Raw genomic sequence first — 112,623 nt, forward strand, 5'->3', positions numbered from 1 at the left:
AGCCTGCTCGCGCGAAAGCGGTCTGTCAGCCGACATCTCTATCGACTGACAGGCCCTTTCGCGAGCAGGCTCGCTCCCACAGGTTTGTCGGTGTGCCTGGGTTACTCGGCGCGCAGGGTCTTCACGCCTTCACTGGTCCCCAGCAACAGCAGATCCGCCGGACGCGCAGCGAACAAGCCGTTTGTGACCACGCCAACAATCGCGTTGATCTGCGTTTCCAGCTCCACCGGGTTGGTGATTTGCATGTTGAACACATCGAGGATGATGTTGCCGTTGTCGGTCACGACGCCTTCGCGGTAGACCGGGTCGCCGCCCAGCTTGACCAGTTGACGGGCCACGTGGCTGCGGGCCATCGGAATCACTTCCACCGGCAGCGGGAAGTTGCCGAGCACTGGCACCAGCTTGCTGGCGTCGGCGATGCAGATGAAGGTCTTGGCCACGGCCGCGACAATCTTCTCGCGGGTGAGGGCCGCGCCGCCGCCCTTGATCAGGTTCAGGTGCTCGTCGCTTTCATCGGCGCCGTCGACATAGAACTCCAGGTCGCTGACCGTGTTCAGCTCATACACCGGGATGCCATGACCCTTGAGACGGGCGGCGGTAGCTTCGGAACTGGCGACCGCGCCATCGAACGCGCCCTTGTGCTGGGCCAGGGCATCGATGAAGCAGTTGGCGGTGGAGCCGGTGCCGACCCCGACGATGCTCTTGTCGTCGAGTTTCGGAAGGATGAAGTCGATGGCGGCCTGGGCCACTGCCTGTTTGAGTTGATCCTGGGTCATGCGGGCTCCGGAAGCGGGCAAGGTAAGACGGAAAGGCCGGCATTATAGCTCCATGTCGAGCTAAAACCTCTTGATTCGTGTGGTCGCCCGCCCAAAAGCCGGGTTAGACTCCTTGGTCCCGCCCAACCCGCTCAGTGATGCTTTCCGATGCTTGAACAGTACGTCAAAAAGATCCTCACCTCGCGCGTTTATGACGTTGCCGTAGAAACCCCATTGCAGACTGCCCGCCAGCTCTCCGAGCGGCTGGGCAATGAGATCTGGCTCAAGCGTGAAGACTTGCAGCCGGTGTTCTCGTTCAAGATTCGCGGGGCTTACAACAAGCTGACCCAGTTGAGCGATGAAGAGCGCGCCCGTGGCGTGGTCACCGCCTCGGCGGGTAACCATGCGCAAGGCCTGGCCCTGGCGGCGAAGGTATTGGGCGTGAAAGCGACCATCGTCATGCCCAAGACCACGCCCGAGATCAAGGTCGAAGGCGTGCGTTCGCGCGGTGGCAAAGTGGTGCTTCACGGCGACTCGTTCCCTGAAGCCCTGGCCTACTCGCTGAAACTGGTCGACGAAAAAGGCTATGTCTACATTCACCCCTATGACGATCCCCACACCATTGCCGGGCAGGGCACAGTGGCCATGGAGATTCTGCGTCAGCATCCGGGGCGCCTGGACGCGATTTTCGTTCCGGTGGGCGGCGGCGGGTTGATTGCCGGTATCGCGGCCTACGTCAAATACCTGCGTCCAGACATCAAGATCATCGGCGTCGAGCCGGACGACTCCAATTGCCTGCAAGCCGCCATGGCCGCGGGCGAGCGCGTGGTGCTGCCGACCGTGGGCATCTTCGCCGACGGCGTGGCGGTGGCGCAGATCGGTCAGCACACCTTCGATATCTGCAAAGACCACGTCGATGAAGTCATCACCGTCAGCACCGACGAAATCTGCGCGGCGATCAAGGACATCTACGACGATACCCGCTCGATCACCGAGCCTGCCGGCGCCTTGGGCGTCGCCGGGATCAAGAAGTACGTCGAACAGCGTGGCGTGAACGGCCACACGTTCGTGGCCATCGATTCTGGCGCCAACGTCAACTTCGATCGCTTGCGCCATGTGGCCGAGCGCGCCGAACTGGGCGAAGGTCGCGAAGCCATCATCGCCGTGACCATCCCCGAGAAGCCGGGCAGCTTCAAAGCGTTCTGCGAAGCCATCGGCAAGCGCCAGATCACTGAGTTCAATTACCGCTACAACACTGGCAGCGAAGCGCACATCTTCGTTGGCGTGCAGACGCACCCGGACACCGACCCGCGCAGCGCATTGATCGCCAGCCTCGGTGAGCAGGGATTCCCGGTGGTCGACCTGACCGACAACGAACTGGCCAAACTGCACATCCGTCACATGGTCGGCGGTCGCGCGGCGCATGTGGTGGATGAAGTGATCCTGCGCTTCGAATTCCCGGAGCGTCCGGGGGCGTTGTTCAACTTCCTCAACAAACTGGGCGGGCGCTGGAACATTTCGATGTTCCATTATCGCAACCACGGTGCGGCGGACGGCCGTGTGGTGGCGGGCCTGCAAGTGCCTCACGATGAACGTCATCTGGTGCCAGCGGCGCTGGAAGAAATCGGCTACCCGTACTGGGACGAAAGCGACAACCCGGCCTATCAACTGTTTCTTGGCTGAACGGCTACGCTGATGGGCAAGGCATAAGGAAATCGAACCATGGAAACGTTAACGGCCCTGAAAGCGACGCACATGGTGGCAACGGTGGTGTTGCTGGTGTGTGCGCTGGGCTTGGGAATCTGGGTGTGGCGAACCCGGCGTAATGGCGATGCAACGGCGGCAAGCCGCACCCTGCAATCGCCGCGAGTGTTCGTCTGGCTGTTGATGGGGCTGGCGCTGCTGAGCATGCCGTTTACCGGCTGGTGGATGGTGCATCTGGTGGGCTGGCCGCTGGGACAAACCTGGTTGCTGGCGTCGAGCGTGCTCTACACCGTGGCGGCGCTGGCGTGGTTCTGGTTGCTGGTGCGGCTGAACAAGCTGCGCAAGACGCCGGGTGGCGTGGGCAAATTTACCTTTGCCCTGGCGTTGTTCAGTTTTGTTTGCTTTGTCGCGATTGCGGGGTTGATGGGGGCCAAGCCTGTTTAACCTTTAAATCGCGTCGCTCCATTCGCGAGCGGGCTCGCTCCCACAAGCGGATTTGTGTTGGTCACACATCCTCTGTGGGAGCGAGCCTGCTCGCGAAGGCGATATCAGTCGCGCAGTGTGATTACCGGCCAGCCGCGCTTCTCGGCTTCGGCGCGCAAATTGTGATCCGGATCGACCGCAATCGGATTCGTCACCTGTTCCAGCAGCGGCAAGTCGTTCATCGAGTCACTGTAGAAGTAACTGTCTTCCAGGTTGTGCCCTGTCTCTTCCAGCCAACGATTCAACCGCGTCACCTTGCCTTCACGGAAGCACGGCACATCGGTGCTGCGCCCGGTGTAGCGGCCATCGATCATTTCGCATTCAGTGGCGATCAGGGTGTCGACGCCCAGGCGCTCGGCAATGGGGCCTGTGACGAAGCGGTTGGTCGCCGTGATGATGACCAGTTTGTCGCCAGCATCGCGGTGTTTGGCCAGCAGTTCGAAGGCCTTGGGCAGCATGAGTTGGTCGATGCAATCGCGCATGAACTCGTTGTGCCACTGGTCCAGCGTGGCCATCTCGGTACGGCCAAGCACTTCCAGGCAGAAGTTCAGGTAGGCATCGTTATCCAGTTTGCCAGCCAGGTAGTCCTGGTAGAACTCGTCGTTGCGCGCCTTGTAGGCAACGGCGTCGAGGAAGCCGCGCTCACACAGGTAATCGCCCCAGGCGTGATCGCTGTCGCCGCCCAGAAGGGTGTTGTCCAAGTCGAATAAAGCCAGCCGCATTGCAGTTACTCGCTGAAAAGTCTGTAGAAAGGCGTCCAGAATACGGACTTTTCACAAGAGTGCACATAAGGTAGGCCGGCGCGTTGCTGCCTTCACAACCTTTGTGGAACAATGCGGCGACATGCGTTTGCGAGGTTGTTGCCGTGATCGACCCCGATGGTTTCCGTCCTAATGTCGGGATTATTCTTACGAATGATGCTGGCCAGGTGCTATGGGCTCGCCGAATCAATCAAGATGCCTGGCAGTTTCCTCAAGGTGGGATCAACCCCCAGGAGACGCCGGAAGACGCCTTGTACCGCGAGTTGAACGAAGAAGTGGGGCTGGAGCGCGAAGATGTTGAAATACTCGCCTGCACCCGGGGCTGGTTGCGCTATCGTTTGCCGCAACGTCTGGTCAGGACGCACAGCCAACCGCTGTGCATCGGCCAGAAGCAGAAATGGTTTCTCCTGCGCCTGATCTCCAACGAGCAGCGGGTGCGGATGGATTTGACCGGTAAACCGGAATTCGATGGCTGGCGCTGGGTCAGCTATTGGTATCCGTTGGGCCAGGTGGTGACATTCAAGCGCGAGGTGTATCGACGCGCTCTCAAAGAGCTTGCCCCGCGCCTTTTAGCGCGCGACTGACGACGGAGTTCGACCCCGAGCCATGCTCAATACGCTGCGCAAGATCGTCCAGGAAGTTAACTCCGCCAAGGATCTCAAGGCGGCGTTGGGGATTATTGTGTTGCGCGTCAAAGAGGCCATGGGCAGCCAGGTCTGCTCGGTCTACCTGCTTGACCCCGAAACCAACCGTTTCGTGCTGATGGCCACCGAGGGCTTGAACAAACGCTCGATCGGCAAGGTCAGCATGGCGCCCAATGAAGGTCTGGTCGGCCTGGTCGGCACGCGTGAAGAACCCCTGAACCTCGAAAACGCTGCGGATCACCCGCGCTATCGCTACTTCGCCGAGACCGGTGAAGAGCGCTATGCCTCGTTCCTCGGGGCGCCAATCATTCACCACCGCCGCGTCGTCGGCGTGTTGGTCATTCAGCAGAAAGAGCGCCGCCAGTTCGATGAAGGTGAAGAAGCCTTCCTCGTGACCATGAGCGCCCAGCTTGCCGGCGTTATCGCCCATGCCGAGGCCACCGGTTCGATTCGCGGCCTGGGTCGTCAGGGCAAGGGTATCCAGGAAGCCAAGTTCGTCGGCGTACCGGGTTCGCCAGGTGCGGCGGTCGGTACTGCAGTCGTCATGCTGCCACCGGCCGACCTGGACGTGGTGCCCGACAAGAACATCAGCGACATCGAAGCTGAGCTGGGGCTGTTCAAGACCGCCATCGAAGGCGTGCGCGCCGACATGCGCACCTTGTCCGCCAAGCTGGCTACCCAGCTGCGCCCCGAAGAGCGGGCCTTGTTCGACGTCTACCTGATGATGCTCGCCGACGAGGCGCTGGGCAGTGAAGTGACCACCGTGATCAAGACCGGCCAGTGGGCCCAGGGCGCCTTGCGCCAGGTGGTCACCGATCACGTCAACCGCTTCGAACTGATGGACGACGCCTACCTTCGCGAGCGTGCATCCGACGTCAAGGACCTGGGCCGCCGCCTGCTCGCCTACTTGCAGGAAGAGCGCCAGCAAACCCTGGTTTATCCCGACAACACGATTCTGGTCAGCGAAGAGCTGACGCCGGCAATGCTCGGCGAGGTGCCGGAAGGCAAACTGGCCGGTCTGGTTTCGGTGCTCGGTTCCGGTAACTCCCACGTGGCGATCCTGGCGCGCGCCATGGGCATCCCGACGGTGATGGGACTGGTCGACCTGCCGTACTCCAAGGTCGACGGCATCCAGATGATCGTCGACGGCTATCACGGCGAGGTTTATACCAACCCGAGCGACGTACTGCGCAAACAGTTCGCCGAAGTGGTCGAGGAAGAAAAACAGCTGGCTCTCGGGCTGGATGCCTTGCGCGATCTGCCGTGCATCACGGTCGATGGCCACCGCATGCCGCTGTGGGTCAACACCGGCCTGCTGGCGGACGTGGCGCGCGCGCAGAAGCGCGGTGCAGAAGGGGTCGGGCTGTACCGCACCGAAGTGCCGTTCATGATCAACCAGCGTTTCCCGAGCGAAAAGGAACAACTGGCGATCTACCGCGAGCAACTGGCCGCGTTCCACCCGCAACCCGTCACTATGCGCACCCTGGACATTGGCGGCGACAAGTCGCTGTCGTACTTCCCGATCAAGGAAGACAACCCGTTCCTCGGCTGGCGCGGCATTCGCGTGACCCTGGATCACCCGGAAATCTTCCTAGTGCAGACCCGCGCCATGCTCAAGGCCAGTGAAGGCTTGAACAACCTGCGGATTCTGTTGCCGATGATCTCCGGTACCCACGAACTGGAAGAAGCCCTGCACCTGATCCATCGGGCCTGGGGCGAAGTTCGCGACGAAGGCTGCGATGTGCCGATGCCACCGGTAGGCGTGATGATCGAGATACCGGCAGCGGTGTACCAGACCAAGGAACTGGCGCGGCAGGTGGACTTCCTGTCGGTCGGCTCCAACGACCTGACCCAGTACCTGCTGGCCGTGGACCGCAACAACCCGCGAGTTGCCGACCTCTACGACTACCTGCACCCGGCGGTGCTGCAAGCCCTGCAAACTGTGGTGCGCGACGCCCATGCCGAAGGCAAGCCGGTGAGTATCTGCGGCGAGATGGCGGGTGATCCGGCGGCGGCTGTGCTGTTGATGGCGATGGGCTTCGACAGCTTGTCGATGAACGCCACCAACTTGCCGAAAGTGAAGTGGATGCTGCGCCAGATCAACCTGAGCAAGGCCAGGGAGTTGCTGGCCGAGTTGATGACCATCGACAACCCGCAAGTGATCCACAGTTCGCTGCAACTGGCGCTGAAGAACCTTGGGCTGGCGCGGATGATCAATCCGGCGGCGATCAAACCCCATTAAATTTGCGGCGCTCCCTTCGCGAGCAGGCTCGCTCCCACAGGGATCCTCGCTGAGCACAGAAACTGTGAGCATCGGAGATCAAATGTGGAAGCGAGCCTGCTCGCGAAAGGGCCGGTTCTGACAACTTTTATCCAAGCCTGATCTCCACTTCCCCCAAATGCCCGCCATACGGACCGAAACTCCTTTCGACCATATGCCGCGCTCCATCCGCCTGCACAATCAGCGCCGTACTCGCCCGGGTCCCGTAACTCTGGCTGGCAATGAACACGCTCGACAGCAGTGTCTCGGTGGCCAGCCCCACGCCCGTGTCCGGCAGATCGGCAAACGGCGCTTGCTGCGCATCGCTCAGCAAGGCCAGCAGTGCCTGGGGTTGCGGATCGTCCAGCACTTCGCTCAATGCGGCCTTGGCCTTGAGCAGTTTCGGCCACGGCGTATCCAGCCCCGCATTCGACAGTCCATACACGCCCGGTGCCAGCATCACCGCTTCCGATTCCCGTGCGTTGAAGTGCCAGAGTTCATGATTGTTGCCAACCAGCAGATTAAACCCGCCATATTCCGGCGAACGTGCGACAACTTCGGCTAAATAGTCATCAATCGGCAACTGGCCGGTGAGAAAGCGCGCCACCAGTTCACCCCGGGACTTGCGCCCCGGCGGCCGATGGGGATCGCGGATGTTGGTCAGCGCGGCAAATCGTCCATTGGCGCCGACGCCGAGCCAGGTGCCGCCGGCCTCCAGGTCGCGTCCGGCGTACACCTGTGGTGCTTCGGGCCATGCCGCCAGCGGCAGGCTGGGGCGGGCATAGAACTCGTCGCGGTTGGCCGCCACGATCAGCGGTCGGGCATGACCCGGTCGCCAGGCGAAAACAATCAGGCACATAAGGTGATCCTTGTGTGTTTTTTGCCCACTTTACGCAGTCATCGTGCGGGTATCCATCGCCATCCAGTGGAGCCCGAGGCCATGCATCCGTTACCATGCCGCTCCGGTTTTGGGGATGCACCATGGAATTTCTGCTCTATCTGGCGCTTGGCGCCTGCGCGGGCGTGCTGGCCGGGCTGTTCGGGGTGGGTGGCGGGATCATTATCGTCCCGGTGCTGGTGTTCAGTTTCAAGGCGCAAGGTTTCGATCCGTCGATCCTGACTCACCTCGCGGTCGGTACGTCTCTGGCGACGATCATTTTCACGTCGGTCAACGCCGTACGCGAGCACCATCGTCGTGGCGCCGTGCGCTGGCCAATTTTCGTGTGGATGACCGTCGGTATCCTGATCGGTGCCGGTTTCGGTGCCCTGACCGCCGAAGCGATCTCCGGACCCAACCTGCAAAAAATCATCGGCGTGTTTGCCCTGGTGATCGCCGCGCAGCTAGCGCTGGACCTCAAACCCAAGGCCAGTCGAACTGTGCCGGGTAAAGTTGGACTGACCGTGGCCGGTAGTGTGATCGGCTGGGCCTCGGCGATTTTCGGGATTGGCGGCGGTTCGCTGACCGTGCCGTTTTTGACCTGGCGAAGCGTGCCGATGCAGCAAGCCGTGGCGACCTCGTCGGCCTGCGGCCTGCCCATCGCGTTGGCAAGTGCATTAAGTTTCATGATTCTGGGCTGGCACGATCCCCTGTTGCCGGCCCATAGTCTCGGTTTTGTTTATTTGCCGGCACTGCTGGGCATTGCCCTGACCAGTATGGTGTTCGCCCGCTTCGGTGCGCGGCTGGCGCACAATCTGTCGCCAAAGTTGCTGAAAAGACTGTTTGCCGCTTTGCTGTTCTGCGTTGGTCTGAACTTTCTAGTCTGAAGCATCTGCTCTGACGCGTAGCGCAATCCTGGCTTAATCCTGAGGTGACAGCGTCGCCCGGGAATTTTGAAGATTTGAATGCTTATAAGGAGTCGCAATGCTGCCTTACCCGCAGATCGATCCGGTGGCCCTGGCCATCGGTCCGCTGAAAATCCACTGGTACGGCTTGATGTACCTGGTCGGCATTGGCGGCGCCTGGCTGCTGGCGTCCCGCCGTTTGAACCGCTTCGATCCGACCTGGACCAAGGAAAAGCTCTCCGACATGGTGTTCTGGATGTCGATGGGCGTCATCGTCGGCGGACGCCTGGGTTATGTGCTGTTTTACGATCTGCATGCCTACCTGGCCAACCCGACGCTGATCTTTGAAGTGTGGAAGGGCGGCATGTCGTTCCACGGCGGCTTTATCGGGGTGATGCTGGCGGCGCTGTGGTTCGGTAAAAAGAACAACAAGTCGTTCTTCCAGCTGATGGACTTCGTTGCGCCAATGGTGCCGATCGGCCTGGGAGCCGGGCGTATCGGCAACTTCATCAACGCCGAGTTGTGGGGCAAACCGACCGACGTGCCATGGGCGATGATCTTCCCGCCGTTCAGCGACCCGTCACAGTTGCCGCGTCACCCATCGCAGCTGTACCAGTTTGCACTCGAAGGCGTGGCACTGTTCCTGATCCTGTGGCTGTTCTCGCGCAAGCCGCGGCCAACCATGGCGGTATCGGGGATGTTCGCGCTGTTCTATGGCATCTTCCGTTTCATCGTCGAATTCGTCCGCGTGCCGGACGCGCAACTGGGCTATCTGGCCTGGAACTGGCTGACCATGGGGCAGGTGCTGTGCGTACCGATGATCCTCGGTGGTCTGTTCCTGATCTGGCTGGCGTATCACCGCGCACCGGCAACGCCAGCGGCAGCCGTATAAATTCGAATCCCGCAGCGACGGCTGCGGGTTCAAGGACACAGGTTATTCATGAAGCAATATCTCGAACTGGTCGCCCACGTCATCAAGAATGGCACCAAACAGGCCAACCGTACTGGCGTGAACACCATCAGCTTTCCCGGCGCAATGCTGCGCTATGACTTGCAAGAAGGGTTCCCGGCGATCACCACGCGCAAGATGGCCTTCAAATCGGCCATCGGCGAGATGTGTGGCTTTCTGCGTGGCGTGAACAACGCCGCCGAATTCCGTGCATTGGGTTGCAAGGTCTGGGACCAGAACGCCAACGAAAACGCCCAGTGGCTGGCTAATCCGTTCCGTCAGGGTGAGGACGACTTGGGCGAAATCTACGGCGTGCAATGGCGCAAATGGCCGGCGTACAAACAGATCCCCGTCAGCAACCCGGCCGCCATCGAGCAAACGCTGAAACAAGGCTACCGCCAGATCGCTGAAGGCGAGGAGGACGGCCAAGCCTACGTGGTGCTGTACAAGGCCATCGATCAGGTGCGCCAGTGCGTGGACACCATCATCAAGGACCCGGGCAGTCGTCGCATCCTGTTCCACGGCTGGAACGTCGCCCAGCTCGATGAAATGGCCCTGCCGCCGTGCCACTTGCTGTACCAGTTCCATCCGAATGTCGAGACCAAGGAGATCTCTCTGACGCTCTACATCCGCTCCAACGACCTGGGCCTGGGCACGCCGTTCAACCTCACAGAAGGTGCCGCGCTGCTGAGCCTGATCGGGCGCCTGACCGGTTACACGCCGCGTTGGTTCACCTATTTCATCGGCGATGCCCACGTCTACGAAAACCACCTGGACATGCTCAACGAACAGCTCAAGCGCGAGCCGTTCCCGATGCCGAAGCTGAAGATCTCCGACCGCGTGCCGGAGTTTGCCAAGACCGGTGTATACCAGCCGGAGTGGCTGGAGCTGGTCGAGCCGAGTGATTTTTCGCTGGAAGGCTACGAGCACCATGCGCCGATGACGGCGCCGATGGCGGTCTGAGCCAAATACAACCTCGCAGTCATCATGGGCAGATTGTGCCTCACACTTTTCAGCGGACATTGAGTCAGTACAAGCCGCGGATACAGGTGGAGGGGCAATTTGCTCGAGAGAGCGACGTTAGTTAAATTTGATGGGCCCGGTTTTTATGCCAATTTGTTCTTGGTGGGCTGTCAATATTGACAGTATCCAAGTTTCAAGTGGGCATGCCAGACTTCAACTTCCTGGATCTGGGTGATCAATATGAAAACTTCGTACGAGTCACTAGTTGATGGTTTTAGTATAGGCGCAGCCTCAAGTTTTACCGATGTCGCTCGTGCAGAGTCTTTGTCGGCTCCAGCAGTTGTTTGCTTCTACAAACCTATTAATGATTACATTTTTTTTGAAACTTCTCAGCCTGAGGGGCAAGTCATCCCCATGGAGGCCCTCGATTCTCCGCTTTTCGGACCATTCGCAACTTACATTTCTACAACTGACCCAGATATTGTCACGGGAGATAAGATGCGGGTGGAGTGGATTGCGATAGATGGCTCCGCCTTTTTTCAGTCTCTGCCAATGGAGGTCATTAAAGGCGAGCCATTATGGGTGCCGGTACCGGTTGAAGAAATCGTGAAGTTCGAAGCTAAACATACTCTTGTTACTTACTTTCATCTTTCGGCAGAAGGGGGTGAGGACCCTTCTCCATCTACTGTCGTATTTGTCGCTCCAGCCTTGGGGCAAAAACCAACAATACAAGTAGAAGGTGTGGTTGATGGTGTTTTGGATACGGTTGCTCATCCCAATGGGATAGTAATTACTATTACCTCGATTGAAAATATGCGGAATTACAACGGCATTGAAGTTCTATGGAAGCAACCTCAAGATCATTGGGTGGACCGTCAGCGTGTGATGACCGTTGATCCGGGCAAGAATACGGTATTTGTGATTCAACCGGAGGTGTACAGTAAGCATGTCGGACAACAGGTCCGGGTCTCATATCACATATACTTAGGGGCAAAACTGCGATCCCATTTTTTATGGGACGTTTCAGCAGGTATATTGGAATTTAAATTAATCTGAAATGTTAATGGGCATTGAGGCAGGGCTTTCTATGCCTCAATGCCCGTGACTTCTTCCAACATGTGAGTGCTCCACCTCCGTCGCCACCACCCCGCCACTCACTTCCAGCCGCTGCAAAATCCCGCATTGATCGATTTCCGGCCCTTCGCCGCAGCGTTGGCGCAGGTCGAGCAGTTGCGTCTGTAGCGCCAGCAGCCCGTCGATCCGCGCCTTGACGTGGTGGATGTGCTCGTCGATCAGCGCGTTGACGCTTTCGCACTGGTCCTGGGGACTGTCGCGAAAGGCCAGTAGGCTGCGGATTTCCTCGAGGGTCATGTCCAGGGTGCGGCAGTTGCGGATGAAGGTCAGGCGTTCGGCGTGGGCCTGGGTGTAGACGCGGTAGTTGCCGTCGCTGCGGGCCGGCTCCGGCAGCAGGTTTTCGCGTTCGTAGTAGCGGATCGTTTCCACCGCGCAATCCGTGAGTTTCGCCAGCTCTCCGATCTTCATGTGGACGATCTCCAAAAAGGGTGCTTGACCCTATAGTGGCTACAGGGTCTTTACTTGGCAACAGGCACTTTTATGGACGAAACCCATGAGCGATTCCCTGCACACCCACAAACCCGAAGATGCTTGCTGCAGCAAACTCAAGCCCGTGACTGCACATGCGCATGGCGGCCATGGTGATGCCTGCTGTTCGTCAAAAGCTGCAATACCCACGCGGGTCCACTTGAGTGAAGCGCCAACTGCCGATGCGCGGCTGAGCAGTTTTCGCATCGAGGCCATGGACTGTCCGACCGAGCAAACGCTGATTCAGAACAAGTTAGGAAAACTGACCGGTGTACAGCAGCTGGAGTTCAATCTGATTAACCGGGTTCTTGGGGTCACCCATAACCTGACCAGCACCGCACCGATCATCGACGCCATCAAATCCCTCGGCATGCAGGCCGAGCCGCTGGAGCAGGGGGCCGAAGCGCCGGTCTCGGTACCCGGGAAAAAACCATGGTGGCCCTTGGCGCTGTCAGGCGTCGGTGCCTTGCTGGCCGAAGTGATCCACTTCACCAGCGCCGCGCCGAACTGGGTCGTAGCGATCATCGCCCTGGTCTCGATTCTCAGCGGCGGCCTCGGCACCTATAAAAAGGGCTGGATCGCCCTGAAGAACCTCAACCTGAATATCAACGCGCTGATGAGCATTGCCGTGACGGGTGCGATCCTCATCGGCCAATGGCCGGAAGCGGCCATGGTGATGTTCCTGTTCACCGTGGCCGAGCTGATTGAGGCCAAATCCCTGGATCGTGCTCGCAACGCCATCAGCGGCTTGATGCAGATGGCGCCGGAACAGGCGACGGTGTTGCAGGCTGACGGCAGTTGGGTCGCGCAAGACGTAAAAACCATTGAACTGGGTGCGCGAGTACGGGTGCGGCCCGGCGAGCGTATCGGGTTGGATGGCGAGGTGCTGGCGGGTAACTCGACCATCGATCAGGCGCCGATCACAGGTGAAAGCCTGCCGGTGGAGAAAACCGTCGGCGACAAGGTGTTCGCGGGCACGATCAATCAGGCCGGCTCTCTTGAATATGCCGTGACCGCCGCGGCGAACAATTCGACTCTGGCGCGGATCATCCACGCGGTCGAACAGGCTCAGGGTGCGCGGGCACCCACCCAGCGCTTTGTCGACAGCTTCTCGAAAATCTATACCCCGGCGGTGTTTGTCCTGGCCCTGGCGGTGGCAGTGATTCCACCGCTGTTCATGAGTGCGCTGTGGTTTGACTGGATCTACCGCGCCCTGGTGCTGTTGGTTGTCGCCTGTCCCTGTGCTTTGGTCATCTCCACCCCGGTGACCATCGTCAGCGGCCTCGCGGCGGCGGCGCGCAAAGGGATTCTGGTAAAGGGCGGCGTGTATCTGGAGGGCGGTTACAAGCTCGACTACCTGGCTCTGGACAAGACCGGCACCCTCACCCATGGCAAACCGGTGCAAACCGATTACCTGTCACTTGATCCCACGGCCGATGCATTGGCGCCGGTGATTGCCGTCGCACTGGCCGGGCGTTCCGATCACCCGGTATCCCGGGCCATCGCCAACGCGGCTGTGGATAACCAATCTACGCCGCTCACTGTGGATAACTTCGAGGCCCTGGGCGGGCGAGGGGTACGCGGCGAGATCAATGGCCAGCTGTACCACTTGGGCAACCATCGTCTGGTGGAAGATTTGGGCCTGTGCTCACCGGAGCTGGAAGAAAAACTGTTCGCCCTGGAAAAACAGGGCAAATCCGTTGTGTTGCTTCTCGACCGGTCCGGCCCTTTGGCGCTGTTTGCGGTGGCTGACACGGTGAAAGAGTCCAGCCGCGAAGCCATTCAGCAACTGCACGACCTGGGCATCAAAACCCTGATGCTCACCGGCGACAACGTCCACACCGCTCAGGCGATTGCCGCGCAGGTCGGCATCGATCAGGCTCAGGGCGATTTGTTGCCGACCGACAAGCTGCAGGCCATCGAAACACTTTATGCACAGGGCCATCAGGTCGGGATGGTCGGCGACGGCATCAACGACGCCCCGGCACTGGCGCGTTCGCAGATTGGCTTCGCCATGGCCGCCGCTGGCACCGATACCGCCATCGAGACCGCCGATGTCGCCCTGATGGACGATGATCTGCGCAAAATACCGGCCTTTATCCGTCTGTCGCGGCAGACTTCGAGCATCCTCAAGCAGAACATCGCCCTGGCATTGGTCATCAAGGCGATCTTTCTTGGGGTAACCTTCGCCGGGCTCGCTACCATGTGGATGGCAGTGTTTGCCGACATGGGCGTGAGCCTGTTGGTGGTGTTCAACGGTTTGCGCCTGCTGCGCAAATAGACGAAGAGGGATGGTAGTGCTGAGTGCCGAGCTGAAGGCGTTTTACATGGTTGCCCGCCTGGGCAGCATTACCCTGGCAGCGAAGAAGCTCGGCCTGAGCCAGCCGACGGTGACGACGCAGATTCGCAACCTCGAAAGTCAGTACTCGGTGGAGCTGTTTTACCGTGGCGGGCGTCGCCTCAGCGTCAGCGATGAAGGGGCGCGGCTGTTGCCAATGGTCAAGGCGCTGATGCAGCAGGAAGCCGACATCGAGTTTTTCCTGCGTAACAGCGGTCAGGTCCAGGGCACGCTGCGCATCGCCGCCACCGCGCCGTATTACATCCTCGATCTGGTGAAAACCTTTCGCGAGCGTCTGCCTCAGGTGGAGGTGTCGGTGGAAATCGGTAACTCCCAGCAGGTGCTCGAAGCGCTGGAGGAATACCGGGTGGATGTCGCGGCGTCCTCGCAGTTGCTGGAGGATGCGCGGTTGATACGGCGGGTGCTCGGCAGTGATCCGCTGGTGCTGGCGGTGCATCGCAATCACCCGTTGGCCGTTCATGAGCATGTGCCGCTCAGTGCGCTGGCCGGGCATACCTTGTTGATGCGCGAGCCGGGTTCGACCACCCGGCGCATGACGGAAGAGTTGCTGGCCGGCGCCGGGGTAAATCTCGGGCCATTGCTGGAGATCGGCAGCCGCGAGTCGATCCGCGAAGCGGTGCTGCGCAACATCGGCATCAGCCTCATCGCTCGCCAGGAAGTGCCCCACGATCCGCAGTTGCGGGTACTGACCATCGAGAATGCGCCCTTGTTGCCGGAGTATCTGTATTGCCTCAAGGAGCGAAAAAACGCGCGGTTGCCGGCGGCGTTTCTTGGGGTGGCGCAGGAAATGTCTCCGGCCTGAGCGTTGCGGTGATTGGTCTGGTCTCTTCGCGAGCAGGCTCGCTCCCACAGGGGAATGCGGGTCAACTGTGGGAGCGAGCCTGCTCGCGAAGGCGCCGGACCGGACAGCACAGCCTTCAACCAAAATCCGCGAATACCACTATCAGCCGTTTTTGCCTCACTGCCATATGACGGTCGCATTACAACCCTAGGATGGCCTTCATCTGCTAGATGAGGTCCTTCCATGAACAACTCGATCCTGACCAATCCCGGCGCGCCGATGAAAGTGCGCGGTGTGCAAAAGCGATTTGGCGCCTTCACTGCGCTGGACAATGTGTCCCTCGACGTGGCGGCCGGTGAGCTGGTGTGCCTGCTCGGACCGTCGGGGTGTGGGAAAACCACCTTGCTGCGTTGCATCGCTGGCCTGGAAAAACAGGACAGCGGCGAGTTGTACCTGGGCGATCGCGACGTTTCCCACCTGGCGCCCCAGGCTCGGGACTACGGCATTTTGTTCCAGTCCTACGCGCTGTTTCCCAATCTCACCGTCGAGGCAAACATTGCCTACGGCCTCGCTAATGCGGGGCGCGATGAAGTGCGCCAGCGTGTCGGGCAGATGCTTGAACTGGTGGGCCTGAGCGGCAGTGAGAAAAAGTACCCCGGCCAGTTGTCCGGTGGTCAGCAGCAACGGGTTGCACTGGCTCGGGCATTGGCGCCGTCGCCGTCATTGTTGCTGCTGGATGAGCCGATGTCGGCCCTCGATGCCCGTGTCCGCGAGCATCTGTGCACCGAACTGCGGCAACTGCAACGGGAACTCGGCGTCACCACCCTGATGGTCACCCACAATCAGGACGAGGCCATGCTGATGGCTGACCGTATCGCCGTGATGAACAACGGCAAGGTCGAGCAGTACGCTACGCCGCAGGACATCTACAACCGCCCGGCCACGCCGTTCGTGGCGGAGTTCGTCGGGCAGGGTAACTGGCTACCGTTCCACAGCAGCAGCGACAGTCACGCCCAGGTGGGCGGGATGAATCTGCGTCTGGCCGAGGGCAGTGCCAGGAATGCCTCGGGCCGTTTGTTCTGCCGCCCGGAAGCGATCAACGTCAATCCGGTGGTGCACGAAGAAAACCTGTTCCCGGCCAAGGTTCGTGAAATCACCTTTCTCGGCAACCGCTGCCGCATGAGCTTCGAGCTCGACCAACTGCCGGGCCACGCCTTGCTGGCCGAACTGGCACCGGAAGCCATGCCACGTCTGGGGGCGCAGCAGATCATGGTTGCCTTGCCACCACGCAGCCTGCAGGTGTTTGCCTGATGAGCGCGAACATCGCGTTGCCGCTGCCGCACAAGCAGGTTCGACGGGTCTCGCGGGCCGAGATCGGCGACCGGATTTTCGTGGTCGGCGGCAAAGTCCTGTTGCTGGCGTTGCTCGGCGTCGCGGTGTTGATGCCGTTGCTCGCCATCTTCTGGCGCGGTTTCAGTTCCGAAGCCGGGCAGGGCGGTGGTTGGTTGGCCGCGCGGGAATTGGTGACCAGTGCGAATTTCCACTGGCTGTTGGGCAATAGCCTGAAGGTTTCCCTCAGCGTTGCGGCCATCGTCGTACCGCTGGCTTACCTGTTTGCCTACGCCCTGCAACGCACCTTGATTCCAGGCAAAGGCATCTGGCGTGGCATCTCGCTGCTGCCCTTGATGGCGCCATCGATGCTGCCCGGCATTGCACTGGTTTATCTGTTCGGTAATCAGGGCATGCTGCGCGGTTTGCTCTCGGACAATATCTACGGCTTCTGGGGCATCGTTCTCGGCGAGGTTATCTACACCTTCCCACACGCCTTGATGATTCTGCTGTCAGCCTTGTCTCTGGCGGATGCGCGCCTGTTCGATGCCGCTTCGAGCATGGGCGCCAGTCCGGCAAAAGCGTTCCGCAGCATCACCTGGCCGGCGACGCGTCAGGCGGTGTTCGCCGCGTTCTGTCTGGTGTTCACCCTGACCATTACCGACTTCGGCGTGCCCGTGGTGGTCGGTGGCGACTATCAAGTGCTGGCGCTGGAAGCCTACAAAGCCGTGGTCGGCCAGCAGCAGTTCGGACGCGGAGCCTTGATCGGCATGGTATTGCTGTTGCCAGCGTTGTTCAGCTTCGGTGTCGATGCCTGGTTGCGCCGGCGTCATGGCGACTCCATGAGCGGTCGGGCGCAGGTCTTCAAACCGGCATCGTCGACACTGCGCGACGGTTGCTACCTGGCCATCGTGGTGCTGATTTGCGCCGCGTTACTGCTGGTGTTCGGCATGGCGGTGTTTTCGTCGTTGGTGAAATTCTGGCCGTACAACCTGTCGCTGTCGCTCAACCACTACCAGTTCAACGACACCGCGGGCGGAGGCTGGCTGGCCTACGGCAACAGCGTGAAGATGGCGTTGTGCACGGCGTTGATCGGCAGCGTACTGATCTTCACCGGCGCCTACCTGATGGAAAAGACCAAGGGTCAGCGCGGGCTGAATCTGTCCCTGCGCATGCTCAGTTTCGTCCCGATGGCGGTGCCGGGGCTGGTGCTCGGCCTGGGTTATGTCTTCTTCTTCAACCTCACCGGCAACCCGTTGCACGTGCTCTACGGGACCATGACCCTGCTGGTGGTCTGCACCATTGCTCACTATTTGACCACCGCGCAGATGACCGCCACCACCGCATTGCGCCAGCTCGACGCGGAGTTCGAAGCCGCCGCGCTGTCGCTCAAGGCGCCGCTGTACCGGCATTACCTGCGGGTCACCGTGCCGATTTGCCTGCCGGCGCTGCTGGACATCGTGCGCTACCTGTTCGTCTCGGCCATGACCACCGTCTCGGCGGCGATCTTCCTCTACAGCCCCGACACCATCCTCGCGGCGGTGGCGGTGCTGAACATGGACGACGCCGGTAACGTCGGCGGCGCGGCGGCGATGTCGACCTTGATTCTTTTCACCTCGGCGGGCGTCTCCCTGCTGCTGGCCTGGGCTTCGCGCGGTTTGCTGCGCCGTTCACAGGCCTGGCGGCAGACCGCGCCTGGCCACTGATTTCCAATCCGTTAACCTCAACTCAAACAGGAAAAGATCATGTTCAAGCCTATGGCCCTGGCCGCTGCTGTCCTCACCGCTTTCAGCCTGAACGCTTACGCTGCGAAAACCGAGTTGACGGTGTACACCGCCCTCGAAGCCGAACAACTGAAGACCTATAAAGAAGCGTTCGAAAAGGCCAACCCCGACGTCGAGATCAAATGGGTGCGTGATTCCACCGGGATCATCACCGCCAAACTGCTGGCCGAGAAGGCTCGCCCACAGGCTGACGCCGTTTGGGGCCTGGCCGCTTCGAGCCTGGCCATCCTCGACCAGCAAGGCATGCTGCAAAGCTACGCGCCGAAGGACCTGGGCAAAATCGGCGGCAACTACCGTGACGCCGCCAACCCGCCGGCCTGGGTCGGCATGGACGTCTGGGCCGCGACCATTTGCTTCAACACCGTCGAAGCCGAGAAGCAGGGCCTGACCAAGCCAGTCAGCTGGCAAGACCTGACCAAGCCTGAGTACAAAGGCAAGATCGTCATGCCGAACCCGGCCTCGTCCGGCACCGGTTTCCTCGACGTCAGCGCCTGGTTGCAGACCTTCGGCGAGAAGCAGGGCTGGCAGTACATGGACGACCTGCACCAGAACATTGGCCAGTACGTTCACTCCGGCTCCAAGCCGTGCAAGCTGGCGGCGGCGGGTGAATTCCCGATTGGTATTTCTTTCGAATACCCGGCCGTTCAACTCAAGCGCCAGGGCGCGCCGCTGGACATCATCCTGCCGAAGGAAGGCCTGGGCTGGGAGATCGAAGCCACCGCTGTGATCAAGGGCACGCCACACGAAGACGCCGCGAAGAAACTCGCGGACTTCTCCGCAAGCCCGCAAGCGATGGAACTCTATAAAGAAAACTTCGCCGTACTCGCCCAACCGGGTATCGCCAAGCCGCAGACCGAATTGCCGGCGGATTATGAGCAGCGTTTGATCAAGAACGACTTTGCCTGGGCGTCGAAGAATCGCGACGAGATCCTGACCGAGTGGCGCAAGCGCTATGACGGCAAGTCCGAGAAAGTGGCGGCCAAGTAAGATCTTCGTCGGCTGAAAGGGCCTCATCGCGGGCAAGCCCACTCCCACAGGGATTGTTGGTGCTCACACAATTTGTGTCTCACCCGAAAACCTGTGGGAGCGGGCTTGCCCGCGAAAGCGGTCTACCATTCACCGCACATTCCAATTCATCGAGAGACCTCTGATGAACCACAACGAACAAACAGTCGCCAAGGTCTTCGCCCTGTACGAGCGCTTTGGCAGCAGCGATTACATCGGCGAACCGGTGTCGCAGATCGAGCACATGTCCCAGGCCGCGCAGTGCGCCATGGCCGAAGGCTTCGATGACGAAGTGGTACTCGCGGCATTCTTCCACGACATCGGGCACATCTGCGCCGAAGGTGCCGAGAACATGGGCGGCTTTGGCGTGGTCAGTCACGAACGGCTGGGTGCCGACTACCTGCGCAGCGTTGGCTTCAGCGAACGCATGGCGCGCCTGGTGGAGTACCACGTGCAGGCCAAGCGGTATCTGACGCTCAGGGAGCCGGGATACTACGAACGCTTGAGCGAGGCCAGCCGCCGGACGCTGGAGTATCAGGGCGGTGTGATGACCGAAGCCGAAGCCGCGGCGTTCGAGCAAGACCCGTTGTGTGAGCTCAGTTTGCGCATGCGTCAGTGGGATGAGCTGGCCAAGGAGATGCATGTGCCGGTGATTGATCTTGGCATCTTGAAGGAAAAGGCGGCGCGTCTGTTGGCTGTATAAAACCTCTGGACCGAGGCGCGGCTTTCGCGAGCAGGCTCGCTCCCACAGGGGGAAGCGATCAACTGTAGGAGCGAGCTTGCTCGCGATGAACCAGAGAGCGCCGTGGGGTGTCAGGCTGCCAGCGTTATCGTTGGCGTCCATCGCGAGCAGGCTCGCTCCTACAGGGGAATACGGTCAACTGTGGGAGCGAGCCTGCTCGCGAAGGGGCCAGTTCAGACACCACAATCTCTACAACTGCTGCGCCAACACCTCAACCTGCTCCTGCCGCTCCGCCTGATTCAACTTCGCCTGGGCATTGAGCGACGACCACTGCGGGTGCGCCCGCGCCTTGTTCAGCGCTTCAGGCAGTTTTCCTTCGCGCCAGGATTTGTCCTGAGGCGTGGCGACTTGAATGCTGTCCATCGCTGCATGCCCACGGGCATCCAGCGCTTGCAGCAGTTGCCGCTGCCGCAACGCCAATAGGCGCAGGACGTTGTCATCGACGGTCAGTTCGCGCTGTCCCTTGATCTTGCCCAGCAAGCGACTGCCATAACTGCGCGCCGTTTGCAGGGCGCCACCGGCGATGGCGCCGGCCAGTGCCGCAGCGCCTAGGGTAATGCCACCCACCAGCAAGTCGACTCCGGCCCCGGCTGCCGCGCCAGCAGCGATCCCGCCACCGACCCGCACACCCAATTGCTTGAGGGTTTCCGGATTGAACAAGTCATCGCCCCAACGGCCGTCGAGCAGCGGCAAGTCGCTGGCCGCCGCGTCTTGTGGGCGGAAGGCGTAAAGCTTGAGCAGTGCTTCGACGCAGCGCTGTTCCCGCTGGCGAACGGCTTTACGCAGTTCGCCGATGGCCTGCTGTTCCTGCTCTGCATCACTGACCACGCTGCGCCGGCAGGCGGCGCAGTCGATCAATAATTCGGCAATCAACCGTGCCGCGCTCTGTTGACGGGCCAGTCGCTGGGCCTGCTGATCGGCAATCAACCGCTCAAGCTGTGGACGAGCATGCTCCAGCAGGAGCGCGAGGCTTTCATAGAGTCGACGCTCGCCATCCTCCGGCGGCGCGACGCTGTCGAATCGCACCAGCGCATGCAGACCGAGGCGCGCCAGTGCTTCGCGCCACGCCGGTTCGCGGTGATTAGTGCTGCTGACGAAATTCAGCACCGGCAGCAGCGGTTTGCCACAACCGGCCAGCACCTCCAGTTCGTCGCGGTACTTGGCCAACACCGGTTCGCGGGCGTCGATCACGTAGAGGCCGGCATCGCAGGTCAGCAGTTGCCGCAGTACTTTGGCTTCCTGTTCGAACCGCTGTCGTGCTTCGCTACCTTCAAGAAAGCGCGCCAGTCGTGCCGGACCATCGAGGCGTTCGCCGGGGCGCTCCAGGCGTTCGAGGTAATCGAGCAGGGCGATGGCGTCTTCCAGCCCTGGTGTGTCGAACAGGTCGAGCAAGGGCTCGCCGTCCACGGATAAACGAGCGCCCTCTACATGCCGCGTGGTGCTGGGGCGGTGGGATACTTCGCCGAAGCCGACATCTCGGGTCAGGGTACGCAGCAATGAGGTCTTGCCGACGTTAGTGTGGCCGACGACGGCGAGCTTCAGAGGTTTAGTCATGACCCGTCTCCAGCCAATTCAGCGGCGCACTGTCGGCGAAGGGCAGCTCCAGTTGTTGCAGCGCCACATGCCAATCGCCGAGTCGGTCGGCATCCAGTGCTTCACCGGGCGGCGCCTGCAGCAACCAGATGCGCGTGGCGCTGGCGCTGCGGGCCAGCTCGGCGATCAGTGCCAGGCTGCCGCGATCCGGCGAGCGCCGTGGATCACACGCGATGGCCAGACGAGCCGGGGGGAAGCGGCTCAGTTGTTCGAGGAGTTTGTGTCGCGATTCACGGCTGTCGAGAATGCCGGCATTGCTCACATTCTTCGGCAATTGCGGTGGCCACGGGCGTTGATCGTCCAGCTCGATGGCCACGAGCAATGCGCCGTCGCTTTGCTGGTCGCTGACACCGCTTTCGACCCGATGCAGTTGCGCAGGCGCTTCATCGCTGATGCCCAGGCGTTCGCTGGTGGGCATCAGGCGTTCACGCAGTTGCGCATAACCGGGCAGGTTCAAATCCAGCTGCAACTGTGCCTGGCCGGTTTTCCAGCGCCACAGGCAAAACAGCGCCAGCAGCAGGCGCGGTATAACGCCGTAGACCAGCAGCACACCGACCAGCCAGGCGGCCCAGGCCTGGCGGGCGCTTTCGATATTCAACGCGGCATCGCCGCTGGCACGGATCATCTCCTCGGTCGGCACGCTGAAGCCGAGCAGGGCCGGCAGGGCACCGAGGCCCTGGGTCATGGTGATAAAGGTGTCCGCGCCGAGGATGGTGGTTTCCCAGACGAAACCGTAGCGCCGCGTGGCCATGAGCGTCAGCAGCATCACCAGTGCACTGAGCATCGCCAGCAACCACAAGCCGTTGACCAGCACGCCGATGGCCCAGCGATTGAGTTTCTGCCGTTGCAACAGCAAGAGCAGGGCAGGTGCCAACTGCGCGGCTTTGGCGTCGCGGGCGAGTTTCTCGCTGAGCCACAACCACAGGCGTCCGAGGCTGGCGCCGTGCTCACCGGCAAACACCAGGCCGATCACCCAACTGACCAGTAGAATCAGGTTGAGTCCGAGCAGGCTGCCCAGCGCCCAGAACACATTCACTGGCGTCTGGCCGTCGCCCAGTGCGGCAAAGGCCAGGCCGGCGCCGCTGACCACGGCCAGCACCGCCAATACGATCAGCGCCAGCCGCGCGCCTTGCAGCCAGTGTTTGAGCGCATCGCTCATGCCATCCCGCTCGGCCAGCCACAGGGCACGGCGTTGAATGCGTGTAGGCAAGTCGCCGCCCGCACTGCGGGCCAGGCGGTTGGCTTCCAGATCCTCCAGGGGGCCGGCGTGTTCTTCGCGCAGGCGGATGGTTTCTGTCAGCCAGAGATTATTCAGTTCAGTCACGCGGCATCCCGTCGCTTAATTGAGCTGTGAGCATAACCGCTGTAGCGCTGGTCGGGGTGAGTTGCGGGATGGCGAGCCTCTGGTATCCTCCCTCGAATGAACAATACTCTTCCTCTATGCCTGATCGCCGCACTTGGTGAAAACCGAGTAATTGGTGTCAACAACAGCATGCCTTGGCACTTGCCGGGTGATTTCAAATACTTCAAAGAAACAACGCTCGGCAAGCCGATCATCATGGGTCGCAAGACCTGGGATTCTCTTGGGCGTCCGCTGCCGGGGCGTCTAAACATCGTGGTTAGTCGCCAAGCCGAACTGCAGTTGGAAGGGGCGGAGGTTTATCCGTCACTAGAAGCTGCGGTGGTTCGGGCTGAAGAGTGGGCTCGTGAGCACTGTGTCGACGAAGTAATGCTAATTGGCGGAGCGCAGTTGTATACGCAAGGTCTGCCACACGCTGATCGGTTGTACCTTACTAGTGTTGCGTTGAGTCCAGAGGGTGATGCGTGGTTCCCGGAATTCGATTCGAAGCAATGGAAACTGGTATGGGACAAGCCCAATCCAAGTGAAGGCGACAAACCGGCGTATACATTTGAGGTTTGGGAAAGAGCCTAAGAGCTTCGCGGGCAAACCCGCTCCCACAGTGCCCGAGTTGAACCACACATTGTGTGAACACCGAACATCCCTGTGGGAGCGGGCTTGCCCGCGAAGAGGCCCGCTCAGTCTATGAAAGACTTAGGCGTGAGCCAGCGCCGAATGCTCATCCGCCTCCAGCAGTTCCTTATCCGTCTGCTGCATCACCTGGCTGGTAATCGCACCCGCCGTGATCGAACCGCTCACGTTCAGCGCCGTACGCCCCATATCAATCAACGGCTCGACCGAAATCAGCAACGCCACCAGTGACACCGGCAAGCCCATCGCCGGCAGCACGATTAGGGCGGCAAAGGTCGCGCCACCGCCAACCCCGGCCACACCGGCTGAACTCAAGGTCACAATCGCCACCAGCGTCGCGATCCACAACGGGTCCAGCGGGTTGATGCCCACGGTCGGCGCCACCATCACCGCCAACATCGCCGGGTACAGGCCGGCACAGCCATTCTGGCCAATGGTCGCGCCGAACGATGCGGCGAAACTGGCGACCGACTGCGGGATGCCCAGACGGCTGGTCTGCGCTTCGATGCTCAACGGAATGGTTGCCGCGCTCGAACGGCTGGTAAAGGCGAATGTCAGCACCGGCCAGATCTTGCGGAAGAAGCGCAGCGGATTGATCCCCGCAGTGGATACCAGCAGGCCATGGACCACAAACATCAGGCCCAGGCCGATGTAGGACACCACCACGAAACTGCCGAGCTTGATGATGTCTTGCAGGTTGGAACCGGCAACCACTTTGGTCATCAGCGCCAGCACGCCGAAGGGAGTCAGCTTCATCACCAGGCGCACCAGGCGCGTCACCCAGGCTTGCAGGGTGTCGATGGCGTTGATCACTTTCTGACCTTTTTCAACGTCATCCTTGAGCAGTTGCAGCGCAGCGACACCCAAGAAGGCGGCGAAGATCACCACGCTGATGATCGACGTCGGCTTGGCCCGCGCCAGATCGGCGAACGGGTTTTGCGGGATGAACGACAACAACAGTTGCGGCACATTCAGGTCGGCGACCTTGCCCGCGTAATCGGACTGGATGATTTGCAGGCGGGCCAGTTCCTGAGTGCCCGCCACCAGGCCTTCGGCGGTCAGGCCGAACAGGTTGGTCAGGCCGATGCCGATCAGCGCCGCGATGGCGGTGGTGAACAGCAGCGTGCCGATGGTCAGGAAGCTGATCTTGCCTAGCGAGGAAGCGTTATGCAGACGAGCCACGGCGCTGAGGATCGAAGCGAACACCAGCGGGATGACGATCATTTGCAGCAATTGCACGTAACCGTTGCCCACCAGATCGAACCAGCCGATCGAGGCTTTGAGCACCGGATTACCGGCGCCGTACACCGTGTGCAGGGCCACACCGAATACCACGCCCAGCGCCAGCGCGAGCAGGACTTTTTTCGCCAGGCTCCAGGTGGTGTGGCGGGTTTGTGCGAGGCTGAAAAGTAACGCGAGGAATACCAGCAGATTGAGAATCAGCGGCAGATTCATAAGAACTCCGAAAGTGACGTGTGCCAGCCACCTTCCGGGGCAGCTGCGAACCGGGAAGCCTAACAGCTTGAAATCTAATGAATTAATATCAAAAACGTCTTGAAACTGTCGTTTTTGGAATAAGCGCGTGTCGCTTTTGGGAATACGGCTGGCGCGATAGGCACGTTGGCGGTCGCTGACGGACGAGGACTGTCACACTTATTTGTTAGCGTCGATGTCTTTCACTCAGGGAGAAAGACCGATGAAGTTAGCACCGAAATTTTTGGCTGCAGCTCTTTGCCTGGGCCTCGCCGGCCAGGTACTCGCCACGGATCTGAAACACTGGCCCGCCGATCAGGCCAAGGCGCTGGACGCGATGATCGCCGCCAACGCCAACAAAGGTAACTACGCGGTGTTCGACATGGACAACACCAGTTACCGCTACGACCTCGAAGAATCGTTGCTGCCGTTCATGGAGAACAAGGGCCTGATCACCCGCGACAAACTCGACCCCTCCCTGAAGCTGATGCCATTCAAGGACACCGCCGACCACAAGGAAAGCCTGTTCAGCTACTACTACCGCCTCTGTGAAGTCGACGACATGGTTTGCTATCCATGGGTCGCCCAGGTGTTCTCGGGCTTTACGCTCAAGGAACTCAAGGGCTACGTGGACGAGATGATGGCCTCCGGCAAACCGGTGCCGGCCACTTATTACGAAGGCGATGTGGTCAAGAAACTCGACGTCAACCCGCCGAAGATCTTCACTGGCCAGCAAGAGCTCTACAACAAGCTCATGGAAAACGGCATCGAGGTCTACGTGATGACCGCCGCCTCCGAAGAACTGGTGCGCATGGTCGCGGCCGATCCGAAGTACGGCTACAACGTCAAACCGCAGAACGTCATCGGCGTGTCATTGCTGCTCAAGGACCAGAAGACTGGCGAACTGACCACGGCGCGCAAGCAAATTACCGCCGGCAAGTATGACGAGAAGGCCAACCTCGGCCTGGAACTGACCCCGTACCTGTGGACCCCGGCAACCTGGATGGCCGGCAAGCACGCGGCGATCCTGACCTACATCGATGAATGGAAAAAGCCGGTCCTCGTTGGTGGCGATACTCCGAGCAGCGACGGCTACATGCTGTTCCACGATGTCGACGTGGCCAAGGGCGGCATCCACCTATGGGTCAACCGCAAGGACAAGTACATGACCCAGATCCAAGGCATGATGGCCAAGAACGCCGCGGCACAGGCCAAGGAAGGGTTGGCGGTGACGGCGGACAAGAACTGGGTGATCGTGAAGCCTGAAGAGATCCAGTAAGGATTTTGATTCACTGTAGGAGCGAGCCTGCTCGCGATGGTCGTTAACGATGACGCGGGAAACCTGACACCCCGCAGCGCTCTGTCGTCCATCGCGAGCAGGCTCGCTCCTACAGGTGAAAGGTGACCGGTAGAAACAAAAATACCCCGCAGTTGGCGGGGTATTTTTTTGTGCGACGGTTAAGGCTTACAGCCCGTCCAGCATCGCCTTGTTACGCACAGCACCCTTGTCGGCGCTGGTCGCCAGCAGGGCGTAGGCCTTCAGGGCGGTGGTCACTTTACGTGGACGCACTTCCACGGGCTTCCAGCCTTTCTTGTCCTGCTCGACGCGGCGCGCGGCCAGTTCTTCGTCGCTGATCAACAGGTTGATCGAGCGGTTCGGAATGTCGATCAGCACCTTGTCGCCGTCCTGCACCAGGCCAATTGCGCCACCAGCAGCGGCTTCAGGCGAGGCGTGGCCGATGGACAGGCCCGAGGTGCCGCCGGAGAAACGGCCGTCGGTGAGCAGGGCGCAGGCTTTGCCCAGGCCTTTGGATTTCAGGTACGAAGTCGGGTACAGCATTTCCTGCATGCCCGGGCCACCTTTCGGACCTTCGTAGCGAATGATGACAATGTCGCCTTCCTTCACTTCGTCGGCGAGGATGCCGCGCACGGCGCTGTCCTGGCTTTCGAAGATCTTGGCGTTGCCTTCGAACACGTGGATCGACTCATCGACGCCCGCGGTTTTCACCACGCAACCGTCCAGCGCGATGTTGCCGTACAGCACGGCCAGGCCACCTTCTTGCGAGTAGGCGTGCTCGACACTGCGGATGCAGCCGTTTTCACGATCGTCGTCCAGGGTTTCCCAACGGGTCGACTGGCTGAACGCGGTTTGCGTCGGGATGCCCGCAGGACCTGCCTTGAAGAAGTGATGCACCGCTTCGTCGTCGGTCTGGGTGATGTCCCACTTGGCGATGGCTTCTTCCATGCTGCGGCTGTGGACGGTCGGCAACTGCGTATGCAGCAGGCCGCCACGGGCCAGCGAACCGAGGATGCTGAAGATCCCGCCGGCACGGTGCACGTCTTCCATGTGGTACTTCTGGATGTTCGGCGCGACCTTGCACAGTTGCGGCACGTTGCGCGAAAGACGGTCGATGTCGCGCAGGTCGAAATCGATCTCGGCTTCCTGGGCGGCGGCCAGCAAGTGCAGGATGGTGTTGGTGGAACCGCCCATGGCGATGTCCAGGGTCATGGCGTTTTCGAACGCCTGGAAGTTGGCGATGTTGCGCGGCAGTACCGACTGATCGTTCTCGCCGTAGTAACGCTTGCACAGCTCGACGATGGTGCGGCCGGCCTGCAGGAACAGCTGCTCGCGGTCGCTGTGGGTGGCCAGGGTCGAACCGTTGCCCGGCAAGGCCAGGCCCAGGGCTTCAACCAGGCAGTTCATCGAGTTGGCGGTGAACATGCCGGAGCACGAACCGCAGGTCGGGCAGGCGCTGCGCTCGTACTCGGCAACCTTCTCGTCAGAAGCGCTGGAGTCGGCGGCGATCACCATGGCGTCGACCAGGTCGAGACCGTGGCTGGCCAGTTTGGTCTTGCCGGCTTCCATCGGGCCGCCGGAGACGAAGATCACCGGGATGTTCAGGCGCAGGGCGGCCATCAGCATGCCAGGGGTGATCTTGTCGCAGTTGGAGATGCAGACGATGGCGTCGGCGCAGTGGGCATTGACCATGTATTCGACGGAGTCGGCGATGATCTCGCGGCTCGGCAGCGAATAGAGCATGCCGTCGTGGCCCATGGCGATGCCGTCATCGACCGCGATGGTGTTGAATTCTTTTGCCACACCGCCAGCGCGTTCGATTTCGCGGGCGACCAGTTGGCCCAGGTCCTTGAGGTGGACGTGGCCCGGTACGAACTGGGTGAAGGAGTTGGCAATGGCGATGATCGGCTTTTTGAAGTCGTCATCTTTCATCCCCGTGGCGCGCCACAGTGCGCGGGCACCGGCCATGTTGCGGCCGTGGGTGGATGTTTTCGAGCGGTAATCAGGCATGAAGCACTCCGGGCGGCTAATCAGGTATCAAAAGGGAAGTGAGCTTCTAGTGACGTCTGGAGTACTCGGAAATGGCCGTGTGTCCATAGGTTGCCGATAACTTTGCGGGATCGCCGCGCGCTTCAGCTTGAGCTCATAAACCCGCCGGGGATGACTGGCGATGAATGTTCGCGATTCTACACGGCTGGCGGCTGGAGGGAATGGTGCGGTTGATTTGGGCTGATGAGCGTTTCTGTTTTTCGCTTCTTTATATTCGGCGCCTTCGGCTCAGTGTCCGCAGGTACTCAATCAGCGCCCTATCCTCGTATTTGTCAGCAACCCCCAAAGGCTGAGACCAATGAAACCGATGGCTATGGCGATCATTAAATGATCGTTGGCTTGTGCAAGAGCGGCACTGGTGACTGCTGCGGTGACAAACATAATGGAGTTGCCTGCGGATGCAGCAGTTCCGGCTTTACTGGAAAACAGGAGCATCGCGGCAGAAATGGCTGCCGGCCGCACAAGTGTGACGGCCAATGCGCTGATTATCATTGGAAAAAGCAATGTGACAGTGGTCATTGCCTCTAAACTCACAACCAAGCCTAACGTCAGGCCAGCGACACAGAGCAAACTCAAGCCGATATTGATTTGTCTTTCGAGGGATATGTGCCTCTGTGCTGCTGAAGCCAGTACGCCGCCGAAGACGTAGGCCACGCCATCAACACCAATCCGTATTGGGATTCGGAAAGTTTGAAGTCATCCATGAAAATCAGCGGAGTTACGCTGATCAGGGCGAAATAGCAGGAGAAGACCAGCGCGGCGATCCACCAGTAGCGAAGGAAGTCTCGATTCCCCAGGATAGTTTTCAAGGTGCGGAGGGTTGAAATAGGTTCACGTTCAGGGGCATTCGATGCGGGGGGCAAAATGAGTTGAGCATGTATGAAAATGCCGAGTGCCATTAGGGAAAATGCATAGAAACTGCCTTTCCAGTCGAAGGTGTTTTGCAGCCAGGAACCTAGCAGGGGAGACAGCGCGACAAAGGAGCCACTTAGAGTCATGTAATAAATGCGTACCCGAGCGCGGTCCTTTTCTTCGAACAAGTCTTCGACCAGTGCGTGGCCCAGGACGAAGAACCCACATCCCAACGCTTGAACGGAGCGAAAGAATAGAAAACTCCAGTAATCCTTAGCCAATGTGCAGCCCATTGCACCTATTGCAGAAAGGATGAGGCATCCGAGAATGACCTCCTTACGCCCCCACTTGTCCGAAAAGGGGCCGGTAAAAAACTGCGAAACTGAAAAAATCAGTGTAAACAAGCTAACGGTAAGGGCGATATCTACAGTTGATGTGTTGAATTCCTGTGCCAACGCAGGAAATGAGGGAAGCAGGATGTTGAGTGGGAAGAAGCTGATCAATGAAATGCAAGTTATGAGGGTGAAGCGGGATAGTTTTTGATTTGTGATTTTGTCGCGTGCCTTGGTGTGTGAAATGCCAGACATTATTTTTATTTCCGGAAGGTGGAGTGGTTTTTGTTATTTTTGCTTCAATAGATCAGTTAACTCCTTGCAATACGCCTCGCCATCGCTGTGTCCTGCACCAACAAATAAAAAAACCTGCTCGGAATAATCGCTAAGGTTTATTTGTTTTTCTATTTTTGATTCGGTGAGGGCTGCAGTTATCCACGTTTTCAATCCAAAAGAGGTCGCGCATAACTGTATTGTTTGTGAGATATGGCCAACTTCTAGCAAGGCAACCCGGTAGGCTTGTGAGTGTCGATACTTCCACCACATTTTATCCAGTCGTGATGTGATGAAAATTCCAAAGGGGATATTGTCTATAAAGTGTTGTCCTTGAAGAAGTGAACCCAGGGGTTCCTTGAGACGACTCAGTAATTTCAAGGCGTGAGCATCTGGGTGGTAGTAATAAATTCCCGGGTCCAAATCTTTGACGTTATAGGCGTATAAGTATCCTTCGCTTGCGTTCAGACCTCCGCCTGAAGGGCTACTTCGTCTCGCTTTTAACATGTCCGACGTAAGGTCGTTGGTGTCATTCTCTCGCTCCTTCAAATAACCGAGGCTGTGGTATAGAAGAGTGCTGACGTCATCCAGCGTTACAGGCTTGGTCAGAAACGAACGACAGGTTTTTCGTTGCAGCAAGGCTTGATTGAGTGCCCAATCTTCCTGAACTGTATTCGTCAAAGGGACTGGCAGGCATAGCATGTTTTCTCGTGAGAGATGAGAGAGCGGGTGATGGGGTGGTGCCTGCCTGCCCATGACTTCCTGGCAATGAATAAAGTAGTGCTCGGCCCATTCTTTTGGGTTCTGTGGAATATCGCCAAAATTCAGGTTCTTGGTGCCAATGTGAAAAATTTTGGAAAGGTCATCCCAACACCATTCATTGAGAGGCAATGGCTGATCCACAAAGACGCCGGCAGCAAGAAACTCTGCATCTATTGGATGGCTGGCATCAAATAGCGAGGTTTGCTCAATAAGCTGTATTAATCGGTCAGCATGATCTGTATCAATTTCGAATTGTTCATGAGACTTGTAGTTCCATATGAACAGGCGAGGTGGTTTGGGGAGTAGGAAGATGTAGGGATTAAGCTGCATATGGGGCTCCTAAATAAAAGCCGGTCCTTTTGTTGAAGGTCCGGCTTTTCCTTTGTTGTTATTTAGGAGTGCAGAGCATGGCGTGATGATGTGTGGCTGCTTTGTGCTCGAGCTTAACTTCTTTCATGGTTAAATCTCCAGTAAAGGTTTTATGTCTACCACTATGTTTCAAGTGGTGAGAGGGATAATAGACTTGGCTGGATTGAGGTCAATTGAAATGGTGTAGGGTATTTCTTGGAAAAGTGTGGGGCAATTCCTAAGAGTTTATTGTTTTAGTTAAGTTGCTAATAAGATTGAATTATTTTTAAGCGAAAATGGTAGTCATATGATCGCCCGCACATACGTACGAACGATCATCAGGATAGGAGTAATCCTTAGCTATTCGGCAGCAACCGGCAAGTAATGCTCTTTATGTAACGCGTCTCAGCAATCGCCGGATGCACCGGATGGTCCGGGCCCTGGCCGCCACGCTCCAGCATCTGGATGTTGCGGTCCAGGTGACGGGCGCTGGTCAGGAGGATGTTTTGCAGGTCGTCTTCCGGCAGGTGCATCGAGCAGGAGGCGCTGACGAGGATGCCGTCCTTGGTCAGCAGGCGCATGGCTTGCTCGTTCAGGCGGCGGTAGGCGCCTTCGCCGTTTTTCATGTCTTTCTTGCGTTTGATGAACGCCGGCGGGTCGGCCACGATCACGTCGAAACGTTCTTCGCTGGCTTTGAGCTCTTTCAGGGCTTCGAACACGTCGCCTTCGATGCAGGTCATCTTCTCGGCAAAACCGTTCAGCGCGGCGTTGCGCTCCACGCCGTCGAGGGCGAAGGCCGAGGCATCGACGCAGAACACTTCGCTGGCGCCGAATGCGGCAGCCTGAACGCCCCAGCCACCGATGTAGCTGTAGAGGTCCAGTACGCGCTTGCCCTTGGCATAAGGTGCCAGGCGCGCGCGGTTCATGCGGTGGTCGTAGAACCAGCCGGTTTTCTGGCCCTGGATGACCGGTGCTTCGAATTTCACGCCGTTTTCTTCCAGCGCCACCCACTCCGGCACCAGGCCGAACACGGTTTCGACGTAGCGGTTGAGGCCTTCGGCGTCACGGGCGGCGGAGTCGTTCTTGAACAGAATGCCGCTTGGCTTGAGCACTTGGGTCAGCGCCGCGATCACGTCGTCTTTATGGGCTTCCATGGTCGCCGAAGCGATCTGCACCACCAGGATGTCACCGAAACGATCGACCACCAGGCCCGGCAGCAGGTCGGAATCGCCGTAGACCAAGCGATAGAACGGCTTGTCGAACAGGCGATCGCGCAGCGACAGGGCCACGTTCAGACGGTGCACCAGCAGCGACTTGTCCAGCGGCAGCTTGATGTCGCGCGACAGCACGCGTGCGCAGATCAGGTTGTTCGGGCTCATGGCGACGATGCCCAGCGGCTTGCCGCCGGCGGCTTCGAGGATCGCCTGATCGCCGGCCTTGAAGCCGTGCAACGGGGTCGCGGCTACATCGATTTCGTTGCTGTAGACCCACAAATGACCGTTGCGCAGACGACGGTCGGCGTTGGCTTTGAGGCGCAGGCTAGGCAGGGACATGACGTCGCTCCGGAAAAAAGAGCGGGAGTATAGCGTGTTGGAGCCTGTGGAGGGGTTGATGGGCGATGAAACGCTGATGGCCCCTTCGCGAGCAGGCTCGCTCCCACATTGGCGTGGGTCAATGCAGATTCTATGTGGGAGCGAGCCTGCTCGCGAAAGCGCTTTCAAATAGATGAAAGTTTCCGCGATCTGCTCGCTTGTATGTCGGATCCAATATTTAGAAGCTAGAATCTGCGCCTGGCCCAGAGTGTGTACATATGTCCCAAGAGTTAACTCCCGAACAGATTCAGCAATCCCTGCAAGGCATCAGTGTGCCGCCCCAGCCGCAGATCATGGTGGACCTGCAGATGGAGCAATACATGCCCGACCCGGATCTGGATGTGATCGCGAAGCTGATCTCCCAGGATCCAGGGCTCTCCGGTTCCTTGCTGAAAATCGTCAATTCGCCGTATTACGGGTTGACCAACAAGATCGCCTCGATCGAGCGCGCGGTGAATCTGCTGGGCAGTCGCTCGATCATCAACCTGATCAACGCGCAGTCGATTAAGGGCGAGATGAACGACGAGACCATCGTCACCTTGAACCGCTTCTGGGACACCGCCCAGGACGTCGCGATGACCTGCCTGACCCTGGCCAAGCGTATCGGTGCCCAGGCCTGCGACGAAGCCTATGCCCTGGGTCTGTTCCACGACTGTGGCGTGCCGCTGATGCTCCAGCGTTTCCCCGACTACATGACGGTGCTGGAACAGGCGTACGCCAACGCCGGCCCCGACTGCCGCGTGGTGGACACCGAGAACCAGGTGTTCAATACCAATCACGCCGTGGTCGGTTATTACACGGCCAAGTCCTGGCGTCTGCCGGACCACGTCACGGCCGCGATCGCCAATCACCACAATGCCCTGGCGATATTCAGCGATGAGTCTTCGCGCAACAGCACGCTGAAGAACCTGCTGGCGATCCTGAAGATGGCCGAGCACATTTGTGCGTCTTACCGGGTATTGGGCAACCAGACCGAAGACCATGAATGGGACAGCATCGGGCATCTGGTGCTCGATTACGTCGGCCTCTCGGACTACGACTTCGAAACCCTCAAGCAGACGATCCGCGACCTCGGCACACACCGCTGAGTAGCGTACCCTCTTCTTTTTCGAAAGCCTGATTCGAGTACCACCATGCCTGAACTGCCAGAAGTCGAAACCACCCGTCGCGGCATTGCTCCGCATCTGGAAGGGCAGCGCGTCAGCCGGGTGATCGTGCGCGATCGTCGTTTGCGCTGGCCGATTCCCGAGGACCTGGATGTGCGCCTGTCCGGCCAGCGCATCGTGCTGGTGGAGCGCCGCGCCAAGTACCTGCTGATCAATGCCGAAGTCGGCACCTTGATCAGCCACTTGGGCATGTCGGGGAATTTACGTCTGGTAGAGGTTGGCACGCCTGCCGCCAAGCACGAGCACGTGGACATCGAACTGGAGTCGGGCCTGGCCCTGCGCTATACCGACCCACGCCGGTTTGGCGCGATGCTCTGGAGCCTCGATCCTCTGCACCACGAGTTATTGATTCGCCTGGGGCCGGAGCCGCTGACCGACCTGTTCGACGGTGACCGTCTGTTCCAGCTGTCCCGCGGGCGTTCGATGGCGGTCAAGCCGTTCATCATGGACAACGCGGTGGTGGTGGGCGTCGGCAACATCTACGCCACCGAAGCGCTGTTCGCCGCCGGTATCGATCCGCGTCGCGAGGCCAAGGGCATTTCCCGTGCGCGGTACCTGAAGCTGGCGATCGAGATCAAACGCATCCTGGCCGCCGCCATCGAGCGTGGCGGTACTACGCTGCGGGACTTCATCGGGGGTGACGGTCAGCCGGGCTACTTCCAGCAGGAACTGTTTGTGTACGGTCGAGGCGCCGAACCTTGCAAGGTATGTGGCACCGAGTTGCGAGAAGTGAAGCTCGGGCAGCGTGCCAGCGTCTTCTGTCCACGCTGCCAGAGCTGAAACGCCGACGGTCTATAGTCAGTGTTCTGACTGTCCAGCCGAAGGACCGCGCCATGAAGCTGTTTCAAACCCTTGTCGTCGCGTTGCTGCTGAGCATCGGCACTTCAGCCGTCGCCAGCAGTGGCAGCGGCGATCCGCTTTACACCATTCAGAATCCGCCTGCGTACGCCATGATTGGCGATCTGCTGATTGCCCGGCCGTTGCTGGTCGCGGCGACGGTGATCGGCGCGGGTGTGTTTGTGGTGTCGCTGCCCTTTACCGCGTTTGGCGGTGGGGTGGGGGATGCGGGGCAGGCGCTGGTAGTCGACCCGGCGAAAGCGGCGTTTGCTCGGTGTCTGGGGTGTGTCGGGGAGGGGTTTGAGCAGCGGGAGTGAAGCCAGTTACCTTTTCGGTGTGGCTGATGGCCCTTTCGCGAGCAAGCCCGCTCCCACATTTGATCTGTGTTGTTAATCAAAATGTGGGAACACCCTGAATCTACTGTGGGAGCGAGCCTGCTCGCGAAGGCGTCGGCTCAGGCAACCCAACACTCAAGCCTTACCGGTAATCTTCCGGTACTTCTCCATCAACTGCTCTTCAGTCTCCGGATGGGCTTCGTCCAGCGGAATGCAATCCACCGGGCAGACCTGCTGGCACTGCGGTTCGTCGTAGTGGCCGACACATTGCGTGCACAGGTTCGGGTCGATCACATAGATCTCTTCGCCTTGGGAAATGGCGGCGTTCGGGCACTCGGGTTCGCAGACGTCGCAGTTGATGCAATCGTCGGTGATGATCAGGGACATGCTAACTCCAGCCGGGGCGGCAGGCCCGGGCGTAATATATCAATGCCCGTAATTGTGCCGCATTGGCGCCCGTAGTGCACGCGGGCGCCGATTGAGCGGTGGCTACTTCTTGAATCGCAGGGTCAGGGCATCCGCCACCGCAGGGTGTACGAACTTGGTGATATCGCCGCCCAGGGCTGCAATTTCACGGACCAGCGTCGAGGAAATGAACGAATAACGTTCGGACGGGGTAAGAAACAGGCTTTCCACATCCGGCGCCAGTTGCCGGTTCATGTTGGCCAACTGGAACTCGTACTCGAAGTCCGAAACCGCGCGCAAACCACGCAGGAATACGTTGGCGTTCTGCTCTTTGGCGAAGTGCGCCAGCAGTGTCGAGAAGCCGACGACTTCAACGTTCGGCAAATGTTTAGTGACCTCGCGGGCCAGTTCCACACGCTGTTCCAGCGGAAACAACGGGTTTTTCTTCGGGCTGGCGGCGACAGCAATGATCACGTGATCGAACAGGCGCGCGGCGCGTTCGACCAGATCGCCATGGCCCTTGGTAATAGGGTCGAAGGTACCTGGGTACAACACTCGGTTCATCGCGTCGTCCTGGCGGGAGTGCGTTGGGGAGTCGGATGGTATCGCAGCCTTACCGGTCGGCCAAGTCGCCTGTTGGGTAAGAAAGCACTATAGACGATAGGAATATTCGTCTTTTTCATGGATTTTTCAAACGTTCAGCCAGGGAAGTGGCCAGTTGTGCCGTCAGTCCATAGACCGACAATTGCGGGTTTGCGCCAATGCTAGTGGGGAACAGCGAGCCGTCGTGGATCGACAGATTACCCAGTTGATGGTGTCGGCCGAGGCTGTCGGTTACGGCGCTTTTTGCGTCTTCGCCCATGGCACAACCGCCCATCACGTGGGCGCTGCCCAGTCGCGTGCGGTACAACTCCAGGCTCAGGCTATCGATCAGCGTGCGCGCTTCGCCCAGGGTTTTCACGTAGTGCGCATCGGCATGCATCGGCATCACGGCTTTGGCGCCACCGGCGAACTGGATCTCGGCCATGCTGTGGAACGCCCGGCGCAACCCCTCCCAAACATAGGGTGAAACCTGGTAATCGAGTACCGGCGTGCCGTCACCGCGCAGTTCGACGCTGCCGCCCGGGCTGTCCGGGTGGAAACCGTCACGCAGCAACGCCAGCATGGCGTGGGTGTGCGGCAGGTTGGCCATGTGCTGCGCATTTTCCTGGCCGAAGCCACCTAGCAGCGTCGCCGCCAGCGCGGGGTGGAGCGGCGGTACCTCCAGCTTGTAGCCCATCTTGCCGGTGGTGCCGTCCAGCCATTGGAAATGGTCGGAGTAGATCGACTGCGGCGCTCCGTAAAACGGGTTGATTACTTCGTCGAACTGCCCGGCGGACATGTTCACCACGTGCAGGAACGTCCGTTTGCCCAGGCGTTTGTGCGGATCGGGCGCGTCGGAGCGCAACAGCAGAGCCGGGCTGTTGATCCCGCCGCCGGCCAGCACGTAATGCCGTGCCTTGACCGTAATGCTGCGCCCCGTGGGCTCGACGCAGCGTGCGTCCATCGCCACGCAGTGCAGCCCGGTAACGTTGTCACCGCTGATGAGAAGTTTTTCGGCACGGGCCAGGTAGAGCAACTCCCCACCCTTTTCCAGGGCAGCGGGAATGGTGGTGACCAGCATCGATTGCTTGGCGTTGACCGGGCAGCCCATGCCGCAGTAGCCGAGGTTCCAGCAGCCGCGTACGTTGCGCGGGATCACGTGCCAGCTGTAGTCGAGCTTTTCACAGCCTTTACGAATCACATCGTTGTTGGCGTTGGGTGGAACCATCCACGGTGCGATGCCCAGGCGTTGCTCCATTTTCTCGAACCACGGCGCCATTTCAGCCGGGCTGTGCCCCTTCACGTTGTGCTCTTTGGCCCAGTGTTCCAGGGTCGGCTCGGGGGGGCGGAAGCTCGAGGTCCAGTTGATCAACGTAGTACCGCCTACCGCTCGCCCCTGGAGGATGGTGATCGCACCGTCCTTGCTCATCCGGCCGATGCCTTCCTGGTAGAGGCTGGCGTAGGCCTGGTCTTCGAGCAATTTGAAGTCGGTGCTGGTCTTGAGCGGGCCTTCTTCGATCAGCAGCACTTTGTAGCCGGCGGCGCTGAGTATTTCCGCCGTGGTCCCGCCACCGGCACCGCTGCCGATGATGGCGATATCCGCTTCGAGGGTCAGGTCCTGGGTCAGTTGTGAGCCGTCATGGGTTTTCCAGCCACGGGCCATGCCTTCGCGGAACGGGTCGGGTACGGGCATTCTCGGGTTCTCTTGTTGTTATGGTTTGGATCAGCGGTGTTCATTCGGCCGTCTTCGCGAGCAGGCTCGCTCCCACAAAGGGTTATGCGATCCCCTGTGGGAGCGAGCCTGCTCGCGAAGGGGGCGACACGGTTTCAGACGGTTGGCGGCCCGGGATACCCGCAATGCGCCCACGACTCCTTGCGCCCGTACCAGGCCATCATCACCAGTTGCAGTAATGAGCTGTGGCCCATGCGCAGCAGACTCAGCGAGCTGTTCTCCCAGCGATCGAGGAAGTGCCGGATATCAGCGGCGCTGGCGTTTTCCCAGCTGCCCCAAATGCCCGTCAGTGGCCCACGTGTCACGGCCATGCCCAGCACATCGAACAGCTGACGGGTCAGCTTGAGCATTTCCGGCGACAAGTGATCGAGGCTGTCATCCAGGCTTTTCAAGGTGCCTTCGACAGCGCTGGGCATCTGTCCAGCGGCCACGGCGCCATCAAGCATCACCGGAATTAGTGCGCGTAAAAACAGCAGGTCGCCACTGCGCAGCGCCGCAAAACCACTGGCGGCAACGTTCGACGAACAGCCACTGAGGCTGGCCCCCAGCCCGGCAGTGGCAAGAAAGGCGCTCGCACCGAGGCTGAATTTGAGCAGGCCGCGCCGTGACAGCGCGGGGGTATCGGACAGGCTTGGGCTCATTATTGTTTTTACCCGATGGCGTTGAGCGTTAGCGGATGAACAGCTTCTGGATCAGTTTCTGGATGGATTTTCCGTACGGCGGGTAGATCAGTTTCGCTGCATTGAAACGTTGTTTGATCAAGACGCCCTTGGCCTTGCTGAAGGTCAGGAAACCCTCGTGGCCGTGGTAATGGCCCATGCCCGAGGCGCCGATGCCACCGAACGGCATGTCATCCTGGGCGACGTGCAGCAGCGTGTCGTTGAGGCACACACCGCCGGAATGGGTTTCATGCAGTACGCGGCTTTGCTCGCGCTTGTCGTAACCAAAGTAATACAGCGCCAGTGGCCGAGGGCGCTGGTTGATGTAGGAAAATGCTTGATCCAGATCCTTGTACGGCACGATCGGCAGCAGCGGGCCGAAGATTTCGTCCTGCATCACCGTCATGTCATCGCTGACATTGAGCAGTAGGCTATGCCCCATACGGCGACCCTGACCCTGCTCGAACAGCGGAACCAGCAGCGCGCCTTTGCTGGTGGCGTCGCTGAGGTAGCCATTGAGCCGCGCCAGTTGTCGGTCATTGATAATCGCGGTGTAGTCCGGGTTATCAGCCAGCGTCGGATAAAAGCCGCGAACCGCCTGGCGATAAGTCTCGACGAACGCGCCGACACGGTCCTCTGGCACGAGGACATAGTCCGGCGCCACGCAGGTTTGCCCCGCGTTGAGGGTTTTGCCGAAAGCGATGCGTTCAGCGGCATCCTTGAGGGGCACGTCACGGGACACGATGGCCGGGGACTTACCGCCCAGTTCCAGGGTCACCGGCGTCAGGTTCTCTGCCGCCGCACGCATCACGTGCTTGCCGATGCTGGTGGCGCCGGTGAACAGCAAATGATCGAAACGCAGCTTTGAAAAAGCCACACCGATATCGGCTTCACCCAGTACTACGCAAACCAAGTCTTCGGGAAAGATGCGCCCCAGCAGTTCCTTGAACAGCAAACCGGTGGCGGGGGTCGATTCGCTCAACTTGAGCATCACCCGATTGCCCGCCGACAACGCACCGACCAATGGGCCGATGGCCAGATACAACGGATAGTTCCAGGGCACGATCACCCCGACCACGCCCAGCGGCTGGTAAACCACTTTGGCCGAGGCCGGTTGGAAGGCTACGCCAACCTTGCGCCGCGATGGACGCATCCAGCCTTTGAGGTGCCGACTGGCGTAATGAATGCCGTGCAGGCTGGGCATCAGTTCGGCGAGCAGGGTTTCATCGGCGCTGCGGTGGCTGAAATCCTGGCTGATCGCATCGATCAGGGCCTGACGTTCGTTGTTCAGCAACTCACGCAATGCCTTCAGCCATTGCTGGCGTTGGGCCGCCGGTGGCATGGGGTTGGCGGCGTAGGCAGCGCGTTGCGCATTGAACAGGGATTGAAGCTCTTCCAGAGGATGCTGCAGATCTTGCAGGTAGGAGATTTCAGCAGTCATGGTCGGCTCCGGTTTTATTGTAATTAGGCACTTTTTAGAGTCTATGCTCTATAAAGTCAAATGACATCCTGGCGCAGCTTTGTTTTATCCCTGTCCGGATAGGTCGTAAGATGCCCCTCAACGCACTCCGAATTTAAGCTCAAGCCATGGCCCCACGGATAAAAACCAGCGAGCGCATCGTGCAGAACAGCCTGGAGCTGTTCAACCAGCAGGGCGAGCGCAGCATCAGCACCAACCATATTGCTGCCCACATGGAAATTTCCCCGGGCAACCTGTACTACCACTTCCCCAACAAGCAGGCGATCATTGCCGTGCTGTTCAGTGAGTACGAGAGCCTGGTGGACAGCTTCCTGCGCCCGCCCCAGGGGCGAGCGGCAACGGTGGAAGACAAACGCTTCTACCTCAAGGAATTGCTGTCGGCCATGTGGCGTTACCGGTTTCTGCATCGCGACCTCGAGCACTTGCTCGACAGCGATCCGGACCTGGCCGGGCGCTACCGGCGTTTTTCCCAGCGCTGCCTGATCCAGGGCACGCACATCTACGAAGGTTTCGTCGACGCCGGCATCCTGAAAATGGACCGGGTGCAGATTGAATCCCTGACCCTCAATGCCTGGATCATCCTCACGTCCTGGGTGCGTTTTCTGTGCACTACCCGGGAAAATTCCAGCCACCTCAGTGAGCAGGCGATCAAGCGCGGGGTCTATCAGGTGCTGGTGCTGGAGGCCGGGTTCGTGACGGATCAGGCGCGCGAGGCGGTCAACGCGTTGTTCGAAGAGTTTTACGTACCACTGGCCCAGGCGCTGGAAGAAATACAGTAAGGTCCAAATCCGGTTTAATCACAGGAGCCCGTTATGCCCATTGCGCAACTGATCAGCCCGCAAGCGTTGGACCTGAAAAAGGAGCAGCCGGGGCTGGTGATTCTGGATTGTCGTTTTGCCCTCGAAGACCCGGATTACGGTCAGCGCAGCTATGCCGAAGGCCACATCGCGGGGTCAAGTTTTGCCGATCTTGAGCGTGATCTCAGTGGGAAAGTGGAGAAGGGCGTGACTGGGCGCCACCCTTTGCCCGAGCCGGCCGACCTGATCGAGCGCCTGCAAGCCTGGGGTATCAACAGCGACAGTGACGTGGTTTTGTACGACGACGGTCCGGGTGCCTACGCGGCTCGGGCCTGGTGGTTGCTGGCCTGGTTGGGCAAGCGTGATGGTGTGTTCATCCTCGATGGCGGGCTCAAGGCCTGGCATGCGGCAGGTTTGCCCCTGAGCCTTGATCCGCCGTCGATCACTCGCGGCACCTTTACCGGAACCCCGGATGCCTCGTTGCTGCTCAGCGCCGAGCAGCTACTGAAACGCCTCGACAAGCCCGAACTGACCTTGCTCGACGCCCGCGCCTTGCCGCGCTTCAAAGGCGAAGTGGAGCCGATTGACCCGATTGCCGGGCATATTCCCGGCGCGCAATGCGCCGCGTTCACCGACAACCTGGGCAGCGACGGGCGTTTCCTGCCGGCCGATCAGCTCAAGCAGCGATTCGCCGCGAAACTGGGCAATCGGTCGCCAGATGATCTGGTGGCGTATTGCGGTTCTGGCGTCACGGCCTGCCATAACCTGTTTGCCTTGTGTCTGGCGGGTTATCCGTTGGGTTCGCTGTATGCCGGGTCGTGGAGTGAATGGATCAATGATCCGGCGCGCGGGATCGCTACCGGCGAGTAAACACTGATCCACTGTGGGAGCGAGCCGGCTCGCGAAAGCGGACTATCAGCCGACGGAGATGTTGGCTGACACACCGCCTTCGCGAGCAGGCTCGCTCCCACATTAGAGATGTGTAGCCAGTGATTGCCGCGCACTTCGATACGCCCCCGGCCCCACCCCATACACCTGCTTGAACTGCCGACTCAAATGGCTCTGATCGGCAAACCCCAGTTGCGTCGCCACTTCCAACGGTAAGCACCCGCCTTGCAGCAACGCCCGCGCCCGGGCGATGCGCTGTTGCATCAACCAGGTGTGCGGCGGCATGCCCGTGGCGCGACGGAATACACGGGCGAAATGGAATGGTGACAGATTCACCGCCGCCGCCAGTTCTTCCAGCGAAGGCGGTGCCGCCAGTTGCGCGTGCAGCAGCTCCTTGGCGAGCGTCACCGCGCGGTGCTCCTTGCCCGGTTTGCCAGCGTCCGCAACGGCTGCGTGACGTTGCAGCAGCGACAGCATCAGTTCGCGCCATGCTGTCTGTTGCTGCAGCGCGGTGGTCGGGCTTTCCAGCAAACGATGCAATTGGCAGAAACCGTTCACCAGATCCAGGTCGCGATACAGCGTGGCGCTGAACGCCGGCAAGGTGTGGGTCGGCAGTTCGAGTTCGGCCAACAGTGACAGAATTTGCCCGCTGTCCGGATAAAACGCCCGGTACAACCAGCCGTCCTCCGTGCCCTTGTGGCCGGTGTGCAGTTCGTCGGGGTTGATCAATACCAGCGTGCCGCTGCCGGCCAGGTGCTCGGCGCCGCGATAGCGGTAACGCTGGGCCCCGGCCATGATCATGCCGATCACGTAACCGTCATGCACATGGGGGGCGAAACGGTGTTCGATGTAGCGCGCCGACAACAATTCGACCCCGGCCAACGGCGCCGTTTGCCAGAAGTGGATCGATTCGCCCTGATCGACGTCCATGGTCTACTCGCGTCCCGCAGTCGTCAGCCATTGGGGAATGCGCCGTTCCAGGTAGTAACCTGGCTGCCTGACCGAGCCGTCGACAAATCCGACATGTCCGCCTTTGGCCTGCAATTCGAACTGAGTGCAGGGAGACAACTCATCCGCTAGCGGCAGGCTGTGGGGAAAGACGAAGGGGTCGTCGGCGGCCTGGATGATCAGGGTCGGCGTGCGAATTTCCCCGAGGAAGTAGCGGCTCGACGCGCGGCGGTAGTAGTCCTCGGCGTCGGCGAAGCCATTCAAGGGTGCGGTCACCCGACCATCGAAATCCCAGAACGTGCGCATGTTTTCCAACGAGCCCAGTGCCGCCAGGGCGGCCAGGCCGTCCTCGTGCCCGTCATGCTGGAATTGGCGTTGCTTGTTTTTGATATAGGCCAGCATCTCGCGCATGAAGTGCGCCTGATAGACCTTTGAAAACCCCTGACCGATACGGTCTGCGCATTGGTCCAGGCGAAACGGCACCGACACCGCCACCGCGCCGAGCACGCCACTGTCACTGCCGGTTTCGCCCAAATGCTTGAGCAGGACATTGCCGCCCAGGGAGTAACCGACGGCATACAGCGGCGCGAGAGGCCGCTTGGCCCGCAGGTGCCTGATGGCTTCGGCCAGGTCTTCACTGGCGCCGGAATGGTAACTGCGTGGCAATAGATTGGGTTCGCCCGAACAACCGCGCCAATTCAGCGCAACGCTGGCCCAGCCCTTGTTGCCCAAGGCTTTTTGCATCCCGGCAACGTAGGGCGAATTCGATGAGCCGGTCAGCCCGTGCAGGACGAGCACCAAGGGTGCATCGACGCTGTGCGGGCCGTGCCAGTCCAGATCGAGGAAATCGCCGTCCTCCAGCCACAGGCGCTCGCGTTCGCGTTCGATGTGGGTGGTCTTGCGCCATAGCGGTCCCCACAAGGTCTGCAAGTGCGGGTTGCCAAGGCCGAAGGCGGGAGTGAAGCGTTCTGACGGAGGGTGCACGATTGTTCTCGAAGCAGTGGCGCACACCCGATTTCAGGTGCGCGCCTTGTTCAGACCGGTCGATCAGCCGGCGATCTCTGCCATACGTTGCCACAACGAATAATAGACCCGCCCGGATTTTTGTTCCCGGTGCAGACGCCAGTTTCCCGGCAGGCCAAGGGTCGAGGGTGCGGTTTCGCTCTCGGTGTAGACCCAGGCATCCTCGGCCAGCCATTGGCGCTCTTCGAGCAGCTTGCACACGGCGGGCAGCAGGTTCTGGTTGAACGGTGGGTCGAGGAAGACCAGGTCGTAAGCCGTTGCCGGCTGGCCTTCCAGATAGCGCAGGGCATCGGCGGTCTGGACCTGGCCGGTGGTGCAGCGCAGCGTGCCCAGGTGTTCCTTGAGGCTGGACACTGCCAGGCTGCTGGCATCCAGCGCCTGGCCCATGGCTGCCCCTCGGGACAAGGCTTCAAGGAACAGCGCGCCGCTGCCGGTGAACGGGTCCAGTACCTTGGCGCCGGGAACGTAGGGTGCGAGCCAGTTGAACAGGGTTTCACGCACCCGGTCCGGCGTCGGGCGCAGGCCCGGGGCATCGGGGAAGCTCAGTTTGCGGCTGCGCCATTCGCCACCGATGATGCGCAGCTGGTTCACGCCGTTGTGCACGGGCTTTTTGGATTTCGATTGAGTGGCCATTAATGCTCCGGAACCCCGAGCGGTTGCTCGGCAGGTTTATCAGTAGGGGCCGGTAACGGCTTTTGCGGCACGGTCGGGCCAGCGCTGACGATGACCATTTTGTCCGTGCTCAGGTGTTTGTTCATGGCGGCTTTAACTTGCTCGACGGTCAGGTCCTGGGACTGTTGCATGAAGTCTTCCAGATGACTCAAGGGCAGATTGTAGAAGCCAATCGCACCCAGCTGGCCGACGATATCGGCGTTGCTGGCCGTGGACAGCGGGAAGCTGCCAGCCAGTTCGCGCTTGGCGTCGTCGAGTTCTTTTTCGGTCGGGCCGGTCTTAAGGTAGTCGGCGAGGACGTCCTGCACCAGCTTCAGAGTGCCTTCGCTCATCTCGGCGCGGGTCTGCAGGTTGATCATGAACGGGCCACGCGCCTGCATCGGACTGAAACCTGAGTACACACCATAAGCCAGGCCACGTTTCTCGCGCACTTCGCTCATCAGGCGCGTACCGAAACCGCCACCGCCGAGGATCTGGTTACCCATGGACAGCGCCGCGTAATCCGGATCGTCGCGGTCGATGCCCAGTTGCGCGAGCATCAGGTTGGTCTGCTTGGACGGGAACTCGATATGACCGATGCTGGCCTTGGGTTCGCCAGGTTGCGCGATTTTCGCCAGGGCCGGCCCTTTGGGCAGGGCGGTGGATACCTGTGCGGCAATGGCTTCGGCTTCGGCGCGGGACAAATCGCCCACCAGCGCGATGACCACGTTGCCGGCTGCATAGGCCTTCTCGTGGAACGCACGCAGCTGCGTCAGGGTCACCGCCGGAACGGTTTTCGCCGTGCCATCGCTGGCATGCGCGTACGGATGATCGCCATACAGGCGGTTCATCAGTTCAAGGCTTGCCAGTTTGCCAGGGTTCTGTTTCTGGTATTCGAAGCCGGCCAGCATCTGGTTCTTGATGCGGGTAAACGAGTCGGCGGGGAAGGTCGGTTTGCCGACGACCTCGGCGAACAGCTTCAAGGCCGGTTCGCGCTTGTCCACGGCACTGAGGCTGCGCAGGGACGCAACGGCCATGTCTTTGTAGGCGCCGTTACCGAAATCGGCCCCCAGGCCTTCGAAGCCCTGGGCGATGGCGCTGACATCCTTGCCGGCCACGCCTTCGTTGAGCATGGCATTGGTCAGCAATGCCAGGCCTGGGGCGTTGCCGTCCTGGCTGCTGCCGGCGGCGAAGATCAGGCGCATGTCGAACATGGGCAGTTCACGGGCTTCGACAAACAGCACCTTGGCGCCTTCGGCGGTATTCCATGTCTGCACGTCGAGCTTGCGGTGGCTTGGTGCCTTGCCGTTGAGTTCGGTCAGCGATTGCAGCTTCTGGCTGGCCTTGGCCTTGTCCAGGGCTTCGCTGGCATTGGACTCACCGGTCCGGGTGAAATAGAACCCGGCCGATCCGATCAGGGCGACAGCGATCAGGCCGAACAGGACCCGGCGCGTTTTTTTATGTTCACTCATGAGTCGTCTCCTCCGGCAGTACATGGGCGACGCTGAGACGTTCGCGGGTGAAATACAGCTTGGCGGCTTTCTGGATATCTTCCGGTGTCACGCTTTCCAGTTCGGCGAGTTCGCTGTCCATCAGCTTCCAGGACAGGCCGACGGTCTCCAGTTGGCCGATGGCGGTGGCCTGGCTGGTGATCGAGTCGCGCTCGTATACCAGACCGGCGATGACCTGCGCGCGCACCCGTTCCAGTTCTTCAGTGGATGGCGCGGTGGTTTTCAATTGTTCCAACAGTTTCCATAAACCGGCTTCGGCCTGTTCGATGGTTTTCTTTTTCTGGCTGTTGGGCGTTGCCGAGAGGGTGAACAGGCTGTCGCCGCGGGTGTAGGCGTCATAGCTCGACGAACCGCCGGACACCAGCTCTTCGCCGCGCTCCAGTTGCGTTGGGATGCGTGCGCTGTAGCCACCATCAAGCAGGGCTGAGATCAGGCGCAAGGCATTCACCAGGCGTTTGTCTTCGGTCGTGGCGATGCTCGGCACGTTGAACGCGAGCATCAGGCTGGGCAGTTGGGTCTTCACGTGCAGGGTGATCTTGCGCTCGCCGGGTTCGGCCAGTTCCAGCGGAATCTTCGCCGACGGCACATCCCGCTTGGCGATAGGGCCGAAGTAACGTTGTGCCAGGGCTTTGACTTCGTCCGGGGTCACGTCGCCGACCACCACCAGGGTGGCGTTATTCGGCACGTACCAGGATTCATACCAGCGGCGCAGCTCTTCGACCTTCATGCGGTCCAGGTCCGCCATCCAGCCGATGGTCGGGGTGTGATAGCCGCTGGCCGGGTAGGCCATGGCCTTGAAGCGTTCGTAGGCCTTGGCCATTGGCTTGTCGTCGGTCCGCAGGCGACGTTCTTCCTTGATGACTTCGATCTCGCGGGCGAACTCGTCGGGCGGCAGCCGCAGGCTGGCCATGCGGTCGGCCTCCAGCTCGAAGGCGACGCCCAGGCGGTCGCGGGCCAGCACCTGGTAATAGGCGGTGAAGTCATCGCTGGTGAAGGCATTTTCTTCGGCGCCGAGGTCGCGCAGGATCAGCGACGCTTCGCCAGGGCCGACTTTCTCGCTGCCCTTGAACATCATGTGTTCCAGGGCGTGGGACAAACCGGTCTGACCCGGCGTCTCGTAGCTGGAGCCAACCTTGTACCAGACCTGGGAAACCACCACCGGCGCACGATGGTCTTCGCGCACGACGACCTTCAAGCCGTTGTCGAGGGTGAACTCGTGGGTGGGTTGCGGATCGGCAGCCAGGGCCGAGAGGGGCAGACAAACTGTGCTGAGCAGCAGGCCTGCGGCGCGGCGGGCTAGAGCATTCATTCGTTTTTAAACCTGTTGGGCTGCCCGCTTGGTCTTAGCGTCAGCGGGCGAGAGGGTGCTAGGATACTGATCCGTTTTAGCGGCGGCCACGCCTATCAGGCCTTTATGCTTGATCAGGTTGAAAGGGTTTTCGACGAAAGGTGGATATTTATCACCCGAGTTCTGCTTTTTCGCCGATTTTGCTGCTTTAGTCCTATGAGAAATCGATTTCCTGAGGCGCCGATGAGCCCCTCGACAAAATGTTGCGCGTGAACAAGCTGGGTCAATTGCAGTCTGTTCTGCATCGAATATTTATTTGCCGGGGCGCCCATTGGCGCGTCGCTACCGTGAGATAGCCGTCCTCCATGTTTGGTTCCAACGACGACAAGAAGACCCCAGCTGCGGCTGGCGAAAAGAAAAGCCTGTTCGGATGGCTGCGCAAAAAGCCGCAGGAACCCGTCGTCGAACAGCCACAGCCACTTCCTGAGCCAACACCCGCGCCGGTTATGGAAGCCGAACCTGCACCGGCTGTGTTGCCCATTACAGAGCCGGTGCAGCCGCCGGTCGCCGAGCCCGTCAACAACATCGCAGCCGAATTGCCGGTGGCTCCGGTCGCCGAACCCTGGCTGACCTTGCCGGTGGCGGAAGAGCCGGTGGCCCTGGTCGAAGATGAGCAGACGCCGCACGTGACACCGCCGATTCCTGCGCCGAGTCCTGAACGGGCTCAGGCACCGGTGGTTGAGCCGGTTGTGGCGCCAGCGCCTGAGCCCGTGATTCCTGCATTTGTTCCACCGGTTGCGCCGATTGTTCAAGCGCCAGAGCCTGCACCTGCACCTGCACCTGCACCTGCACCTGCACCTGCACCAATCATCGAGCCTGTCGCCGCCGCACCTGTCGCACCTGTCGAAGCTCCGTCGGAGCCTGTGCGTACTGAAGAAAACAAGGCCGGTTTCTTTGCCCGCCTCAAGCAAGGTCTGTCCAAGACCAGCGCCAGCATCGGCGAAGGGATGGCCAGCCTGTTCCTGGGCAAGAAGGCCATCGATGACGACCTGCTTGATGACCTAGAGACTCGCTTGCTGACCGCCGACGTCGGTGTCGAAGCGACTTCGGTGATCATCCAGCGCCTGACCCAGAAGGTCGCGCGCAAGGAACTGGCTGACTCCGATGCACTGTACAAGTCTTTGCAAGGCGAGCTGACGGCGATGCTCAAGCCCGTCGAGCAACCCCTGAAAATCATCTCGCAGACCAAGCCATTCGTGATTCTCGTCGTCGGCGTCAACGGTGCCGGCAAGACCACGACCATCGGCAAGCTGGCGAAGAAGCTGCAACTGGAAGGCAAGAAAGTCATGCTCGCCGCCGGCGACACCTTCCGTGCCGCGGCGGTCGAGCAATTGCAGGTTTGGGGTGAGCGCAACAAAATCCCGGTCATTGCCCAGCACACCGGGGCTGACTCTGCTTCGGTGATCTTCGACGCCGTGCAGGCCGCCAAGGCCCGTGGCATCGATGTGTTGATCGCCGACACCGCTGGCCGGCTGCACACCAAAGACAACCTGATGGAAGAGCTGAAAAAGGTTCGCCGGGTAATCGGCAAGCTCGACGCCGATGCGCCACACGAAGTGCTACTGGTGCTCGACGCCGGCACTGGCCAGAACGCCATCAACCAGGCCAAGCAGTTCAACCAGACCGTCGAATTGACCGGCCTGGCGCTGACCAAGCTCGATGGTACCGCCAAGGGCGGGGTGATTTTCGCCCTGGCCAAGCAGTTTGGCCTGCCGATACGCTACATCGGCGTCGGCGAAGGCATCGACGATTTGCGCACTTTTGAAGCTGAACCCTTTGTCCAGGCACTGTTTGCCGAGCGGGAGCGTTCATGATTCGTTTCGAACAGGTCGGTAAACGCTATCCGAACGGTCACGTCGGCTTGCATGAGCTGAGCTTTCGAGTCCGTCGTGGCGAGTTCTTGTTTGTTACCGGCCATTCCGGTGCGGGCAAGAGCACCTTGTTGCGGCTGTTGCTGGCCATGGAACGCCCGACGAGCGGCAAGCTGCTGCTGGCCGGGCAAGACCTGAGCACCATCAGCAACGCCCAGATTCCGTTCCTGCGCCGACAAATCGGTGTGGTGTTCCAGAATCACCAGTTGCTGTTCGATCGCACCGTATTCAACAACGTCGCACTGCCGCTGCAGATACTCGGCCTGTCCAAGGCCGAGGTGGCCAAGCGCGTGGATTCGGCCCTGGAGCGCGTGGCACTGTCGGACAAAACCGATCTGTATCCCGGCGATCTTTCCACCGGCCAGCAACAGCGCGTCGGTATCGCTCGTGCCATCGTTCATCGTCCGGCCCTGCTGTTGGCGGACGAACCGACCGGTAACCTCGACCCGCGTCTGGCGGCGGAAATCATGGGCGTGTTCGAAGACATCAATCGTCTGGGCACCAGCGTGCTGATCGCCAGTCACGACCTGGCCCTGATCGCGCGCATGCGCCACCGCATGCTGACCTTGCAGCGCGGTCGATTGATTGGCGACGGGGAGGCTGGCGTATGAGTGCGACACGCAGTCCAAAGGTTTCCGAGCGCGTGGCTCCAAAAGCCGCCGATCCGCAGCCGCAGAAGAAAAAACACGACGATGACGATGGGCCGGACTTCGCCACGCTGTTCCGCGCCTGGGTCGAAAGTCATCGCGCTAGCCTGCTGGACAGTTTGCGTCGTTTGGGCAAGCAACCTATCGGCAGTTTTTTCACCTGCATGGTGATGGCGGTTGCCCTGAGTTTGCCCATGGGCCTGTCACTTTTGCTAAGTAACGTCGAGCGCCTGGGTGGTTCCTGGCAGCGCGCGGCGCAAATTTCGCTGTACTTGCAGCTCGAGGCCAGTCCGGCTGACGGCGAAGCGTTGCGTGAGCAGATCAAAGGCATGCCCGGTGTGGCGGAGGCCGAGTATGTGGGCCGCGATCAGGCGCTGGAGGAGTTTCAGCAGCAGTCCGGTTTGGGCGAGGCGCTCAAGGAGCTGCCGGAAAACCCGTTGCCCGGCGTCGTGCTGGTAACGCCGAAGGAAATCGACAAGTCGGCACTTGAAGCATTAAGACAAAAACTTTCCGAGCTGCCGAAGGTACAACAGGCGCAGCTTGATTTAGTCTGGGTCGAGCGTCTGGCAGCGATCCTCAAGCTGGGTGACCGTTTTGTCTTCGGTCTGACCGTGCTTCTGGTTTCTGCATTACTTTTGGTGATAGGCAATACCATTCGTCTTCATATTGAAAACCGCCGCACAGAGATAGAAGTCATTAAACTGGTCGGCGGCACTGACAGTTATGTGCGCAGGCCCTTCCTTTATATGGGCGCGCTTTATGGCTTCGGTGCGGGGATTCTTTCCTGGGGCGTATTGGCGTTCGGCCTTGACTGGCTGAACGACGCGGTGGTGGGGCTGGCCGGTTTGTATGGCAGTGATTTCGCTCTCGCCGGCGTGCCGGTAGCCGATGGTCTGTCTCTCTTGCTTGGCGCGGTGCTGTTAGGGTATATCGGTGCATGGATTGCAGTCGCTCGCCACCTGCGGGAGCTTGCGCCAAAGTAATATCATTTTGCTCGTATTGACCTTTCAGTTTTTGTGGGAACTTGTTTAGCGGTTTCCGGTCAATTTTCGCAGTGCTTAACTGCACGAGTTATGTAAGTCGGAGGTTTTTTCGTATGACCAATTCTTTGCAGCCTGCATATGCTCTGGTCCCGGGTGCGAACCTGGAGGCCTATGTGCACACGGTGAACAGCATTCCATTGCTGACGCCGGAGCAGGAGCGTGAACTGGCCGAGAGTCTCTATTATGAGCAGGATCTTGAGGCGGCTCGGCAGATGGTGCTCGCCCACCTGCGGTTTGTCGTACATATCGCCCGTAGCTATTCCGGCTACGGTCTGGCTCAGGCTGACCTGATCCAGGAAGGTAACGTCGGCCTGATGAAGGCTGTGAAACGCTTCAACCCGGAAATGGGCGTGCGCCTGGTGTCCTTTGCCGTGCACTGGATCAAGGCTGAAATTCACGAGTTCATCCTGCGCAACTGGCGGATCGTGAAAGTCGCGACCACCAAGGCCCAGCGCAAGCTGTTCTTCAACCTGCGCAGTCAGAAGAAACGTCTGGCCTGGCTGAACAACGAGGAAGTCCATCGTGTTGCTGAAAGCCTCGGCGTGGAGCCGCGGGAAGTGCGCGAGATGGAGAGCCGCCTGACCGGCCATGACATGGCCTTCGATCCGGCCGCCGAAGCTGACGACGACAGTGCTTTCCAGTCGCCGGCCAACTATCTGGAAGACCACCGGTACGACCCGGCCCGTCAACTGGAAGATGCCGATTGGAGCGACAACTCCAACCACAACCTGCACGAAGCGCTGGAAGTGCTGGACGACCGCAGCCGTGACATCCTCTACCAGCGCTGGCTGGCAGAAGAAAAAGCCACGCTGCACGACCTGGCGCAGAAGTACAACGTCTCGGCCGAGCGTATTCGCCAGCTTGAAAAGAGCGCGATGAACAAGCTCAAGTTGTCGATCGCCGCATAACCTGCGCGAAGGCAATAAAAAACGCCCCGATCATTGATCGGGGCGTTTTTGTTTGTGTCTGATGTTCTTGATTCACACAAGACCAATGTGGGAGCGAGCCTGCTCGCGAATGCGCCAGGTCAGTCGCTATAAGTGTTGATGAAACAATCGCTTTCGCGAGCAGGCTCGCTCCCACAGGGATATTCGATGTCCGAAAAATTTGTGATCGACTATTGGGACCAAGGTGCCCGGCGCGAATCATTCAGCCCCACCAGGTAACTGTCACCCCCGAGCTGGCTCATCTGCCGCCGTATCCAGCCTGCACGCCGCGCCACGTAAGAGGTCGGATGGCTGGCGCTCCACACTCGCGGGTTTGGCAATACGGCGGCCAACAAGCTCGATTGCTGGCGGCTGAGGCCTTTTGCGCTCACGCCAAAGTGATGTCGAGCCGCCGCTTCGGCGCCGAATACCCCATCGTCCCATTCAACGCTATTGAGGTAGACCTCGAGAATCCGCTGCTTGGGCCAAAACACTTCGATCAGCCCGGTAAACCAGGCCTCCAGGCCCTTGCGCAGCCAGCTGCGGCCAGACCACAGGAACAGGTTTTTGGAGACTTGCTGGCTCAGGGTGCTGGCGCCGCGTACCGAACCGCCCAGCTCGTTGTGTGCCAGCGCTGCGCGGATCGCGCCGATGTCAAAACCCCAGTGCTCCGGGAATTTCTGATCTTCGCCAGCAATCACCGCGACTTTCAAATCATCGGAGATTTCTTCCCAAGGCTTCCAGGTGCGTTGCAGGTCGATGGGTTCGCCGTCGAACCAGGATTCGATCTTGCGCTCGACCATCAGGGCCGTCCCCGGTGGGGGTACCACGCGGAAAATCAGCACCAGCAATACGCTGCCGCCCATGAACCAGAGCACGGCCTTCGTGAAACGACGGAAATAGATACGCAGCATAGAGATGGCTTGGCCGAACCCGTTGAGCGGGCCATTATACAGACCCTGTTGATCGAGTCTGACTGGAGTTCTTCATGCTGCGTGGCTTTCTGATGCTGGCCGCTTTTTTCGGCTTCACCGGTGTCGGGCTTGGGGCCTTTGCCGCCCACGGCCTGAAAAGCCGTCTGACACCTGAATACCTGGCGATTTTTCATACCGGCGTCACTTATCAGCTGGTGCACACCCTGGCACTGCTGGGTGTGGCGCTGCTGGCCACACAGATCCCCGGTCGATTGGTCACCTGGGCCGGCGCCTCCTTTGCCGTCGGCATCCTGCTGTTCTCCGGCAGCCTGTACGTGCTGACGCTGACCGGTGTCAGCAAGCTCGGCATCATCACGCCCTTCGGCGGCCTGGCGTTTCTGGTGGGCTGGCTTTGCCTGGGCCTTGCCGCCTGGCGCTTGCCGTTGACCGCTTGACGCTTGTTGCTGACCTTTAGGTCATGATCGGGCTAGAATGCCAGCCCCAAAAAATGATGGCGGCATCCGGCATGCGCATTCAGTTGAACGGCGAATCCTTTGAACTGCCCGACGGTGAAACCGTTGCGGCCCTGCTCACCCGTCTGGACCTGACCGGACGCCGGGTGGCGGTCGAACTCAACCTGGATATCGTCCCGCGCAGCCAGCATGCAGACACGACATTGAATGACGGCGATAACGTCGAAGTCGTGCACGCCATCGGCGGCGGCTAGCCGTCAGGCCTGCATGGGCCGAGAATTCTGCAAGACCCTCACCCCTACAGAGGATTTCCCATGAGCATCGTTCGTAGCGACAAGCCTTTCGTTCTGGCCGGTCGTACTTACCAGTCGCGTTTGCTGGTCGGTACCGGCAAATACCGTGACATGGAAGAAACCCGTCTGGCCATCGAAGCCTCGGGTGCCGAGATTGTCACGTTTGCCGTGCGCCGTACCAACCTCGGCCAGAACCAGGGCGAACCGAACCTGCTGGATTTCCTGTCGCCGGATCGCTACACCTTCCTGCCGAACACCGCGGGTTGCTACGACGCTGTCGAGGCCGTGCGCACCTGCCGCCTGGCCCGTGAGCTGCTCGACGGCCACAATCTGGTGAAGCTGGAAGTGCTGGCTGACCAGAAAACCCTGTTCCCCAACGTGATCGAAACCCTCAAGGCCGCCGAATCGCTGGTCAAGGAAGGCTTCGACGTGATGGTCTACACCAGTGATGACCCGATCATCGCCCGGCAACTGGCGGAAATCGGCTGCATCGCGGTCATGCCGCTGGCCGGTCTTATCGGTTCGGGCCTGGGGATCTGCAATCCGTACAACCTGCAGATCATCCTCGAAGAAGCGAAAATCCCGGTGCTGGTGGATGCCGGTGTCGGCACCGCTTCCGACGCCACCATCTCCATGGAGCTGGGCTGCGACGCAGTGCTGATGAATTCGGCCATCGCCCATGCACAGCAACCGATCATGATGGCCGAAGCCATGAAGCACGCCATCGTTGCTGGCCGACTGGCGTACCTCGCCGGCCGTATGCCGAAAAAACTCTATGCCAGCGCCTCTTCGCCGCTGGATGGTCTGATCAAGTAAGAGCCATTGATGACTGAATCCAAAGACACGCCAATCCAGACGGAAGAAGGCGACGAGCGCCAACACCGCCGCATCAAGAGTTTCGTGATGCGTGCCGGGCGCATGACCGAAGGCCAGCAGCGCGGCCTGGAGCAGGGCGCACCGTTGTTCGTGCTGCCCCTGGCCGACGCACCGGTCGACTTCGACCAGGTCTTTGGCCGCTCGGCCCCGCGTTCGCTGGAAATCGGCTTCGGCATGGGCCATTCGCTGCTGGAAATGGCGGCCGCTGCACCGGAGCAGGATTTCATTGGCGTGGAAGTTCACCGTCCGGGTGTTGGCGCGTTGCTCAATGGTGTGCTGACCCAGGGCCTGACCAACCTGCGGGTCTACGATTGCGATGCAATCGAAGTGCTCAACCGTTGCGTGGCCGACAACAGCCTGGATCGCCTGATGCTGTTTTTCCCGGATCCGTGGCACAAGAGCCGTCACCACAAGCGCCGTATCGTTCAGGCGTCGTTCGCTGAACTGGTGCGCAGCAAGTTGAAGGTCGGCGGCATTCTGCACATGGCCACCGACTGGGAACCGTACGCCGAATACATGCTGGAAGTGATGAACGTCGCGCCGGGTTATCGCAACCTGGCCGAAGACGGCAAGTGCGTACCACGCCCGGCCGAGCGCCCGATCACCAAGTTCGAACGCCGCGGCGAACGTCTTGGGCATGGGGTTTGGGATTTGAAGTTCGAAAAGCAGTCCTGAGCCTTACACCATACAACCTGTGGGAGCGAGCCTGCTCGCGAAGGCGATCTGACAGTCAACGAAGACGTTGAATGTTATGACGCTTTCGCGAGCAGGCTCGCTCCCACAGTTGTTTTTTGGGTGTAGCTGAATCAGCGGCGGTCAGCGACTACGCCGATGAGGACCAGAACTACCAGTAGAACCGGCGCCAGGCTGTAGTTGTTGAACTGGCTCAAGCCGCGAACGATCCAGGGCGTGGCATAGATCAGCGCGGCACCGCTGCCGATCATGCACAGCAGGGCCATCAGTGGGACGCGCAAGGCACCGGCGATGCTACCCAGGCGTTGCTCGACCCAGCCTTTGAAATCCGCGCCGAACAGCACCAGCAGGCAACCCACCAGGGCCAGGGCGATTTCCGAGAGGTTGCTGCGGCTCCAGCGAGATACGGTGGCGAGCAAGTCGAGTACCAAATCCATTCGATTTTCCTTAGGTCAGAAAAGTCTGCAACAAGTCGTTGAGGAAGAGCTGTCCGCGCTCGGTGGCCGCCAGACGTGACGGTTCGACCTGCAACAGGCCGCTTTGTTCGGCTTCACGGCGGGCTTCGGCCAGGCTTTCCAGGGGAAGCCCGGTGCGCTCCGGATACAGCCGCGCCTCGACACCTGCGGTCAGGCGGAGGGCATTCATCAGGAACTCGAACGGCATTTCTTCATTGGTCAGCGCCTTTTCGCCAGCCTGAAAGCGTTTTTTCGGGTTCAGATAGTCCTTCGGCAGGCGAGTCTTCCAGGTGCGGATGATGCGCCCGTCCGGGTGGCTGAGTTTGCCGTGGGCGCCGGCACCGATACCAATGAAGTCGCCAAAGCTCCAGTAATTGAGGTTGTGCCGTGCTGGACGACCGGGTTGGGCATAGGCCGAGACTTCATACTGGGCGTAGCCGTGTTCGGCCAGCAGCGCCTGGCCAGCTTCCTGAATGTCCCACAGCGTGTCGTCTTCCGGCAGCGTCGGCGGCTGGTTCCAGAACACCGTGTTCGGCTCCAGGGTCAGCTGATACCAGGACAAATGGGTCGGCTTCAGGGCGATGGCCTGGCGCAGGTCGCTCAGTGCGTCATCCAGGGACTGATCGGGCAAGCCGTGCATCAGGTCCAGATTAAAGTTGTCGAACCCGGCCTCGCGGGCCATGCCGGCGGCGCGTACGGCTTCATCACCGTTGTGAATCCGTCCCAGTGCCTTGAGTTTTTCCTGCTGAAAGCTCTGAATGCCGATCGACAGGCGATTGATGCCCAGCGCCCGGTAAGCGACGAATTTCTCTTGTTCAAATGTCCCCGGATTGGCCTCCAGGGTGATTTCGATGTCGCTGGCAAACGGGATGCGCTGTTCGACACCTTTTAGCAATCGGCCCAACGCTTGGGCACTGAACAGGCTCGGCGTGCCGCCACCGAAGAAGATCGAACTCAACTCGCGGCCATAAACGGCGTGCAGGTCCTGATCAAGGTCGGCCAGCAACGCGTCGACATACTCCTCTTCCGGCAGCACCGGGCTGGCCGTATGGGAGTTGAAGTCGCAATAAGGGCATTTGCGTACACACCACGGGATGTGGATGTACAGCGCCAGGGGCGGCAGCACTGGCAGGGCCGCCCGAGGCGTTTGCGCGCCGCCGAAGATCAGCGGCGCGGATGATTCAATGGTCATTTCAAGCCCAGACGCTGGCGCAGCAGATCCATTGCACGGGCGCGGTGACTGATCTGGTTCTTGTCGCCCGGGCTCAGCTCGGCGCTGGAGCAATCGCGCTCCGGCACCCAGAACAGCGGGTCGTAGCCAAAACCGTGTTCGCCGCTGGCCTGGGTCAGGATGCGGCCGTGCCACAGGCCTTCACACAGGATTGGCAGCGGATCGTCGGCATGACGGACCAACGCCAGTACGCAGACGAACTGCGCGCCGCGTTCGGCTTCAGGCACGTCCTTCAACACGTCGAGCAGTTTGGCGTTGTTCGCCGCATCGCCCTTGCCGTCGGCATAGCGCGCCGAGTAGATGCCTGGCGCGCCACCGAGGAAATCCACCGCCAGCCCGGAATCGTCGGCCAGTGCCGGCAGGCCGGAAATGCGCGCGGCATTGCGGGCCTTGAGGATGGCGTTCTCTACGAACGACAGACCGGTTTCTTCAGGCTCCACGCTGCTGAACTCGCCGATCGAGCGCAATTGCACCGACTCGCCGAGCATGGCCTGGAGTTCCTTGAGTTTGCCGGCGTTATGGCTGGCCAATACGAGTTGCGTGAAGTTGATCATTCGCCGGGGAAGAGCTCTTGGTTGAAGTTGATGGTGTTGATTTTGTCACCGGTCTGCACCTTGATGTCGAAGGTGCGGGTTTCCTGCTGGGGTACCGGGTATTGGGCGATGTAGTAGATCGCGCCCTGTTCGGTGATCTGCTTGAAGTTCAGGTTCACGCTTTGGCTGGTCAGGTCTTTGACCGTGCCGCTGACCTGGGCCATCTGCGGTTTGCCGTCCTTGAGCACGGAAATGTTGATCACGCCCTGGTTCTTGCTGCGGGTGAGTTCCGCGGCCTTGGCGATGTCCGGCGTCAGGAACGTGGAGTTGAAGGTGTTGTAGTGCACCGTCGTGTCGCCAAAGACTTCCTTGCGATCACCTTTGATCGCATCAGCGGCAATGGCCGTGACGCTCAGGCAGGCGGTGAATAAAAACAGTGCTAGACGACCCATGATCATTCTCCTCGAAAAAAGGTGTTCAGACCGCGACCTTGTGGTCTGCAAGCCCCGGGCTGCTGACGCGGTAAATGCCGATCTCACCTAACAGATTAGGCCATAGCTTGCTGGCCCACCCGTGCCGATGCTGTTGATCCACGGCCAGCCGATCAATGACCTTCGCTTCACGTTCGCGGCACAACGCCTCAAAGTCGGCGAAGGTGCAGAAGTGGATGTTCGGCGTGTTGTACCAGGTGTACGGCAGAAACTCGGAAACCGGCATCCGGCCCTTGCTCGCCAGGTACCAGCGGCAGCGCCAGTGACCGAAATTCGGGAAGGTGATGATGCACTGGCGGCCGACCCGCAGCATTTCGTCGAGGATCTTGTCCGGGTAGTGCACCGCTTGCAGCGCCTGGGTCATGACCACGATGTCGAAACTGTTGCTGGCGAAGTTGCCCAGGCCCTTGTCCAGGTCCTGTTCGATGACGTTGATGCCCTTGGCCACGCACTCGGCGATGTTGTCCGCGTCGTTTTCCAGACCGTAACCGGTGACTTGCTTGTTGTCGCGCAGCCAGGTCAGCAGCTCGCCGTTACCGCAACCGAGGTCGAGCACGCGGCTGCCGGCGGGGATCCATTCCTGGATGATTTCCAGATCAGCTCTCATGGCTATCTCACAACGTAATGCGGTTCATGTAATTGCCGAACGCCTGCAAGTAGCGCGGGATCGGAATCAGGAAGGCGTCATGGCCTTGCGGCGCGTCGATCTCCAGGTAACAGACGTCCTTGCGCGCGGCCATCAGCGCGTCCACCAGTTCCCGCGAGCGGGCCGGGGAGAAGCGCCAGTCGGTGGTGAACGACATCACGCAGAACTTGGCGGTGGCGTTGGCGAAGGTCTTGGCCAGGTCATCGTCGAAGTTGGCCGCCGGGTCGAAATAGTCCAGGGCCTTGGTCATCAGCAGGTAGGTGTTGGCGTCGAAACGCCCGGAAAACTCTTCACCCTGATAACGCAGGTAGCTTTCCACCTGGAACTCGACACTGTGGAAGTCGTAGTTGAGCTTCTCGCTTTTCAGGCCGCGACCGAATTTCTCGCCCATGGAGTCGTCGGACAGGTAGGTGATGTGCCCGACCATCCGCGCCAGCATCAGCCCGCGCTTGGGGATCACCCCTTGTTCCTGGAACGAACCGCCGTGGAATTCGGGGTCGGTGAGGATCGCCTGACGCGCCACTTCGTTGAAGGCAATGTTCTGTGCCGACAGTTTGGGCGCCGAGGCGATGGCCAGGCAGTGACGGATACGGTCAGGGTAAGTGATGCTCCATTGCATCGCCTGCATGCCACCGAGGCTGCCACCGATCACGGCGGCGAACTGGGCGATGCCGAGTCGGTCCGCCAGGCGTGCCTGGCTGTGCACCCAGTCTTCCACGGTCAGTACCGGGAAATCGGCGCCGAATGGCTTGCCGGTTTCCGGGTTGATGCTGCTTGGGCCGGTGGAGCCGTTGCAGCCGCCGAGGTTGTTCAGGCTGACCACGAAGAACTTGTTGGTATCGATTGGCTTGCCGGGACCGATGCAGCTGTCCCACCAACCGGGCTTGCGGTCGTCGGGGCTGTGGAAGCCGGCCGCGTGATGGTGGCCGGACAAGGCGTGGCAGATCAGCACAGCGTTGCTCGCGTTGGCGTTCAGCGTGCCGTAGGTTTCGTAAATCAGGTCATAGGCCGGGAGCGAACGACCACAGGCCAACGCCAGGGGTTCGCTGAAGTGCGCCACTTGCGGCGTCACCAGACCAACAGAATCGGGGGGGAAGGCAGCTGGCATCGACCCTGCTCTCATTGAAATGAGGCGTAAGTCTAAAGACCGCTGGGGTTAGCGGCAAGCAAAGGCCGGGCCTGTTTTCATCCAGTTAGGCCGAGGTGCGGCATTCGCGAGCAGGCTCGCTCCCACAATGGGATGCATACCCCTGTGGGAGCGAGCCTGCTCGCGAAGAACGATGACGCGTTACAGCAGAATCAGATCAGCCCAAACAGCTCACGCGGCATTAGCGCGTAGTACGCCAGGCGCGGGATCAGCCAGCTCTGCAACAGTTGCAGCGCAATAAAGGCGAAGATCGGCGAAATATCGAGGCCGCCCAGATTCGGAATGATCCGGCGGAACGGCGCGAGTACCGGTTCAGTGATCTGCTGCACCAGCTCCGCGCCCGGGTTGTGGCTGCCCGGAGCGACCCAGGACAGGATCACGCTGATGATCATCGCCCAGAACAGGATCTTCAAAAACAGCGCAAAGATGCCAATCAGAGCCCATGGTGCCAGGAGCAGCACATTGACCTCATAGCCGCTGAGCAACAGGATGACCGCGAACAGCGCCATCTGCACCAGCAGCGCCAGTACCAGCGACGACATGTCCAGGCCGAACATGCTCGGGATCACCCGGCGCAGTGGCTTGAGCAAAGGTTGAGTGGCTTTCACGGCGAACTGGCAGAGCGGATTGTAGAAGTTCGCCCGCACCAGTTGCAGGATGAAGCGCAATAGCACAATCAGCAGATACAGGCTGCCCAGGGTTTGAATCACAAAAATGGCAGCGTCATTGAGTCCGAGCATTATTGATTCCTTTTTAAGTGCTGATTAGCGACCGAGTTGCTCAGCCATCTCGGCGGAGCGGTGCGCGGCGGCGCCGAGTGCTTTTTCCACCAGGGCTTCGAAGCCATCGGCCTGGAACGACTTGATCGCGGCTTCCGTGGTGCCCGCAGGTGAGGTGACGCGGCGACGTAATTCAGCGGCATCGACGTCACTGGCCACCGCCATGTGCGCGGCGCCCAGGGCGGTTTGCACGGTCAGTTGGGCGGCGACATCCGCTGGCAGGCCGAGCTTCACACCGGCGGCGGTCATGGCTTCGATGAGCAGGAAGAAGTACGCGGGACCGGAACCGGACACCGCGGTGACGGCGTCCAGTTGCTGTTCCTCGTCCAGCCACAGGGCAATGCCAACCGCCGACAGCAGTTCCTGGGCTTGCTGGCGCTGCTCGGCGCTCACCTGGGCGGTGGCGAATAAACCGCTCACACCCTGACGCAGCAGCGCTGGCGTGTTGGGCATGCAGCGCACGATTGGTTGGGCGCCGAGCCAGTTATTCATGCTGGCGCAGGTGATGCCAGCAGCAATCGACACCACCAGTTGGTTCGGCTTGAGGCTAGGGCGAATCGCTTCGCAAACGGCTTTCATCGCCTGGGGTTTAACCGCCAGTACGACGACATCGGCGCCTTCAACGGCTTGGGCATTGTCGGCGAACACTTCGATGCCATGTTCGGCGCTCACGCGGGCACGGGTTTCATCGCCCGGATCGCTGGCGCGGATCTGCGTGGCGTCCAGACCTTTGGCCCGCAGGCCGCCGATCAGGCTCGCGGCCATGTTGCCGGCACCGATAAAGGCAATACGCGTCTTGCTCATGTCAGGTCCTTATAAAGAAGTGGGGCGGCCATGGTTATGGCTGGCCGTAGTCGCGGGCGCCAAACAGGGCGGTACCGATCCGCACCCAGGTGGCACCCTGGGCGATGGCCGACTCGAGGTCGTGGCTCATGCCCATGGAAAGTGTGTCGAGTGGCAGGTTCAGGCTGGCTTGCAGGCGTTGCACGGCAGCGAATGCGGCATCCTGGGCGGCGCGATCTTCAGTCGGCTCGGGAATGGCCATCAGCCCGCGCAACTTCAGGCGTGGCAGGGTGCTGATGGCGTTGGCCAGTGCCGGCAAGTCGGCCGGCGTGCAGCCTGACTTGCTGGCTTCACCGCTGACATTGACCTGGATGCAGATGTTCAGTGGCGGTAGATCGGCAGGGCGTTGTTCGGACAGGCGTTGTGCGATTTTCAGACGATCCACGGAATGCACCCAGTCGAAATGCTCGGCGATAGCGCGAGTCTTGTTCGATTGAATGGGGCCGATGAAGTGCCAGATCAAGGGCAGGTCGGCCAATTCGAGTTGCTTGCCCAGGGCCTCTTGCAGATAGTTTTCGCCAAAGTCGCGCAGGCCGGCGGCATAGGCTTCGCGCAGGTCTTGTGCGGGTTTGGTCTTGCTCACAGCCAGCAGCTGGACGCTGTTTTCGTCACGATTGGCGGCGAGTGTTGCGGCGTGTATGCGCGAACTAACCAGTGAGATGTTGTCTGCTATCGTGGACATTCAAGAGGCGCCAGCGGGTCTGAGGTTGGCCGCATTCTACTGGAATTGAGGAGTGCTATGGATATCACTGAGCTACTGGCGTTCAGCGCCAGACAGGGAGCTTCCGATTTGCATCTGTCTGCCGGTCTGCCGCCGATGATCCGCGTAGACGGTGATATACGCCGCATCAACCTGCCGCCCCTGAACCACGAGGAAGTGCAGGCACTGATCTACGACATCATGAACGACACCCAGCGGGTGGACTTCGAAAAACATCTGGAAACCGACTTTTCCTTCGACGTACCCGGCGTGGCGCGTTTTCGGGTCAACGCCTTCAACCAGAGCCGCGGGGCTGGCGCGGTGTTTCGCACGATCCCCTCCAGGGTCCTGAGCATGGACGAGCTGGGCATGGGCGATGTGTTCCGCAAGATGACCGACGCCCCCCGGGGACTGGTGCTGGTGACCGGGCCGACCGGTTCCGGCAAGTCCACCACCTTGGCGGCAATGATCGATTACCTGAACAGTCATCGGCATCACCATATCCTCACCATCGAAGACCCGATCGAATTTGTCCACGAATCGCGCAAGTGCCTGATCAACCAGCGCGAAGTCCACCGTGATACCCGCAGTTTCGCCACGGCCCTGCGCTCGGCCCTGCGCGAGGACCCGGATGTGATTATGGTGGGTGAAATGCGCGATCTGGAGACCATTCGCCTGGCACTGACCGCGGCTGAAACCGGCCATCTGGTGTTCGGCACGCTGCACACCACATCGGCGGCGAAAACCATCGACCGGATCGTGGACGTGTTTCCGGGGGACGAAAAATCCATGGTGCGCTCCATGCTTTCCGAATCGCTGCTGGCCGTGGTGTCCCAGACGCTGGTGAAGAAAATCGGCGGAGGGCGCATCGCGGCTCACGAGATCATGCTCGGCACGTCGGCGATCCGTAACCTGATCCGTGAGGACAAGGTGGCGCAGATGTATTCATCGATTCAAGCGGGCGGGTCGCTGGGGATGCAGACGCTGGATATGGCCTTGAAGGATCTGGTGGCCAGGGGATTGGTCAGCCGCGATCAGGCGCGGGATAAGGCGCGGTCGCCGGATAATTTTTGAGGGGGTTTTTGGTGATTTCAAAGACGCCTTCGCGAGCAAGCCCGCTCCCACAGGGGAATGCATTCCAATGTGGGAGCGGGCTTGCTCGCGAAGGGGTCATCATGATCAATGATGATGCAGGACGCTGAGATCAGCGCTGAACAACCTGCAAGGCTTTCTGATCTTTAGGCAGAACCCGCTTGGCCACCACGTAGTGGTTTTCCCAGTACGGTTTCTTCAAGGTATCGATGGTCACCGACTTGCCACGGCGAGGTGCGTGGATGAAGCGGTCGTTGCCCAGGTAGATGGCAACGTGGTTGACTCGACGGCTCTTGATGTTGAAGAAGATCAGGTCGCCTGGCTTGAGGTCGGCGCGATCGACTTTCTCGCCATGACCGCTGGCCATGGCATTGGACGTGCGTGGCAGGTCAAACGTGGCGTCATTGAACGCGTATTTCACCAGGCCGCTGCAATCGAAGCCTTTGCTCGGGCTGCTGCCGCCCCAACGGTACGGTGTACCGAGGACGTTGACCGCGCGGCTCAGCACGTCGCTGCTTTCCTTGGTTGCCATGGGAGGAACCAGGCTGCTCTTGCTGCTCAACTGAGGAGCGGTTTTGAGCGATTTCTTGCTTTTGCTCGATGGAGCAGAAGCATGGGATTTTGGGGTGTAACCATTAACGTTCGGAAGACGTTGCTCACGATTGGTGGCGTGGGCGGCCAGTGGCAATAATAGGCAAATGGTTAGCCATGTCTTGAAAAATGGACGCATTAGGCAGGGCTCGTATGGGTTAGCGCGCAACTTTATAACAGCTTTTTTTGGCATTCCGAGGCCGTTTGTCGATTCCAATAGGGTCTAACGGAACCAAATAAGCGGAAAAAAGACGCGATTGTCAGACAGAACTCAGGCGCTACAAGGGTTTGACGGAAGGGAACGTAGCATTTGCCATACGTCGGCTGCTCGTAAAAAAGTCACAAAGATTTAAAGAATATTTATCTATCGCGTGAATCGAGGTCATCCATGAACACCTATCAGCAACCCGTCCCGCATCAGGACACCCACAGTAAAGTGATTGGCTATTTGCTATGGATCTTCGGTTTTACCGGCGCCCACCGCTTCTATTACGGCAAGCCGGTGACCGGGACGATCTGGTTTTTCACCTTCGGTTTGCTGGGGATTGGCTGGTTGATTGACCTGTTCCTGATCCCGGCGATGGATCGCGAAGCGGACCTGCGGTTTACCGCTGGACCGATCGAATACAACGTGGCGTGGATTCTGCTGACGTTTCTCGGGGTGTTCGGCGTACACCGGATGTATCAGGGCAAATGGATCAGCGGGTTGCTGTACCTGCTGACGGGTGGGTTGTTCTTCCTGGGGGTGTTGTATGACTTCTGGACGCTGAATGACCAGGTTTCGCTGCGGAACGCCCAGAACAGAGGTGCCTTCCAGTAAATCTTCGCGAGCAGGCTCGCTCCCACAGTGGATAGGTTTTGGCCGCAAATTTTGCGGTCAACGGATAACCCAGTGGGAGCGAGCCTGCTCGCGAATGCAGGCGACGCAGTTTTAAGCCTGGTGACTGATCCGTCCATCCACCAGGGTGTAACGCACCACACCCGGCAGGCTGTGGCCAATGAACGGGCAGTTCTCGCCCTTGGACAGCCAGGTCTCACCGGCCACGGTGGAGGCCGTCGGGTCGAACAGCACGATGTCCGCCGCACCACCCACCGCCAGCTTGCCCGCCGGCAGGCGCAGCGCATCTGCCGGTCCGGTGCTCAAGCGTGCCAGCAAGGTCGGCAAGTCCAGCAAACCATCTTCCACCAGGGTCATCGCTAGCGGCAGCAGCAATTCAACGCTGCTGATGCCCGGCTCCGTGGCACCGAACGGCGCCAGCTTGGCGTCTCGCTCATGGGGTTGGTGATGACTGGATATGGCCGACACCACCCCGGATTTCACCGCTTCACGCAGGCCATCGCGGTCGGCGCGGGTGCGCAGCGGCGGCTGGACGTGATAAAGGCTGCTGAAGTCGATCAAGGCTTCATCGGTGAGGATCAACTGATACAGCGCCACATCCGCCGTGACCTTCAAGCCACGAGCCTGGGCCTGAGCGATCAGTGCCACGCCGCGAGCGCTGGTGAGCTGGCTGAAGTGGGCGCGAACGCCGGTCTGTTCTACCAACAGCAGGTCCCGGGCCAGGGCCACGGTTTCGGCGGTTTCCGGGATGCCCGGCAAGCCGAGGAAACTCGCGGTCGGGCCTTCATGGGCCAGTCCGCCTTCGGCGAGGTCGTGATCCTGGGAGTTGAAAATCACCGTCAGGTCGAAGGTGGCCGCGTAGTCCAGTGCCCGGCATAGGGTGCGGGTGTTGCGGAAACTCTCCAGGCCGTTGCCGAAGGCCACGCAACCGGCATCGCGCAAGGCAACCAGTTCGGCCAGCTGTTCGCCGTCCAGGCCTTTGCTCAGGGCGCCGATCGGGAAAACTTTGGTGTTGCCGGCCTCACGGGCGCGGTCGAGGATCAGTTCGGCCACCGCCGAGGTGTCCAGCACCGGTTTGGTTTTGGGAGGGCAGCACAGGCTGGTGACGCCACCGGCAGCGGCGGCGCGGGTTTCGCTGACGATCGAACCTTTGCGGCTGTAACCCGGTTCGCGCAGCGCGACGTTGAGGTCGACCAGGCCAGGGGCGGCCACCAGGCCTTTGGCGTCGAGGGTGTCGACAGCGACAAAACCGGCTGGCGCGGCGCCAATGGCGACGATCTTGCAGGCTTCGATATGGATATCGGTGATCTGGTCCAGGCCACTGGCCGGATCAATGACGCGGGCGCCAAGAATACTGAGCTTCACTGCACGTTCTCCTGCTCGAATTGGCGCTGCGCAGTCTGCCCGCTCATGGCCATGGACAACACGGCCATGCGAATTGCGATGCCGTAAGTCACCTGATTGAGAATCACCGAGTGCGGGCCGTCGGCCACCGCCGACTCGATTTCCACGCCACGGTTGATCGGGCCCGGGTGCATGACAATGGCGTCGGGCTTGGCGCCGGCCAGGCGCGCGGTGGTCAGGCCGAACAGTCGGTAGAACTCGCCCTCGCTGGGCAGCAGGCCGCCGGTCATGCGCTCGCGCTGCAGGCGCAGCATGATCACCACGTCCACGTCTTTGAGGCCTTCGGTCATGTCGGTGTAGACCTTCACGCCGTATTGTTCGATACCGATCGGCAACAGGGTTTTCGGCGCAATCACACGGATGTCCGGGCAACCCAGGGTTTTCAGCGCCAGCATGTTCGAGCGCGCGACCCGCGAGTGCAGGATGTCGCCGACGATGGCCACCGACAGATTCTCGAAGCCGCCCTTGTGCCGGCGGATGGTGAGCATGTCGAGCATGCCTTGGGTCGGGTGGGCGTGACGGCCGTCGCCACCGTTGATGATCGCCACTTGCGGGCACACATGCTCGGCGATGAAGTGTGCGGCACCGGAATCACCGTGGCGCACGACGAACATGTCGGCGGCCATGGCTTCCAGGTTGCGCAGGGTATCGAGCAGGGTTTCCCCCTTGCTCGCCGACGATGTCGACACGTTCAGGGTGATCACGTCCGCCGACAGGCGCTGGGCCGCCAGTTCGAACGTGGTGCGGGTGCGGGTGGAGTTCTCGAAGAACACGTTGCACACGGTTTTACCGCGCAACAACGGGACCTTCTTCACCGCCCGGGCACCGACTTCGAGGAAGGAGTCGGCGGTGTCGAGGATTTCCGTCAGCAACTCGCGGCGCAAACCGTCGAGCGAGAGGAAGTGGCGCAGCTGGCCCTGGTCATTGAGCTGCAGCGGGCGCTTGGTTTCTGGAGGCGTCATCGCAATGGGACTCTCAATAGGGCGAATTAAAGGGCGAGGTCTTGTACTTCGAGCTCAAGCTCCGGACCGGACAGTTTCACCCGTTCGTTTGCGGCCAGGGACAGGGTCGCACCCAGCACGTTCGGGCGGATCGGCAGCTCGCCGGCGTCCAGGTCCAGCAGGCACACCAGCGTCACGCTGGCCGGGCGGCCGTAGTCGAAGAGCTCGTTCATGGCGGCACGGATGGTCCGGCCACTCATCAACACGTCATCGATCAGCACCAGGTGCTGGCCTTCGATTTCGAACGGCAGGGCCGAAGGGCGCACTTGCGGGTGCAGGCCGTTCTGGCTGAAATCGTCACGGTAGAAGGAAACGTCAAGCGTGCCGAGGGGGTCATTGCTGCCCAGCTCTTTCAGCAAGGCCTGGGCGACCCACACGCCGCCGGTACGGATGCCGATATAGCGCGGGTCGCTGATGCCACGGTGTTCCAGGTGTGCCTTGAGACTTATCGCCATCTGGCTGATCAGTTCGGCGGGATTGGGCAGGCTCATGGTTGCTCCTTCTTGGGCCCGAGCCTGTTTTCCGGAGTGTGGCGCCGGAGTGTGGCTCGGGTTGTCGCTAAAAAAGAAGCGCCGTAGCGCTTTCAGGATTCAAACAATGCAGCGTTTTCGTCGAGCCAGCCTTGCAGCAGCAGGGCGGCGGCGATGGCATCGACCGGGTTGTCGCGGTAGCTGCCTTTTTGCCCGCCACGGGCCAGGCGTTCGCCCTTGGCTTCGAAAGTGGTCAGGCGTTCATCATGGGTATAGAAAGGCAGGTTGAAGCGGCCGTTCAGGCGGCGGGCGAATTTTTCCGCACGGGCGCACATGTCGCTGGGCGTGCCGTCCATGTTCAGCGGCAGGCCTACCACTACGGCGTCGGGCTTCCACTCTTTGATCAACGCATCGACCTTATCCCAATCGGGAATGCCGTTCTGCGCTTTCAGGGTGCACAACTCGCGGGCCTGGCCGGTAACGACCTGGCCGACTGCCACGCCGATCGATTTGGTGCCGTAGTCAAAACCCAGAATCAGCCGCAGGGCCATCAGGCGTGCCCCGCCTGGCTGGTGAGCAGGCTGAGGTTAATGCCCAGGTGCTTGGCTGCCGCTTCCAGGCGCAGCTCACTGCTGGTGTTGAACAGAATGTCGGCGTTGAACGGGCAGGTCAGCCAGGCGTTCTGGGCCAGTTCGGCTTCCAGCTGCCCGGCTTCCCAGCCGGCGTAGCCGAGGGCGATCAGGCTCTTCGCCGGACCGAGGCCATCGGCGATGGCAAACAACACGTCCTGGGAGGTCGACAAGGATAGGTCGCCTTCCAGATCAACGGTCGCCTGAAAGGTCTTGCCTGATGGATGCAAAACAAAGCCGCGATCGGTCTGAACCGGCCCGCCAATGAAGATCGGCACATGCTGGCAGAGGACCGGCGGTTCGACATCGGGACGCAATTGCTCAAGGATATCGGCCAGGTTCAGGTCCTGCGGACGGTTGACCACCAGCCCCATGGCACCATTGGCCGTGTGCTCGACGATGTAGGTCAAGGTGTGCGCAAAGTTCGGGTCGACCATGTGAGGCATGGCGATCAGGAAGTGATGCTTGAGGTAGCTTGGGCTGACGTTTTTCATGAGCGCTAGTGTGGCGTTGGAGGGGCGAACTGACAAGCTGGGGATGCACAGGAAATGCCCTAAATCATGATAGCGACGCGGGCCACTGTGGGAGCGAGCCTGCTCGCGAAGAGGACTTGTCAGTGACAGTGATGTTGCCTGACACACCGCATTCGCGAGCAGGCTCGCTCCCACAAGGGATATTTGCGGGGCGTTAGTTGCTGGACAACCGATCCCCACGCGCAAACTTCCACGTGCGGATGATCTCCAGCCGGTCGATGTCCGACAAATCCCCGGTAAACGGTGCAAAGGGAGCCGCCAGGCGCACGATGCGCTGGGCTGCCTGGTCCAGCAGCGGCTGGCCGGAGGATTCCAGCACCAGCACTTCATACAGCGAACCGTCGCGGTTGATCGACACCATCAGGCGCAAATTGCCGTAAATCTGCTTGCGCCGGGCTTCCTCGGGGTAGTTGAGGTTGCCGATTCGCTCGACTTTCTTGCGCCATTCATCTTTATACCAGGCGCCCTTGTCGCGCATGGTCGAGGCGGCGCTCAGGCGGTGGATGCGCGGGCGTTTGGCGTACAGCTGTTGCTCATTGGCCAGTTCCGCTTCCAGGCTGGCGATGTCGCTGGACAGTTGTTCTGTGTCGAATGTCGGCGCGGCCACTGCCGGTTTGGTGACAGGTTTGGGTTCTTCGGTCTTGGTGGCGGTTTTTTTCGGCTTCGGCGCGACGGTGGTCACGGCAGCCTTTGGCGCAGCCTCTTGTACTTCAGGCTTGGCGGCGGGCGGTGGCGTGACCTTCTGCACCTTGTTGTCCTGGAAAGGCGCGACCTCGGTGGTCTTGGGGATGGCCTTTTTATCCAGCGTGCCGCTGCCTTGCTGATTTTCCTGAGCGAGAAAGTCGGCTTTTTCCGGCTTCTTTTCGCTTTTGAAGGTGGCGAGGGTGATTTCCAGGGTTCTGCTGATCTGCTGGGGTTCGACCATTGTAAAACCGACACCCAGCAGCAACGCCAGGTGCACCAGCGCCGCCAGAAACAGGGTAAAACCGAGGCGATCGGCCGGGCGCACGCCGGTGTGGGCGAGTTCGGGAGGCAGATCGGACGGGAGGGTCATGACAAGGAAACCAACATCACGTTTTCACAGGCCGCGCATGATAACGCAATGTTGGTTTGGCTAATCAACGTGCCTTGAGCTTCTGATCGATGGCATCCATCAGCAGGCCGCCGATGTCAGTGCCGAAGGCATTATCGATTTCGCGGATGCAGGTCGGGCTGGTGACGTTGATTTCCGTCAGGTGCTCGCCGATCACGTCGAGGCCGACGAACAGCAGGCCTTTCTCCCGCAGGGTCGGGCCGACTTGTGCTGCGATCCAGCGGTCTTTCTCGGTCAGCGGACGCGCTTCGCCACGACCGCCGGCGGCGAGGTTGCCACGGGTCTCGCCAGCGGCCGGGATGCGCGCCAGACAGTAGTCCACCGGCTCGCCGTCGATCATCAGGATGCGTTTGTCGCCATCGACAATGGCCGGCAGGTAACCCTGGATCATGATTTGTTGCTGACCATGCAGGGTCAGGGTTTCGAGGATGACCGAAAGGTTCGGGTGGCCCGCGGTGTGACGGAAGATCGAGGAGCCGCCCATGCCGTCCAGCGGCTTGAGGATCACATCACCGTGATGATCGGCGAATTCGCGCAGCACATCCGGACGGCGGCTGACGATGGTCGGCGGGGTGCACTGCGGGAACAGCGTGGCGAACAGCTTTTCGTTGCAGTCGCGCAGGCTCTGCGGCTTGTTGACCACCAGCACGCCAGCGCTTTCGGCCTGTTCCAGCAAGTAAGTGGAGTAGACGAACTCCATGTCGAACGGCGGATCCTTGCGCATCAGGATCACATCCAGATCGCTGAGCAGCGCGTCCTGCTCGGCGTCCAGTTCGAACCACTTTTCCGGGTTGGCGAACACTTTCAGCGGACGCATCCGCGCCCGGGCCTGGCCTTCGGCCTGGTAGAGGTCGCGCTGTTCCATATAGAACAGTTCCCAACCGCGCTTCTGCGCGGCCAGCAGCATGGCCAGCGAGCTATCCTTTTTATAGGAGATGCTGGCGATAGGGTCCATGACAATCCCGACGCGAACGCTCATGGGTCTTTCCTCGAAATTTTGGGGGCTATGGCGATTTGTGTAGGAGCGAGCTCGCTCGCGAAAAACTTCATGGCAACGCGTTCAACCAGGCAGCACGCGTTATCGTTGTGCTCCATCGCGAGCGAGCTCGCTCCTACAAAAGATCAGCGTATAAAAGTGGCGTCAGAGTGGCGCTGAGTGTGGTCCCGGTCAAGGAAAAACCATCGCCGGGGCCGGTCGATAGATTGGATTTGGAGACTGTGCTAAAAAGGCTGCCATGTCGCGCTGGCCCTTGAGCATCAAGGGTTTGGAGCCACCGATTACCCGTTAACGGACAAATAGATTCGTAAAGGCGACGCGAGAGCATCTTATGGAACAGCAATCCAGCGCCTTGAAGGTCATGGTGATCGACGATTCGAAGACGATTCGACGCACCGCCGAAACGCTGCTCAAGAATGTAGGTTGTGAGGTCATCACGGCCATCGATGGTTTCGATGCGCTGGCCAAGATTGCCGACAATCACCCCGGCATCATCTTCGTCGACATCATGATGCCGCGTCTGGATGGCTATCAGACCTGCGCTTTAATCAAGAACAACAGTGCCTTCAAGTCCACGCCAGTGATTATGCTGTCGTCCAAGGACGGGCTGTTCGATAAGGCCAAGGGGCGCATTGTCGGCTCCGACCAGTTTTTGACCAAGCCTTTCAGCAAGGAAGAACTGCTGAACGCGATCCAGGCCCATGTTCCGGGCTTCGCCGCCGTTTTGCCGCAGTAAGACACCTGAAGTGACGCTCGGCCAGCGGGCCTTGCGTCGACAAGAATGGGGAAGACCATGGCACGTATTCTGATCGTCGATGATTCGCCGACTGAAATGTACAAACTGACCGGCATGCTGGAAAAGCACGGTCATGAAGTATTGAAAGCCGAAAACGGCGCCGACGGCGTGGCCCTGGCCCGCCTGGAAAAACCCGATGCGGTGCTGATGGACATCGTGATGCCCGGCCTCAACGGGTTCCAGGCGACCCGCCAGTTGACCAAAGACCCCGAGACCGGGCACATCCCGGTGATCATCATCACCACCAAGGATCAGGAAACCGACAAGGTCTGGGGCACGCGCCAGGGCGCCAGGGACTACCTGACCAAGCCGGTCGACGAAGAAACCCTGCTCAAGACCCTGAACAACGTGCTCAACGGTTGATTGTCGGGCCATGACCGAGTCGCTGACGGCCTTCGAGCTCCTGCTGCAGATCGACCAGCGCTGTCGGCTGCTGGCAGCGGACTTGCCGTCCCAGCCGATCCGTCAGGACAGTTGGAGCGGCATCGGCTTTCGCCTGGGCGAACACTGGTACGTCGCGCCCATGGGTGAAGTCAGTGAAGTGCTGCACGAGCCGCGTTTTACCCAGGTGCCGGGGGTGAAACCCTGGGTCAAGGGAGTGGCCAACCTGCGCGGGCGTTTGCTGCCGATCATGGATCTTGGTGGCTTCCTGGGCCATGAACTGTCGGCCGCGCGCAGGCAGCGGCGGGTGTTGGTGGTGGAGCATCAGGAAGTGTTTGCCGGGCTGATGGTCGATGAAGTGTTCGGCCTCCAGCATTTCGCCCGGGACAGCCTGCAGCCTGTGCCGGCAGATGTTGTGCCGGGGCCGATGTCGGCATTTGTCGAAGGGTGCTTTCAGCGTGATCAGACATGGCGGGTGTTCAGCCCGTTTGCGCTGGCGAGATCACAGGGTTTCATGAATATCGCGCTCTAACACTGTGGGAGCGAGCCTGCTCGCGAATGAACGATAACGCGGTGATCCTGATGCGACGCGGCGCCTGATTCGCGAGCAGGCTCGCTCCCACAGGGTTCTTCGGCAAGGTTTGAACGGTGTGGATTAACAGGCGAAGACCGATGATAAAAGCAAAAACAGGCAAGCCAATGGAAGGGTCGCGCAGTCGTTCGCAGATCATTGCGCTGTTCATCGCGCTGATCATTTTCATCATGCTGTTGTTCGCCAACTTCGCGTACCTCAACACCCAGGCCACGTACGATAAACAGTACATCGGCCATGCCGGCGAGCTGCGCGTGTTGTCCCAGCGCATTGCCAAAAACGCCACCGAAGCCGCCGCCGGCAAGGCCGCTGCGTTCAAGTTGCTCAGTGATGCGCGCAACGATTTTGCCCAGCGCTGGAGCTACCTGAAAAAGGGTGACCCGGTCACAGGCCTGCCACCGGCACCGTCCGATGTGCGCCCGGAAATGCGCGCCGTGCAGCTCGATTGGGAGCGTCTGTTGAAAAACACCGATGCGATTCTCTCCAGCGAGCAGACCGTGTTGTCGCTGCACCAGGTGGCCGCGACCCTGGCCGAAACGGTGCCGCAGTTGCAGGTCGAATACGAGAAAGTGGTTGAGATCCTGTTGCAGCGCGGCGCTCCCGCTGCCCAAGTGGCCATGGCCCAGCGACAGTCGCTGCTGGCCGAACGCATTCTCGGTGCCGTGAACACGGTGTTGGCCGGCGATGAAAGTTCGCAACAGGCGGCGGACGCCTTTGGCCGCGACGCGGCGCGTTTCGGGCAGGTACTCAACGGCATGCTCCAGGGCAACGTGGCGCTGCGGGTCAGCCAGGTCGAAGACCGTGATGCGCGGGCTCGGTTGATGGAGATCTCTGAACTGTTCGAATTCGTCTCCGGTTCTGTGGATGAAATTCTCGAAACCTCGCCGGAGCTGTTCAAGGTCCGCGAGTCGGCCACGAACATTTTCAGTCTGTCGCAAACCCTGCTCGATGAAGCCTCGCACCTGGCCAGCGGTTTCGAAAACCTCGCCGGCGGACGCAAAACCGACACCATCGGCGGCTACGTGCTGGGCCTGGCGGCATTGATGTCGATCATCCTCATCGGTCTGGTGATGGTGCGCGAGACCAATCGCCAGTTGCGGGAAACCGCCGAGAAGAACGAGCGCAACCAGAACGCGATCATGCGACTGCTCGACGAAATCGAAGACCTGGCCGATGGCGACCTGACCGTGACCGCCTCGGTGACCGAGGACTTCACCGGCACCATCGCCGACTCAATCAATTATTCCGTGGATCAGTTGCGCGACCTCGTGGCGACCATCAACCTGACCGCCGGGCAGGTCGCCGCGGCCGTGCAGGAAACCCAGGCCACCGCCATGCACCTGGCGCAGGCCTCGGAGCATCAGGCACAGCAGATTTCCGAAGCCTCCACCGCGATCAATGACATGGCCGAGTCCATCGATCAGGTGTCGGCCAACGCCGCGGAATCCTCGGCAGTGGCCGAGCGTTCGGTGGAAATCGCCAACAAGGGCAACGAGGTGGTGCACAACACCATCCATGGCATGGACAATATTCGCGAGCAGATTCAGGACACCGCCAAGCGGATCAAGCGTCTGGGCGAGTCTTCCCAGGAAATCGGCGACATTGTCAGCCTGATCGATGACATTGCCGATCAGACCAACATCCTCGCGCTCAACGCGGCGATCCAGGCCTCCATGGCCGGCGATGCCGGGCGCGGCTTCGCGGTGGTTGCCGACGAAGTACAGCGGCTGGCGGAGCGTTCTTCGGCGGCGACGCGGCAGATCGAAACCCTGGTGCGGGCGATCCAGACCGACACCAACGAAGCGGTGATTTCCATGGAGCAGACCACCACCGAAGTGGTGCGCGGCGCCCGTCTGGCGCAGGATGCCGGTGTGGCCCTGGAGGAGATCGAAGGCGTTTCCAAAACCCTCGCGGCGTTGATCCAGAGCATTTCCAACGCGGCGCAGCAACAGACGTCGTCTGCCGGCCAGATTTCCCTGACGATGAACGTGATCCAGCAGATCACCACGCAGACCTCGTCAGGCTCCACCGCCACCGCCGAGAGCATCGGCAACCTGGCGAAAATGGCCAGCCAGCTGCGACGGTCGGTGTCCGGTTTCACCTTGCCGGCCACCAAGGCACAGGTGACGGACAACGCTTGAACCGCCCACGGGCGCATGCCATTTGACTGATGCAACGTGACTGAAGCGAAAACTGGAGTGGTTATGGGTGATCGGCACGACTATGTGGCCCTCGAGTGGGTCAAAGGCGAGATTGCCGAAACGCTGAAGCAGGCTCATCACGCGATCGAAACCCAGCTTGATGACCCGCAGGCGACGCACGCCCTGAGCGATTGCCTGGCGTGCATCCATCAGGTTCACGGCAGTTTGCAGATGGTCGAGTTCTACGGCGCGGCCCTGCTCGCCGAAGAGATGGAGCAACTGACCGCCGCCTTGCAAAACAATCGCGTCAGCCATCGTGACGAAGCGTTGCACCTGATGCTGCAAGCCCTGGGTCAATTGCCGATCTACCTCGACCGGGTACAGGGTGCGCGTCGCGATTTGCCGCTGGTGGTGCTGCCGTTGATCAACGACCTGCGCAGTGCCCGTGGTGAAAGCCTGTTGTCGGAAACCAGTTTGTTCAGCCCGCAACTGCCGCAACTGTCACCCCTGGACGCCGAATCCCTGGCGCTGCTGGAACCGGCGGATCTACCCAATGTGTTGCGCAAGCTGCGGCAGATGTTGCAGATGGCCCTGGTCGGCTTGCTGCGCGAACAGGATGACGACACTCACCTCGGCTATCTGGCCAAGGTGTTTTCCCGCCTTGAAAGCCTGTGCGGCAACGCGCCCTTGAGCCCGTTATGGCAAATCGCTTCGGCGTTGGTCGAAGGCATGCGCGCTGGCGCAATCGCCAACAGTCCGGCCTTGCGCAGCCTGTTCAAGGACACCGACAAGGAACTCAAGCGACTGCTCGAACAGGGCGCGGGCGCGATCAATCAACCGGCGCCGCCAGAACTGCTCAAGAGCTTGCTGTTCTACATCGCCAAGGCCGAACACCCCACCGGGCAGATGCTGACCATGAAAGATCGCTACGGACTGGACGACGCACTGCCTGACAGCGCAATGGTCGATGAGGAACGCGCACGGCTGGCCGGCCCTGACCGCGATGCCATGCGTTCGGTGCTGGCGGCGCTGTGCGAAGAGCTGGTGCGGGTCAAGGAACGCCTGGACCTGTTCGTGCGCAGCGACCGACAGCACGTTGCGGATCTCGATAGCCTGCTCGCCCCGTTGCGGCAAATCGCCGACACCCTGGCGGTGCTGGGATTCGGTCAACCGCGCAAGGTCATCATCGATCAATTGGCAGTGGTGCTGAGCCTCGCCCAGGGCCAGCGTGCGCCGGATGATGCGATCCTCATGGACGTCGCCGGGGCCTTGCTCTACGTCGAGGCAACCCTGGCCGGCATGGTGGGTACGGTGGAGCCCGAAAGCCAGGAAGACAGCCGTCTGCCAACCACCGACCTGACGCAGATCCATCAGATCGTGATCAAGGAAGCCCGCATCTGCCTGCAACAGGCCAAGGACATGATCGTCGACTACATTGACGCCGACTGGGATCGCCAGCATTTGCAGGCATTGCCTGCCTTGCTCACCCAGGTGCGGGGCGCGCTGGCGATGATTCCGCTGAGCCGTGCGGCGGGCCTGATCGAAACCTGCAATCACTTCATCCGCGAACACCTGATGCTCGATCCGGGTCAGCCTGGCTGGCAGGAACTCGACAGCCTGGCCGACGTCATCGCCAGCCTCGAGTATTACCTTGAGCGCCTCAACGATGATCCGGAAGCGCCGGGTGAACAGTTGCTCGACATCGCAGAAAAGAGCCTGGCGTCACTGGGCTTCTTCCCTAATGAAAAGCCCAGTGAACAGCATGTGCCCGTGCTTGAGGATGTGCTGAGCCCCGACGAGGCGCAGACCCTGCAGCAACAACAGGAGCTGGAGGCCTCGGACATCGTCCAGAGCCTGGCCGATGTGCTGGCCAGCCCGGTGTCTGCCCTCAACCCGCCGGCCATGACCACGCCGGGCAGCCTGTTGCCACCGCCTCCCGGAGAGGCGCCGGTGGACGACGAACTGCGAGAAGTGTTCCTTGAGGAAACCGAGGAGGTGCTGGAAATCCTGCGCGAGTACTTGCCGCGCTGGTCGATCAACCCCGACAACCGCTCCGCGTTGAGTGAACTGCGGCGCGCCTTCCATACCCTCAAGGGCAGTGGCCGGATGGTCCGCGCGCTGGTACTTGGGGAGCTGGCGTGGGCCGTGGAAAACCTGCTCAACCGCGTCCTCGAAAACAGCGTGGAACCGGGCGCCACGGTGCAGCAGCTGATCGGTGATGTCCTGCATTTGCTGCCTGAGCTGGTGGCTGAATACGCCGCCAACGCCCAGCGCCAGCGCAACGATGTCGACCAGTTGGCCGCCCGTGCCCATGCCCTGGCCAAGGGGGATGAGCCGTTATCCGATGAGGACACCCAAGACGTCACGGCACTCGACCCCCTGTTGCTGGAGATCTTCCGCAAAGAAGCCGAAACCCATTTGAGCAGCCTCAACCGCTTCCTTGATCAGGCCGCCGAACATGTGCCGTTGCAAGCCAGTGACGAGTTGCTGCGCGCCTTGCATACCCTCAAGGGCAGCGCGTCGATGGCCGGGGTCTTGCCCATTGTTGAGTTGGCCACGCCACTGGATCAACTGGCCCGGGAATACAAGGCTCACCAAATCGCCCTGGACCTGGATGAGGTCGAAGTGCTGCTGGAAGCCGAAGGCTTGTTCCGCCTCGGCTTGCGTCAGCTCAAAAAAGATCCACTGGCCGAAATCCCTCACGCCCGTTCCCTGGTCGAGCGGGCCCGGGCGTTGTTGGCCGAGCGTCTGCAAAGCATTCTGGATGCGCCGAGCAGCGGCCCGCGGGTCAAGCGTGATCCGCAATTGATCAACAACTTCCTGGCCCGGGGCATGGATATCCTGCTGGACGCCGAAAGCCTGTTGCAGCGCTGGCAGCAACATCCCGGCGAGCGTCAGGAGCTCAGTGCACTGCTGGACGAATTGACCACCCTCGGCGAAGGCGCGCACCTGGCCGACCTGCATCCGGTGGATGAGCTGTGCGAAGCCTTGCTCGACCTCTACGGTGCCGTGGAAGAAAGCAGCCTGGCCGTCAGCGAGACGTTTTTCCACGAGGCGCAAAGTGCCCACGAAGCGCTGATCAACATGCTCGACGAACTGGCCGCCGGCCAGGAAGTCAGCCCGCGCCCGGATCGCATTCGCGCCTTGCACGGCCTGCTTGACCAGAGCCTCGACCCATCGGCCATGGGCCTGATCCGCAGCGACGGCAGCCGCACCCTGAGCATTCGTGAACTGTCCGATGTCACCGCCGAACTTGAAAACACACTCGCCCCTGTGGGGGCCGAAAATACACTCCCCCCTGTGGGAGCGAACCTGCTCGCGATGGACGTCAACGATGACGCGTTGTCACTGGATGAGCGCGGCGCCCATGAGCCCATCGCGAGCAGGCTCGCTCCCACAGAGGGGCGTGCGGCTGAGGTCGATGACGAGATCGTGTCGATCTTCCTCGAAGAAGCCGTGGATATCCTCGACAGCGCCAATCAGGCTCTGCAACGCTGGTTAAGCGAGCCGCAGAACCCTGCACCTTTGTCGTCCCTGCAACGCGACTTGCACACCCTCAAAGGTGGCGCGCGGATGGCCGAGGTCGAGCCGGTCGGTGACCTGGCCCATGAACTGGAGAGCCTTTACGAAGGGTTGGTGGACCGCCGCTACAGCCACAGCGAAGCGCTGGCGCAGCTGCTGCAGCACAGCCATGATCGTTTGGCGCAGTTGCTCGAGCAGTTGCAGGCCCGCCAGTCGTTGGGCGACCCGAGCGAACTGATCGAAGCGATCCGCGCCTTTCGCCAGGGCCACGCGAACCACAGCGAGGTGATTGAATCGGCGGCCAGCAATGACACCGCCCACCATGACAGCGAGCTGCTGGATATCTTCCTTGAAGAAGGTTTCGACATCATCGACAGCTCAGGCGCGGCGCTGGTGCGCTGGCAGGCCGAGCCTTCGAACCGCCAGGAAGTGGAAACCCTGCTGCGCGACCTGCACACCCTCAAGGGTGGGGCGCGCATGGTGGAAATCACCCCGATCGGCGACCTGGCCCATGAACTGGAATTTCTCTACGAAGGGTTATCCGCCGGCATCCTGAAACCCACCGGCGCGCTGTTTGAATTGCTGCAACGCAGCCATGACCGACTGGCGCAAATGCTCGACGCGGCTCGCGCCGGGGAGCCGTTGCCGCCGGCCGATCGCTTGCTCGATGCGATCAGGAATTTCAGCCACCCGGCAGTACCTGAAGCCCCGGCTCCGGCCCCGGTCGCCCTGCCTGCCGCGGTAAAAACCGAGGCGTCGCCGCTGCAACCGGACGCCGGTGCGGACATGGTCAAGGTCTCGGCGGAGTTGCTCGACGACCTGGTCAACCTGGCCGGTGAAGCGTCTATCTTCCGTGGGCGGATCGAACAACAGGTCAGCGACGCGCAAGTGGCACTCAACGAGATGGAAACCACCATCGAGCGTATGCGCGACCAGTTGCGCCGCCTCGACACCGAAACCCAGGGCCGGATCCTCAGCCGTCAGCAGGTCGATGCCGAACGTCTGGGTTATGAAGAATTCGACCCGCTAGAGATGGACCGTCATTCGCAGTTGCAGCAACTGTCGCGGGCCTTGTTCGAGTCCGCTTCCGACTTGCTCGACCTCAAGGAAACCCTCGAACGGCGCAACCAGGACGCGGAAAACCTGTTGCAGCAACAGGGCCGCATCAACACCGAGTTGCAGGAAGGCCTGATGCGCACGCGCATGGTGCCGTTCGAAAGGATGCTGCCGCGCTTGAAGCGGATCGTCCGCCAGGTGTCCGAGGAATTGGGCAAGGACGTGGAGTTCATCGTCGGCAACGCTGAAGGCGAGATGGATCGCAACGTGCTCGAACGCATGGCGGCTCCGCTGGAGCATATGCTGCGCAACGCCGTGGACCATGGCCTTGAATCGGCCGAGGTGCGGATCGCGGCGGGCAAGCCGGCGCAAGGGCGGATCACCCTCGACCTGTTGCGCGAAGGGGGGGACATCATTTTCGATATCCGCGACGACGGTGCCGGCGTGCCGCTGGACGCGGTGCGACGCAAGGCCATCAAACGTGGCTTGCTCGATCCGGACAGTGAAATCAGCGACCGCGACGTGTTGCAGTTCATCCTGCAGCCAGGATTTTCCACCGCCGAGAAAATCACCCAGATCTCCGGGCGCGGCGTCGGCATGGACGTGGTGCACGAAGAAGTGCGGCAACTGGGCGGCACCATGAGTATCGACTCTGTGGCGGGGCAGGGTGTGCATTTCCGCATCCGCCTGCCGTTCACCGTGTCGGTCAACCGTGCGCTGATGGTGCAATGCGGGGAGGACCAGTACGCAATTCCGCTGAATACCATCGACGGTATCGTCCGCGTGTTGCCCAATGAGCTCGAAGGGCACTTCCGACTCGATCCGCCGACCTATGAATACGCCGGTCAACGCTATGAGCTGTGCTACCTGGGCGAGCTGCTGAAAACCTGTCCCCGGCCAAAACTGTTGGGCCAGAGCCTGCCGCTTCCGGTATTGCTGGTGCAATGCAACGAGCGCCATATCGCCGTGCAGGTCGATGCCATGGCCGGCACCCGCGAAATCGTGTTCAAGAGCCTTGGCCCGCAGTTTGCGGCGGTGCAGGGCGTGTCCGGGGCGACGATTCTGGGGGATGGTCGGGTGGTGCTGATTCTCGATTTGCTGGCGCCGATCCGCGCCCTGCAAGCCCATGTGCCGCAGCGCACGCAGAGTCATGAGAGCGAATTCGAACCGCAACGGCCGTTGCTGGTGATGGTGGTCGACGACTCGGTCACCGTGCGCAAGGTCACCAGCCGTCTGCTCGAACGCCATGGCATGAACGTGCTGACGGCCAAGGACGGGGTCGACGCCATGCTGCTGCTCGAAGAACACATGCCGGACGTCATGCTGCTGGACATCGAAATGCCGCGCATGGACGGCTTCGAAGTGGCGACCCAAGTGCGCAACGATGAACGTTTGCAGCACCTGCCGATCATCATGATCACTTCCCGCACCGGCCAGAAACACCGCGACCGGGCCATGGCCATTGGCGTCAACGACTACCTCGGCAAGCCGTACCAGGAATCGGTACTGCTCGAAAGCATCGCCTTATGGAGCAAAAACCATGCTTGAGCAGCGCATCAACCAGCGCAGCGTCAACCTCACCGGCCTGTTGCTGCCCCTGGCCGACCGCAACCTGATCCTGCCCAACGTCGCTGTCGCCGAGCTGATCGACTACCAGCCCGCCGCCTTCGATCTGGATACACCGCCGTGGTACCTGGGGCGAGTCACCTGGCGCAACCGGCAGATTCCCTTGCTCAGTTTCGAGTCGGCGTGCGGCAACAAAATCGTCATCGGCGAGCGTGCGCGGATCGTCATTCTCAATGCGCTGGGGGGGCGGCCTGAACTCAAATTCATTGCGATGCTGGTCCAGGGGATACCGCGTTCTTACAAGCTCGACAGTCAGTTGAGTTATGTGGATGTGCCGTTGTGTTCGCTGGAAAAAGCGGCGGTGCAGGTGGCAGACCAGGTGGCGAAGGTGCCGGATTTGCTGGCGCTGGAGGAGTTGTTGGTGGAGGCAGGGTTGACCTGACTGGCCCCTGTGGCGAGGGGATTTATCCCCGTTGGGTCGCGAAGCGGCCCCCAGCGTCCATTCAAACAGAATGAGGTTTCCGGATTTACGACTGCTTCGCAGCCGAACGGGGATAAATCCCCTCGCCACAAAGGGGGCTGCGTTAAACCTTGGCCTCAGCCAACGTCTCATGCTGATCCAGCGCCCGCTCCACCAATAAGTGCACCCCATCAGCCATCCTGCTCAGCGCCAAGGCCACCGAGCGGCGCGAACCTTCCACATCGTCCGCTAGATCCGCCGCGATGGCACTGATGGACAACAGGTCTTCGGAGGCGTTGGCCAGCAGCGCTTCGGTGCCGATATCGGGAGAGACAGTGAAGAGCTGGAATTTTTGGCGCCTGGCCGGTTTTTCGTGAGAGGGCGGGAAATAGTGGGAGAAGGCGCGGTCGGCGGCTTCCTTGAGCTTTTCGGCTTCGAGGGATGCATGGGAATCGGGATCGGTTTCCGAAGGTGTGGGAGTAGCTTTGAACATGGTGAAGCTCCGAATAATGAGTTTTAGCAGCTCCATTTTTTCGGGGTTCCAAACCCGGTCGCTTAATTTGCAGCGACACCCAAACGATAAAGATCAGCGCAAAAGCCCACCAGTCAGCGGGCTCCGGCATTGTTGTAGGTAGCGACGCAAGATTACGTAGCCGCTGCCCCTTCCTGTCGACAAGCTTTTAAACAAAAAACCACAGCTGAAGATTCCCAAAGTGGGACCGATCGGTCCTCTTTTGGGACTTATCGATCACTCGTTCCGGCATTGAGAACTGCTGTGATTGTGCCGGCCCTTTCGCGAGCAGGCTCGCTCCCACAGGTTTTGTGAACGCCGCCAACCCATTGTGGGAGCGAGCCTGCTCGCGAAGGCGTCGGCTCGAACAACCATTAACTTGAGCGTAACAATCCACCACCCAGCTTGATTGATACCCCCACCCAACCCTCCTACTGTGACCCCCACGACAGCGAACCCGTGGAGTGGTCATGACAACAACAATATCCCCCGACTCGCGATGGACGCGGCGGCGCAGCGAGAAGCAGCGGCGTCTGGCGTTGGTCAAGGGCCTTGCCGATGGTGTGGTGTTGCCCACCGACAAGATCGTGGCGGCGCTGGAGGCGTTGATCCTGCCCGGCGACCGAGTGGTGCTCGAAGGCAACAACCAGAAGCAGGCGGATTTTCTTTCCCGCTCCCTGGCCAAGGTTGATCCGGCCAGGCTGCATGACCTGCACATGATCATGCCCAGCGTCGGTCGCGCCGAGCATCTGGACCTGTTCGAACGCGGCATCGCCCGCAAGCTCGACTTTTCCTTCGCCGGCACCCAAAGCCTGCGCATCAGCCAGTTGCTCGAAGACGGCCTGCTGGAAATCGGCGCGATCCACACCTACATCGAACTCTACGCACGACTGGTGGTGGACCTGATTCCCAACGTCGTGCTTTCGGCCGGTTTCATGGCCGACCGCGCCGGCAACATCTACACCGGGCCCAGCACTGAAGACACGCCAGCACTGATCGAACCGGCAGCCTTCAGCGACGGCATCGTCATCGTCCAGGTCAACCAGTTGGTGGATGACGTCAGCGACCTGCCCCGGGTCGACATCCCGGCATCCTGGGTTGATTTCGTGGTGGTCGCCGACAAGCCGTTCTACATCGAGCCGTTGTTCACCCGCGACCCACGGCACATCAAGCCGGTGCACGTACTGATGGCGATGATGGCGATTCGCGGGATCTACGAAAAACACAACGTGCAGTCGCTCAATCACGGCATCGGCTTCAACACCGCCGCCATCGAACTGATCCTGCCCACCTACGGCGAATCCCTCGGCCTGAAAGGCAAGATCTGCCGCAACTGGACCCTCAACCCGCACCCGACGCTCATCCCAGCCATCGAAAGCGGCTGGGTCGAAAGCGTGCACTGCTTCGGCACCGAACTGGGGATGGAAAACTACATCGCCGCCCGGCCCGACGTGTTCTTCACCGGGCGCGACGGCTCCCTGCGTTCCAACCGGATGTTCAGCCAGCTGGCCGGGCAATACGCGGTGGACCTGTTCATCGGCGCCACTTTGCAAGTCGATGGCGACGGCCATTCCTCCACCGTGACCCGTGGGCGCCTGGCCGGTTTCGGTGGGGCGCCGAACATGGGCCACGACCCACGCGGTCGTCGCCACGGTACGCCGGCCTGGCTCGACATGCGCCACACCGACGTCGCCGAACCGATGCTCGAACGCGGTAAGAAGCTCGTGGTGCAAATGGTCGAAACCTTCCAGGAAGGCGGCAAACCGACCTTCGTCGAGACCCTCGACGCCATCGACGTGGCGAAGAAAAGCGGCATGCCGCTGGCGCCGATCATGGTGTATGGCGACGACGTCACCCACCTGCTCACTGAAGAAGGCATCGCCTACCTGTACAAGGCCCGTTCCCTGGAAGAACGCCAGGCGATGATCGCCGCCGTGGCCGGGGTGACCGCCATCGGCCTGCGTCATAACCCCAAAGACACCGCGCGCATGCGCCGCGAAGGCTTGATCGCCTTGCCCGAAGACTTGGGCATCCGCCGCACCGACGCCACCCGCGAATTGCTCGCCGCCAAAAGCGTGGCCGATCTGGTGGAGTGGTCCGGTGGCCTCTACAACCCGCCCGCCAAGTTCAGGAGCTGGTAATGCACGCATTCAACCTGCAACCGAAAACCATAAGCCTGGCTGAACGGCTGGCTGATCTGGCGGTGGACGCGCTGATCGACGAAGCGGACCTGTCGCCGAAACCGGCGCTGGTCGACCGTCGTGGCAGTGGTGCTCACTCCGATTTGCACCTTGGGCTGATGCACGCCTCGGCGCTGGCCTTGTGGCCGGCGTTCAAGGAAATGGCCGAGGCGGCCCTCTCGATTGGCGAAATCGGCTTGCCGCTGCGTGAAGCCATTGGCCTGATTGGCCGCGAAGGGGAGGAGGCGATGCTCGCCACCACCCATGGCGTGAACACTCACCGTGGCGCGATCTGGGCCTTGGGCCTGCTGGTGGCTGCGGTTGCCCTGGAACCTGAAGCCAACGGCGCCGGCTCCATCGCTTTGCGCGCCGCCCGCCTGGCCTTGCTCGATGACCGCTACATGCCGCGTCCGCTCAGCCACGGCGCACAAGTCGCCCAGCGTTATGGTGCGCGGGGTGCCCGTGAAGAAGCGCAACTCGGTTTCCCGTCAGTCATCCAACGCGCTCTGCCGCAACTCAAACGCAGCCGCGCCGCCGGCCATGGCGAGCAGAACGCCCGGCTCGATGCACTGCTGGCGATCATGACGGACCTGTCCGACACCTGCGTGCTGTACCGCGCCGGGGAAGAAGGCCTGCACACCATGCAACGCGGTGCCCAAGCGGTGCTCGATGCAGGCGGCAGTGCCAGCCTGATGGGCCGTCGCCGCTTGCATGAGCTGGACCAACAACTGATCGCAATGAATGCCTCGCCCGGTGGCGCTGCCGACCTGCTCGCCGCCTGCCTGTTCATCGACCGTATCGAGTCGGGTGACTGCCTCATTCAGGGAGCTTACTGATGGAAACCTTATCCTTTGAATTCCCCGCCGGGCAGCCGCCACGCGGTCGCACGCTGGTGGGCTGTGTCGGCTCGGGCGATCTGGAAGTGCTGATCCAGCCGGGTCAACCCGGCAAGCTGACGATCACCGTACAGACCTCGGTCAACGGCAGCGAACAGCGCTGGCAGCACCTGTTTGCGCGGATGTTCGACGGCCAGATGCCATCGGCGATGGACATCGATATCCACGATTTCGGCGCCACCCCCGGCGTGGTGCGCTTGCGTCTGGAACAGGGCTTCGAGGAGATCGGCCATGACTGACAGTGCCGCACTTCTCAACAAACACAGCTTCGTCGAGCTCGGTGCCCGGCAACGGGCGAAGGCCCTGCTCGATGCCGGCACCTTTCGTGAATTGATCGATCCGTTTCAGCGGGTCATGTCGCCCTGGCTGTCGCGTCAGGGCGTGGTGCCGCAAGCCGATGACGGCGTGGTGATCGCCAAGGGCAGCCTCGACGGTTTGCCGGTGGTAATCGCTGCCATCGAAGGTGCATTCCAGGGTGGCAGTCTCGGTGAGGTCGGCGGGGCGAAAATCGCCGGTGCGCTGGAGCTGGCCGCCGAAGATAACCGCAACGGCATTCCGACCCGCGCCGTACTGCTGTTGGAAACCGGTGGCGTGCGCTTGCAGGAGGCCAACCTCGGCTTGGCGGCGATTGCCGATATCCACGCGGCGATTGTCGATTTGCGCCAGTACCAGCCTGTGATTGGCGTGGTTGCAGGCAGCGTCGGTTGCTTCGGAGGCATGTCGATTGCCGCCGGGTTGTGCAGCTACCTGGTGGTGACTCAGGAAGCGCGCCTGGGTTTGAACGGTCCGCAGGTGATCGAACAGGAAGCCGGACTCGACGAATACGATTCCCGCGACCGCCCCTTCATCTGGAGCCTGACCGGTGGCGAGCAACGTTTCGCCACGGGGCTGGTGGATCGCTACGCCGAAGATGACGTGGCGCAGATCCGCCAGCAGGTCGGCGAGTTGCTCAAGCAAGGTTTGCCAGCGCATCAGCGTAGCGGGCAGGCCGATCTGTACCTGCAACGGTTGGCGCGTCTGGATGCCGAACCGCAAATCGAACCGGCGACGGTTCGCGACCTGTATCAAGGAGATCGCTCATGAGTGCGTATTCCCTCAGGGGCTTGAACTGGTTCAACGCCTTGAGTGGCGATGCCAAACCGGTCGGCGGTTTGCCAGCTTCGTTGAAAGTGGCCGATGGTTTTTTGGGCGATCAATCCGTGCGATTTCTCGCCGTGGTGGCCGATCCCGACAACCGTTTCGTCCGCGCCCGCAACGGCGAGGTTGGTCTACTCGAAGGCTGGGGTTTGGCCAAGGCTGTGGATGAAGTCATCGCAGCTGACTCGGATAAACCGCACAAGCGCGCCTTGATCGCCATCGTCGATGTGCCGAGCCAGGCTTATGGTCGCCGCGAAGAAGCGCTCGGGATTCATCAGGCCCTGGCCGGTGCGGCGGACAGCTATGCCCGCGCTCGTCTGGCCGGGCATGCCGTGATCGGGTTGCTGGTGGGCAAGGCCATGTCCGGCGCCTTCCTGGCGCACGGCTACCAGGCCAACCGCTTGATCGCCCTGCGTGACCCGGGGGTGATGGTGCATGCCATGGGTAAGGCGTCGGCAGCGCGGGTAACGCTGCGCAGTGTCGAGGAATTGGAAACCCTGGCCGCCAGCGTGCCGCCGATGGCCTATGACATCGACAGCTATGCCAGCCTCGGCCTGCTCTGGGAAACCCTGTCGGTGGATCAGATCGAGCAGCCAACCGCCGCCGATCTGAGTCGTGTGTCGCAATGCCTGACCCAGGCCATTGGCGATGTCGCCGAGAAGGGCCGTGACCTGAGCAGCCGTTTAGGCGCCAGCAACCGTGCGGCCTCGAGCCATGTTCGCCAACTGTTGAGAGCGCAGTGGTGAGCGCGCTCATGGCCCATGACCTGCTCTGGGGCATGACCCCGGGGCAGCTGCCTGAGGATGCGCCTGCGTGGGCGATTGCATCGCTCGATGCCGGGCAACCGGTGGTGGTGCGCCGTGCGGTATCGGCGGTGGGGCAGGTGGCGGTCGGCGTGCGTGGGCGTTTGCGTGAGCAGCGTTATGCAACGTCGATGGCGATCGCCGCTGTCTCGCGCCGGGTACGGCCGGAACAGCTCTGCCATGTCGATATCGGCCGGGACTTGCCGGCCGTTCGGGCGCTGAAACACTTGCGTCCATTGCTCGATGCTTGCGGTTGGATTTGGGGGGTGAGTGGCAGCGCCGGGTTTGAACTGGCCAGTGGATTTTCCGCCCTGCACGAGGGCAGCGACCTGGATCTGATTCTGCGCACGCCACAACCCCTGTCACGTGTTCAAGCGCGGGAACTGTTGAGGGTGCTCGATTCAGTTGAGTGTGCGGTGGACATGCAATTGCAGATGCCATTGGGCGCTGTCGCCTTGCGCGAATGGGCCGGATCTTCGGGTCGGGTGCTGCTCAAGAATGCCACCCAGGCTTGTCTGGTCATCGATCCGTGGAACCCGCAGGAGCAGGCAGCGTGAGCAGCTTGCTGGTGTTCCCGGGGCAAGGCGCGCAGCAGCCGGGCATGCTCCGGCATGTGGTTCGGGAAACCCTGGACGAGGCCAGCGACGTGCTCGGTGAGGATGTCTCGCGGCTGGATTCACCCGAGGCGTTGCAATCGACAAGGGCCGTGCAGCTGTGCCTGTTGATCGCCGGCGTGGCGGCTTCGCGGCAGTTGGCGATGCCGGCGGATTACGTCGCCGGGTTGTCCATTGGTGCTTATCCGGCGGCGGTGGTGGCCGGGGCTTTGGGTTTCAGCGATGCACTGCATCTGGTCAGCCTGCGCGGTGAGCTGATGCAGCAGGCTTATCCACAGGGCTACGGCATGACCGCGATCATCGGTCTGGATCTGGCAACGGTGGAAGGCTTGCTGGCGCAGGTTCACCGCGTTGATTCGCCGGTTTACCTGGCCAACATCAACGCCGATAACCAGGTGGTGATTGCCGGCAATGACGGTGCGATGAAAGCGGTGGCCGAGCTGGCGAAAAAACGTGGCGCCGGCCTGGCCAAGCGCCTGGCGGTCAGCGTGCCATCGCACTGCCCGCTGCTGGAAAAACCGGCAAAGATGTTGGCTGAAGCCTTCGCCAGTGTGCAATTGAAAACACCGGTATTGGGCTATCTCAGCGGCAGTCGCGCCCGGCCCGTCACTCACATCGAAGCCTTGCGCGACGACCTGGCTTACAACATGTGCCGCGTGGTGGATTGGCGCGGCACGGTACAAAGCGCCTACGAGCGTGGCGTGCGTCTACAAATCGAACTGCCGCCCGGTGCGGTGCTGACCGGGCTGGCGCGCCGGGTGTTCGAGCAGGGTACCGTGATTGCTTTCGACGGTGCCCGGCTCGATACCCTGCAGTCGCTGTTGCGTGAGGAGGGAAGCCGCCAACCCTAGATCACCGACTCAGGCCTTCGAACAACAAAAACAACATTCGACGATGCACTTTGAGGACAACAACAATGATTATTTACGGTGTGGCGCTGTTGGCGATCTGTACGCTGGCAGGGGTGATCATGGGCGACATGCTCGGCGTGTTGCTGGGCGTCAAATCCAACGTCGGCGGGGTCGGGATCGCGATGATCCTGTTGATCTGCGCGCGGCTGTGGATGCAGAAACGCGGCGGCATGACCAGGGATTGCGAGATGGGCGTCGGCTTCTGGGGTGCCATGTACATTCCGGTGGTGGTGGCGATGGCGGCGCAACAGAACGTGGTCACGGCCCTGCACGGCGGCCCGGTGGCGGTACTGGCGGCGATCGGTTCGGTGGTGGTGTGCGGTTGCACCATTGCCTTGATCAGCCGGACCCACAAGGGCGAACCCTTGCCCGACGAACCGACGGAAATCTCTCCCGTCGGCACACCTGTAGGAGGTCGCTGATATGTGGGATCTCATCGAGAAAGGCCTGGAACATAACGGTCTGGTCACTGCATTCGCCTTCGTCGGCGTGATCATGTGGGTGTCGGTCATCCTATCGAAACGCCTGACCTTCGGGCGCATTCACGGCTCGGCGATAGCCATCGTCATCGGCCTGGTCCTGGCCTGGGTCGGCGGCACGATGACCGGCGGGCAAAAAGGCCTGGCGGACCTGACGTTGTTTTCCGGCATCGGCCTGATGGGCGGCGCCATGCTGCGGGACTTCGCCATCGTCGCCACGGCGTTCGAAGTGCAGGCCACCGAAGCGAAAAAGGCCGGGTTGATCGGCGTGATCGCACTGCTGCTGGGCACGGTGCTGCCGTTCATTGTCGGGGCGTGCATGGCCTGGGCGTTCGGTTATCGTGATGCAATCAGCATGACCACCATTGGCGCAGGCGCGGTGACTTACATCGTCGGCCCGGTGACGGGTGCAGCAATTGGCGCGACCTCGGATGTGATGGCGTTGTCGATTGCCACCGGGTTGATCAAGGCGATTCTGGTGATGGTCGGCACGCCGGTGGCGGCGCGCTGGATGGGCCTGGATAACCCACGGTCCGCGATGGTGTTCGGTGGCTTGGCCGGGACCGTCAGCGGTGTGACGGCGGGGCTGGCGGCGACGGATCGGCGGTTGGTGCCTTATGGGGCGTTGACCGCGACCTTCCATACCGGGCTTGGGTGCTTGCTGGGGCCGTCGTTGCTGTATTTCATTGTTCGCGGGATTGTGGGTTAACTCGTCGGATTATTGTTGAATGGTCTGACGCCTTCGCGAGCAGGCTCGCTCCCACAAGGGATTGCATTCCAATGTGGGAGCGAGCCTGCTCGCGAAGGGCGCGACTCGGTCTTACGCCTGGCGATTGGCATACATCCGACACTCCGCCAGCAACGCCAGCAGATTCGGATCCCTCTCCTTGGCTTTCAGAAACACCACGCCAATGTGCTGCTGCAGTCGATACTTCTCCTGCAACGGAATCAGCTTCACCCGATTCTCGTAAACCGCCGCAATCCTCCCCGGCAGCAACGCATACCCAACGCCCGAGCTGACCATGCTCAGCAGGGTGAAGATGTCGTTGACCTGCATGGCCACCTTTGGCTCGAACCCCGCCTGATTGAACACTCGATTGCCGTCCTGATGTGTGGCGAAGCCCTGGGTCAAGGTGATGAAGGTTTCGTCGCGGACTTCGGCCAGGTCGACTTCGCTTCGTTGTGCAAACTTCGAATCCGCCGGGGTGGCCAGGAATATATCGTCGGAGAACAGCGGCAGGTGTTCCAGGTCCGGGTCGTTGATGCTGTCGTCCAGGGACACCAGGATCGCATCGACTTCCATGTTCTTGAGCTTGTACAACAGGTCGAAATTCGAGCCGAGGATCAGGTCGATATTGAGTTCGCTACGGCGAATTTTCAGGCCCATGATCAGTTGCGGCACGGTCTTCACCGTCAGCGAATACAGCGAGCCCAGTTTGAAGCGCTCGGCGGAGAATCCAGCCGCCTCGCGGGTCAGGCGCACGCTTTCGAGCACGTCCTGAATCAGTTTCTGTGCCCGCTCTTCCAGCACGTAAGCGCTTTCCAGGGGGGTCAGGTTGCGGCCTTCGTGCTTGAACAAAGGGCAGCGCAGGGCGCTTTCCAGTGAGTGAATCGCCCGATGCACGCTGACGTTGCTGGTCTGCAACTCGGCGGCAGCCCGGGCCAGATTGCCGGTGCGCATGAAGGCCAGGAACACCTCGAGTTTCTTTAGGGTCAACTCTTCATCGATCAGCATGGGGTGGACTCTTTTTGGAATGACCTGATTGTGCCTAATTGAGCTTCACTTGGCTCGACGGATTGGCGAGGGCGACGATCAGAAACATTGCGCTTTTAAGCTTCAAGCCTGAGCCTTGCGTGTTGCGGTAACGATTTTCGAAGGTAGGTAGACGATGTATCACGGAGAAAGATTGAACGCCTGGACGCATCTGGTCGGGGCGGTGGCGGCGTTTGTCGGCGGGGTGTGGCTGATCGTTGTCGCCAGCCTCGACGGCAGTCCGTGGAAGATTGTCAGCATGGCGATCTATGCCTTTACCCTGCTGGTGCTGTACAGCGCATCGACCGTGTACCACAGCGTGCGCGGGCGCAAGAAAGCGATCATGCAGAAGGTCGATCACTTCTCGATTTACCTGTTGATCGCGGGCAGCTACACGCCGTTCTGCCTGGTGACCCTGCGTGGGCCCTGGGGGTGGACGCTGTTCGGGATTGTCTGGGGGCTGGCGCTGATCGGTATCCTGCAAGAGATCAAGCCGCGCTCGGAGGCACGGATTCTGTCGATTGTGATTTACGCGGTGATGGGCTGGATCGTGCTGGTGGCGGTCAAGCCATTGCTCGCCGCACTGGGCGCTGCCGGTTTTACCTGGTTGGCGTTGGGTGGCGTGTTTTACACCGTGGGCATCATCTTTTTTGCCCTCGACGACCGTTTGCGGCATGCCCACGGGATCTGGCATTTGTTCGTGATTGCCGGGAGTTTGCTGCACTTTGTGGCGATCTGGTTTTATGTCCTCTAACCCCTGTAGGAGCGAGCCTGCTCGCGATTGCGGTGGTTCAGTCAATGATGATGTCTACTGACCCGACGCCATCGCGAGCAGGCTCACTCCTACAGGGGGTTTGTTTCCATATTCAAAAGGGTGTCGGGATCAGGTGATCGAGTTGTTCCTGAGCCCTGCGACTGAATATCTGCAACAGGTCGTTCAGCGTATGCGGCGGTGGTTCGGCGGCACGGGTCACTGCGTACAGGGTGATCGGCAGCGGCGGTGCCAGGGGACGAATGGTCGTCGTGGCGGGGGACGCGCCGAGTGCGGTGAATGGATCGATCACCGCCAGCCCGGCACCGGACTCCACCATCGCCCGCGCCAGTGAATAGGTCTGCACGGCGATGCGCACCCGGGGAGGCGGTTCGACCGCTTCAAGGTAACTGTCCAGTCGGGCGGCCAACGGGTCGGCGCTGGACAAGCCAATCAAGGGGGCATCGGCCAGGGCCATCAGCGAGAGCGGTTGACCGGCGTCCTCTTCTTGCCAATAACCCTTCGGCGCCAGCGCCACCAGCACGCCGGACGCCAGGGCCTGAGCCTTGAGCCCAGGGTGATCCGGTCGTTGCAGGGTCAGGGTGACATCCACTTCGCGCATCAGCAGGTTCTGCACCAGTTCGCGACTATGGGCGCTGGACAGTTCGCAGGCGATATCCGGGTAGCGCGCGGTCCACTCGTGAATGGCCGGCGGCAGCAAAGACAGGGCCAGCGCCGGGGTGGCGCCGATGCGCAAGCTGTGGCCCGGCTCGCGGCGCAGGCTCTGGGCCAGGCGTCGCACGCCTTGCAGGCTTTCGCTGACCTTGTCGACCTCGCGCTCCAGCTCCAGGGCTTCCGGGGTCGCCTGCAACTTGCCGCGTACCCGCAGGAACAACGGGAAACCCAACTGCTGCTCGGCGTGTTGCAGCACTTTGGTCACCGCCGGTTGCGAGACATGCAGCAATTGCGCGGCCGCACTGATCGAACCGGTCTGGCGGATGGCCTGGAAAATCTCGATGTGACGAAGACGCATGGCAAGTCCATAACCTTTGTTTATGGGTCAGGCATCTTTATTCATTGTCCGCCGCCTGTCACCTGGCTCTAACCTCGGCCTTGTCTTCACAACGGCTTTAAGGACGGACATGGCTCAGCGTGTGTGCATCATCGGCGGCGGCGTGATTGGCCTGGCAACGGCCTATGCGCTGGTGCGCGACGGCTTCGAGGTGACGGTGGTCGAAGCCCGGGATTCGCTGGGCAGCGAAACCAGTTTCGCCAACGGCGGCCAGTTGTCCTATCGCTATGTCGCGCCGCTGGCTGACGCAGGCGTGCCGCTGCAAGCCATTGGCTGGATGCTGCGCGGCGATTCGCCCTTGAAGCTGCGCCCGCGTCTGGACCCGGTGCAGTGGTGCTGGATGGCTTCATTCCTTGCCGCGTGCCGAAGCTCGGTCAACCGGGAAAACGCCGGGCACCTGTTGCGTCTTGCGCTGTTGAGCCAGGGCACATTGAAAAGCTGGCGCGAGGACGATGGGCTGGCCGGTTTCCAGTGGCGGCGCAACGGCAAACTGGTGACCTTTCGCAACGCCGGCAGCTTCGACCATGCGCGCAAAAAGCTGGCCGATCCGCAACAGCAGCAGGTGTTGTCGGCGAGCGAGTGTGCAGCGCTTGAACCGGCCCTGGCCGATGCACCCTTTGTCGGCGCGATTTACACCCCGGACGAAGAGGTCGGCGACTGCCACGGTTTTTGCCAGCAACTGGCGGCGCGGCTGACGGCATCCGGTCGTTGCGAATTTCGCCTGGGCCAAGCGGTGACCGGGATTCGCCACGCCAATGGCAGCGTCAATGCCATCGAGTTGGGCGAGGAAGTGATGGCCGTCGATCAATTGGTCATCGCTGCCGGCCACCGCAGTCCGCTGTTGGCATTGCCTGGCCTGCACCTGCCGCTTTATCCGCTGAAGGGCTACAGCCTGACCGTGCCCATCGGCAGCGAACACCGGGCGCCGGACGTGAGCATCACCGATTACGACCGCAAGATCGTTTACGCCCGCATCGGCGAACAGCTGCGGGTGGCGGCGATGGTGGACATCGTCGGTTTCGACCCGGCCATCGACCCGCAGCGTCTGGCCTTGATCAAGCGCCAGGCCCGCGACACGTTCCCCCATGCCGGTCATTACGAGGCTGCCGTGGAGTGGGCCGGCATGCGCCCGGCCACCCCCAGTGGCGTGCCGCTGCTAGGTGCCACGGCTTATCGCAACCTGTGGCTCAATCTTGGCCATGGCGCGTTGGGTTTTACCTTGGCGTGTGGCAGCGGTCGCTTGCTCAGCGAGCTGATCGGCCAGCGTCGGCCTTCCATCGACCTGCTCGGTTTTAACCACCGGGCCGCCTGAACGACTGATTTTTGAAGAGGACCCTGTAATGACCATTACCCGACTTCACTCCAACCCACGTCTATCTGGCGTCGTGAGCTATGGCGACCTGGTGTTTCTCTCCGGCCAGGTGCCCGGCGATGCCCAGGATGCAGGCGGCCAGACCCGCGAAGTCCTGGCGAAAATCGACGCCTTGCTGGCCATGGCCGGCAGCGACAAGGATCATCTGCTCAGCGCGACTATTTACCTGAAAAACATCACTGAGGATTTTGCCGCGATGAACGAGGTCTGGTCGGCCTGGCTGTCGCCGGGGCAGGCACCGAGTCGCACCACGGTGCAGGCCGAACTGGCTCGCCCACAGGTACTCGTGGAAATCACCGTCATCGCTGCACGCATCTGAAACAATCCAACACCCACAACGGAGAATAACAATGCAAAAAATCACGTTGCTCGGCTGCACCCTGGGGCTGTTGCTGGGCAGTCAGGTCCAGGCGAATGAAGCACCATTGACCGGCACCCTGAGCAAGATCGCCAATGCCAAGACCATCACGTTGGGTTATCGCGATGCGTCGGTACCGTTTTCTTACGTGGGTGATCACACGGGCCAGCCGATGGGGTATTCGGTGGATCTGGCGGGCAAGATTGTCGAACGCATCCAGCAGCAACTGGCGCTGCCGGATCTCAAGGTGAAATACAACCTGGTGACCTCGCAAACCCGCATTCCGCTGGTGCAGAACGGCACCGTGGATCTTGAATGCGGCTCGACGGGTGTGACGGCCGAGCGGCAGAAACAGGTGGCGTTCTCCTACGGTTTTATCTACGTCAAAGGCCAGTTGCTGACAGCCAAGGACAGTGGCATCAAGAGCTTCGCCGACCTGCGCGGCAAGAATGTGGTGACCACCGCCGGCACCACCAATGAGCGCTTCCTGAAAAGCTACAACCTCGACCACAAGATCGACATGTTCGTGATCAGCGCCAAGGACCACGGCGAAGCCTTCCAGATGCTGCAATCGGGCCGTGCCGCGGCGTTTTACATGGACGATGCGCTGCTCTACGGCGAGCGCGCCAAGGCCCATGATCCGCACAAGTGGGTGGTGGTGGGGGAGGAGCAGTCGCGGGAAATCTACAGCTGCATGGTGCGCAAGGACGATCCGCAATTCCTGGCGCTGGTCAACGGCGCGTTGGGCGATCTGTATAGCTCAGGGGAAATCAATGGCATTTACCAGCGCTGGTTCGAACAGCCGATCCCGCCTAAAGGTTTGAACCTTGAATTCCCGATGACCAGCGAACTCAAGGCAATCATTGCCAAGCCGGTGAGTGATCCGGTGCAGTAGACCGCGTCGCGGCTATTCGCGAGCAGGCTCGCTCCCACATTGGAATGCGCTCAACTGTGGGAGCGAGCCTGCTCGCGAAAGCGGCCTAGAAATCACCCCAAAGCTGCTGGGCCACCGACAACGCCACTACCGGCGCGGTTTCTGTGCGCAGTACTCGTGGGCCAAGGCGTGCCGCATGAAAACCAGCCCCCTTGGCCTGATCCACTTCCGCATCCGATAAGCCACCTTCGGGGCCAATCAGGAACGCCAGGGTCGAAGGCTTGGCATGGCTGACCAACGGCTCGGCCACCGGGTGCAGCACCAGCTTCAACTCGGCCTGGGTCTGTTTCAGCCAGTCGGCCAGCAGCATCGGTGGATGAATCACCGGCACCCTTGAACGCCCACATTGCTCGCACGCGCTGATTGCCACCTGACGCCAATGCAGCAGGCGTTTGTCGGCGCGTTCGTCCTTGAGCCGCACTTCACAGCGCTCGCTGAAAATCGGTGTGATTTCGCTGACGCCCAATTCGGTGGCTTTCTGGATCGCCCAGTCCATGCGCTCGCCACGGGACAGCCCTTGGCCGAGGTGGATCTGCAAGGGCGACTCGACCTGGCCGCTGAAGCTTTCATCGATCTGCACCACGACGCGTTTCTTGCCGACTTCCACCAGCGTGGCCCGGAACTCATGACCTGAGCCGTCGAACAGCTGCAACGCATCGCCCTCGGCCATGCGCAGTACGCGGCCTATGTAATGGGCCTGGGCTTCGGGCAACTCGTGCTCGCCGGTACTCAGGGGGGCGTCGATAAAGAAGCGGGACAGTCTCATGTTGGGTCTCTACTGAATTCGATCGGAGTTGCTTTTGTGGCGAGGGGATTTATCCCCGTTGGACTGCGTAGCAGTCCCATTTTTTGGGGCCGCTTCGCAGCCCAACGGGGATAAATCCCCTCGCCACAGGGTACGCGATGACGGTTAGCCCGGATCACGGAAACCCGGATGGAAGTCTTTCGGCACCGCCACGCTCACGCTGTCGCGGGTGGCGATGTCGATGCCTTCGCTGGCCACCTCGGCCAGGAAATCGATCTGCTCGGGAGTGATCACGTAAGGCGGCAGGAAATACACCACGCTGCCCAACGGTCGAAGCAAGGCACCGCGTTCCAGTGCATGCTGGAACACCTTCAAGCCACGGCGTTCCTGCCACGGATAAGCTTCCTTGGTGGCCTTGTCCTTGACCATCTCGATGGCCAGCACCATGCCGGTCTGGCGCACTTCCGAGACATTCGAGTGATCGACCAGATGCGCGGTGGAGGAGGCCATGCGCTGGGCCAGGGCCTTGTTGTTCTCGATGACGTTGTCTTCTTCGAAGATATCCAGCGTCGCCAATGCCGCCGCGCAGGCCAGCGGGTTGCCGGTGTAGCTGTGGGAGTGCAGGAAGGCGCGCAGGGTCGGGTAGTCGTCGTAGAAGGCGCTGTAGACCTCGTCGGTGGTCATGCACGCTGCCAGTGGCAGGTAACCGCCGGTCAGGGCCTTGGACAGGCAGAGGAAATCCGGGCGGATGCCGGCCTGCTCGCAGGCGAACATGGTCCCGGTACGACCGAAGCCCACGGCGATTTCGTCGTGGATCAGGTGCACGCCGTAGCGGTCGCAGGCCTCGCGCAGCAATCTGAGGTACACCGGGTGGTACATGCGCATGCCGCCGGCGCCCTGGATCAGCGGCTCGACGATCACCGCCGCGACCGTGTCGTGGTGCTCGGCCAGGGTTTGCTCCATCGCCGCGAACATGTTGCGCGAGTGTTCTTCCCAGCTCATGCCCTCGGGACGCAGGTAGCAATCCGGGCTCGGCACCTTGAGGGTGTCCATCAGCAAGGCTTTATAGGTTTCGGTGAACAGCGGCACGTCGCCCACCGACATCGCCGCCATGGTTTCACCGTGGTAGCTGTTGGTCAGGGTAACGAAGCGTTTCTTGTTCGGCTGGTCGCGGTTGAGCCAGTAGTGAAAGCTCATTTTCAATGCGACTTCGATGCAGGACGAACCATTATCGGCGTAGAAGCACCGGGTCAGGCCTTCCGGCGTCATCTTCACCAGGCGCTCGGACAGCTCGATCACCGGTTGATGACTGAAGCCGGCGAGGATCACGTGCTCCAGTTGATCGACCTGATCCTTGATGCGCTGGTTGATGCGCGGGTTGGCGTGACCGAACACGTTGACCCACCAGGAACTGACGGCGTCGAGGTAGCGCTTGCCTTCGAAATCTTCCAGCCAGACGCCTTCGCCGCGCTTGATCGGGATCAGCGGCAGTTGCTCGTGGTCTTTCATCTGGGTGCAGGGATGCCACAACACCGCGAGATCGCGTTCCATCCACTGTTTATTCAGGCCCATTCTCACTCTCCTCGAGGCGGTCCGTGACTGGCGCGGACATGCAATCGCGCAAGCCTATGCAATGCATCGCACGGGGACAACCCATTGTGTCGATTGAGCTACTTTGTATAGGGCGTTAGACGCTGCTGGCGGGCGTCTGAAGGCTGACGTATCCTTCGCGGTTCTTGGGCCGCCTGGCCCGCAAAACCGCTATTTTTCCTGTATTTCCGGAGTTCGCTGAATGTCTGTCGGTTGGCTGCGCGCCTGTGCGCTGGTGATGTTGGGGCTGTTCAGCGTGTCTGCGCTGGCCAAGGATAAAACCGCGATCGTGATCGGCGGTGGGGTTTCGGGCCTTACGGCCGCTTATGAGCTGCAGAACAAGGGCTGGCAGGTCACGCTGCTGGAAGCCAAGCCGACCCTGGGCGGTCGTTCCGGCATGGCCACCAGCGAATGGATCGGCAATGACAAGACCCAACCGGTCCTGAACAAGTACGTATCGACCTTCAAGCTGAGCACCACGCCGGCCCCTGAATTCGTGCGGACCCCGGGCTACCTGATCGACGGCGTGTATTACACCGCTGCTGATCTGGCCACCAAAGAGCCGGCCACCGCCGAAGCGCTCAAGCGCTACGAGAAAACCCTCGACGACCTGGCGCGCTCGATCGATGACCCGCAAAACCCGGCAGCCACCAGCACCCTGCACGCGCTGGATCAGATCAACGTGTCCAGCTGGCTCGACAAGCAGAACCTGCCGGCCACTGCCCGCCAGCTGGTCAACCAGCAGATCCGCACCCGCTACGACGAGCCTTCGCGTCTGTCGCTGCTGTATTACGCACAACAGAGCCGCGTCTACCGTGGCGTCTCCGACCGTGATCTGCGCGCTTCGCGCCTGGTCGGTGGCAGCCCGGTGCTGGCCCAGGCCTTCGTCAAGCAGCTGAAAACCATCAAGACCAGCTCCCCGGTTTCGGCCATCACCCAGGATAAGGACGGTGTCACCGTCAAGGCCGGCAGCGTCGGCTATCAGGCTGATTACGTGGTGCTGGCGGTGCCGTTGCGCGCCCTGAACAAAATCCAGATGACCCCGGCGCTGGATGCCCAGCACCTGGCTGCGATCAAGGGCACCAACTACGGCTGGCGCGACCAGATCATGCTGAAGTTCAAGACGCCAGTGTGGGAAAGCAAGGCGCGGATGTCCGGCGAGATCTACAGCAACACCGGCCTGGGCATGTTGTGGGTCGAACCGGCCCTCAAGGGCGGTGCCAACGTGGTGATCAACCTGTCCGGCGACAACGCCCGGGTGATGCAGGCCTTCGGCGACAAGCAGATGGCCGACCAGGTGCTGATTCGCCTGCACACGTTTTATCCACAGGCGCGCGGTTCGTTTACCGGCTATGAAATCCGTCGCTACAGCACCGACCCTTCGATGGGCGGCGCCTACCTGGCCTTCGGTCCGGGCCAGATCAGCAAATACTGGCGCCTGTGGGAGCGTCCGATCCAGCGTGTAGCCTTTGCTGGCGAACACACTGACACCCTGTACCCTGGCACCCTGGAAGGCGCGTTGCGCACCGGTCAGCGTGCGGCCAGTCAGGTCGAAGACCTGGCAGCGGGCAAGTCGTTTGAACCGGCGAAGGCAGTTCCAGTGGCGGCCGCTGCCGCAGCTGGCGCGGTGGCGGCGAAGAAGGGCAACTTCTTCACTAATCTGTTCGGTGGTTCGGATGACGAGAAGAAACCGGAGCCGGTCAAGGCGCCTGAGCCGGTTGCTCAAGCCCCGGCTGCTGCTCCGGCTCCAGCGCCGGCACCAACACCTGCTGCGGTCGAGGCACCGAAACCTGCTGCACCGGTGAAGGCTGAGCCTGCGAAGAAAGTACCGACCAAAGCTGCAGCGAAACCAGCAGCCAAGACCGAGGCCAAGAAAGCCCCGGCCAAGGCCCCGGCGAAAAAGGCTGAGCCGGCGAAGAAGCCAGCAGCCAAGCCCGCAACGACCACTGAGACCAAGGTTCAGTAACGTTCAGGCTTAAAAAAAAGCGCGGCTTAAGGGCGGCGCTTTTTTTTGCTCATACGTTTGCCGTCTTACAGGATTTAGCGGTAGATCAGATATTTCCCACGCAATAACAAGAAGCAAATGATTGTTAGTGCGTGAACTACAAACCTATGCTCTTCAAGAAATTTGGAGAGTATATGAAAGCACTATTGGCAATAATGGTGGTGATCACACTTTCCGGCTGTGCAGGCGGCGAGTATTTTCCTAAAGGGTATGGTCATGAACTGGCTCATAAATGTCAGATTGACCCGTACAATTATGATTGCCTGAATCCACCTCCAGCCTTCAAAAATTAACAAGTATTCAACAGCCAGTAGCTATTAGAGAGGGCCAAGTGAAAATTTCCATTCATAAATCTCTTTACCATCCGGTAGCACTCTGGTGAATCTCTCCTTCGCCTTTGGAATACGACCAGGGACGAATCCAGAGCGAGCCCAGCACAGATTTCCCGTTCGTTGATCGTAAATGACCAGATTTCCATCATCTTGAATAACCATACAAGTGTTGTACCACAGTGATTTATCAGTGCTGTGGGTGCTTTCGGCAATCCATAGACGTTTTCTGGAGGGGGCGTATAAGAATCCACTATTGCTGATTACAAACTGCAGTTTCTGATTCATTCTTTTTTGATATAAGGTCTTACTATAAATTTGGTTGGTGTCCGCAATCCAAACTACAGCCCCGTTGTCGGTAATAACCAGATTCCCGTCAGTCTGCAATATCAATCGAAATCGTCCATTTTCGGACATGAGGTACTGTCCCGCCGACATCATTTGGTTGGTGGGCAGCACATGCGAACCGCTTGCCTGAAATGGGGTGTATGTAATAGCCATGATTTTTTTACCTTGATTAATGAGTGCTCATGTAATCAAGTTCTAATGTGGAGATGGCGATATATATTTGTTGCTTGTCTTAATAGCATCCATCACAGATTGGCGTGGAGCAGCGAAGGAAGCGGCAGCCACCCAGCGTTCAGGAGCGGTGAAGGTGGAGCCTGACGGAAGACCGATCTCGCCAGCGTTCAGGCGCATAAAACGCGGCTCAAGGGCCGCGTTTTATGCGCCTGAAGGAAAACCACCCCACAGAATCGAATAAATTTTGGGGTGGAGGTGTTCTTGGGTTGGGCTACATTCTTTGGCACCCAATGGTCTTTTAATCTCGCCTTAACCCACCTATTTCAGACTCTTGATCGTATTTCTCGATATTTCAAAGCAAAATTTTCCGCTTTAATTCGATAGATAACTCTTTAGTCTTGGGTCGCAGTTCTCACAGGATTTGGGCAATGCAGCTACGTAACTCTACTTCCCGCTATGGTTTGGTCAGCATAGTCATGCACTGGGGCGTGGCACTGGCAGTGTTCGGTCTGTTCGCGTTGGGGTTGTGGATGGTCGGTCTCGACTACTACAGCACCTGGCGCAAAGACGCGCCGGATCTGCACAAGAGCATCGGCCTGGTGTTGCTGGGTGTGATGGTATTGCGGGTGCTGTGGCGCTTTATCAGCCCACCGCCACCGACCTTGTCCAGCTACAGCCGCATGACGCGCCTAGGCGCCCATTTCGGCCATGGCTTCCTGTATCTCAGTCTGTTCGCTGTGATGATTGCCGGTTACCTGATTTCCACCGCAGAAGGTGTCGGGATTCCGGTGTTTGGACTGTTTGAAGTGCCTGCGCTGGTGTCCGGACTACCGGACCAGGCAGATACCGCTGGGGTGATTCACCTCTGGCTGGCGTGGGTGCTGGTAATTTTTTCCGGCCTCCATGCGTTGGCAGCATTGAAGCACCACTTTATCGATCGCGATGTGACCCTCAAGCGAATGCTGGGTCGCAAAGCCTGAAGTTCAACCTCGACTCCAAAGGAAAACAAAGTATGTTGAAAAAGACTCTGGCCGCTCTGGCAATCGGTTCCGCCCTGTTGTCCGCCGGTAACGCGATGGCCGCTGACTACGTGGTCGACAAAGAAGGCCAGCACGCCTTCGTTGACTTCAAGATCAGCCACCTGGGCTACAGCTTCATCACCGGTACTTTCAAAGACATCGACGGCAAGTTCAGCTTCGACGCCGCCAAGCCTGAAGCCAGCAAGATCGAGTTCAACGTGAACACCGCCAGCGTGTTTACCAACAACGCCGAGCGCGACAAGCACATTGCCAGCAAAGACTTCCTGAACGGCACCAAGGCGACGTTCGTGTCCACCAGCGTCAAGCCAACCGGTAAAAATGCCGCAGGCAAAGACACCGCTGACGTGGCCGGCGACCTGACCATCCTGGGCGTGACCAAGCCAATCGTGGTCAAGGCCACTTTCCTGGGTGAAGGCAAGGATCCATGGGGCGGCTACCGTGCCGGTTTCGAGGGTACCTTCAACCTCAAGCGTTCCGACTTCGGCAAGCAGAAGGACCTGGGCCCATCGTCCGACGCGGTTGAAATGTACGTGTCGTTTGAAGGTGTAAAAGCGAAGTAATTTTCGCGCCTGACAAAAAACGCCCGCTGCTCTCAAGAGCGCGGGCGTTTTTTATTGCCGTACAAATAATCTCTGCCGGTATCAAACAATCCTTGTGGGAGCGAGCCTGCTCGCGAAGACGGCGGCATGATCAACATGGAAATGACTGGTAGACCGCTTTCGCGAGCAGGCTCGCTCCCACAGGTTTTCTCATTCGTCATAAAAAATGCCCCGGCTCTTTCGAGTCCGGGGCATTTTTCATTTCAGCGATAACTCAGCGATTGCGCGTCAGCAACGCCGGTTTTTCGCCGCGAGGACGGGTTGGCAGTTGATCCAGTTGCTCAGGTGTCGGGAAGCGATCGGCTTTGGACTCCTTGTGCATGATCTTCGGCGCGTTGCCCCGCGGGTTCTGTACGGCCGGTTCCGAACGGGACTGGTCGTCACGGGCCGGACGGCGATTGCGCGAGTCTTCGCGACGGGCCTGGCCGTCACGTGGCGCACCGTTGCGTGGACCAGTGCGCTTGGCGGGCGGCGTGCCGGTGCTGGCGCCATCGCTGTTGCGCGGACCACTCTGACGACCTTGTGGTTTGCCACCACGCGGAGCGCCCGAACCTGCGCCCTGGGCTGGTGCACCTGGACGGCGACCACGACCGGGAGCTGGAGCCTGCTTCGGTACGTAGTCGACGCGGTTACCGAAGTTATCGATATCGTCGTCCAGGAACTCGTCCGGCGCGCGATCAGCGGCGGCGCGTGGCGGCTGGCTTGGCTGGCGCTGTTCGCGGGCCGGGCTGCCTTCGCGTGGCTTTTGCTGGCGAGCAGGGCGCTCACCGCGTTCGCCGGCAGGTTTTTCCTTGCCCTTGTCCTTGCCTTTGTCTTTACGACCGCCACCGCCACCATTCGGACCGTCACCGCGCGGGCCACGGGCATTGCGCGGGTTACGCATGTCCGGACGTTCGCGGGCTTCCGGTTTTTCAGCTTCCACGGCGCTGGCATCGAAGCCCATCAGGTCGCCATCGGCGATTTTCTGCTTGGTCATGCGCTCGATGCTTTTCAGCAGTTTTTCTTCGTCCGGGGCCACCAGCGAGATCGCCTCGCCCGAACGACCGGCACGGCCGGTACGGCCGATGCGGTGCACATAGTCTTCATCGACGTTCGGCAGTTCGAAGTTGACCACGTGTGGCAACTGATCGATGTCGAGGCCGCGGGCGGCGATGTCGGTGGCGACGAGGATACGCACAGTACCGGCCTTGAAGTCGGCCAGTGCTTTGGTCCGGGCGTTCTGGCTCTTGTTGCCGTGGATCGCAACAGCGCTCAGGCCATGCTTGTCCAGGTACTCGGCCAGGCGGTTGGCGCCGTGCTTGGTGCGGGTGAACACCAGTACCTGTTCCCAGGCGCCAGCGGTGATCAGGTGCGCCAGCAACGCACGCTTGTGGCTGGCAGGCAGGCGGAACACGCGTTGTTCGATGCGCTCGACCGTGGTGTTCGGCGGCGTGACTTCGATGCGTTCCGGGTTGTGCAGCAGCTTGCCGGCGAGGTCGGTGATGTCCTTGGAGAACGTCGCCGAGAACAGCAGGTTCTGCCGTTTGGCCGGCAGGCGGGCCAGGACTTTCTTCACGTCATGGACAAAGCCCATGTCGAGCATGCGGTCGGCTTCGTCCAGCACGAGGATTTCCACGTGGGACAGGTCGACGCTGCCTTGGCCGGCGAGATCGAGCAGGCGGCCGGGGCAGGCCACCAGCACGTCGACGCCGCGGGACATGGCCTGAACCTGAGGGTTCATGCCCACGCCGCCGAAGATGCAGGCACTGACGAATTTCAGGTCACGGGCATAGACCTTGAAGCTTTCGTGTACTTGCGCCGCGAGTTCGCGAGTGGGGGTCAGGACCAGAACGCGCGGTTGGCGCGGGCCGTGACGCTGGGACTTGTCCGGGTGACCGTTGGGGAACAACCGCTCCAGGATCGGAAGGGCGAAACCGCCGGTTTTACCAGTACCTGTCTGCGCCGCGACCATCAGGTCGCGACCTTGCAACACGGCGGGAATGGCCCGCTGTTGCACCGGAGTAGGCTCGGTATAGCCCGCATCTTCGATGGCGCGGACCAAAGCCTCGGAGAGACCGAGGGAAGCAAAGGACATGAGTAATCCTGTTTTAGTTAGGGCTTGGCCCAATGGGAGTCTTGCCTGGCGCGAATGGCGTTTAAGAGGACGCAATCCCGTCCGGTCCTGCTGGGTTTCGAAAGCTCGTCTGGAACGCTCGCGCGGGCTGAAAAGCTGCGCTGTAGCGGGGTCGAGATGCCTTGAACGATTCCGAGCGTCCGGGCGTGAGCCTGGCGGGAAGGCCGGAGTATAACAGAGCAATCACTGCGCGCCGCTTTCCTGCTGCTCAACGGTTTTTGTATGGGTAGCGGTGACACTTGCAGCATTCGTCGCGCTCGCCGGGGCAGCACCGTAACGAGCGCTCAGTTCCGCGTAGGCGGCTTCGCGCTTGAAGCGTTTGAGTTCGGCACCGAAGCGCTGCACCAGTAAATCCATGCCGGCATTGCGGCGCACCGCGAGAAACTGGCTCTGCTGGCTGATAACGGCCGGGTTTTCGGTGATCTTGTCGCGGATGTTCAGCTCGTCGAGCAAATGCTGGCCCACCCGGCGATCGGTAATCAACAGGTCGATCCGTCCACGCACCAGTTTGCCGAAGTTGGCTTCATGGCTCGGCGCCGGCTCGCGGGTGAATAGCGTCGACTCCCTGAAATCCTGGCTGTACAGGTAGCCCGGTGAGGTGCCTATGGTCAGGCCGCGCAGTTCGTCGAGGGTACGGAACGGGTGCGGTCGCTCGTTGGCATAGAACATCACGAACTGGACGTCCGAAAGCGGTTCGCTGGGGTAGAGCAGGGTCGCGTCGCGCTCGTCGCTGTGGAAAATGTCCAGAGCGCCATCGGCCTGTCCCGTTTCGAGCATCGACAGGCAACGTTTCCACGGCAGGAATTGCCATTCCACCTCAATGCCCAGTCGCTTGAAGACAATCGCCGTGGTTTCGTAGTCCAGCCCCAGGGCTTTACCGTTCTCTTCATAGACATACGGAGCCCACGGTTCCGTGACAATGCGCAGCTTCTCGCCCCGAGCGGCGAAGCTCAGGCAAGTGAAGACAAACACGGCGATTAACTGCGTGATCAAAGACATGGGCTTGAGATTACGACGAGAAACGGGAAAGAGCCAGAAACTGGCTGCAGATGCTCTAACTCCGTGTCTTGCCGCACAATAAAAGTGCATTTGAAAGCAAAAAATCGCAGCCTGCGACAGCTCCTACAGAAATGACACATTCCAATGTAGGAGCTTTCGCAGGCTGCAATCTTTTGATCTTGCCTTGACGATTTTTAACGTGGCAACTTCAGGTTGTTCCACACCGCCAGGCTCGCTTCAGCCTGATTCAGCGTGTAGAAGTGCAGCCCTGGTGCGCCACCCTGCAGCAAGCGTTCGCACATCTCGGTGATGACCTGTTCGCCAAAGCGCTGAATGCTTTGGGTGTCGTCGCCGTAGGCTTCCAGTTGCTTGCGGATCCAGCGCGGGATTTCTGCGCCGCAGGCATCGGAGAAGCGCGCCAGTTTGCTGTAGTTGGTGATCGGCATGATGCCCGGCACGATCGGAATGTTCACACCCAGCGCCCGCACACGGTCGACAAAGTAGAAATAGCTGTCGGCGTTGAAGAAATACTGGGTGATCGCGCTGTCGGCGCCAGCGTTGGCCTTGCGCACGAAATTGGCGATATCGTCTTCGAAATTGCGCGCTTGCGGGTGCATTTCCGGGTAGGCGGCCACTTCGATGTGGAAATGATTGCCGGTTTCTTCACGAATGAATTCGACCAGGTCATTGGCGTGGCGCAGCTCACCGCTGGCCATGCCCATGCCCGATGGCAAGTCACCGCGCAGTGCAACGATGCGGTTGATGCCGGCCGCTTTGTACTCTCTCAGCAGGCCGCGCAGATCGTCCTTGCTGTCGCCCACGCAAGACAGGTGCGGTGCGGCAGGAATTTTGACTTCGCTTTCAAGCTGCAACACGGTGTTGAGGGTGCGATCACGTGTCGAACCGCCCGCGCCGTAGGTGCAGGAGAAGAAGTCGGGATTGTAGGTAGCCAGCTGACGAGCAGTGGCGAGCAGCTTTTCATGCCCAGCATCGGTCTTTGTAGGGAAGAACTCGAAGCTGTAGCGACGATCTTGGGACATGGTCATATCCTTGGAAACAAGAACCTTCGAGGCGCTGCTGTCCCGTGTGGGAGCGAGCCTGCTCGCGAAAGCGATTTAACGGCCAGCGCAAATGTTGAATGCGATGGCCCCTTCGCGAGCAGGCTCGCTCCCACAGGGAGAGCGAACAATCAGTGCCTGTTAGTAGCGGTAAGCGTGCGGCTTGAACGGACCTTCGACGGTCACGCCGATGTAGTCGGCCTGGGTCTTGGTCAGTTTGGTCACAACGCCGCCGAAACCGCGGACCATTTCCAGGGCCACTTCTTCGTCGAGTTTCTTCGGCAGTACTTCAACGGTCAGGCGCTCGGCTTTCTGGGCTGGCGACAGGTCGGCGTACTTCTGGCCGAACAGGAAGATCTGCGCCAGAACCTGGTTGGCGAACGAACCGTCCATGATGCGGCTTGGGTGGCCAGTGGCGTTGCCCAGGTTAACCAGACGGCCTTCGGCCAGCAGGATCAGGTAGTCGTCGTTCTGTGGATCGAAGCTGCCAGCACCGGTACGGTGGATCTTGTGAACCTGTGGCTTCACTTCTTCCCATGCCCAGTTCTTGCGCATGAAAGCGGTGTCGATTTCATTGTCGAAGTGGCCGATGTTGCAGACAACGGCGCGCTTCTTCAGGGCTTTGAGCATGTTCGCATCGCAAACATTGACGTTGCCGGTGGTGGTCACGATCAGGTCGATCTTGCCCAGCAGCGCCTTGTCGATGCTTGCTTCGGTGCCGTCGTTGATCCCGTCGATGAACGGCGAAACCAGCTCGAAACCGTCCATGCAGGCTTGCATGGCGCAGATCGGGTCGACTTCGGAGACTTTAACGATCATGCCTTCCTGGCGCAGGGACTGAGCGGAGCCCTTGCCCACGTCACCGTAACCGATGACCAGCGCTTGCTTGCCGGACAGCAGGTGGTCGGTGCCGCGCTTGATGGCATCGTTCAGGCTGTGACGGCAGCCGTACTTGTTGTCGTTCTTGCTCTTGGTGACCGAGTCGTTGACGTTGATGGCCGGGATCTTCAGTTCGCCCTTGGCCAGCATGTCCAGCAGGCGGTGAACGCCAGTGGTGGTCTCTTCGGTTACGCCGTGAACGCGATCCAGTACCTGTGGGTACTTCTTGTGCAGCAGCTCGGTCAGGTCGCCGCCGTCGTCGAGGATCATGTTGGCATCCCAAGGCTGGCCATCCTTGAGGATGGTTTGCTCCAGGCACCACTCGTACTCTTGCTCGGTTTCACCTTTCCAGGCGAAAACCGGGATGCCGGCAGCGACGATGGACGCGGCAGCCTGATCTTGAGTCGAGAAAATGTTGCAGGACGACCAGCGTACTTCGGCACCCAGGGCAACCAGGGTTTCGATCAGCACGGCAGTCTGAATGGTCATGTGGATGCAGCCGAGGATCTTCGCGCCCTTGAGCGGTTGCTCTTCGGAGTACTTGCGGCGCAGACCCATCAGGGCTGGCATCTCGGATTCGGCGATGATGGTTTCGCGACGGCCCCAGGCAGCCAGGGACATGTCGGCGACTTTGTAATCGGTGAAATCTGCAGGCGTGATAACAGCGCTCATGAAGAGCCTCCATTCGTAATGTATGCGAATGGGCGCCGTTGTGCGTTTAGTGCCGGGCCGATCAAGCCCAGGCAACGCCCCATCCGAGCCTGACAGGTCTAGCCTGCTGCAGCGCCCCTCGGACAGGTGGCGGGAAAACGGTACTCTGTGGAGGTTACCGTTTTGAAACGGGGGCGATTATAGCGGGCTATGCTGATCTTCCAAAGGGTTTCTGTCGGTCAATGTGCGAACGGTAATAGTGGCTATAGAAGATGCCGAATAGAGCGCTGGCCCGGGGTCTGCCAAGATACCGTCCATCATTCGGCAAGACGCTCAGGAGTGAACATGAATTTCCACACCCGCAAATGGGTCAAGCCAGAAGACCTCAACCCCAACGGCACGCTGTTTGGCGGCAGTCTTCTACGCTGGATCGACGAAGAAGCGGCGATCTACGCCATTGTTCAGCTGGGTAACCAGCGCGTCGTCACCAAGTACATTTCCGAAATCAACTTCGTCAGCGCCTCGCGCCAGGGCGACATCATCGAACTGGGCATCACCGCCACCGAGTTCGGTCGTACCTCGATCACCCTGACGTGCGAAGTGCGCAACAAGATCACCCGCAAGAGCATTCTGACTGTCGAGAAGATGGTGTTCGTCAACCTTGGCGAAGATGGATTGCCCGCCCCCCACGGCCGTACCGAGATCAAGTACGTCAAGGACCAGTTCAAGGATGATGACGCCGCTCAGTGAGATTGGTGGCGTTCCCTTCGCGAGCAGGCTCGCTCCCGCATTGAGCCGCAATCTCTGTGGGAGCGAGCCTGCTCGCGAATGCAGCAATGGAGATTTATCAGGCTACTGAACAGCCATGATCTCCGTGGGTCGTAGTTAAATGACCCGCTTCCGGTGCGCACGCTATGAACTCGCCAACAGACGGCAAGACCCCCGACCTCTCTGCCAAAGAGCAGCGTGAAGTCGAAAAGAGCCAGCCACCACGGGCGGCGGTGCTGCACGAAATCATCCGTATCCAGGGCGATCAGGAGCTTGAACGCAGTGTTGCTGCGCTCTGGTGGTCCGCCCTGGCCGCCGGCTTGACGATGGGCTTGTCCTTGATGGGCATGGGATTGCTCAGCGCTCGCCTCCCGGATGGGGAGGGTTTCAAGGTGATTGCCAGTTTCGGCTACTGCGCCGGGTTTCTCGCGGTGATCCTCGCCCGGCAGCAACTGTTCACCGAAAACACCCTGACGGCCGTGCTGCCGATCATGAGCAAGCCGACGCTGGGCAACTTCGGTCGATTGCTTCGATTGTGGTCGGTGGTGTTGTTCGGCAACCTTTGCGGCACATTGCTGGTGGCCTATGTGATGCTGGAGCTGCCGATTTTCGACAGCAAGACCGATGTCGCTTTCCTCGACATCGGCCGCAAGGTCATGGAGAACGACGCCAGCAAAATGTTCGCCAAGGGCATCATCTCAGGCTGGATGATTGCCACCATGGTCTGGATGATCCCGTCCATGGAAAGCGCCAAGATGTGGATCATCATCCTCATCACATACTTCATGGCGCTGGGGGATTTCACCCACATCGTGGTCGGTTCGCTGGAGGTTTCCTACCTGGTGTTTGCCGGTGAATTGCCATGGAAGGATTTCTGGCTGGTGTTCGCCGGTCCCACGTTGGTGGGGAACATCATCGGAGGCAGCTTCATCTTCGCGCTGATCAGCCATGCGCAGATTCGCAGTGAGAGCGGGCCGCCAAAAAGCACGGCGGATCAGGACGAAGTGCCCGACCCGCAAAAAATCAAAAAGTAGTCAGATCGGTGCATTCACCGCCGCTGCGCCGCGACGTTGCAGATAGATGAAAAACAGCGCGGTCAGCACCGTCAGCCCGCTCACCAGCGCGCCCGTCCAAGGCAAGTCCGCCAGATCCGCACCGCTGGCCACCACCAGGCCGCCGATCCAGGCGCCGGCTGCGTTGCCGAGATTGAACGCACTCTGGTTCAGGGTCGATCCCAGGTTCGGCGCTTCGTGGGCCTGGTCGATGATCAGCAATTGCAGGATCGGGCACAGCGCGAAAGCAAAAATCCCCCACAAGACCAAGGTAATCGCAGCCGGAATCACCGAGTGGCTGGTCTGGCTGAAGGCGGCCAGTACCAGCACCACGGCTAACGCCATGCCGACCAGTGAAGGCAGCAAGTGGCTGTCCGCCAGTCGGCCGCCGAGCATGCTGCCCGCGGTCAAGCCCACGCCGAACAACAGCAGCATGATGGTCACGCCATGGGGGCTGACGCCGGTGATGTCCTGCAGGATCGGTGCGATGTAGGTGAACACGCTGAACAGGCTGGTCGAGGCGAGCACGCTCATGCCCAGCGCCAGCAGTACGTTGATCTTGCCCAGTACCTTGAATTCGCTGGCGAGGTTGGCCTTGTCCATCGCAATGTTTTTCGGCAGCCAGACCCATTGGGCAATGGCGGCGATCACACCGATCACCGACACCGCCCAGAACGTCGAGCGCCAACCGGCGTATTGCCCAAGTGCCGTACCCAGCGGTACGCCCAGCACGTTCGCCAGGGTCAGGCCGGTGAACATCATGGCGATTGCCTGGGCTCGTTTGTTGGGTGCCACCAACCCGGCGGCCACCACCGAGCCGATGCCGAAAAATGCGCCGTGACACAGCGCAGTAATCACCCGGGCGGCCATCAGCGTGGCGTAGTTCGGTGCCAGGGCGCAGAGCATGTTGCCGAGGATGAACATCAGGGTCATGCCCAGCAGCGTGGCTTTGCGCGGCATGTTGGCGGTACCGACCGCCAGGATCGGCGCACCGAACACCACGCCCAAGGCGTAACCAGTGATCAGCAGGCCGGCATGGGGAATGCTGACCGCGAGGTCGCGGGCAACATCGGGCAGCAGGCCCATGATGACGAATTCAGTGGTGCCGATGCCGAACGCGGCAACAGCGAGGGCAAGCAAGGCGAGTGGCATGCGCAAGGTCTCTGTCGGTAGTCTTGACGCTGTGATCAGGCATACGCAGGCCAACGACCGTTCTCGACGAGAGCGGGCAGGGGCGGATTTTATTGGAATTAGTCTGTGCGCAACTGAGTGCGGCGTGGTCGCTTGCAGTATAAACAGCTGCTGACATATCGCGAATCAATTCTCTGTACCCATCTTGTGGGGGCGAGCCTGCTCGCGATGGTCGTCAACGATGACGCTGGCTGTCTGGACAAACGCGTTGCCTTGAAGTCCATCGCGAGCAGGCTCGCTCCTACAAGGGGTGTTGTGGGGACTGCAAAAGGAGTGTGCCGTGCTTGCGACGGCTTTGGTGTTAGTGGCGGCGCTGTTGCACGCGGCGTGGAATACCCTGATCAAATTCAGCGCCGAACGGTTGCTGGTAGTGGCGTGCATGGATAGCGTGGCGATGTTGTTTGTCGTCGTGATGCTTCCGTTCGTGGAGCTTCCCCCTGTTGAAATCTGGCCCTGGATTCTGGCCTCGGCGACGTTCGAATTGCTTTATCGCTATCTGCTCATTCAGGCCTATCGGGTCGGCGACCTCGGGCTGGTCTATCCGCTGATGCGCGGGTTGTCGCCGCTGGTGGTGCTGGCGCTGACATTGATTTTCGCCGGGGAGGCGCTGACTCATCAGCAGATCTTCGGGATTCTGCTGATTCCGCTCGGCATGCTGTGCCTGCTCTGGCAGGGCGGGGGCGGTGCGCGCCTTCCCTGGTCGATGTTGCCGGTGGTGGCGCTGATCGGCCTGTGCATCGGTTGTTACACCTACATCGACGGCCAGGCACTGCGGCGCTGGTCGCATCCGCTGGACTATCTGGTCTGGGTAACGTTACTCAGCGCCTGGCCGTTCCCGTTGCTGGCCTGGGTGCGCAAGCGGCCGGCGTTCAGGCTGTTCTGGCGGGAGCAGTGGCGATTGGGGCTGGCGGTCGGGTTCTGCGTGTTGTTCAGCTACGCTCTGGTGCTGTGGGCCATGCAGCTGGGCTCGATTGCCGAAGCGGCGGCCTTGCGCGAGATCAGCGTGATTCTGGTGGTGCTGTTCGGCATGCGCTACCTGAAGGAGCCTTTCGGCAGGCCACGGCTCTTGGCCTGTAGCTTGGTGCTGATTGGCATGCTGGTGATGAAATTCTGACTGCTCTGTAACGTGAAAAAGGGACTGCTTTATGACGGTTGCTCTGTGGTGCATTTTGATTGCGATTTTCCTGCCGTATGTGTGTGTCGGCGTGGCCAAGATCAGTGGCGGGTTCCGGTTGAAAGACAACCATGACCCCCGGGATTTTCTCGATTCGCTGGACGGACTGGGCAGGCGCGCAAATGCGGCGCAATTGAACAGCTTTGAAGTGACCCCGGCGTTCGCCGCGGCGGTGATCGTGGCTCACCTGGTCGGCAATGCCGAACTGGTGACCCTCAATGTGTTGTCGGTGTTGTTCATTACCAGTCGGCTGCTGTACATCATTTTCTATCTGGCGGACTGGGCGACGTTGCGGTCGCTGGCGTGGTTTGTGGGGATGGGGTTGATTGTGGCGTTTTTTGTGGTGTCAGCCTGAATCTTCATTGCCGATGAGGGCCCCTTCGCGAGCAAGCTCACTCCCACAGTTGGATTTCTTCATGCACAGAATTTGTGTTCACTGAAGATCCCTGTGGGAGCGAGCCTGCTCGCGAAAGCTAACTAACGGCCAACATTTGACTCAGGGCTTGGTCTTCTCTGCATCCGCCACCTGAGGCACTTGCGGCAATGCCGCGCCTTTGGGCCAGAGCATCCAGATCTGCCCCTGCTGCTTCATGTCCCCGGCCAGTTGCCCGGCCGCGTCGCCGGTGCCCCAGAACAGATCCGCGCGAACCTCGCCAGCAATGGCGCCGCCGGTGTCCTGCGCAGCCACCGGTCTAACCAGTGCTGTGCCATCCGGTTTGGTGGTGGATAACCACAGCAGACTGCCCAATGGAATGACCTTGCGATCCACCGCCGCACTGTAACCGGCCGTCAGTGGTACGTTCAATGATCCGCGTGGCCCTTCGTTGCTGTCGGGGTTGCGGGTAAAAAACACGTAGCTCGGATTGCTGCCAAGCAGTTCCGGAATACGTGACGGATTGGCCTTGGCCCAGGCTGCGATCGTGCCCATGGTCACGTCTTCTTTCTTCAGCTCGCCTTGTTCCACCAGCCAGCGTCCGATCGGTCGATACGGGTGGCCGTTCTGGTCGGCATAAGCGATACGCAACTGGCGTCCACTGTCGAGCTGGATGCGACCCGAGCCCTGGATTTGCAGGAACTGCAGGTTCATCGGGTCGGTCAACCAGGCCACCACTGGCGCCTTGACCCCTTTGGTTTCAATCGTTGCCGCATCGTCGTAAGGCTTGAGTACTCGACCTTCAAGTCGGCCGCGCAGGCGTTTGCCCTTGAGTTCCGGGTAGATGCTGTCCAGGGCAACGATGATCATGTCTTCGGGCACGCCGTACACCGGGATGTTGGCAGTGGCGGTCTGGGTCAGGCTGCCCGGATAGACCGGCTCGTAGTAGCCGGTGATCAGGCCGTTGGGGTTGTCGTTGGCGGCGCGCAAACCATAGACATCAAGGTTCTGTTTGAGAAAGCCACGAATCTCGCTGGCGGATTGCGGCACGTTGGCGGCTGCCGCGCAGGTGCCGCCCCAGACCGGGTCGGCCTTGAGCCGCGTGCACGCGCTGCGCCATGAACCGAAACCGGCGACGAGGTCGTTGTCGGACACCGTCGGCAGTGCTTCCCATGTGGCGCTTGAGTACGTCGCCAGGGCATGGGTTTTCGGTTG

108 protein-coding genes, 1 pseudogene and 1 riboswitch (1 of these 110 only partly in view) are annotated in these 112,623 nt (G+C 60.5%); of the genes and pseudogenes, 58 read left to right on the forward strand and 51 right to left on the reverse strand.

What is annotated here, in order from left to right:
* Positions 1-101: 101 nt before the first annotated feature.
* Positions 102-776, reverse strand: coding sequence for a ribose-5-phosphate isomerase RpiA (rpiA, locus tag HNQ83_RS01695; protein ID WP_175387373.1), 675 nt, complete (start codon positions 774-776; stop codon positions 102-104).
* Positions 777-923: 147 nt separating this feature from the next.
* Between rpiA and ilvA the strand changes: the two genes are divergently transcribed.
* Both ilvA and HNQ83_RS01705 read left to right on the forward strand, forming a co-directional pair.
* Entirely contained in the window at positions 924-2,438 is a 1,515-nt protein-coding gene (gene ilvA / locus HNQ83_RS01700; protein ID WP_175387374.1) for a threonine ammonia-lyase, biosynthetic, read from the forward strand.
* 39 nt (positions 2,439-2,477) lie between these two features.
* Positions 2,478-2,903, forward strand: a complete 426-nt coding sequence (locus HNQ83_RS01705; RefSeq protein ID WP_175387375.1) for a DUF2269 domain-containing protein — start codon at positions 2,478-2,480, stop codon at positions 2,901-2,903.
* A gap of 104 nt (positions 2,904-3,007) precedes the next feature.
* Here HNQ83_RS01705 and HNQ83_RS01710 read toward each other — a convergent pair whose 3' ends face one another.
* Positions 3,008-3,664 carry an HAD family phosphatase gene (locus HNQ83_RS01710; protein ID WP_175387376.1) on the reverse strand — a complete coding sequence of 219 codons (657 nt, stop codon included), beginning with the start codon at positions 3,662-3,664 and terminating at the stop codon, positions 3,008-3,010.
* A gap of 143 nt (positions 3,665-3,807) precedes the next feature.
* Here HNQ83_RS01710 and HNQ83_RS01715 point away from each other — a divergent pair, with 143 nt between their 5' ends.
* The gene (locus HNQ83_RS01715; protein ID WP_007897732.1) at positions 3,808-4,287 is read left to right on the forward strand and encodes an RNA pyrophosphohydrolase; all 480 of its coding nucleotides are present in this window, start codon (positions 3,808-3,810) and stop codon (positions 4,285-4,287) included.
* Positions 4,288-4,309: 22 nt separating this feature from the next.
* On the forward strand, positions 4,310-6,589 hold the full coding sequence (gene ptsP / locus HNQ83_RS01720) for a phosphoenolpyruvate--protein phosphotransferase (RefSeq protein WP_175387377.1): 2,280 nt from the start codon (positions 4,310-4,312) through the stop codon (positions 6,587-6,589).
* 127 nt (positions 6,590-6,716) lie between these two features.
* Here the strand turns inward: ptsP and HNQ83_RS01725 are convergent, their stop codons facing one another.
* Positions 6,717-7,466, reverse strand: coding sequence for an NRDE family protein (locus HNQ83_RS01725; RefSeq protein ID WP_175387378.1), 750 nt, complete (start codon positions 7,464-7,466; stop codon positions 6,717-6,719).
* 122 nt (positions 7,467-7,588) lie between these two features.
* Here HNQ83_RS01725 and HNQ83_RS01730 point away from each other — a divergent pair, with 122 nt between their 5' ends.
* The 4 genes from HNQ83_RS01730 to HNQ83_RS01745 all read left to right on the forward strand — a co-directional run bounded on the left by HNQ83_RS01730 (position 7,589) and on the right by HNQ83_RS01745 (position 11,357).
* A complete protein-coding gene (locus HNQ83_RS01730; protein ID WP_175387379.1) occupies positions 7,589-8,371 on the forward strand; it encodes a sulfite exporter TauE/SafE family protein in 783 nt (260 codons plus the stop codon).
* 97 nt (positions 8,372-8,468) lie between these two features.
* Positions 8,469-9,281 (forward strand): prolipoprotein diacylglyceryl transferase, encoded by an 813-nt coding sequence (gene lgt, locus HNQ83_RS01735; RefSeq protein WP_175387380.1) that lies wholly within the window; start codon positions 8,469-8,471, stop codon positions 9,279-9,281.
* Between the two features lie 48 nt (positions 9,282-9,329).
* Complete coding sequence (locus tag HNQ83_RS01740; RefSeq protein WP_175387381.1) at positions 9,330-10,301, forward strand: thymidylate synthase; 972 nt, start codon at positions 9,330-9,332, stop codon at positions 10,299-10,301.
* 240 nt (positions 10,302-10,541) lie between these two features.
* Positions 10,542-11,357, forward strand: coding sequence for a hypothetical protein (locus HNQ83_RS01745; RefSeq protein ID WP_175387382.1), 816 nt, complete (start codon positions 10,542-10,544; stop codon positions 11,355-11,357).
* Between the two features lie 36 nt (positions 11,358-11,393).
* Here HNQ83_RS01745 and cadR read toward each other — a convergent pair whose 3' ends face one another.
* Positions 11,394-11,843, reverse strand: a complete 450-nt coding sequence (gene cadR / locus HNQ83_RS01750) for a Cd(II)/Pb(II)-responsive transcriptional regulator (protein WP_175387383.1) — start codon at positions 11,841-11,843, stop codon at positions 11,394-11,396.
* Between the two features lie 85 nt (positions 11,844-11,928).
* Here cadR and HNQ83_RS01755 point away from each other — a divergent pair, with 85 nt between their 5' ends.
* The 6 genes from HNQ83_RS01755 (at position 11,929) to HNQ83_RS01780 (ending at position 19,864) form a co-directional block, all read left to right on the forward strand.
* Positions 11,929-14,184: a heavy metal translocating P-type ATPase gene (locus HNQ83_RS01755; protein ID WP_175387384.1), complete on the forward strand. Its 2,256-nt coding sequence runs from the start codon at positions 11,929-11,931 to the stop codon at positions 14,182-14,184.
* A gap of 16 nt (positions 14,185-14,200) precedes the next feature.
* Entirely contained in the window at positions 14,201-15,064 is an 864-nt protein-coding gene (locus HNQ83_RS01760) for a LysR substrate-binding domain-containing protein (protein WP_175387612.1), read from the forward strand.
* A 222-nt stretch (positions 15,065-15,286) separates the two neighbouring features.
* Positions 15,287-16,354 (forward strand): putative 2-aminoethylphosphonate ABC transporter ATP-binding protein, encoded by a 1,068-nt coding sequence (locus HNQ83_RS01765; RefSeq protein WP_175387385.1) that lies wholly within the window; start codon positions 15,287-15,289, stop codon positions 16,352-16,354.
* Complete coding sequence (locus tag HNQ83_RS01770) at positions 16,354-18,078, forward strand: putative 2-aminoethylphosphonate ABC transporter permease subunit (RefSeq protein ID WP_175387386.1); 1,725 nt, start codon at positions 16,354-16,356, stop codon at positions 18,076-18,078. The genes HNQ83_RS01765 and HNQ83_RS01770 overlap by 1 nt, the downstream gene beginning before the upstream one ends.
* A gap of 39 nt (positions 18,079-18,117) precedes the next feature.
* Positions 18,118-19,143: a putative 2-aminoethylphosphonate ABC transporter substrate-binding protein gene (locus HNQ83_RS01775; RefSeq protein ID WP_175387387.1), complete on the forward strand. Its 1,026-nt coding sequence runs from the start codon at positions 18,118-18,120 to the stop codon at positions 19,141-19,143.
* A gap of 163 nt (positions 19,144-19,306) precedes the next feature.
* Positions 19,307-19,864 (forward strand): phosphonate degradation HD-domain oxygenase, encoded by a 558-nt coding sequence (locus tag HNQ83_RS01780; RefSeq protein WP_175387388.1) that lies wholly within the window; start codon positions 19,307-19,309, stop codon positions 19,862-19,864.
* Positions 19,865-20,092: 228 nt separating this feature from the next.
* Here HNQ83_RS01780 and HNQ83_RS01785 read toward each other — a convergent pair whose 3' ends face one another.
* Complete coding sequence (locus HNQ83_RS01785; protein WP_175387389.1) at positions 20,093-21,457, reverse strand: GTPase/DUF3482 domain-containing protein; 1,365 nt, start codon at positions 21,455-21,457, stop codon at positions 20,093-20,095.
* On the reverse strand, positions 21,450-22,820 hold the full coding sequence (locus HNQ83_RS01790) for a DUF2868 domain-containing protein (protein WP_175387390.1): 1,371 nt from the start codon (positions 22,818-22,820) through the stop codon (positions 21,450-21,452). Before HNQ83_RS01790 ends, HNQ83_RS01785 begins: the two co-directional genes overlap by 8 nt.
* Before the next feature lie 96 nt (positions 22,821-22,916).
* Between HNQ83_RS01790 and HNQ83_RS01795 the strand changes: the two genes are divergently transcribed.
* Positions 22,917-23,429, forward strand: a complete 513-nt coding sequence (locus HNQ83_RS01795) for a dihydrofolate reductase (RefSeq protein ID WP_175387391.1) — start codon at positions 22,917-22,919, stop codon at positions 23,427-23,429.
* Between the two features lie 120 nt (positions 23,430-23,549).
* On the opposite strand, the gene HNQ83_RS01800 is transcribed toward HNQ83_RS01795, so the two are convergent.
* Positions 23,550-24,941, reverse strand: coding sequence for an L-cystine transporter (locus tag HNQ83_RS01800; RefSeq protein WP_175387392.1), 1,392 nt, complete (start codon positions 24,939-24,941; stop codon positions 23,550-23,552).
* Positions 24,942-25,182: 241 nt separating this feature from the next.
* On the opposite strand from HNQ83_RS01800, the gene HNQ83_RS01805 reads away from it, so the two are divergent.
* A complete protein-coding gene (locus HNQ83_RS01805; RefSeq protein WP_175387393.1) occupies positions 25,183-26,238 on the forward strand; it encodes a haloacid dehalogenase-like hydrolase in 1,056 nt (351 codons plus the stop codon).
* A gap of 186 nt (positions 26,239-26,424) precedes the next feature.
* On the opposite strand, the gene ilvD is transcribed toward HNQ83_RS01805, so the two are convergent.
* From ilvD to HNQ83_RS01825, 4 genes and pseudogenes are all read right to left on the reverse strand, one after another.
* Complete coding sequence (gene ilvD / locus HNQ83_RS01810) at positions 26,425-28,266, reverse strand: dihydroxy-acid dehydratase (RefSeq protein ID WP_175387394.1); 1,842 nt, start codon at positions 28,264-28,266, stop codon at positions 26,425-26,427.
* A gap of 288 nt (positions 28,267-28,554) precedes the next feature.
* Positions 28,555-29,744, reverse strand: a pseudogene (locus HNQ83_RS01815) (MFS transporter).
* 33 nt (positions 29,745-29,777) lie between these two features.
* On the reverse strand, positions 29,778-30,854 hold the full coding sequence (locus tag HNQ83_RS01820; RefSeq protein WP_175387395.1) for a SagB family peptide dehydrogenase: 1,077 nt from the start codon (positions 30,852-30,854) through the stop codon (positions 29,778-29,780).
* Positions 30,855-31,228: 374 nt separating this feature from the next.
* Positions 31,229-32,425, reverse strand: a complete 1,197-nt coding sequence (locus HNQ83_RS01825; RefSeq protein ID WP_007995488.1) for a class I SAM-dependent rRNA methyltransferase — start codon at positions 32,423-32,425, stop codon at positions 31,229-31,231.
* 311 nt (positions 32,426-32,736) lie between these two features.
* On the opposite strand from HNQ83_RS01825, the gene HNQ83_RS01830 reads away from it, so the two are divergent.
* The 3 genes from HNQ83_RS01830 to HNQ83_RS01840 are packed head-to-tail and all read left to right on the forward strand — an operon-like array spanning position 32,737 to position 34,784.
* On the forward strand, positions 32,737-33,552 hold the full coding sequence (locus HNQ83_RS01830) for an HDOD domain-containing protein (protein ID WP_175387613.1): 816 nt from the start codon (positions 32,737-32,739) through the stop codon (positions 33,550-33,552).
* A 45-nt stretch (positions 33,553-33,597) separates the two neighbouring features.
* Positions 33,598-34,410, forward strand: coding sequence for a bifunctional DNA-formamidopyrimidine glycosylase/DNA-(apurinic or apyrimidinic site) lyase (gene mutM / locus HNQ83_RS01835; RefSeq protein WP_175387396.1), 813 nt, complete (start codon positions 33,598-33,600; stop codon positions 34,408-34,410).
* A 53-nt stretch (positions 34,411-34,463) separates the two neighbouring features.
* Positions 34,464-34,784 (forward strand): multidrug transporter, encoded by a 321-nt coding sequence (locus HNQ83_RS01840; protein ID WP_175387397.1) that lies wholly within the window; start codon positions 34,464-34,466, stop codon positions 34,782-34,784.
* A 153-nt stretch (positions 34,785-34,937) separates the two neighbouring features.
* On the opposite strand, the gene HNQ83_RS01845 is transcribed toward HNQ83_RS01840, so the two are convergent.
* The 5 genes from HNQ83_RS01845 to HNQ83_RS01865 form a co-directional block, all read right to left on the reverse strand.
* Positions 34,938-35,189 carry a YfhL family 4Fe-4S dicluster ferredoxin gene (locus HNQ83_RS01845; RefSeq protein WP_003195146.1) on the reverse strand — a complete coding sequence of 84 codons (252 nt, stop codon included), beginning with the start codon at positions 35,187-35,189 and terminating at the stop codon, positions 34,938-34,940.
* Between the two features lie 102 nt (positions 35,190-35,291).
* Complete coding sequence (coaD, locus tag HNQ83_RS01850) at positions 35,292-35,771, reverse strand: pantetheine-phosphate adenylyltransferase (protein ID WP_040071510.1); 480 nt, start codon at positions 35,769-35,771, stop codon at positions 35,292-35,294.
* Between the two features lie 115 nt (positions 35,772-35,886).
* On the reverse strand, positions 35,887-37,482 hold the full coding sequence (locus HNQ83_RS01855) for a GMC family oxidoreductase (RefSeq protein WP_175387398.1): 1,596 nt from the start codon (positions 37,480-37,482) through the stop codon (positions 35,887-35,889).
* A 134-nt stretch (positions 37,483-37,616) separates the two neighbouring features.
* Entirely contained in the window at positions 37,617-38,162 is a 546-nt protein-coding gene (locus tag HNQ83_RS01860) for a twin-arginine translocation pathway signal protein (RefSeq protein WP_175387399.1), read from the reverse strand.
* Between the two features lie 28 nt (positions 38,163-38,190).
* Positions 38,191-39,621: a coniferyl aldehyde dehydrogenase gene (locus HNQ83_RS01865; RefSeq protein WP_175387400.1), complete on the reverse strand. Its 1,431-nt coding sequence runs from the start codon at positions 39,619-39,621 to the stop codon at positions 38,191-38,193.
* Between the two features lie 146 nt (positions 39,622-39,767).
* Between HNQ83_RS01865 and HNQ83_RS01870 the strand changes: the two genes are divergently transcribed.
* Together HNQ83_RS01870 and HNQ83_RS01875 are read left to right on the forward strand one after the other, a co-directional pair.
* Positions 39,768-40,439 carry a TetR/AcrR family transcriptional regulator gene (locus HNQ83_RS01870; RefSeq protein ID WP_175387401.1) on the forward strand — a complete coding sequence of 224 codons (672 nt, stop codon included), beginning with the start codon at positions 39,768-39,770 and terminating at the stop codon, positions 40,437-40,439.
* A 33-nt stretch (positions 40,440-40,472) separates the two neighbouring features.
* A complete protein-coding gene (locus HNQ83_RS01875; RefSeq protein ID WP_175387402.1) occupies positions 40,473-41,327 on the forward strand; it encodes a sulfurtransferase in 855 nt (284 codons plus the stop codon).
* 102 nt (positions 41,328-41,429) lie between these two features.
* Here the strand turns inward: HNQ83_RS01875 and HNQ83_RS01880 are convergent, their stop codons facing one another.
* Genes HNQ83_RS01880 through HNQ83_RS01900 form a run of 5 tightly spaced genes read right to left on the reverse strand, consistent with a single transcriptional unit; the run spans position 41,430 to position 46,787 of the window.
* Positions 41,430-42,275, reverse strand: coding sequence for an AraC family transcriptional regulator (locus tag HNQ83_RS01880; RefSeq protein WP_175387403.1), 846 nt, complete (start codon positions 42,273-42,275; stop codon positions 41,430-41,432).
* Between the two features lie 3 nt (positions 42,276-42,278).
* Positions 42,279-43,280 carry a hydrolase gene (locus tag HNQ83_RS01885; RefSeq protein WP_372241871.1) on the reverse strand — a complete coding sequence of 334 codons (1,002 nt, stop codon included), beginning with the start codon at positions 43,278-43,280 and terminating at the stop codon, positions 42,279-42,281.
* Between the two features lie 60 nt (positions 43,281-43,340).
* Positions 43,341-43,949 (reverse strand): 16S rRNA (guanine(966)-N(2))-methyltransferase RsmD, encoded by a 609-nt coding sequence (gene rsmD, locus HNQ83_RS01890; protein WP_175387405.1) that lies wholly within the window; start codon positions 43,947-43,949, stop codon positions 43,341-43,343.
* On the reverse strand, positions 43,949-45,439 hold the full coding sequence (locus HNQ83_RS01895) for a pitrilysin family protein (RefSeq protein WP_175387406.1): 1,491 nt from the start codon (positions 45,437-45,439) through the stop codon (positions 43,949-43,951). The genes rsmD and HNQ83_RS01895 overlap by 1 nt, the downstream gene beginning before the upstream one ends.
* Positions 45,432-46,787 carry a pitrilysin family protein gene (locus tag HNQ83_RS01900; protein WP_175387407.1) on the reverse strand — a complete coding sequence of 452 codons (1,356 nt, stop codon included), beginning with the start codon at positions 46,785-46,787 and terminating at the stop codon, positions 45,432-45,434. Before HNQ83_RS01900 ends, HNQ83_RS01895 begins: the two co-directional genes overlap by 8 nt.
* A 344-nt stretch (positions 46,788-47,131) precedes the next feature.
* On the opposite strand from HNQ83_RS01900, the gene ftsY reads away from it, so the two are divergent.
* From ftsY to rpoH, 4 genes are all read left to right on the forward strand, one after another.
* Positions 47,132-48,640, forward strand: coding sequence for a signal recognition particle-docking protein FtsY (gene ftsY / locus HNQ83_RS01905; RefSeq protein WP_175387408.1), 1,509 nt, complete (start codon positions 47,132-47,134; stop codon positions 48,638-48,640).
* Positions 48,637-49,308, forward strand: a complete 672-nt coding sequence (gene ftsE, locus HNQ83_RS01910) for a cell division ATP-binding protein FtsE (RefSeq protein WP_077046069.1) — start codon at positions 48,637-48,639, stop codon at positions 49,306-49,308. The genes ftsY and ftsE overlap by 4 nt, the downstream gene beginning before the upstream one ends.
* Positions 49,305-50,327 carry a permease-like cell division protein FtsX gene (ftsX, locus tag HNQ83_RS01915; protein ID WP_175387409.1) on the forward strand — a complete coding sequence of 341 codons (1,023 nt, stop codon included), beginning with the start codon at positions 49,305-49,307 and terminating at the stop codon, positions 50,325-50,327. Before ftsE ends, ftsX begins: the two co-directional genes overlap by 4 nt.
* Before the next feature lie 113 nt (positions 50,328-50,440).
* Positions 50,441-51,295, forward strand: a complete 855-nt coding sequence (gene rpoH / locus HNQ83_RS01920) for an RNA polymerase sigma factor RpoH (RefSeq protein ID WP_047534555.1) — start codon at positions 50,441-50,443, stop codon at positions 51,293-51,295.
* 209 nt (positions 51,296-51,504) lie between these two features.
* On the opposite strand, the gene mtgA is transcribed toward rpoH, so the two are convergent.
* A complete protein-coding gene (mtgA, locus tag HNQ83_RS01925) occupies positions 51,505-52,227 on the reverse strand; it encodes a monofunctional biosynthetic peptidoglycan transglycosylase (RefSeq protein ID WP_175387410.1) in 723 nt (240 codons plus the stop codon).
* A 74-nt stretch (positions 52,228-52,301) separates the two neighbouring features.
* On the opposite strand from mtgA, the gene HNQ83_RS01930 reads away from it, so the two are divergent.
* The 4 genes from HNQ83_RS01930 to trmB all read left to right on the forward strand — a co-directional run bounded on the left by HNQ83_RS01930 (position 52,302) and on the right by trmB (position 54,544).
* Positions 52,302-52,682: a DUF423 domain-containing protein gene (locus HNQ83_RS01930; protein WP_175387411.1), complete on the forward strand. Its 381-nt coding sequence runs from the start codon at positions 52,302-52,304 to the stop codon at positions 52,680-52,682.
* A gap of 71 nt (positions 52,683-52,753) precedes the next feature.
* The gene (gene thiS / locus HNQ83_RS01935) at positions 52,754-52,954 is read left to right on the forward strand and encodes a sulfur carrier protein ThiS (RefSeq protein ID WP_007953386.1); all 201 of its coding nucleotides are present in this window, start codon (positions 52,754-52,756) and stop codon (positions 52,952-52,954) included.
* Positions 52,955-53,014: 60 nt separating this feature from the next.
* The gene (locus HNQ83_RS01940) at positions 53,015-53,809 is read left to right on the forward strand and encodes a thiazole synthase (RefSeq protein WP_096514398.1); all 795 of its coding nucleotides are present in this window, start codon (positions 53,015-53,017) and stop codon (positions 53,807-53,809) included.
* A 9-nt stretch (positions 53,810-53,818) separates the two neighbouring features.
* Positions 53,819-54,544, forward strand: coding sequence for a tRNA (guanosine(46)-N7)-methyltransferase TrmB (trmB, locus tag HNQ83_RS01945; protein WP_137804902.1), 726 nt, complete (start codon positions 53,819-53,821; stop codon positions 54,542-54,544).
* A gap of 131 nt (positions 54,545-54,675) precedes the next feature.
* Here the strand turns inward: trmB and HNQ83_RS01950 are convergent, their stop codons facing one another.
* The 9 genes from HNQ83_RS01950 to HNQ83_RS01990 form a co-directional block, all read right to left on the reverse strand.
* Complete coding sequence (locus HNQ83_RS01950; RefSeq protein ID WP_175387412.1) at positions 54,676-54,999, reverse strand: DUF3392 domain-containing protein; 324 nt, start codon at positions 54,997-54,999, stop codon at positions 54,676-54,678.
* A 10-nt stretch (positions 55,000-55,009) separates the two neighbouring features.
* On the reverse strand, positions 55,010-56,209 hold the full coding sequence (gene hemW / locus HNQ83_RS01955) for a radical SAM family heme chaperone HemW (RefSeq protein ID WP_256668824.1): 1,200 nt from the start codon (positions 56,207-56,209) through the stop codon (positions 55,010-55,012).
* Complete coding sequence (gene rdgB, locus HNQ83_RS01960) at positions 56,206-56,802, reverse strand: RdgB/HAM1 family non-canonical purine NTP pyrophosphatase (RefSeq protein WP_033043028.1); 597 nt, start codon at positions 56,800-56,802, stop codon at positions 56,206-56,208. Before rdgB ends, hemW begins: the two co-directional genes overlap by 4 nt.
* Positions 56,799-57,233, reverse strand: coding sequence for a DUF4426 domain-containing protein (locus HNQ83_RS01965; RefSeq protein WP_175387413.1), 435 nt, complete (start codon positions 57,231-57,233; stop codon positions 56,799-56,801). Before HNQ83_RS01965 ends, rdgB begins: the two co-directional genes overlap by 4 nt.
* A gap of 25 nt (positions 57,234-57,258) precedes the next feature.
* Positions 57,259-57,879 carry a methionine biosynthesis protein MetW gene (gene metW / locus HNQ83_RS01970; RefSeq protein ID WP_077046059.1) on the reverse strand — a complete coding sequence of 207 codons (621 nt, stop codon included), beginning with the start codon at positions 57,877-57,879 and terminating at the stop codon, positions 57,259-57,261.
* A 7-nt stretch (positions 57,880-57,886) separates the two neighbouring features.
* Positions 57,887-59,026, reverse strand: coding sequence for a homoserine O-acetyltransferase (locus HNQ83_RS01975; RefSeq protein ID WP_175387414.1), 1,140 nt, complete (start codon positions 59,024-59,026; stop codon positions 57,887-57,889).
* 191 nt (positions 59,027-59,217) lie between these two features.
* On the reverse strand, positions 59,218-59,805 hold the full coding sequence (locus tag HNQ83_RS01980) for a YggT family protein (protein ID WP_175387415.1): 588 nt from the start codon (positions 59,803-59,805) through the stop codon (positions 59,218-59,220).
* Positions 59,806-59,829: 24 nt separating this feature from the next.
* A complete protein-coding gene (proC, locus tag HNQ83_RS01985) occupies positions 59,830-60,648 on the reverse strand; it encodes a pyrroline-5-carboxylate reductase (RefSeq protein WP_175387416.1) in 819 nt (272 codons plus the stop codon).
* Between the two features lie 34 nt (positions 60,649-60,682).
* A complete protein-coding gene (locus tag HNQ83_RS01990; RefSeq protein WP_175387417.1) occupies positions 60,683-61,369 on the reverse strand; it encodes a YggS family pyridoxal phosphate-dependent enzyme in 687 nt (228 codons plus the stop codon).
* 57 nt (positions 61,370-61,426) lie between these two features.
* Here HNQ83_RS01990 and HNQ83_RS01995 point away from each other — a divergent pair, with 57 nt between their 5' ends.
* Entirely contained in the window at positions 61,427-62,461 is a 1,035-nt protein-coding gene (locus HNQ83_RS01995) for a type IV pilus twitching motility protein PilT (RefSeq protein WP_175387418.1), read from the forward strand.
* A gap of 130 nt (positions 62,462-62,591) precedes the next feature.
* On the opposite strand, the gene HNQ83_RS02000 is transcribed toward HNQ83_RS01995, so the two are convergent.
* Positions 62,592-63,209, reverse strand: coding sequence for a C40 family peptidase (locus tag HNQ83_RS02000; RefSeq protein ID WP_175387419.1), 618 nt, complete (start codon positions 63,207-63,209; stop codon positions 62,592-62,594).
* A 249-nt stretch (positions 63,210-63,458) separates the two neighbouring features.
* Between HNQ83_RS02000 and HNQ83_RS02005 the strand changes: the two genes are divergently transcribed.
* Entirely contained in the window at positions 63,459-63,890 is a 432-nt protein-coding gene (locus tag HNQ83_RS02005) for an NINE protein (protein WP_175387420.1), read from the forward strand.
* Between the two features lie 111 nt (positions 63,891-64,001).
* Here HNQ83_RS02005 and HNQ83_RS02010 read toward each other — a convergent pair whose 3' ends face one another.
* The 7 genes from HNQ83_RS02010 to gshB form a co-directional block, all read right to left on the reverse strand.
* Positions 64,002-65,273 (reverse strand): dihydroorotase, encoded by a 1,272-nt coding sequence (locus HNQ83_RS02010; RefSeq protein ID WP_175387421.1) that lies wholly within the window; start codon positions 65,271-65,273, stop codon positions 64,002-64,004.
* Positions 65,270-66,274 (reverse strand): aspartate carbamoyltransferase catalytic subunit, encoded by a 1,005-nt coding sequence (locus HNQ83_RS02015; RefSeq protein WP_096514412.1) that lies wholly within the window; start codon positions 66,272-66,274, stop codon positions 65,270-65,272. Before HNQ83_RS02015 ends, HNQ83_RS02010 begins: the two co-directional genes overlap by 4 nt.
* Positions 66,275-66,300: 26 nt before the next feature.
* Positions 66,301-66,804: a bifunctional pyr operon transcriptional regulator/uracil phosphoribosyltransferase PyrR gene (gene pyrR, locus HNQ83_RS02020; protein WP_175387422.1), complete on the reverse strand. Its 504-nt coding sequence runs from the start codon at positions 66,802-66,804 to the stop codon at positions 66,301-66,303.
* A gap of 92 nt (positions 66,805-66,896) precedes the next feature.
* Entirely contained in the window at positions 66,897-67,334 is a 438-nt protein-coding gene (gene ruvX / locus HNQ83_RS02025; protein ID WP_175387423.1) for a Holliday junction resolvase RuvX, read from the reverse strand.
* On the reverse strand, positions 67,334-67,906 hold the full coding sequence (locus HNQ83_RS02030) for a YqgE/AlgH family protein (RefSeq protein WP_175387424.1): 573 nt from the start codon (positions 67,904-67,906) through the stop codon (positions 67,334-67,336). Before HNQ83_RS02030 ends, ruvX begins: the two co-directional genes overlap by 1 nt.
* A gap of 193 nt (positions 67,907-68,099) precedes the next feature.
* A complete protein-coding gene (locus HNQ83_RS02035; RefSeq protein ID WP_175387425.1) occupies positions 68,100-68,999 on the reverse strand; it encodes an energy transducer TonB in 900 nt (299 codons plus the stop codon).
* 64 nt (positions 69,000-69,063) lie between these two features.
* Complete coding sequence (gshB, locus tag HNQ83_RS02040; protein WP_175387426.1) at positions 69,064-70,017, reverse strand: glutathione synthase; 954 nt, start codon at positions 70,015-70,017, stop codon at positions 69,064-69,066.
* A 349-nt stretch (positions 70,018-70,366) separates the two neighbouring features.
* On the opposite strand from gshB, the gene pilG reads away from it, so the two are divergent.
* From pilG to HNQ83_RS02070, 6 genes are all read left to right on the forward strand, one after another.
* The gene (gene pilG, locus HNQ83_RS02045) at positions 70,367-70,771 is read left to right on the forward strand and encodes a twitching motility response regulator PilG (RefSeq protein ID WP_175387427.1); all 405 of its coding nucleotides are present in this window, start codon (positions 70,367-70,369) and stop codon (positions 70,769-70,771) included.
* Between the two features lie 57 nt (positions 70,772-70,828).
* A complete protein-coding gene (pilH, locus tag HNQ83_RS02050; protein ID WP_150773652.1) occupies positions 70,829-71,194 on the forward strand; it encodes a twitching motility response regulator PilH in 366 nt (121 codons plus the stop codon).
* A gap of 10 nt (positions 71,195-71,204) precedes the next feature.
* A complete protein-coding gene (locus HNQ83_RS02055; protein WP_175387428.1) occupies positions 71,205-71,744 on the forward strand; it encodes a chemotaxis protein CheW in 540 nt (179 codons plus the stop codon).
* Positions 71,745-71,884: 140 nt separating this feature from the next.
* Entirely contained in the window at positions 71,885-73,945 is a 2,061-nt protein-coding gene (locus tag HNQ83_RS02060) for a methyl-accepting chemotaxis protein (protein WP_175387429.1), read from the forward strand.
* Positions 73,946-74,008: 63 nt separating this feature from the next.
* A complete protein-coding gene (locus HNQ83_RS02065) occupies positions 74,009-80,071 on the forward strand; it encodes an Hpt domain-containing protein (RefSeq protein WP_175387430.1) in 6,063 nt (2,020 codons plus the stop codon).
* On the forward strand, positions 80,064-80,531 hold the full coding sequence (locus tag HNQ83_RS02070; RefSeq protein WP_175387431.1) for a chemotaxis protein CheW: 468 nt from the start codon (positions 80,064-80,066) through the stop codon (positions 80,529-80,531). The genes HNQ83_RS02065 and HNQ83_RS02070 overlap by 8 nt, the downstream gene beginning before the upstream one ends.
* A 142-nt stretch (positions 80,532-80,673) precedes the next feature.
* Here HNQ83_RS02070 and HNQ83_RS02075 read toward each other — a convergent pair whose 3' ends face one another.
* Positions 80,674-81,042: a DUF6124 family protein gene (locus HNQ83_RS02075; RefSeq protein ID WP_175387432.1), complete on the reverse strand. Its 369-nt coding sequence runs from the start codon at positions 81,040-81,042 to the stop codon at positions 80,674-80,676.
* 488 nt (positions 81,043-81,530) lie between these two features.
* Between HNQ83_RS02075 and mdcA the strand changes: the two genes are divergently transcribed.
* The 9 genes from mdcA to madM all read left to right on the forward strand — a co-directional run bounded on the left by mdcA (position 81,531) and on the right by madM (position 88,789).
* On the forward strand, positions 81,531-83,201 hold the full coding sequence (gene mdcA, locus HNQ83_RS02080; protein WP_175387433.1) for a malonate decarboxylase subunit alpha: 1,671 nt from the start codon (positions 81,531-81,533) through the stop codon (positions 83,199-83,201).
* The gene (locus tag HNQ83_RS02085) at positions 83,201-84,076 is read left to right on the forward strand and encodes a triphosphoribosyl-dephospho-CoA synthase (protein ID WP_175387434.1); all 876 of its coding nucleotides are present in this window, start codon (positions 83,201-83,203) and stop codon (positions 84,074-84,076) included. Before mdcA ends, HNQ83_RS02085 begins: the two co-directional genes overlap by 1 nt.
* Positions 84,076-84,375 (forward strand): malonate decarboxylase subunit delta, encoded by a 300-nt coding sequence (locus HNQ83_RS02090; RefSeq protein ID WP_096514425.1) that lies wholly within the window; start codon positions 84,076-84,078, stop codon positions 84,373-84,375. The genes HNQ83_RS02085 and HNQ83_RS02090 overlap by 1 nt, the downstream gene beginning before the upstream one ends.
* Positions 84,368-85,219: a biotin-independent malonate decarboxylase subunit beta gene (locus HNQ83_RS02095; protein WP_175387435.1), complete on the forward strand. Its 852-nt coding sequence runs from the start codon at positions 84,368-84,370 to the stop codon at positions 85,217-85,219. The genes HNQ83_RS02090 and HNQ83_RS02095 overlap by 8 nt, the downstream gene beginning before the upstream one ends.
* On the forward strand, positions 85,216-86,019 hold the full coding sequence (gene mdcE / locus HNQ83_RS02100; RefSeq protein ID WP_175387436.1) for a biotin-independent malonate decarboxylase subunit gamma: 804 nt from the start codon (positions 85,216-85,218) through the stop codon (positions 86,017-86,019). The genes HNQ83_RS02095 and mdcE overlap by 4 nt, the downstream gene beginning before the upstream one ends.
* Positions 86,013-86,633, forward strand: coding sequence for a malonate decarboxylase holo-ACP synthase (locus HNQ83_RS02105; protein WP_175387437.1), 621 nt, complete (start codon positions 86,013-86,015; stop codon positions 86,631-86,633). The genes mdcE and HNQ83_RS02105 overlap by 7 nt, the downstream gene beginning before the upstream one ends.
* Entirely contained in the window at positions 86,630-87,541 is a 912-nt protein-coding gene (mdcH, locus tag HNQ83_RS02110) for a malonate decarboxylase subunit epsilon (protein ID WP_175387438.1), read from the forward strand. Before HNQ83_RS02105 ends, mdcH begins: the two co-directional genes overlap by 4 nt.
* Before the next feature lie 65 nt (positions 87,542-87,606).
* Positions 87,607-88,023, forward strand: coding sequence for a malonate transporter subunit MadL (madL, locus tag HNQ83_RS02115; RefSeq protein ID WP_175387439.1), 417 nt, complete (start codon positions 87,607-87,609; stop codon positions 88,021-88,023).
* Position 88,024: 1 nt separating this feature from the next.
* Positions 88,025-88,789 (forward strand): malonate transporter subunit MadM, encoded by a 765-nt coding sequence (gene madM, locus HNQ83_RS02120; RefSeq protein ID WP_175387440.1) that lies wholly within the window; start codon positions 88,025-88,027, stop codon positions 88,787-88,789.
* A gap of 111 nt (positions 88,790-88,900) precedes the next feature.
* On the opposite strand, the gene HNQ83_RS02125 is transcribed toward madM, so the two are convergent.
* Positions 88,901-89,815 (reverse strand): LysR substrate-binding domain-containing protein, encoded by a 915-nt coding sequence (locus HNQ83_RS02125; RefSeq protein ID WP_175387441.1) that lies wholly within the window; start codon positions 89,813-89,815, stop codon positions 88,901-88,903.
* A gap of 154 nt (positions 89,816-89,969) precedes the next feature.
* Here HNQ83_RS02125 and HNQ83_RS02130 point away from each other — a divergent pair, with 154 nt between their 5' ends.
* Positions 89,970-90,587: a hemolysin III family protein gene (locus tag HNQ83_RS02130; RefSeq protein WP_175387442.1), complete on the forward strand. Its 618-nt coding sequence runs from the start codon at positions 89,970-89,972 to the stop codon at positions 90,585-90,587.
* 112 nt (positions 90,588-90,699) lie between these two features.
* On the opposite strand, the gene HNQ83_RS02135 is transcribed toward HNQ83_RS02130, so the two are convergent.
* Positions 90,700-91,617 (reverse strand): LysR family transcriptional regulator, encoded by a 918-nt coding sequence (locus HNQ83_RS02135; protein WP_175387443.1) that lies wholly within the window; start codon positions 91,615-91,617, stop codon positions 90,700-90,702.
* Positions 91,618-91,726: 109 nt separating this feature from the next.
* On the opposite strand from HNQ83_RS02135, the gene HNQ83_RS02140 reads away from it, so the two are divergent.
* The 3 genes from HNQ83_RS02140 to HNQ83_RS02150 are packed head-to-tail and all read left to right on the forward strand — an operon-like array spanning position 91,727 to position 94,281.
* Positions 91,727-92,968 carry a D-amino acid dehydrogenase gene (locus tag HNQ83_RS02140; protein ID WP_175387444.1) on the forward strand — a complete coding sequence of 414 codons (1,242 nt, stop codon included), beginning with the start codon at positions 91,727-91,729 and terminating at the stop codon, positions 92,966-92,968.
* Between the two features lie 28 nt (positions 92,969-92,996).
* On the forward strand, positions 92,997-93,347 hold the full coding sequence (locus HNQ83_RS02145) for a RidA family protein (protein WP_175387445.1): 351 nt from the start codon (positions 92,997-92,999) through the stop codon (positions 93,345-93,347).
* 31 nt (positions 93,348-93,378) lie between these two features.
* On the forward strand, positions 93,379-94,281 hold the full coding sequence (locus tag HNQ83_RS02150) for a transporter substrate-binding domain-containing protein (protein ID WP_175387446.1): 903 nt from the start codon (positions 93,379-93,381) through the stop codon (positions 94,279-94,281).
* 85 nt (positions 94,282-94,366) lie between these two features.
* Here the strand turns inward: HNQ83_RS02150 and HNQ83_RS02155 are convergent, their stop codons facing one another.
* Complete coding sequence (locus tag HNQ83_RS02155) at positions 94,367-95,086, reverse strand: 16S rRNA (uracil(1498)-N(3))-methyltransferase (RefSeq protein WP_175387447.1); 720 nt, start codon at positions 95,084-95,086, stop codon at positions 94,367-94,369.
* Positions 95,087-95,230: 144 nt separating this feature from the next.
* Positions 95,231-96,637, reverse strand: coding sequence for an adenosylmethionine--8-amino-7-oxononanoate transaminase (locus tag HNQ83_RS02160; RefSeq protein WP_175387448.1), 1,407 nt, complete (start codon positions 96,635-96,637; stop codon positions 95,231-95,233).
* A 220-nt stretch (positions 96,638-96,857) separates the two neighbouring features.
* Here HNQ83_RS02160 and HNQ83_RS02165 point away from each other — a divergent pair, with 220 nt between their 5' ends.
* Entirely contained in the window at positions 96,858-98,621 is a 1,764-nt protein-coding gene (locus tag HNQ83_RS02165; RefSeq protein ID WP_175387449.1) for a flavin monoamine oxidase family protein, read from the forward strand.
* 131 nt (positions 98,622-98,752) lie between these two features.
* A complete protein-coding gene (locus HNQ83_RS02170) occupies positions 98,753-98,953 on the forward strand; it encodes a hypothetical protein (protein WP_175387450.1) in 201 nt (66 codons plus the stop codon).
* A gap of 24 nt (positions 98,954-98,977) precedes the next feature.
* On the opposite strand, the gene HNQ83_RS02175 is transcribed toward HNQ83_RS02170, so the two are convergent.
* Positions 98,978-99,490: a hypothetical protein gene (locus HNQ83_RS02175; RefSeq protein ID WP_175387451.1), complete on the reverse strand. Its 513-nt coding sequence runs from the start codon at positions 99,488-99,490 to the stop codon at positions 98,978-98,980.
* Between the two features lie 449 nt (positions 99,491-99,939).
* On the opposite strand from HNQ83_RS02175, the gene HNQ83_RS02180 reads away from it, so the two are divergent.
* Positions 99,940-100,491: a cytochrome b gene (locus HNQ83_RS02180; protein ID WP_175387452.1), complete on the forward strand. Its 552-nt coding sequence runs from the start codon at positions 99,940-99,942 to the stop codon at positions 100,489-100,491.
* Between the two features lie 32 nt (positions 100,492-100,523).
* The gene (locus HNQ83_RS02185; RefSeq protein ID WP_175387453.1) at positions 100,524-101,111 is read left to right on the forward strand and encodes a YceI family protein; all 588 of its coding nucleotides are present in this window, start codon (positions 100,524-100,526) and stop codon (positions 101,109-101,111) included.
* Between the two features lie 253 nt (positions 101,112-101,364).
* Here HNQ83_RS02185 and HNQ83_RS02190 read toward each other — a convergent pair whose 3' ends face one another.
* The 4 genes from HNQ83_RS02190 to ahcY form a co-directional block, all read right to left on the reverse strand.
* Positions 101,365-103,224 (reverse strand): DEAD/DEAH box helicase, encoded by a 1,860-nt coding sequence (locus tag HNQ83_RS02190; protein WP_175387454.1) that lies wholly within the window; start codon positions 103,222-103,224, stop codon positions 101,365-101,367.
* 222 nt (positions 103,225-103,446) lie between these two features.
* Positions 103,447-104,262, reverse strand: a complete 816-nt coding sequence (locus HNQ83_RS02195) for an ABC transporter substrate-binding protein (protein WP_175387455.1) — start codon at positions 104,260-104,262, stop codon at positions 103,447-103,449.
* A gap of 194 nt (positions 104,263-104,456) precedes the next feature.
* The gene (gene metF / locus HNQ83_RS02200) at positions 104,457-105,302 is read right to left on the reverse strand and encodes a methylenetetrahydrofolate reductase [NAD(P)H] (protein WP_175387456.1); all 846 of its coding nucleotides are present in this window, start codon (positions 105,300-105,302) and stop codon (positions 104,457-104,459) included.
* Positions 105,303-105,461: 159 nt separating this feature from the next.
* Positions 105,462-106,871 carry an adenosylhomocysteinase gene (ahcY, locus tag HNQ83_RS02205; protein WP_175387457.1) on the reverse strand — a complete coding sequence of 470 codons (1,410 nt, stop codon included), beginning with the start codon at positions 106,869-106,871 and terminating at the stop codon, positions 105,462-105,464.
* A 23-nt stretch (positions 106,872-106,894) separates the two neighbouring features.
* Positions 106,895-106,997, reverse strand: a riboswitch (S-adenosyl-L-homocysteine riboswitch).
* A gap of 198 nt (positions 106,998-107,195) precedes the next feature.
* Between ahcY and HNQ83_RS02210 the strand changes: the two genes are divergently transcribed.
* Together HNQ83_RS02210 and HNQ83_RS02215 are read left to right on the forward strand one after the other, a co-directional pair.
* The gene (locus HNQ83_RS02210) at positions 107,196-107,600 is read left to right on the forward strand and encodes an acyl-CoA thioesterase (protein ID WP_007994339.1); all 405 of its coding nucleotides are present in this window, start codon (positions 107,196-107,198) and stop codon (positions 107,598-107,600) included.
* A 164-nt stretch (positions 107,601-107,764) separates the two neighbouring features.
* A complete protein-coding gene (locus tag HNQ83_RS02215; protein ID WP_175387458.1) occupies positions 107,765-108,652 on the forward strand; it encodes a formate/nitrite transporter family protein in 888 nt (295 codons plus the stop codon).
* Here HNQ83_RS02215 and HNQ83_RS02220 read toward each other — a convergent pair whose 3' ends face one another.
* Positions 108,653-109,822: an MFS transporter gene (locus HNQ83_RS02220; RefSeq protein WP_175387459.1), complete on the reverse strand. Its 1,170-nt coding sequence runs from the start codon at positions 109,820-109,822 to the stop codon at positions 108,653-108,655.
* 319 nt (positions 109,823-110,141) lie between these two features.
* On the opposite strand from HNQ83_RS02220, the gene HNQ83_RS02225 reads away from it, so the two are divergent.
* Together HNQ83_RS02225 and HNQ83_RS02230 are read left to right on the forward strand one after the other, a co-directional pair.
* On the forward strand, positions 110,142-110,975 hold the full coding sequence (locus tag HNQ83_RS02225; RefSeq protein ID WP_175387460.1) for an EamA family transporter: 834 nt from the start codon (positions 110,142-110,144) through the stop codon (positions 110,973-110,975).
* 31 nt (positions 110,976-111,006) lie between these two features.
* Positions 111,007-111,390: an MAPEG family protein gene (locus HNQ83_RS02230; protein WP_175387461.1), complete on the forward strand. Its 384-nt coding sequence runs from the start codon at positions 111,007-111,009 to the stop codon at positions 111,388-111,390.
* Between the two features lie 141 nt (positions 111,391-111,531).
* On the opposite strand, the gene HNQ83_RS02235 is transcribed toward HNQ83_RS02230, so the two are convergent.
* On the reverse strand, positions 111,532-112,623 hold the 3' portion of the coding sequence (locus HNQ83_RS02235; RefSeq protein WP_175387462.1) for a murein transglycosylase A. It continues 93 nt past the right edge of the window; 1,092 of the gene's 1,185 nt are visible here — the last part of the coding sequence; the start codon falls outside the window, past its right edge; it ends in the stop codon at positions 111,532-111,534.

Origin of the sequence: Pseudomonas sp. C2B4 (assembly GCF_013359695.1) — a bacterium.
Lineage (GTDB): Bacteria > Pseudomonadota > Gammaproteobacteria > Pseudomonadales > Pseudomonadaceae > Aquipseudomonas.

Bases quoted from the DNA above. Each gene is read 5' to 3' on its own strand.
- HNQ83_RS02125 (WP_175387441.1), bottom strand. From the start codon at position 89,815: ATGCTGATCGATGAAGAGTTGACCCTAAAGAAACTCGAGGTGTTCCTG.
- ilvD (WP_175387394.1), bottom strand. From the start codon at position 28,266: ATGCCTGATTACCGCTCGAAAACATCCACCCACGGCCGCAACATGGCC.
- HNQ83_RS01875 (WP_175387402.1), top strand. From the start codon at position 40,473: ATGCCCATTGCGCAACTGATCAGCCCGCAAGCGTTGGACCTGAAAAAG.
- HNQ83_RS02180 (WP_175387452.1), top strand. From the start codon at position 99,940: ATGCAGCTACGTAACTCTACTTCCCGCTATGGTTTGGTCAGCATAGTC.
- madM (WP_175387440.1), top strand. From the start codon at position 88,025: ATGTGGGATCTCATCGAGAAAGGCCTGGAACATAACGGTCTGGTCACT.
- metW (WP_077046059.1), bottom strand. From the start codon at position 57,879: ATGAGAGCTGATCTGGAAATCATCCAGGAATGGATCCCCGCCGGCAGC.
- HNQ83_RS01765 (WP_175387385.1), top strand. From the start codon at position 15,287: ATGAACAACTCGATCCTGACCAATCCCGGCGCGCCGATGAAAGTGCGC.
- HNQ83_RS02070 (WP_175387431.1), top strand. From the start codon at position 80,064: ATGCTTGAGCAGCGCATCAACCAGCGCAGCGTCAACCTCACCGGCCTG.
- pilG (WP_175387427.1), top strand. From the start codon at position 70,367: ATGGAACAGCAATCCAGCGCCTTGAAGGTCATGGTGATCGACGATTCG.
- HNQ83_RS02210 (WP_007994339.1), top strand. From the start codon at position 107,196: ATGAATTTCCACACCCGCAAATGGGTCAAGCCAGAAGACCTCAACCCC.
- coaD (WP_040071510.1), bottom strand. From the start codon at position 35,771: ATGAACCGAGTGTTGTACCCAGGTACCTTCGACCCTATTACCAAGGGC.
- HNQ83_RS02160 (WP_175387448.1), bottom strand. From the start codon at position 96,637: ATGGGCCTGAATAAACAGTGGATGGAACGCGATCTCGCGGTGTTGTGG.
- HNQ83_RS02095 (WP_175387435.1), top strand. From the start codon at position 84,368: ATGACTGACAGTGCCGCACTTCTCAACAAACACAGCTTCGTCGAGCTC.
- rpoH (WP_047534555.1), top strand. From the start codon at position 50,441: ATGACCAATTCTTTGCAGCCTGCATATGCTCTGGTCCCGGGTGCGAAC.
- HNQ83_RS01740 (WP_175387381.1), top strand. From the start codon at position 9,330: ATGAAGCAATATCTCGAACTGGTCGCCCACGTCATCAAGAATGGCACC.
- HNQ83_RS01780 (WP_175387388.1), top strand. From the start codon at position 19,307: ATGAACCACAACGAACAAACAGTCGCCAAGGTCTTCGCCCTGTACGAG.
- ftsX (WP_175387409.1), top strand. From the start codon at position 49,305: ATGAGTGCGACACGCAGTCCAAAGGTTTCCGAGCGCGTGGCTCCAAAA.
- rpiA (WP_175387373.1), bottom strand. From the start codon at position 776: ATGACCCAGGATCAACTCAAACAGGCAGTGGCCCAGGCCGCCATCGAC.
- HNQ83_RS01745 (WP_175387382.1), top strand. From the start codon at position 10,542: ATGAAAACTTCGTACGAGTCACTAGTTGATGGTTTTAGTATAGGCGCA.
- HNQ83_RS02175 (WP_175387451.1), bottom strand. From the start codon at position 99,490: ATGGCTATTACATACACCCCATTTCAGGCAAGCGGTTCGCATGTGCTG.
- HNQ83_RS02085 (WP_175387434.1), top strand. From the start codon at position 83,201: ATGCACGCATTCAACCTGCAACCGAAAACCATAAGCCTGGCTGAACGG.
- HNQ83_RS02150 (WP_175387446.1), top strand. From the start codon at position 93,379: ATGCAAAAAATCACGTTGCTCGGCTGCACCCTGGGGCTGTTGCTGGGC.
- HNQ83_RS02195 (WP_175387455.1), bottom strand. From the start codon at position 104,262: ATGTCTTTGATCACGCAGTTAATCGCCGTGTTTGTCTTCACTTGCCTG.
- HNQ83_RS02220 (WP_175387459.1), bottom strand. From the start codon at position 109,822: ATGCCACTCGCCTTGCTTGCCCTCGCTGTTGCCGCGTTCGGCATCGGC.
- HNQ83_RS01705 (WP_175387375.1), top strand. From the start codon at position 2,478: ATGGAAACGTTAACGGCCCTGAAAGCGACGCACATGGTGGCAACGGTG.
- HNQ83_RS02165 (WP_175387449.1), top strand. From the start codon at position 96,858: ATGTCTGTCGGTTGGCTGCGCGCCTGTGCGCTGGTGATGTTGGGGCTG.
- HNQ83_RS02065 (WP_175387430.1), top strand. From the start codon at position 74,009: ATGGGTGATCGGCACGACTATGTGGCCCTCGAGTGGGTCAAAGGCGAG.
- HNQ83_RS01880 (WP_175387403.1), bottom strand. From the start codon at position 42,275: ATGGACGTCGATCAGGGCGAATCGATCCACTTCTGGCAAACGGCGCCG.
- HNQ83_RS02230 (WP_175387461.1), top strand. From the start codon at position 111,007: ATGACGGTTGCTCTGTGGTGCATTTTGATTGCGATTTTCCTGCCGTAT.
- mdcA (WP_175387433.1), top strand. From the start codon at position 81,531: ATGACAACAACAATATCCCCCGACTCGCGATGGACGCGGCGGCGCAGC.
- HNQ83_RS02035 (WP_175387425.1), bottom strand. From the start codon at position 68,999: ATGACCCTCCCGTCCGATCTGCCTCCCGAACTCGCCCACACCGGCGTG.
- HNQ83_RS02215 (WP_175387458.1), top strand. From the start codon at position 107,765: ATGAACTCGCCAACAGACGGCAAGACCCCCGACCTCTCTGCCAAAGAG.
- HNQ83_RS02075 (WP_175387432.1), bottom strand. From the start codon at position 81,042: ATGTTCAAAGCTACTCCCACACCTTCGGAAACCGATCCCGATTCCCAT.
- HNQ83_RS01855 (WP_175387398.1), bottom strand. From the start codon at position 37,482: ATGCCCGTACCCGACCCGTTCCGCGAAGGCATGGCCCGTGGCTGGAAA.
- HNQ83_RS01990 (WP_175387417.1), bottom strand. From the start codon at position 61,369: ATGTCCACGATAGCAGACAACATCTCACTGGTTAGTTCGCGCATACAC.
- HNQ83_RS02055 (WP_175387428.1), top strand. From the start codon at position 71,205: ATGACCGAGTCGCTGACGGCCTTCGAGCTCCTGCTGCAGATCGACCAG.
- mtgA (WP_175387410.1), bottom strand. From the start codon at position 52,227: ATGCTGCGTATCTATTTCCGTCGTTTCACGAAGGCCGTGCTCTGGTTC.
- pyrR (WP_175387422.1), bottom strand. From the start codon at position 66,804: ATGAGCCTGCCCAATCCCGCCGAACTGATCAGCCAGATGGCGATAAGT.
- ilvA (WP_175387374.1), top strand. From the start codon at position 924: ATGCTTGAACAGTACGTCAAAAAGATCCTCACCTCGCGCGTTTATGAC.
- HNQ83_RS01845 (WP_003195146.1), bottom strand. From the start codon at position 35,189: ATGTCCCTGATCATCACCGACGATTGCATCAACTGCGACGTCTGCGAA.
- HNQ83_RS01755 (WP_175387384.1), top strand. From the start codon at position 11,929: ATGAGCGATTCCCTGCACACCCACAAACCCGAAGATGCTTGCTGCAGC.
- HNQ83_RS02130 (WP_175387442.1), top strand. From the start codon at position 89,970: ATGTATCACGGAGAAAGATTGAACGCCTGGACGCATCTGGTCGGGGCG.
- HNQ83_RS01825 (WP_007995488.1), bottom strand. From the start codon at position 32,425: ATGTCCCTGCCTAGCCTGCGCCTCAAAGCCAACGCCGACCGTCGTCTG.
- HNQ83_RS02145 (WP_175387445.1), top strand. From the start codon at position 92,997: ATGACCATTACCCGACTTCACTCCAACCCACGTCTATCTGGCGTCGTG.
- rsmD (WP_175387405.1), bottom strand. From the start codon at position 43,949: ATGGCCACTCAATCGAAATCCAAAAAGCCCGTGCACAACGGCGTGAAC.
- cadR (WP_175387383.1), bottom strand. From the start codon at position 11,843: ATGAAGATCGGAGAGCTGGCGAAACTCACGGATTGCGCGGTGGAAACG.
- HNQ83_RS01865 (WP_175387400.1), bottom strand. From the start codon at position 39,621: ATGACTGCTGAAATCTCCTACCTGCAAGATCTGCAGCATCCTCTGGAA.
- HNQ83_RS02005 (WP_175387420.1), top strand. From the start codon at position 63,459: ATGAACACCTATCAGCAACCCGTCCCGCATCAGGACACCCACAGTAAA.
- hemW (WP_256668824.1), bottom strand. From the start codon at position 56,209: ATGACCATTGAATCATCCGCGCCGCTGATCTTCGGCGGCGCGCAAACG.
- HNQ83_RS01995 (WP_175387418.1), top strand. From the start codon at position 61,427: ATGGATATCACTGAGCTACTGGCGTTCAGCGCCAGACAGGGAGCTTCC.
- HNQ83_RS01940 (WP_096514398.1), top strand. From the start codon at position 53,015: ATGAGCATCGTTCGTAGCGACAAGCCTTTCGTTCTGGCCGGTCGTACT.
- proC (WP_175387416.1), bottom strand. From the start codon at position 60,648: ATGAGCAAGACGCGTATTGCCTTTATCGGTGCCGGCAACATGGCCGCG.
- lgt (WP_175387380.1), top strand. From the start codon at position 8,469: ATGCTGCCTTACCCGCAGATCGATCCGGTGGCCCTGGCCATCGGTCCG.
- HNQ83_RS01785 (WP_175387389.1), bottom strand. From the start codon at position 21,457: ATGACTAAACCTCTGAAGCTCGCCGTCGTCGGCCACACTAACGTCGGC.
- HNQ83_RS01840 (WP_175387397.1), top strand. From the start codon at position 34,464: ATGAAGCTGTTTCAAACCCTTGTCGTCGCGTTGCTGCTGAGCATCGGC.
- HNQ83_RS02155 (WP_175387447.1), bottom strand. From the start codon at position 95,086: ATGAGACTGTCCCGCTTCTTTATCGACGCCCCCCTGAGTACCGGCGAG.
- HNQ83_RS01800 (WP_175387392.1), bottom strand. From the start codon at position 24,941: ATGAATCTGCCGCTGATTCTCAATCTGCTGGTATTCCTCGCGTTACTT.
- ptsP (WP_175387377.1), top strand. From the start codon at position 4,310: ATGCTCAATACGCTGCGCAAGATCGTCCAGGAAGTTAACTCCGCCAAG.
- HNQ83_RS01980 (WP_175387415.1), bottom strand. From the start codon at position 59,805: ATGCTCGGACTCAATGACGCTGCCATTTTTGTGATTCAAACCCTGGGC.
- HNQ83_RS01730 (WP_175387379.1), top strand. From the start codon at position 7,589: ATGGAATTTCTGCTCTATCTGGCGCTTGGCGCCTGCGCGGGCGTGCTG.
- HNQ83_RS01795 (WP_175387391.1), top strand. From the start codon at position 22,917: ATGAACAATACTCTTCCTCTATGCCTGATCGCCGCACTTGGTGAAAAC.
- ftsY (WP_175387408.1), top strand. From the start codon at position 47,132: ATGTTTGGTTCCAACGACGACAAGAAGACCCCAGCTGCGGCTGGCGAA.
- pilH (WP_150773652.1), top strand. From the start codon at position 70,829: ATGGCACGTATTCTGATCGTCGATGATTCGCCGACTGAAATGTACAAA.
- metF (WP_175387456.1), bottom strand. From the start codon at position 105,302: ATGTCCCAAGATCGTCGCTACAGCTTCGAGTTCTTCCCTACAAAGACC.
- HNQ83_RS01975 (WP_175387414.1), bottom strand. From the start codon at position 59,026: ATGCCAGCTGCCTTCCCCCCCGATTCTGTTGGTCTGGTGACGCCGCAA.
- HNQ83_RS01725 (WP_175387378.1), bottom strand. From the start codon at position 7,466: ATGTGCCTGATTGTTTTCGCCTGGCGACCGGGTCATGCCCGACCGCTG.
- HNQ83_RS01895 (WP_175387406.1), bottom strand. From the start codon at position 45,439: ATGAGTGAACATAAAAAAACGCGCCGGGTCCTGTTCGGCCTGATCGCT.
- ruvX (WP_175387423.1), bottom strand. From the start codon at position 67,334: ATGGCCCTGCGGCTGATTCTGGGTTTTGACTACGGCACCAAATCGATC.
- HNQ83_RS02185 (WP_175387453.1), top strand. From the start codon at position 100,524: ATGTTGAAAAAGACTCTGGCCGCTCTGGCAATCGGTTCCGCCCTGTTG.
- gshB (WP_175387426.1), bottom strand. From the start codon at position 70,017: ATGAGCGTTCGCGTCGGGATTGTCATGGACCCTATCGCCAGCATCTCC.
- madL (WP_175387439.1), top strand. From the start codon at position 87,607: ATGATTATTTACGGTGTGGCGCTGTTGGCGATCTGTACGCTGGCAGGG.
- mutM (WP_175387396.1), top strand. From the start codon at position 33,598: ATGCCTGAACTGCCAGAAGTCGAAACCACCCGTCGCGGCATTGCTCCG.
- HNQ83_RS02140 (WP_175387444.1), top strand. From the start codon at position 91,727: ATGGCTCAGCGTGTGTGCATCATCGGCGGCGGCGTGATTGGCCTGGCA.
- mdcE (WP_175387436.1), top strand. From the start codon at position 85,216: ATGAGTGCGTATTCCCTCAGGGGCTTGAACTGGTTCAACGCCTTGAGT.
- HNQ83_RS02090 (WP_096514425.1), top strand. From the start codon at position 84,076: ATGGAAACCTTATCCTTTGAATTCCCCGCCGGGCAGCCGCCACGCGGT.
- ftsE (WP_077046069.1), top strand. From the start codon at position 48,637: ATGATTCGTTTCGAACAGGTCGGTAAACGCTATCCGAACGGTCACGTC.
- HNQ83_RS01965 (WP_175387413.1), bottom strand. From the start codon at position 57,233: ATGGGTCGTCTAGCACTGTTTTTATTCACCGCCTGCCTGAGCGTCACG.
- trmB (WP_137804902.1), top strand. From the start codon at position 53,819: ATGACTGAATCCAAAGACACGCCAATCCAGACGGAAGAAGGCGACGAG.
- rdgB (WP_033043028.1), bottom strand. From the start codon at position 56,802: ATGATCAACTTCACGCAACTCGTATTGGCCAGCCATAACGCCGGCAAA.
- HNQ83_RS01860 (WP_175387399.1), bottom strand. From the start codon at position 38,162: ATGAGCCCAAGCCTGTCCGATACCCCCGCGCTGTCACGGCGCGGCCTG.
- thiS (WP_007953386.1), top strand. From the start codon at position 52,754: ATGCGCATTCAGTTGAACGGCGAATCCTTTGAACTGCCCGACGGTGAA.
- HNQ83_RS02135 (WP_175387443.1), bottom strand. From the start codon at position 91,617: ATGCGTCTTCGTCACATCGAGATTTTCCAGGCCATCCGCCAGACCGGT.
- HNQ83_RS01900 (WP_175387407.1), bottom strand. From the start codon at position 46,787: ATGAATGCTCTAGCCCGCCGCGCCGCAGGCCTGCTGCTCAGCACAGTT.
- HNQ83_RS01770 (WP_175387386.1), top strand. From the start codon at position 16,354: ATGAGCGCGAACATCGCGTTGCCGCTGCCGCACAAGCAGGTTCGACGG.
- HNQ83_RS01710 (WP_175387376.1), bottom strand. From the start codon at position 3,664: ATGCGGCTGGCTTTATTCGACTTGGACAACACCCTTCTGGGCGGCGAC.
- HNQ83_RS01930 (WP_175387411.1), top strand. From the start codon at position 52,302: ATGCTGCGTGGCTTTCTGATGCTGGCCGCTTTTTTCGGCTTCACCGGT.
- HNQ83_RS01870 (WP_175387401.1), top strand. From the start codon at position 39,768: ATGGCCCCACGGATAAAAACCAGCGAGCGCATCGTGCAGAACAGCCTG.
- HNQ83_RS02000 (WP_175387419.1), bottom strand. From the start codon at position 63,209: ATGCGTCCATTTTTCAAGACATGGCTAACCATTTGCCTATTATTGCCA.
- HNQ83_RS02030 (WP_175387424.1), bottom strand. From the start codon at position 67,906: ATGAAAAACGTCAGCCCAAGCTACCTCAAGCATCACTTCCTGATCGCC.
- HNQ83_RS02015 (WP_096514412.1), bottom strand. From the start codon at position 66,274: ATGACGCCTCCAGAAACCAAGCGCCCGCTGCAGCTCAATGACCAGGGC.
- HNQ83_RS01805 (WP_175387393.1), top strand. From the start codon at position 25,183: ATGAAGTTAGCACCGAAATTTTTGGCTGCAGCTCTTTGCCTGGGCCTC.
- ahcY (WP_175387457.1), bottom strand. From the start codon at position 106,871: ATGAGCGCTGTTATCACGCCTGCAGATTTCACCGATTACAAAGTCGCC.
- HNQ83_RS02190 (WP_175387454.1), bottom strand. From the start codon at position 103,224: ATGTCCTTTGCTTCCCTCGGTCTCTCCGAGGCTTTGGTCCGCGCCATC.
- HNQ83_RS01820 (WP_175387395.1), bottom strand. From the start codon at position 30,854: ATGCAGCTTAATCCCTACATCTTCCTACTCCCCAAACCACCTCGCCTG.
- HNQ83_RS01775 (WP_175387387.1), top strand. From the start codon at position 18,118: ATGTTCAAGCCTATGGCCCTGGCCGCTGCTGTCCTCACCGCTTTCAGC.
- HNQ83_RS01950 (WP_175387412.1), bottom strand. From the start codon at position 54,999: ATGGATTTGGTACTCGACTTGCTCGCCACCGTATCTCGCTGGAGCCGC.
- HNQ83_RS02060 (WP_175387429.1), top strand. From the start codon at position 71,885: ATGATAAAAGCAAAAACAGGCAAGCCAATGGAAGGGTCGCGCAGTCGT.